At 62.8% G+C, this 96186-nt stretch carries 79 protein-coding genes and 1 riboswitch (1 of these 80 cut by a window edge); of the genes, 56 read left to right on the top strand and 23 right to left on the bottom strand.

The genetic code is table 11. The features are described 5' to 3' along the window. On the bottom strand, nt 1-2001 hold a 2001-nt coding region (locus tag R2855_07595), incomplete at its 3' end, for a hypothetical protein (protein ID MEZ4530883.1). A 249-nt stretch (nt 2002-2250) separates the two neighbouring features. Here R2855_07595 and R2855_07590 point away from each other — a divergent pair. The 4 genes from R2855_07590 (at nt 2251) to R2855_07575 (ending at nt 5366) form a co-directional block, all read left to right on the top strand. Then, nucleotides 2251-3063, top strand: coding sequence for a hypothetical protein (locus R2855_07590; GenBank protein ID MEZ4530882.1), 813 nt, complete (start codon nt 2251-2253; stop codon nt 3061-3063). Continuing rightward, complete coding sequence (locus R2855_07585) at nt 3060-3251, top strand: hypothetical protein (protein MEZ4530881.1); 192 nt, start codon at nt 3060-3062, stop codon at nt 3249-3251. Before R2855_07590 ends, R2855_07585 begins: the two co-directional genes overlap by 4 nt. Nucleotides 3252-3357: 106 nt before the next feature. Continuing rightward, nucleotides 3358-4587 carry a nuclear transport factor 2 family protein gene (locus R2855_07580; protein ID MEZ4530880.1) on the top strand — a complete coding sequence of 410 codons (1230 nt, stop codon included), beginning with the start codon at nt 3358-3360 and terminating at the stop codon, nt 4585-4587. Between the two features lie 185 nt (nt 4588-4772). Beyond that, a complete protein-coding gene (locus tag R2855_07575; protein ID MEZ4530879.1) occupies nt 4773-5366 on the top strand; it encodes a sigma-70 family RNA polymerase sigma factor in 594 nt (197 codons plus the stop codon). A gap of 180 nt (nt 5367-5546) precedes the next feature. Here the strand turns inward: R2855_07575 and R2855_07570 are convergent, their stop codons facing one another. Further along, nucleotides 5547-6302 carry an SDR family oxidoreductase gene (locus R2855_07570; GenBank protein MEZ4530878.1) on the bottom strand — a complete coding sequence of 252 codons (756 nt, stop codon included), beginning with the start codon at nt 6300-6302 and terminating at the stop codon, nt 5547-5549. A 224-nt stretch (nt 6303-6526) separates the two neighbouring features. Here R2855_07570 and R2855_07565 point away from each other — a divergent pair, with 224 nt between their 5' ends. Further along, complete coding sequence (locus tag R2855_07565; protein MEZ4530877.1) at nt 6527-7051, top strand: GNAT family N-acetyltransferase; 525 nt, start codon at nt 6527-6529, stop codon at nt 7049-7051. A gap of 30 nt (nt 7052-7081) precedes the next feature. Here R2855_07565 and R2855_07560 read toward each other — a convergent pair whose 3' ends face one another. Continuing rightward, nucleotides 7082-8434: an aminotransferase class I/II-fold pyridoxal phosphate-dependent enzyme gene (locus R2855_07560; protein ID MEZ4530876.1), complete on the bottom strand. Its 1353-nt coding sequence runs from the start codon at nt 8432-8434 to the stop codon at nt 7082-7084. 295 nt (nt 8435-8729) lie between these two features. Between R2855_07560 and R2855_07555 the strand changes: the two genes are divergently transcribed. Together R2855_07555 and R2855_07550 are read left to right on the top strand one after the other, a co-directional pair. Further along, nucleotides 8730-10766 carry a hypothetical protein gene (locus R2855_07555; protein MEZ4530875.1) on the top strand — a complete coding sequence of 679 codons (2037 nt, stop codon included), beginning with the start codon at nt 8730-8732 and terminating at the stop codon, nt 10764-10766. Nucleotides 10767-11001: 235 nt separating this feature from the next. Then, nucleotides 11002-11799: a GNAT family N-acetyltransferase gene (locus R2855_07550; protein MEZ4530874.1), complete on the top strand. Its 798-nt coding sequence runs from the start codon at nt 11002-11004 to the stop codon at nt 11797-11799. A gap of 6 nt (nt 11800-11805) precedes the next feature. Here R2855_07550 and R2855_07545 read toward each other — a convergent pair whose 3' ends face one another. Continuing rightward, entirely contained in the window at nt 11806-12090 is a 285-nt protein-coding gene (locus R2855_07545) for a hypothetical protein (GenBank protein ID MEZ4530873.1), read from the bottom strand. Nucleotides 12091-12156: 66 nt separating this feature from the next. Next, entirely contained in the window at nt 12157-13737 is a 1581-nt protein-coding gene (locus R2855_07540; protein MEZ4530872.1) for a hypothetical protein, read from the bottom strand. A 68-nt stretch (nt 13738-13805) separates the two neighbouring features. Here R2855_07540 and R2855_07535 point away from each other — a divergent pair, with 68 nt between their 5' ends. Then, the gene (locus tag R2855_07535; GenBank protein MEZ4530871.1) at nt 13806-15752 is read left to right on the top strand and encodes a hypothetical protein; all 1947 of its coding nucleotides are present in this window, start codon (nt 13806-13808) and stop codon (nt 15750-15752) included. Between the two features lie 100 nt (nt 15753-15852). On the opposite strand, the gene R2855_07530 is transcribed toward R2855_07535, so the two are convergent. The 3 genes from R2855_07530 to R2855_07520 all read right to left on the bottom strand — a co-directional run bounded on the left by R2855_07530 (nt 15853) and on the right by R2855_07520 (nt 17729). Beyond that, nucleotides 15853-16338 (bottom strand): YaiI/YqxD family protein, encoded by a 486-nt coding sequence (locus tag R2855_07530; protein ID MEZ4530870.1) that lies wholly within the window; start codon nt 16336-16338, stop codon nt 15853-15855. Between the two features lie 92 nt (nt 16339-16430). After that, nucleotides 16431-16967, bottom strand: a complete 537-nt coding sequence (locus R2855_07525; GenBank protein MEZ4530869.1) for a peptidylprolyl isomerase — start codon at nt 16965-16967, stop codon at nt 16431-16433. A 237-nt stretch (nt 16968-17204) separates the two neighbouring features. Further along, complete coding sequence (locus tag R2855_07520; protein ID MEZ4530868.1) at nt 17205-17729, bottom strand: OsmC family protein; 525 nt, start codon at nt 17727-17729, stop codon at nt 17205-17207. Nucleotides 17730-17941: 212 nt separating this feature from the next. On the opposite strand from R2855_07520, the gene R2855_07515 reads away from it, so the two are divergent. The 8 genes from R2855_07515 (at nt 17942) to R2855_07480 (ending at nt 31267) form a co-directional block, all read left to right on the top strand. Then, nucleotides 17942-18214, top strand: coding sequence for a hypothetical protein (locus R2855_07515; GenBank protein ID MEZ4530867.1), 273 nt, complete (start codon nt 17942-17944; stop codon nt 18212-18214). Nucleotides 18215-18335: 121 nt separating this feature from the next. Further along, a complete protein-coding gene (locus R2855_07510; protein ID MEZ4530866.1) occupies nt 18336-19025 on the top strand; it encodes an isochorismatase family cysteine hydrolase in 690 nt (229 codons plus the stop codon). 170 nt (nt 19026-19195) lie between these two features. Then, complete coding sequence (locus tag R2855_07505; GenBank protein MEZ4530865.1) at nt 19196-20638, top strand: nicotinate phosphoribosyltransferase; 1443 nt, start codon at nt 19196-19198, stop codon at nt 20636-20638. A gap of 246 nt (nt 20639-20884) precedes the next feature. Beyond that, nucleotides 20885-21104, top strand: a riboswitch (cobalamin riboswitch). A gap of 489 nt (nt 21105-21593) precedes the next feature. Further along, nucleotides 21594-23882 (top strand): 5-methyltetrahydropteroyltriglutamate--homocysteine S-methyltransferase, encoded by a 2289-nt coding sequence (metE, locus tag R2855_07500; GenBank protein ID MEZ4530864.1) that lies wholly within the window; start codon nt 21594-21596, stop codon nt 23880-23882. Between the two features lie 137 nt (nt 23883-24019). Further along, nucleotides 24020-25474 carry a sulfite exporter TauE/SafE family protein gene (locus R2855_07495; GenBank protein ID MEZ4530863.1) on the top strand — a complete coding sequence of 485 codons (1455 nt, stop codon included), beginning with the start codon at nt 24020-24022 and terminating at the stop codon, nt 25472-25474. A gap of 339 nt (nt 25475-25813) precedes the next feature. Beyond that, nucleotides 25814-28141, top strand: coding sequence for a LuxR C-terminal-related transcriptional regulator (locus tag R2855_07490; GenBank protein MEZ4530862.1), 2328 nt, complete (start codon nt 25814-25816; stop codon nt 28139-28141). 148 nt (nt 28142-28289) lie between these two features. Beyond that, nucleotides 28290-30626 (top strand): LuxR C-terminal-related transcriptional regulator, encoded by a 2337-nt coding sequence (locus R2855_07485; protein ID MEZ4530861.1) that lies wholly within the window; start codon nt 28290-28292, stop codon nt 30624-30626. 302 nt (nt 30627-30928) lie between these two features. Beyond that, nucleotides 30929-31267 carry a hypothetical protein gene (locus tag R2855_07480; protein MEZ4530860.1) on the top strand — a complete coding sequence of 113 codons (339 nt, stop codon included), beginning with the start codon at nt 30929-30931 and terminating at the stop codon, nt 31265-31267. Between the two features lie 180 nt (nt 31268-31447). Here R2855_07480 and R2855_07475 read toward each other — a convergent pair whose 3' ends face one another. Continuing rightward, nucleotides 31448-32134 carry a TerC family protein gene (locus R2855_07475; GenBank protein MEZ4530859.1) on the bottom strand — a complete coding sequence of 229 codons (687 nt, stop codon included), beginning with the start codon at nt 32132-32134 and terminating at the stop codon, nt 31448-31450. A gap of 225 nt (nt 32135-32359) precedes the next feature. Beyond that, a complete protein-coding gene (locus tag R2855_07470; GenBank protein MEZ4530858.1) occupies nt 32360-33370 on the bottom strand; it encodes a heme o synthase in 1011 nt (336 codons plus the stop codon). 108 nt (nt 33371-33478) lie between these two features. Between R2855_07470 and R2855_07465 the strand changes: the two genes are divergently transcribed. Then, nucleotides 33479-35035 (top strand): thioredoxin-like domain-containing protein, encoded by a 1557-nt coding sequence (locus R2855_07465; protein ID MEZ4530857.1) that lies wholly within the window; start codon nt 33479-33481, stop codon nt 35033-35035. A 248-nt stretch (nt 35036-35283) separates the two neighbouring features. Here the strand turns inward: R2855_07465 and R2855_07460 are convergent, their stop codons facing one another. Beyond that, nucleotides 35284-35604 (bottom strand): hypothetical protein, encoded by a 321-nt coding sequence (locus R2855_07460; protein ID MEZ4530856.1) that lies wholly within the window; start codon nt 35602-35604, stop codon nt 35284-35286. Nucleotides 35605-35788: 184 nt separating this feature from the next. After that, a complete protein-coding gene (locus R2855_07455) occupies nt 35789-36247 on the bottom strand; it encodes a VOC family protein (protein ID MEZ4530855.1) in 459 nt (152 codons plus the stop codon). A gap of 105 nt (nt 36248-36352) precedes the next feature. On the opposite strand from R2855_07455, the gene R2855_07450 reads away from it, so the two are divergent. From R2855_07450 to R2855_07400, 11 genes are all read left to right on the top strand, one after another. Continuing rightward, nucleotides 36353-37021 carry a DsbA family oxidoreductase gene (locus tag R2855_07450; GenBank protein MEZ4530854.1) on the top strand — a complete coding sequence of 223 codons (669 nt, stop codon included), beginning with the start codon at nt 36353-36355 and terminating at the stop codon, nt 37019-37021. A 200-nt stretch (nt 37022-37221) separates the two neighbouring features. Then, nucleotides 37222-38007 (top strand): VOC family protein, encoded by a 786-nt coding sequence (locus R2855_07445; protein ID MEZ4530853.1) that lies wholly within the window; start codon nt 37222-37224, stop codon nt 38005-38007. Nucleotides 38008-38022: 15 nt separating this feature from the next. After that, on the top strand, nt 38023-38805 hold the full coding sequence (locus R2855_07440) for a VOC family protein (protein ID MEZ4530852.1): 783 nt from the start codon (nt 38023-38025) through the stop codon (nt 38803-38805). Nucleotides 38806-38879: 74 nt separating this feature from the next. Then, a complete protein-coding gene (locus tag R2855_07435; protein ID MEZ4530851.1) occupies nt 38880-39308 on the top strand; it encodes a TIGR03667 family PPOX class F420-dependent oxidoreductase in 429 nt (142 codons plus the stop codon). A gap of 239 nt (nt 39309-39547) precedes the next feature. Then, nucleotides 39548-40453 (top strand): hypothetical protein, encoded by a 906-nt coding sequence (locus R2855_07430; protein ID MEZ4530850.1) that lies wholly within the window; start codon nt 39548-39550, stop codon nt 40451-40453. 44 nt (nt 40454-40497) lie between these two features. Then, nucleotides 40498-41565, top strand: coding sequence for an aldose epimerase family protein (locus R2855_07425; GenBank protein MEZ4530849.1), 1068 nt, complete (start codon nt 40498-40500; stop codon nt 41563-41565). Beyond that, a complete protein-coding gene (locus R2855_07420) occupies nt 41562-42764 on the top strand; it encodes a mandelate racemase/muconate lactonizing enzyme family protein (protein ID MEZ4530848.1) in 1203 nt (400 codons plus the stop codon). Before R2855_07425 ends, R2855_07420 begins: the two co-directional genes overlap by 4 nt. Nucleotides 42765-42815: 51 nt before the next feature. Further along, entirely contained in the window at nt 42816-43115 is a 300-nt protein-coding gene (locus R2855_07415; GenBank protein ID MEZ4530847.1) for a nucleotidyltransferase domain-containing protein, read from the top strand. Then, nucleotides 43084-43467, top strand: a complete 384-nt coding sequence (locus tag R2855_07410; GenBank protein MEZ4530846.1) for a HepT-like ribonuclease domain-containing protein — start codon at nt 43084-43086, stop codon at nt 43465-43467. Before R2855_07415 ends, R2855_07410 begins: the two co-directional genes overlap by 32 nt. A gap of 104 nt (nt 43468-43571) precedes the next feature. Beyond that, nucleotides 43572-45026, top strand: a complete 1455-nt coding sequence (gene dnaA, locus R2855_07405) for a chromosomal replication initiator protein DnaA (GenBank protein MEZ4530845.1) — start codon at nt 43572-43574, stop codon at nt 45024-45026. 111 nt (nt 45027-45137) lie between these two features. Further along, complete coding sequence (locus R2855_07400) at nt 45138-45854, top strand: helix-turn-helix domain-containing protein (GenBank protein ID MEZ4530844.1); 717 nt, start codon at nt 45138-45140, stop codon at nt 45852-45854. 368 nt (nt 45855-46222) lie between these two features. Here the strand turns inward: R2855_07400 and R2855_07395 are convergent, their stop codons facing one another. The 3 genes from R2855_07395 to R2855_07385 form a co-directional block, all read right to left on the bottom strand. Continuing rightward, on the bottom strand, nt 46223-46552 hold the full coding sequence (locus R2855_07395; GenBank protein ID MEZ4530843.1) for a hypothetical protein: 330 nt from the start codon (nt 46550-46552) through the stop codon (nt 46223-46225). An 86-nt stretch (nt 46553-46638) separates the two neighbouring features. Further along, the gene (locus R2855_07390; protein MEZ4530842.1) at nt 46639-47127 is read right to left on the bottom strand and encodes a hypothetical protein; all 489 of its coding nucleotides are present in this window, start codon (nt 47125-47127) and stop codon (nt 46639-46641) included. 37 nt (nt 47128-47164) lie between these two features. Continuing rightward, on the bottom strand, nt 47165-47860 hold the full coding sequence (locus R2855_07385; protein MEZ4530841.1) for a CBS domain-containing protein: 696 nt from the start codon (nt 47858-47860) through the stop codon (nt 47165-47167). Nucleotides 47861-47997: 137 nt separating this feature from the next. Here R2855_07385 and R2855_07380 point away from each other — a divergent pair, with 137 nt between their 5' ends. From R2855_07380 to R2855_07350, 7 genes are all read left to right on the top strand, one after another. Continuing rightward, the gene (locus R2855_07380; protein MEZ4530840.1) at nt 47998-48615 is read left to right on the top strand and encodes a sigma-70 family RNA polymerase sigma factor; all 618 of its coding nucleotides are present in this window, start codon (nt 47998-48000) and stop codon (nt 48613-48615) included. Further along, on the top strand, nt 48599-49663 hold the full coding sequence (locus R2855_07375) for a hypothetical protein (protein ID MEZ4530839.1): 1065 nt from the start codon (nt 48599-48601) through the stop codon (nt 49661-49663). Before R2855_07380 ends, R2855_07375 begins: the two co-directional genes overlap by 17 nt. A 163-nt stretch (nt 49664-49826) precedes the next feature. Further along, nucleotides 49827-50375 (top strand): superoxide dismutase family protein, encoded by a 549-nt coding sequence (locus tag R2855_07370; protein MEZ4530838.1) that lies wholly within the window; start codon nt 49827-49829, stop codon nt 50373-50375. Nucleotides 50376-50502: 127 nt separating this feature from the next. Then, entirely contained in the window at nt 50503-51006 is a 504-nt protein-coding gene (locus R2855_07365) for a DUF1269 domain-containing protein (GenBank protein ID MEZ4530837.1), read from the top strand. A gap of 252 nt (nt 51007-51258) precedes the next feature. Then, nucleotides 51259-52071, top strand: a complete 813-nt coding sequence (locus R2855_07360) for a hypothetical protein (protein ID MEZ4530836.1) — start codon at nt 51259-51261, stop codon at nt 52069-52071. A gap of 82 nt (nt 52072-52153) precedes the next feature. Further along, complete coding sequence (gene pip, locus R2855_07355) at nt 52154-53122, top strand: prolyl aminopeptidase (protein MEZ4530835.1); 969 nt, start codon at nt 52154-52156, stop codon at nt 53120-53122. A 146-nt stretch (nt 53123-53268) separates the two neighbouring features. Further along, on the top strand, nt 53269-54981 hold the full coding sequence (locus R2855_07350; protein MEZ4530834.1) for an IlvD/Edd family dehydratase: 1713 nt from the start codon (nt 53269-53271) through the stop codon (nt 54979-54981). 168 nt (nt 54982-55149) lie between these two features. Here R2855_07350 and R2855_07345 read toward each other — a convergent pair whose 3' ends face one another. Together R2855_07345 and infA are read right to left on the bottom strand one after the other, a co-directional pair. After that, nucleotides 55150-55542, bottom strand: coding sequence for a zinc-ribbon domain containing protein (locus tag R2855_07345; GenBank protein MEZ4530833.1), 393 nt, complete (start codon nt 55540-55542; stop codon nt 55150-55152). A gap of 150 nt (nt 55543-55692) precedes the next feature. Next, a complete protein-coding gene (gene infA, locus R2855_07340) occupies nt 55693-55893 on the bottom strand; it encodes a translation initiation factor IF-1 (GenBank protein ID MEZ4530832.1) in 201 nt (66 codons plus the stop codon). Nucleotides 55894-56750: 857 nt separating this feature from the next. Here infA and R2855_07335 point away from each other — a divergent pair. The 16 genes from R2855_07335 to R2855_07260 all read left to right on the top strand — a co-directional run bounded on the left by R2855_07335 (nt 56751) and on the right by R2855_07260 (nt 82690). Further along, nucleotides 56751-57446, top strand: coding sequence for a Crp/Fnr family transcriptional regulator (locus R2855_07335; protein MEZ4530831.1), 696 nt, complete (start codon nt 56751-56753; stop codon nt 57444-57446). Nucleotides 57447-57630: 184 nt separating this feature from the next. Continuing rightward, on the top strand, nt 57631-57996 hold the full coding sequence (locus tag R2855_07330) for a phage holin family protein (protein MEZ4530830.1): 366 nt from the start codon (nt 57631-57633) through the stop codon (nt 57994-57996). 704 nt (nt 57997-58700) lie between these two features. After that, the gene (locus tag R2855_07325; protein MEZ4530829.1) at nt 58701-65486 is read left to right on the top strand and encodes a hypothetical protein; all 6786 of its coding nucleotides are present in this window, start codon (nt 58701-58703) and stop codon (nt 65484-65486) included. A 247-nt stretch (nt 65487-65733) separates the two neighbouring features. Next, entirely contained in the window at nt 65734-66237 is a 504-nt protein-coding gene (locus R2855_07320) for a DUF1269 domain-containing protein (protein MEZ4530828.1), read from the top strand. A 138-nt stretch (nt 66238-66375) separates the two neighbouring features. Continuing rightward, complete coding sequence (locus tag R2855_07315; protein ID MEZ4530827.1) at nt 66376-67146, top strand: class I SAM-dependent methyltransferase; 771 nt, start codon at nt 66376-66378, stop codon at nt 67144-67146. Then, complete coding sequence (locus R2855_07310) at nt 67137-69518, top strand: penicillin acylase family protein (protein MEZ4530826.1); 2382 nt, start codon at nt 67137-67139, stop codon at nt 69516-69518. Before R2855_07315 ends, R2855_07310 begins: the two co-directional genes overlap by 10 nt. Before the next feature lie 9 nt (nt 69519-69527). Further along, nucleotides 69528-70568, top strand: a complete 1041-nt coding sequence (locus tag R2855_07305) for a M24 family metallopeptidase (protein ID MEZ4530825.1) — start codon at nt 69528-69530, stop codon at nt 70566-70568. A gap of 160 nt (nt 70569-70728) precedes the next feature. After that, entirely contained in the window at nt 70729-70995 is a 267-nt protein-coding gene (locus R2855_07300) for an AbrB/MazE/SpoVT family DNA-binding domain-containing protein (protein MEZ4530824.1), read from the top strand. Nucleotides 70996-71011: 16 nt separating this feature from the next. Next, nucleotides 71012-71314 carry a type II toxin-antitoxin system RelE/ParE family toxin gene (locus R2855_07295; protein MEZ4530823.1) on the top strand — a complete coding sequence of 101 codons (303 nt, stop codon included), beginning with the start codon at nt 71012-71014 and terminating at the stop codon, nt 71312-71314. Between the two features lie 4 nt (nt 71315-71318). After that, nucleotides 71319-72383, top strand: coding sequence for a M20/M25/M40 family metallo-hydrolase (locus R2855_07290; protein MEZ4530822.1), 1065 nt, complete (start codon nt 71319-71321; stop codon nt 72381-72383). Between the two features lie 195 nt (nt 72384-72578). Further along, entirely contained in the window at nt 72579-73673 is a 1095-nt protein-coding gene (locus R2855_07285; protein MEZ4530821.1) for a zinc-binding dehydrogenase, read from the top strand. Nucleotides 73674-74054: 381 nt separating this feature from the next. Continuing rightward, nucleotides 74055-76427, top strand: a complete 2373-nt coding sequence (locus tag R2855_07280; protein MEZ4530820.1) for a LuxR C-terminal-related transcriptional regulator — start codon at nt 74055-74057, stop codon at nt 76425-76427. 187 nt (nt 76428-76614) lie between these two features. Continuing rightward, entirely contained in the window at nt 76615-77163 is a 549-nt protein-coding gene (locus tag R2855_07275) for a hypothetical protein (protein MEZ4530819.1), read from the top strand. 73 nt (nt 77164-77236) lie between these two features. After that, nucleotides 77237-79669 carry a LuxR C-terminal-related transcriptional regulator gene (locus tag R2855_07270; GenBank protein MEZ4530818.1) on the top strand — a complete coding sequence of 811 codons (2433 nt, stop codon included), beginning with the start codon at nt 77237-77239 and terminating at the stop codon, nt 79667-79669. A gap of 169 nt (nt 79670-79838) precedes the next feature. Beyond that, nucleotides 79839-80462, top strand: a complete 624-nt coding sequence (locus R2855_07265; GenBank protein MEZ4530817.1) for a hypothetical protein — start codon at nt 79839-79841, stop codon at nt 80460-80462. Between the two features lie 311 nt (nt 80463-80773). Further along, on the top strand, nt 80774-82690 hold the full coding sequence (locus R2855_07260; protein ID MEZ4530816.1) for a DEAD/DEAH box helicase: 1917 nt from the start codon (nt 80774-80776) through the stop codon (nt 82688-82690). A 101-nt stretch (nt 82691-82791) separates the two neighbouring features. Here the strand turns inward: R2855_07260 and R2855_07255 are convergent, their stop codons facing one another. The 6 genes from R2855_07255 to R2855_07230 form a co-directional block, all read right to left on the bottom strand. Further along, nucleotides 82792-84729 (bottom strand): hypothetical protein, encoded by a 1938-nt coding sequence (locus tag R2855_07255; GenBank protein MEZ4530815.1) that lies wholly within the window; start codon nt 84727-84729, stop codon nt 82792-82794. After that, nucleotides 84726-85187 carry an acyl-CoA thioesterase gene (locus tag R2855_07250; protein MEZ4530814.1) on the bottom strand — a complete coding sequence of 154 codons (462 nt, stop codon included), beginning with the start codon at nt 85185-85187 and terminating at the stop codon, nt 84726-84728. The genes R2855_07255 and R2855_07250 overlap by 4 nt, the downstream gene beginning before the upstream one ends. 83 nt (nt 85188-85270) lie before the next feature. Continuing rightward, nucleotides 85271-87241 (bottom strand): hypothetical protein, encoded by a 1971-nt coding sequence (locus R2855_07245; GenBank protein ID MEZ4530813.1) that lies wholly within the window; start codon nt 87239-87241, stop codon nt 85271-85273. Nucleotides 87242-87404: 163 nt separating this feature from the next. Next, complete coding sequence (locus tag R2855_07240; protein ID MEZ4530812.1) at nt 87405-87884, bottom strand: EVE domain-containing protein; 480 nt, start codon at nt 87882-87884, stop codon at nt 87405-87407. A gap of 107 nt (nt 87885-87991) precedes the next feature. Beyond that, nucleotides 87992-88453, bottom strand: coding sequence for a MarR family transcriptional regulator (locus R2855_07235; protein ID MEZ4530811.1), 462 nt, complete (start codon nt 88451-88453; stop codon nt 87992-87994). Nucleotides 88454-88614: 161 nt separating this feature from the next. Continuing rightward, entirely contained in the window at nt 88615-90075 is a 1461-nt protein-coding gene (locus tag R2855_07230; GenBank protein ID MEZ4530810.1) for a chlorohydrolase family protein, read from the bottom strand. A gap of 149 nt (nt 90076-90224) precedes the next feature. On the opposite strand from R2855_07230, the gene R2855_07225 reads away from it, so the two are divergent. From R2855_07225 to R2855_07205, 5 genes are all read left to right on the top strand, one after another. Beyond that, complete coding sequence (locus tag R2855_07225; protein MEZ4530809.1) at nt 90225-91850, top strand: ABC transporter substrate-binding protein; 1626 nt, start codon at nt 90225-90227, stop codon at nt 91848-91850. A 295-nt stretch (nt 91851-92145) separates the two neighbouring features. Next, nucleotides 92146-93768 (top strand): ABC transporter substrate-binding protein, encoded by a 1623-nt coding sequence (locus R2855_07220; protein MEZ4530808.1) that lies wholly within the window; start codon nt 92146-92148, stop codon nt 93766-93768. A 250-nt stretch (nt 93769-94018) separates the two neighbouring features. Next, entirely contained in the window at nt 94019-94972 is a 954-nt protein-coding gene (locus tag R2855_07215) for an ABC transporter permease (protein MEZ4530807.1), read from the top strand. Further along, nucleotides 94972-95919: an ABC transporter permease gene (locus R2855_07210; protein ID MEZ4530806.1), complete on the top strand. Its 948-nt coding sequence runs from the start codon at nt 94972-94974 to the stop codon at nt 95917-95919. Before R2855_07215 ends, R2855_07210 begins: the two co-directional genes overlap by 1 nt. A 95-nt stretch (nt 95920-96014) precedes the next feature. Next, on the top strand, nt 96015-96186 hold the start of the coding sequence (locus tag R2855_07205; GenBank protein ID MEZ4530805.1) for a mechanosensitive ion channel family protein. It continues 953 nt past the right edge of the window; 172 of the gene's 1125 nt are visible here — the first part of the coding sequence; its start codon is at nt 96015-96017; its stop codon lies beyond the right edge, outside the window.

Here is a 96186-nt window from a genome sequence, read left to right as displayed (position 1 = left end):
TTCCGCCTCCTCCAGATTGCGTCGAAACCGTTCCCGGAACGGCACCTTGACCGATGCGCCCATGCTTGCGTGGAGGCTCTGGATCGAACCAGAGATCTGCGCGACGAGCTCGTAGTTTCGTTGCGCGGCCGCCGTGCGCGCGATAGAAAGCAGCACTGTTGCCACCCCCCACTGATCGTCGAGGGCAAGCAGGTTGCGCAAACTGCGTTCGAGATAGGTCACCGCTGTCGCATAGTCGCCCTGCGCGGTCTTGATATTCCCGAGTACCCCGTCTGACATCGCGGCACCCCAGGGATCGGAGAGGGCAATGAAGCCGTCGATTGCTCGCAGCAGAACCTGTTCTCCTTCCGCGTGCTCGCCGCGCAACATGGCGACCACCCCGAGCTCCAGTTGGGAGGTCGCCACCCCCCACGGATCGTCGATCTCGCGAAAGAGTCGCAGGCTTTCCAACGCAAGGGTGGCCATCCGATCTTCGTCGTCGACATTGAGCGCCACCAGCCAGCGAAAGAGCAGCGCGTGCGCCAACTCCTCCTGATCGTCCAGCGAGGTCCAGACCTCGAGCGCGGTTTCGTGATAGCTCGCAGCAACGGAGTAATCCCCCATCGTTTCGGCCAGAGCGCCGCAACCGGTGAGCGCGCGGGCATACTGCGCTCCGCGGGTCGCTGCTCCCGGTAGCACAAGCGCTTGTTCGAGGAACCGCCGTCCTTCGACGGGATATGACCGCCACCACCAGAATCGCCAAAGCGCGCCTGCCAGTTGCACCGCGCGTGGACCGTCTGCCGTTTCGCAGAGCCACGCAAGCGCGGAGCCCAGGTTGTCATGTGCCTCACTGAGCCGAGCCAGCCATGGCAACCGGTCGGCGCCGCGCAGCTGCAGGAATGCGGCCTCGGCCAATTCGATGAAATAGTCCGCATGGTGGTCGCACGTGGTGGCCAACTCACCCTGGTTTTCCAGCTCCTCGATGCCGAATTCTCGAATAGTCTCCAGCACCGTGAAGCGCGGTTCGCCGACGAGCTCTTGTTGACGGATCAGGCTGTTGTCGACGAGCGCGCCAAGCATGTCGATCGCCAGGATCTCTGCATCGTCGCGGCTGCTCATCGCGTCCCGGTCGATCCCGACGGCAGTCGCTTCGAGCAAGGAAAACGACCCCACAAAGACACAAAGGCGCCGGAAAAAAGCCTGTTCGACGGGAGCGAGCAACTCATAGCTCCAGTCAATTGCGTTGCGCATCGTGCGCAGCCGGTTCGGCAGATCGCGCGGACCTCCAGTGAGCAGCGGCAGCCGACGGTCGAGCCGGGCCAATATCGCCTCAGGTGGCAGCACCTTGGACCGGGCCGCGGCAAGCTCGATGGCCAGTGGAATGCCGTCGAGTTGCTGGCAGATAGCCGCAATCGCCGGTCCGTTGGAGTCGTCGAACGAAAGTCCGGGAGCGACGGCGCGCGCACGCTGCATGAAGAGCGAAACCGCCGGATTTCGTTCGAACGGCTCTCGCGGGTCTGGCAGCGGCAGCGGTGGGGTTACGAATTCGACCTCGCCCTGTATGTGTAGCCGGACGCGACTCGTGACCAACAACGACAGTCCGTCCACACTCCCCAGCAGCCAAGCGATGTCTGGGGCGGCCGCTCCCAACCGTTCGAAATTGTCCAGAACAAGCAGCCATGGCGCATTCGAGAGCGCTTCGACCAGGGCGGCTCTCGGCGATTCGTGGGCGCGCTCCGGAATGTCGAGCGAGCTCGAGATGCGAGCAAGCAGCAACTCCGGATCGGCAAGCGAATCGAGCTGCACGATGCGAACCTGTCCGCCGTAGGGTTCGAAGAGCTGTTGCCCCACCTCGAACGCAATACGGGTCTTTCCGATCCCCCCTGGTCCGGTTAGGGTCACCAGCCGGACACCGCTTTGTTGGAGCAATGCGCGAATCTCGGCAACCTCGCGCTCGCGGCCGATCAGCGCTGTTGGCGGGATCGGAAATGGATTGTGCTTCTGGAGCGCGCTGACCGTCATGGGCGGTCTGGCCTTTCGGAGGCGGCTCGGCTCTCGCTGCGCTAGGTTGTGATGTTGCTCCGATTCTACTCCTTCGATGCTAGACGAAAACGCGATGCCTCATCGCCTGTCCCGGATCGTTGAAATCCGGCGAATTCAGGATGTTCGCCAACGATCGCGACGCCAGCATGGATGTGCGCGACAACGACCGATCGGTCATTGAACTTCACGGGTCGCGTCGGCTTCTTAGTCGAGGAGGAAACACACACCATGAAGATGGAGGAACCTTCCATTCGAACCGCGCGGCAGCGACCGCGCAAGTCCCGGCAAGCGATCCTCGCGGCTGCGATTGTTCTTGCCACCGCCGCGAGCGTCGCTCCGGCCGTTTCGGCGACGTTCGAGGAAAGCGTGAACGTCGACATCCAGACGCTCTCCGGCTCCATTACGGAGGCCTCTCGAAACGTCCGCGTGAAGCTTATCGATCGAAGCGTGATCGTTGCTGCACCAAGCGGAACGGCCGCGCGCACGGATATGGGAGCCGCCAGAACGCGGGAGCTGCCACTGATCACAACAGACAACGACGAGACCCTTTCGCCAACTTCGGAAGCGGCGCCGAATGCCGCAGCGGACTCCGATCTGTCTGCGGCCGATCTCGCCTATCTCGCCGAGCTCCGGCGCTATCGCGATAGCATCGCGCTGTCGCTCGTGTACTACGACCAGTTCCTGGCCGATGCCGATGCCAACGATCCCCGCCTGGGCGGCCACCTTTTCTCCCTGCTGCTGACCTGGTCGATGTTCTATGACGGGGTCGAGCAACTGAAGCCGACGCCGCCCTTCGCGGATCTGCACGCTCGGTTGATTGCTGCCTTTGCGCCGTTCGACGCGTTGGTCTACCAGATCGAGCCGGCGTTCGATAGGGTGCTCGCGGGCGAAACCCCGGATCAGCAGTTCGCTGGATACGACCCCGACAGAATGGCCGCTGCCGTCGCGGCAGCACGTGTCCCTATGGAAAAAGTGCTCGCGGAGATCGATCAGGTGCTGATCGATGCGGGTATCGACACGAGAGGAGCGGTAGCCCAATGACTGGAGAAACGCAGTTGGCACGTGATGGTGTCCGGCGACTCTGGGTGCGCGATCTCGCGGTCGTCGCGCGATTCGTTGGATTCCTGACGCTGATCGTCTTCATGATCGCCCTCGCGCTCATCGGATTCGACGCCCTCAACGACCTGCTGTCGCGTGGTTTTTCTTCGATCTCCAGGCCACATGTCTAGCCAAGGTTGCGCACCAGCTTCGCGCAGATGGGTCCTGCGGACCGAGCCCCCGGCCCGATCCGCACGGGCGCGGATATCTCCGTCCACTATCGTCGCGGTTGCTCTCGTGTTCGTCACAGGATTCGTCGTTGGCCAACTGCTTGCTCCGGCTCTCGTCGTGCAGCCGAGCTCTTCCGCCCGCGAACGCTCCAACGAGAACGCCGCGGGGATGTTCTACGAGGCGATCGATCATTATCTGGAGTTCGGAGATTCGGCGAAGCTGCTGAACATGCTCGATCCCGGCTTTGTGGATCACTCAGCGGTCGACCCGCAACAAGACGCCGCCAGTCTGCTCCGTTACTTTGGGGCCATGCGTGCCACATATCCGGACATGCGTATCGAGGTGGCACGCATGGTGCCGCGCGACGACCTCGTGGCGGTTTCGCTGACGACGAGTGCCGGGACTGCAACCAACACCGGTGGCGTCGTGTCCGATCGCCCGGCATCTGCTCCCGGCTATGAGCAGCTGCGAATAGTGAACGGAAAGATCGCCGAGCGCTGGGCAAGCGAGACCTTGCCGCCTCGATATGAATTGTTCGCCTCGCTGGATCTGCGCCACATGGCCGGTTGGTTTGTGGAATGCGCGGTGGAAACACTGATGATCATGCCCGGAGATTCGGAAGCCCGGCGGCATTTCTCACCGGCGTTGCTGATCGCAAGCTCAGGAGAGATCGCCCTGGAAATCGAACCGAAGCGCTCCCCCCATTTCGCGCAACTGCTCACCAGCGACCCCGGTAGCCCAATCGCACTCCAGCGGGGCACGCGTATCGACCTCCAAAACCAGAGCGTGGTGATCTTGCCGGAAGGTGAAGCCTTCCACGTCTGGAACACTGGGACTCAGGCCGCTTCCATCATTGTCGTCAGGATTCACCATCAATCTCCGGTCACCACACTCCACGATGACCAGAGTCCCTTCGGCGATCCCAACAGTGAGAGTGGGTCATTGCTGGCGTCCGGGTTGCTTCCGATGGGAACCGATCCGGATCGTCCCTACAACCTTTCCCTTGTGCGCGTCGCGGCAGCGCCGAACGAACTGCTGGCGGTCCATTCGGTCAGTGGGTTCGAGTATCTCATCGTTGTCGAAGGCAGTCTCGAAGTCGAGACGCACGACAAGCAGGTTGCGGTATCCAGGCTAGACGAGCAGACGATGGCAGCCCCTGGCGATCTGCTGCGCCTGCTGCCCGGCGAAGGAGTCTCGGTCACCGAAGGAACCCTCATGTCCTATCGCGTGGCGGCGGGAGAACCGGCAGCGCTCTGGATCATCTCGCTCACTCGGGCCATACGCACACCCGGATGAGGGCGAATTCACACCGAAAGAACCATCGCGGGATTGCTCCCGCCGGCCGTTCATTGCCGCTTGTCGATCGAGTCATGGCGAGCGAATTCGGAAAGCCTGGCGTGCCGGAATGCAAAAGCTGACGTTCGTGCCTTTCCACATGCTGCGCTTCGGCAACCGATACGCTCCGGGGAGTACCTTGCGAGATGCATGCATTACAGCGGAGCTCGGGTCCTTCGAGCGGAAACGCGCGTACAAATGAAAGCGATGCGTACCTCGTTGCTTTGGCCAAGCAGGACGTTCGGTCATTTGCGCCCCTCTATGAGCGATATCGAGATGATGTGCTGCGCTATTGCGTCCGTTCTCTCGGCGACCGGGAGGATGCCGCTGACGCAACACAGCAAACGTTCACCAACGCGCTTGCCGCGCTGGACAGATTCCAGGACGCGGATGATTCGTTTCGCGGCTGGCTCTTTCGGATTGCCCACAACGAGATCATCGATCGCCACCGGCAGCGAAGACGCCGCTCCGAACGTCCCCTGACTGACGTGAGCTGGGTATTGGATACGGGCCGGACTCCTGAGGAGTTGGCGATCCTTGCCGATGACCGCAACCAGGTCTCTGTGCTTCTCCTGAGCCTGACACCCGATCAGCGGCGTTGCTGCCAGCTGCGATTCGCCGGCCTGACCTACGGTGAAACCGCCGCCATTCTCGGGAAATCGGAGGTGGCCGTGCGTGCGTCGTTCTGCCGCGGGCTGGCGTCGCTGCGCACCCGCATGGGGGACGTTGAGAGTCTCTGATGACGGAAGCGCACTTGTCCGAGGCCTCATTCAGTCGCTTCGGGGCGGATCTTGCGGCGGGCGCCGAATGCGACCAGAGAGCAGCGACGATGCGGACCAGCTGCGGATACCCAATGGCATGACCGTCATTCGCAGCGATCCAAGCGGAGGGCCTCTCTGCGCCTGGAGATCGCCCGTTCGCTACCGACCCCCGCCGATCTCGAGAATCGTCCCCGTCACATACGACGCGGCCGGAGACAGCAACCAAACGACGCCTTCGGCAATCTCCTCAGGCTCTCCCGAGCGCTGCATTGGGATCGACGGCGCCATCCGCGCCGGACGTTCCGGATCTCCGTTGTCACCGTGCAGGTCCGACTCGACGAGCCCGGGAGCCACCGCGTTCACCCGGATACCCTCGGTGGCGACCTCGCGCGCCAGCCCGATCGTGAAGGAGTTGATGGCGCCTTTCGACGCGGCGTAGTGGACCCATTCATGCGCGCCTCCAGTCCTGGCGACCAAAGACGAGATGTTTACGATGACACCGCCAGTTCCGCCGCGTGCGGTCGACATGCGCCGCACCGCTTCCCGGCAGCAGAGCATCGTGCCGACAACGTTCACATCGAGCATCCGCCGCACCCGGTCGATCTCGATATCGCCTGCGTGGCTGAATCCTCCCGTGATCCCGGCGTTGTTCACCACTCCGGCGACCCGGCCGAACAGCGCATCGGCCTCATCGAACATCGCCACCACCGCGGTTTCGTCGGCCACATCCGCGCCGATGGCAACGGCCGTGCCTCCCGACGCGGCGATATCCGCGGCCACTCGTTCCGCCGCTTCCCGGCTCTTGCCGTAGTTCACCACCACCGGCCAACCGTCACGCGCTGCCGCCCGGCAGATCGCCGCCCCGATTCCCCGGCCGCCGCCGGTGACGATGAGCGCGCCCCTAGCAGGCAGCATGCGGCACGCAGCAGGCAGAAACCAATCTCATGTCCCTAATCCCCCCAATGCACGATTCGCGTAGTTCGAACCAATGTAGCCTCTTTCTGCGTGCTGCGTGCTGCGTGCTGCGTGCTGCGTGCTGCGTGCTGCGTGCTGCGTGCTGCGTGCTGCGTGCCGCGTGCTGCGAGCCGCGTGCAGATGACATCCGGCCGCCACCGCGCCATACTCGCTGCATGACGACTGTGTTCGAAACCGACCGACTGATCGTGCGCCCCTGGAGCGAGGCCGACGCCGAGGCCGCGTTCGCCATCTTTGGGGACCCAGATGTCATGCGTTTTGTGGGGGACACGGGTGAACCGCATCCCAATGTCGACTTCACCCGCGAGCGTTTGCGTGTTCGCAGCGAGCGATGGAGCGCCGTCGACGGCCTCGGCAACTGGGCGGTGGTGGAGAAACAAACTGGCGCGCTAATCGGCGGTGGAGGGTTGGCGGAACTCGATGAGATCGACGCGGTCGAAGTCTTCTATCACTTCCGCAAAGATCGCTGGGGCAACGGATACGCGACCGAGTTGACCATCGGTCTGATCGACTATGGGTTCGCGCATCTCGATCGATCGCGTCTCGTTGGGTTGGCCTATCCCGAGAACGCGGCTTCACTGCGCGTGATGTCGAAGGCTGGCATGACCCATCTTGGTCGTCGCCATGCCTACGGCGCCGAACTCGAGTACTTCGAGATCGCTCGTCCATCGACCGGCGCGCCGCGGTAACGCCCATCCGATCCGTTCCGTCAGCTCGGTCTACCGCATCGGATCCAGCACCAGCCGCACGTCGTCCAGAGTGGTTCGCGGGTTCATGAGCACCATGCGCGCCACCGATTTCCCATTCACCCGGGTGGGCACCACGAACGCGGTACCCGAGGCGATCAACGCGTTCGACCATGCCAGATAGTCCGCATCGTTCCAGCCCACCCGGCGGAAGAGCAGAACGCTCAGGTCTGGCTCGAGCAAGAGTTCCAGCTCCGGGCGCTGCCGAATCTCGGCCACGGTCTGCGCGGTGAGCGCAAGCACCTTGTCCACCGCCTTTCCATAGGCATCGCTTCCATGCGCCATCAGGGAGAACCACATCGGAACCCCGCGGGCCCGCCGGCTGAGCTGAACGGCGTAATCGGAGGGATTCCAGTCGTTGCGCTCGTTGATGACATCCAGGTAGTCGGCCGATTGCGAATGCGCTCGCCGCGCCAGCCGCGGATCGCGATAGAGCAACGCGCAACTGTCATATGGCCCGAACAGCCATTTGTGTGGATCGACGATGAGACTGTCGCTTCGTTCGACTCCAGCGAAGGCATCCCGCTTCGCCGGCGAGGCAAGCGCGGCCAGGCCATAGGCGCCATCGATATGCAACCAGATGCCCAGTTCCTCACAGATCTCGGCAATGCCGACCAGATCGTCGATCGCGCCGGCATTGGTCGATCCCGCCGAGGCCACCACGGCGCAAAGCCCGTCCGGTTGTTGCTCGTCCAGCACCTGTCGCAGTGCGCTGGCCGTCAAACGAAACGAACGATCGACCGGCACCCGTACCGGATCCATGTCGAGCACACGTAGGGCTTGCACATTCGACGAGTGCGATTCGCTGGAGATCGCCACCTGCCAGCGTGCTGGCTGGTCGGAACCGCGCCGATCGCGCGCGGTTTCACGCGCTGTATGCAGCGCCGCCAGGTTGCCGAGCGTTCCACCGGAAACGAACGTGCCGCCCGCCCCGGATGGATAGCCGGCCAAACCGGCGATCCAATCGAGCGCCTGATTCTCCGCGAAGACCGCGCCGGATCCCTCCATCCAGCTTCCCGCGTAGATCGAGGCGGCGCTGACGAAGAGATCGATGAAGACCGACGCTTGCGTTGGCGCGTGCGGAATGAACGCCAGGTACCGGGGATGATCGACGGCGATCAGATTCGGGATCACCGTCTCGCTCCAACGCCGCATCGCCTCGTCGAGTCCGAGGCCGTCCGGTGTGATCGAATCGGCGAGCTCCGCCTGCAGGACATCGACGTTGCCAATACCGCCCAGTGGCATCGGGTTCATCCGTTGCCGCTCGAGCACCTGTTCGAATATCGTCCGCGCCAATTGCTCCAACTCGCCGTCGAGCTCGTGCATGCATGCCCCCAGGCGGGCCCTGCGGCGGGTCCCGCGAATCATGAAGTGAAGATATTGCGTCAGATGGTAGTACGCCTGGCCCACCTGGGCGTAAGAGGATTCCAGCAGTGGTTCGTTTAGTGGAATCGCGGCACGTTCTCGAGTGCGTGAAGCGTCGACGACAGTCGTTCCCCACCGGAAGAATGGCGAGACAGCGATACGAATTCGCCATTCGGTTGATGCAATGCCCAATGACGACAGCTATGCTGGATTCGATTGAGTCTCACCGTTCGATACTGATTCAGGGGAATGCACGATGAGATGGGTTCGTGGAATGCGGCACGTCATTCCTCTTCTGGCAGCCACCCTGCTTCTTGTTGTTATCCTCGGTGGAGTTGCCCCGCAAGGAACTGCCGCGCAGGACGCTACGCCGGTCCCTGGTGCGGGACCCAGTTCGACAACAGGATCGCCATCGACCAGCGCGCAAACGTCTACCGGCGACGTCACCGCCGCGCAACAAGAGCTGGCCAACCGGTATGCGCCGATCGCCATGCTGAAAGCCCAGGCCAGCAATTGCGACAAGGCCGGTGAGGGCTACTTTCCAGTCACCGTCGATTTCCTCTTCGACAATCCCGACATCGCGCTCAAGGCCAAGGGAGACGGTGATGCCGACAACGATGTGATCATCGCCCAGGGGATCACCCCCCAGGATCTTGTCAATGCTGGCGAGAACACGTATCTGGATTTCCCGGGCGACCCGCGCAATCCCGGGTGTGAGTTCGAGACGTACTTCAAAGCCAAGGTTGCCGAACTTGGGCTCGAGCCATCCACCTACGTCCGCTTCATCGTCGACGAAGCCGCGCGCCGCCTCTATGTCGAATACTGGTTCTATTACTACTTCAACGATTGGAACGATACCCACGAATCCGACTGGGAGATGATCCAGCTCACGTTCAACACAACCTCGGTCGAGGAAGCGTTGACGATGGATCCGATCGAGGTTGGATACGCCCAGCATGGGGGCGGTGAGCTTGCCAAATGGGGCGACGAAAAGCTCCAGATGGATGGGACGAATCTCGTCGTCTATCCGTCTGCTGGTTCCCATGCAACCTACTACGGCGCGCATACCTTCATTGGCTGGGGGGAGAACGGCACCGCCTTCGGGTGTGACGTGACCACCGCTCCGCACAATGCCACCCCGCTGAACGCAGTTGTCATTCCCGATTTCATCGATCCCAACGGGCCGTTCGCCTGGGCGCTTTTCGAGGGCCGCTGGGGCGAACGCGAGATGTCCGTTTTCAATGGCCCGTTCGGGCTCAACCACGGCAGCAAATGGAACGATCCCACCGAATCGTTCTCCACCTGGCGCTACTCGACCCTCAAGGTTCCCGACAGTAAAGCCGGCGGCCTCAACGCCACCGATCTCTTTTGCAGCCTCTCCAAGTGGGGTTCGAAAGCCACCATCTACATCGGCTCCTATCCCTGGTTGACCGGCGCGATTCTGCTTGCCATCCTCGGGTTGATTGGCCTGTCCATCTATCGGGTCTGGGGTTACTTTATGGAAGCCCTCGACATCTACGGCAACGAAATTCGCACGTTCCTCGGCATTGGCATGATGGCCGTGCCTGTCGGCATCGCCTTCAATGCGTTTTCGTACCTGCTGCGAAAGCTCCCGCCGATCGAATGGATGCTCGATTGGCTCAATCAGTCGGCAACAGGCGACCTCGCCCTGGCTGCAATCGTCGGCGGGGCGCAACAAGCCGCCATGACGCTGGTCATCGTGCCTGCGGTCATCTTTGCCATGAAGGAGATTCGCCAGGGAATCAAACCCGGCGTTTGGCGGAGCCTGCGGCACGGGCTTCGTTACTTCCCGGCCATGATGGTGGCGCTCATCATTTACGTCGTCGCGTTGGGCCTCGCGGCGTTCTCGTTCGTCCTCATCCCGGTTGCGATCTACGTCGCGGTCCGCTGGCTCTTCTATCCGCAAGCCATCGTGCTGGACGAAGGGCGCCCGGGATGGAAGGGACTTCGCCAAAGCTGGGCCGTCACCAGGGGGCAATGGGTTCGAACTCTGGGGTCCACCATCGGCTTCCTCATCCTGGCGCTCGTGCCCGGTCCGTTGATCGGCGTGATGATTCTGATCCTTGGCGGCAGCCGCGTTCAGTTTGCGAACATGGTCAGCAGCTTCCTCTATGGGCTCCTGCTGCCGCTGGCGTATATCGGACTGACGATGGTCTATCGCCGGCTCAAGCGCGAGCCGATCGTCGAGCCGAGCATGCGTACGGCAGAGCTCCATCCCGAAAAGGCGCGCAAGCTCCCAGGCAGCGACCTGGATTCGGTCTGGGGTCGATAACCAGGCGCATCGAGACTGAGGGGCGCGCCCGCGCGTCCCCCAGTGAACGACAAGCCAATCGATTGCCACACGTCGAGCGTGATCCGGAATCATGTCCGCTTCGTATCTTGTGCACCTGCATGTGCGAGATCCACGCTCCACCTTCAGGGCGCGCCGGGCCCCACCGCTTCCCACTCCTCCCCGGGGCCCGGCGCAATCCTCATCGCTCGACGCGCAACCGGGCATAATCTCGTGCATGAATCGCACGCTGCCCTCCACCAGTACTGATCGCCCATATCTCACGGCCTACGATGGCGCTGCTCGCATCTATGCCGAGAACTTCGCGGCGCTGCTTTCGATCGTCCAGCCGGTCGAGACCCGCCCATTCCCGCCTGGCATCTGGCAGCACTTTCCCAACCGGCGCAAGTGGTATCGCACGACCGATGAGTTCTATGTGCTACAGGGCAATCCCGAGGCCGTGCTCGAGGCCATTCGCGCCGCCGGAGCCGGTCCCGACCTCGTCATCGATGTGATCGGTTCCGACCCGGAGCAGGACGATCCCGTCTATCAGCGCGCCGGCTTTCATTGCGATGACGTCGAGGTTCTGATGGACCGGCCCATCACCTCCGCGGACGCCGATCGTCCGGATGATCCGCGCGTCGTCGCAACGCTCACCGACAGGCAGATCGAGAAGCTGGCCGAATCCTGGAACAGCGGCCGAACTGCCAACGGCTATCAGCCCATCCGCGCGGCGCACAACACCGCTCCAGGATTGGTGCAACGGTTCATCGAAATCGACGGCGAAGCCGCCGCGTATGGCCGCGCCATGATCGTCGACGGCGAAGCATTGCTCACCGATGTCAACGCCTTTCCCGGATTTCGCCGCAGAGGGCTCGGCCGCGCCATCATGGAGTCGCTGCACAGCGGCCTGGCGCGTGCGGGGGCAACCCGGGTGGTCCTCACCGCGACGGAAATGGGGTTGCCACTCTATGAGCAACTTGGTTACCGCACGCTCGCGCAGGACTGGATCTACGTTCCGCGCGAATCGTCGTAGCCACGTTCAGCGAATCGTCGCGTGCAACTCCGAAATCGTAACGTCTGGATCGATCGTGAGGCCGGCACGCGTGGCCGCCGGAACGATCGTTCCAGCCGAAAACGCCTGCCACTGCTCGGCGGTCTCCCAAATGTCGATCACGCGCAGCGATCCGTCTTGCTCGAAGGCGTAGTGCGCAATCAGCCCGGGAACCTGATCGGCGCTTGCGCCAACCAGATCGGTTTCGGCCATGACCGCATCATAAACCGCGATCTTCGAACCCGGAAATCGCATGTCCACAACGACTGCCATGATGAATCCCCCTTGTGCGGCGCTTGCCAACGACGGACCAATGTTGTTTTGAGATGTGCCAATCTCCTACGCGCCCGCGGCGGTGACCTCCAGCACGCCGGCGTCGACCGCTGTGGCGGTGCGATAGCCATCGGCGCTTTCGACTTCGGCGGCGACCCGGATCAGGCGAGGACCGGGATCGGCCGCTGCGCGCACGACATAGACGATACCGGTCTGGGTGTAGGTCCCATCTCCGGCAGTCGGATCGCCGAGCGTGGCATCGTCGAACAAGAGCGTGGTCGAGCCGAAATTCGTGTCCACGGCTCCGTTGGGCAGGATTCCGCTGAACCCCACGCCCATCAGCTCACCGGCCGTTACGGTCACGTCGGCAGAGATGGCAAAGGTGTCCTCGTTGTCGCCAAGCACGACCGAGGTTGGATCGATGGTCACGTTCTCGATCACGGGCGCATTCGGCGGTGGCGTGGCGAAGGTCAGAACGGCCAGTTGCTCCGAGAGATTCACGCAATCAGCGCATTTCACCGTGCGCATCGCATACAGGACGATCGACGCTGCGGCATCCATGGTCGCGCGCGGCAAGCCGTCGGGTATCACCGCCTCGTGCGCTCCGCCCACGCCTTCGATGGGGGCCGCCAGCAATGTCGTGGCCCCGGTCGCGGTTTCGATCAGGAGGCCGTTGGGAGCGACCAACAGCTGCGTTCCATCCTGGGTCAACTGGATTGGATCTGACTGGTTGGTCGGCAGACCCGTGGCGAGAACCGTTGCGGTTCGCCCTGCTGCCGGCACGACCGACAGTTCACTGACCTGCGTCTCGGTCAGCAGCACATCCATGGCGGCCGTCGCTCCGTCTCCGCTGATCGCCACCCGTTGGACAAACGCGGCTGGCTCTCGGAGTTGCACCAGCCCACTTCCGTCGATAGTGGCGGAGAAGACCGTTTGCAGACCCGCGACATATGCGCCGAAGACGACTCGGCTGCCGTCGTCCGAGATATCGAGTCCCTGTGCTTGCAAGCGCAACATGCCGATCTGATCGGCAGTTGTGCCCGTGAGGGGCGCCAGTTGATCCGGCCCTGCGACGAGACGTAGCCCCGAGCCGTCGATGTTCATCACATAGATGCCGCGCACCAGCGCCTCACCTGTGGCGACAACCGTCACATCACGGCCAATGATGAAGGCCACGCGGTCTCCAGCGGCGGTCAGCCGGGGCGACGAAATCTCGTTGCTGCTGACTTCCAGGATCGGCACGCCGCTTCCGCCAGTGGTCGTCCGGATCTGGACAGAATCGGTCGAGACGATCGTCGAGCCGTCAGCGCTGAGATCGACCCACGTACCGCAAAAGCACTTCGGCGTGAAGGAATCGACCTCCGCCAAGCCGCTCCCGTCGGCTCCAATGCGATACACCCGATTTGGAGTAGCCGGATCCTGCGAACCTGGCGAATCGGTGAAGACAGCCACCTGCCCGTCGGCGCTCAAGACCGGCAGGCCCACCGAGCCCGTGACACTCGAATCGATGTTGGTGATTTGTCGGTAGTAGTACGTCACGCCCGCTTGTGCGGACGCGCCATGCGGGAGCAGAATTCCCGGCAACGCAACGATGAGGGAGACGATCAGGGTCAGAACGAACGGCAAACGGCGGCCGGATCGAGGCATAGCGCGACCTCCAGACGGAAACGACAGACCGGGACGGGGAGCGACGCGTGGTTTTGAGAACTGACTGGATGGTACCGATCAACTTGACGAAATACAAGCCCCTTGCCGTTGCCCTTTTCACGCTGTTCGCCCTGCTGTCAGCGTTGGCGCCCGTTTCCGTTCCGGCCGCGGCCCAGGCAGTCGACCCCGTGCTGCAAGAGCTGGCCGATACGTATGCACCCGTCGCCATGTTGCGCGATCAGGATGGCTTTTGCGACAAGCAGGGCGAGGGCTATTTCCCCGCCCCGGTCGACTGGATTTTCGGCAACCCGGACATCCATTTGCGTGCTGACGCCGGGGGCGGCGTGGCCGACGATCCGATCATCGCCGAGAGCTTTGCACCCGCCGATCTTGCCGCCGCTGGCCCCGGAACCTATATCGATTTCCCCAACGATCCGCACCGTCCCGGATGCCTCTACGAGCGCTACTTCAAGGACAACGTTGCGCGGTTTGGGCTCCAGCCCACGACGTATGCGCACATCGCCATCGACGAGGGAAAGCGTAAGCTCTATCTCCAGTATTGGTTCTGGTATCTCTTCAACGACTGGAACAATCTGCACGAATCCGACTGGGAGATGATCCAGCTCGTCTTCGATACGACCGACCCGGCGGAGGCGCTCGAATTCGGCCCGGACGAGGTTGGCTTCGCCCAGCACGAGAGCGGACAGCTCGTCCGCTGGAGTGACGGCCAGCTCCAGTTCGATGGAACGCACCTCGAGGTCTATCCGGGAGCCGGTTCCCACGCCACCTACCCTTCATCCGATCTTTTCATCAGTTGGGGCGAACATGGCAGCGGATTCGGCTGCGACAACACCACCAACCCCCTGACCGCCACCCCACTCAAGGCGGTGGTCATCCCCGATCCGGCCGATCCCGCGGGGCCGTTCGCCTGGACGCTGTTTCAGGGCCGTTGGGGGCAGCGCGGCGAACCGCTCTTCAACGGACCGCTCGGGCCGAACATGAACGAGAAGTGGCTCGATCCGGAAGGGGCCATGACCAACTGGGCGACGACAGCGCTTACGGTGCCCCAGGGACCGTCACTCGGGCTCGATGCCACTCGTACCTTTTGCTCGATTACGGAGTACAGCTCGCGGCTCGTCGCGAATGTGATCGACAAGCTTTGGCTCGCGGCGATCATTGGTGTAGCAGCGTTTGCGCTGCTCGCCTTTGGCGTCTACCGCATCTGGCACTACCTGCTGGAAGCGCTGGATATCTATGGCAACGAGCTGGCGACGTTTCTGGGTATTGGAATCATCGCGATCCCGATTGGGCTCATCTTCAATCTGTTCGTCCAGATGGCATCTGGCTACTACCCCTTCGACCAGGTGCTTGGGTGGACAAACAATTCCGGTGGCGCGGCGTTCACCGCCGCGAGCATCGTCGGCGGTTTGCAGCAGGCGGCCATGCTCCTTTTTGTCGTCCCGGCCGTCGTGCAGGCGATGAAACATATCCGTCGCGGACAGCGCCCCACCGTGATCGGCAGCTATCGCGCTTCGGTCCGGCACTTCGGCACGAATGTCACCGGATGGATCATCTACTTTGTCCTGCTCGCCTCGGCCGCGCTCACCGTCGTCATGCTTCCCTTCGCCATCTACTTTGGCATCACGATGCAGTTTTTCATTCAGGCCGTCATCCTCGAGCACGAATCACCGGGCTGGAACGCGCTCATCTGTAGCTGGCGCACCACCCGCGCCCAGATCCCACGCACCCTCGGTCTCACCATCGGCTTCTTGATCATCGCGGTGCTGCCCGGACCCATCGTTGGGCTCACCTTCCTCATACTTGGAGGCAGCCGCGTCCAGTTCGCCAATCTCGCGAGCGGGTTCCTCTATGCCCTGCTCATCCCCTACGCCTACATCGGTCTTACGATGGCCTGGCGCCGTCTCCGTGGCGACGCCATCATCGAACCCCAGATGATGACGCGCCGTGTTGCCCGCACCGACGACGTCGAGCTGCCGGCCGATGTTGTTTTGTAGAGGGTTGGTCCGGAGGCCAGGGTTCAGAGTCCTGAGTCGAGAGCCCTGAGTCCTGGGACGGGAGGCCCCACGTATTGTCTCAGGGCTCAGGACCCCGAACTCAGGACTCGAAACCCAGGTCCCGCAGCCGCGCCATGCGGCTCACGGCGTTGTCGAGCAACGACGCGAACTTCCCCCGATCCTTGGCCGAGAACGGCGCCGGACCGCTGGTGGGCAATCCCATCGAGCGCATCATCGCCGCCATGTCCCGCGCTGCCACGGCATCGCCGATGCGGGTGGGAGAAAACTCGTTCCCACGAAAATCGAGTGTGCGCACCCTGTTTTCCAGGGTCCGCTGCGCCAGCAGGATGTCCGCGGTAAGGACCAGATCGGACGGTGTCGCCTGTTCCACGATCCAGTCATCCGCGGCGTCCATCGCGCCGGGCACCACCATCATCCGCGCGGTGAGTCCTGCCATGTCCGGAATTCGCAACGGGCTGTTCGCCACCACCACCACCGGCATCTCGTAGCGCGCCGCGACCTTGTAGACCTGCTCTTTCACCGGGCAGGCGTCCGCGTCGAGATAGATGGTCGGTGAGCGATTCATATTACGGACGTGTCTGATGCTGATCGGAAAACCAAATGCAGCCCAGAGCGCGAACCCCAGGCTGCTGTACCGATGTGGCGGATATGGCTCGCTTATCCCCGCCGCTCGATCGAAACGATCTCGATCGGTGGCGTCAGATGCTGACCTTCATAGGGCGACGTGTTGATGGCATGGACGACGTCCATCCCGTCGACCACCTGACCGAAGGCCGCAAAACCCTGTCCGTCCGGATTCCGCATCCCGCCGAAATCGAGATCGGGCTGATCCCCGACGCAGATGAAGAACTCGCTGTTGGCGCTGTCCGGCGTCAACCGAGCCATCGAAATCGTCCCGTCCAGATGCTTGAGTCCGGTAACGGTCGTCCGCTCGAGCGCGATCGACGGCGCATCCCGGCGCGGGTAATCGTCCAGGCTGGCCACGCCGCCCTGAATGACCGCAATGCGGATCGTGTCATCCGGCTGGTTGTCCGGGGTGACGGTGCGATAGAACCGGCTGCCGTCGTACGCTCCTTGATCGACATAATCCAGGAAGTTCTTGGCCGTGCCGGGCGCATGCTCGGCGTCGATCTCGACCGAGATCGTGCCAAGCGGTGTCTTGATATCGACGATGGGGTTGGTGTTGGTAGTCATGGCAGGGAGTCTACGAGAGGCGAGCGGGGTTAGGCAACGGGCGGAGGGCGTTAGGCAACGGGCGAAGGGCGGTAGGCAAGAGGCAATAGGCAATAGTCGGGTGTGCGTCAACGGTGGCGTCTACCGCTGCCGCGAGCTGTGCTCTACTTCGAATCTCCTGTTGCCTGTTGCCTTCTGCCTCTTGCCTTTTGCCTTCTGCCTCTTGCCTTTTGCCTGTTGCCTTTTGCCTGCCACCCCTTACCCCGTCGTCACCGTCAATTCAACACTCGGCGGGTTCCGTAGTGTCGACGCGATCACGCAGTACTTCTCAGCGCGTTGCACCAGTCGCTCCAGCCGGTCGGCGGGAGCGTCGGCTTCGATATCGACCAGGATCCGCAACGCGGTGAACCCCACCGGCGTCTCAGGATTCGTTCCCATGGTGCCCTGGAAGTCCATGTCGCCTTCCACACGCACATTAGCCTTCTTCAGCTCGATTCCCATTGCAGCCGCGACCATGCGCAACGTGATCTCCTGACATGCCGCAAGCGACGCCAGGAAGATATCGCCGGAGCAGGGGAGCGCTCCTTCACCGCCTGCCAGCGGATGGGCGCTCGAGTCGAACCGCCAGCTCGGATCGGCTTCGGCGGCGATCGTCACCCGCATTGGGTCGTTGCCTTCGGTCACACTGTCGACGGCGATTGTGATCTTGCCGGCATCAGGATCGGCGGCAAACCGCTCCTTGATCGGCGCCTGCCGTTCGCGAATGGGGTTTGGTGCGCTCATTGTGTTGTCCTGTCAGTCGAACTGATAGCGATCCCGACAGCTTAGCAGGGCAACATGCCGCGCCGGTGGGCTGCTATCGGTCGCCAGCCTGCAGTACGAAAAGAGTCCTCATGACCCCACGACTACGACTGCAATTGACACCTTCTGTTAACCTGAGATTCTCACTCCCGACGCGACGTAATGTCCCAGTTGGCATGGAGAGGAGGAATCCCATGGAACACGCGCAGACCGGAGCGACCGTTCAGCCCAAGCTGGAAGCGCCCGATATTCTGACGGAGGTCATCGCGCATCTCTGCGAAGGGGATTGCCATGCCTTCGGCGACCTGGTCGAATGGTGCGAGGCGCGCGGCGACTGCACTGTCGCCGTCGTTTGCCCCTCCTGCTCCCGGCAGTGGATCATCGACGACGACGAGCTCGATGAACTCAAGCGCTGGACCGCCGTCAACGGCACAGCGCTTGGTTGTGGAGTATCGTTCGAGGCATAGACTCTCCGAAGGCTGTCAGTCATCAGTCGTCAGCCCTCATTGGAGGCGATGGCGATCTGGCCGTGACCGTGGTGACGACTGATAGCTGACAACCGACGACGCTCGGTGCGGGGTTTTCATCGTGCGCTCCACCGACATTCCACCGTTTGTTGCTCGTTGGCTGGGAACGGTTCCCGCCGCGCGCCTCGCCGAGATCGCGCCGGACCCAACCGCCGCCGCCATGTTCTCCGCCGACCTCATCAACGGATTCTTGCGCGAGGGCGCGCTCTCGTCAGAGCGTATCGATCGCATCACCGTACCGGTGCTGGAGCTCGTGCAGCGCGCCTGGGACCACGGTATCCGTGACTTTGTCTTTCTACAGGACGCGCATCCGGCCGACACCCCCGAATTCGAGGCGTATCCCGCGCACGCGATCGCCGGCACCAGCGAGAGCGAGATGATCCCGGAGCTGGCCGCGCTTCCCTTCGCCAGTCATTTCACGATCATCGAGAAGAACTCGTTGCATCCCGCGATCGATACCGGCTTCGATGCCTGGCTGGACGCGCACCCGAATCTTCGCACCGCCATTGTGATCGGCGATTGCACCGATCTTTGCGTAACAGCGTTGGCGATGCATCTGCGGTTGCGCGCCAATGCACGGGGCATCCAGGGGTTTCAGGTGGTCATCCCGATCGATTGCGTCGAAACCTTCGACATCCCCGACGATCCCGGTCTCCCACCAGGCCGTGCGCATCCCGCCGACTTCTTCCACGCCGTCTGGCTCTATCATCTGGCATCGAACAACATCCGCATCGTGCGGACGCTGGCGTAGAGAAGAGATTGGGGTCCGGAGGCCGGAGTCCTGAGCCCGGAGACCTTGGTCCTGCGCCTTGAGACACCGGGTCGAGGAGCGCTAAGTCCGGAGCCGATTCGTTCGAACATCTCCGGGCTCCGAACTCCGGCCTCCGGACTCAGAGCCCGGGCCGGATACGTGGAGAACGCATGAGCCAAAGCAATTCCCATGGCTTCGTGGATGATTCGGGGGAGATTCGGGGATACCAGGGCGATCATGCCTTCCTGCCGGACTCGACCGCGCTCTACCTCGATCTTTACCACCTGGACGCCGCCTACATGGCCTGGAAAGGGCATCACACCGGCGCGGCGACCTTCGACCTCTATGTGCGTTCCAACCCGTTCGCGGGCGGTTTCATGCTGGTCGCTGGACTCGAACCGGCGTTGGACCTTCTCCAACGCTTCGTCTTTACCGATCCCCAGCTTGCCTATCTCGAAGAGATCAAGCACTACGAGCCAGCCTTCCTGACCTCTCTCAGCCAGATGCGCTTCTCGGGAGACATTCTGGCCATCCGGGAAGGGGAGATCGCGTTTCCAAACGAGCCATTGTTGCGAGTGACGGCGCCCTTTCATGAGGCGCTCATTCTCGAATCCGGCTTGCTGCGGGCAATCGGCGTTTCGACCCTGATCGCGACCAAGGCTGCTCGCCTGACACTGGCTGCCCATGGCGCCAGCATTGCGGATTTCTCGTTTCGGCGCGCGCATGCGCCCTATTTCGCAACCCGCGCTGGATTCATCGGGGGATGTGACAGCACCTCGTTCGTCGCGGCCGCCATGGCGTATGACATTCCGGCCAGCGGAACGATCCCGCATGCGCTGGTGCAGGCCTATCCAACAGAGATCGAAGCGTTCCGGGCGGTTGCCACCGCCCTGCCGCGCTACAGCCTGTTGCTCGACACCTACGATGTCGCCACCGGCATCGAGCATGCGATCGAGGTCGCCAGAGAAGAGGACCCGCGCACCGGGAATCGCCTCGTGGCTGTCCGGCTCGATAGTGGCGATCTGGTTGCCGACAGCTTCCTGGTGCGCGAGCGGCTCGATGCAGCCGGGTTGACCGATGTGCGGGTCCTGGTTAGTGGCGATATCGACGAGTACCGCATCGAAACGATCCTTGGGGCGGGCGCGCCGGTCGACGGGTTTGGCGTTGGCGGCAATCTCGGTGTCGGACTCGGCACGGTTGCCAGCGGGACCGTCGGCGGCGTCATCGGCGCGGTCTACAAGCTGGTCTGGTTCGACAGCGATCCCGATCAGCCCGCGCGTATCAAGATCGCGGGCGACAAGAGCACCTGGCCCGGCCGCAAACAGGTCTACCGGCGGGATGACTACCGCGGAGATGTCATTGCCCTCGACGATGAACCCGCTCCTAGTGACAGCCGCGCATTGCTCGAGCCGATCGTCGTGAGCGGCAAGCGCGTGATACCGGAAGAATCGGTCCAGCAGATTCGATCGCGAGCGTTGGAGTCGCTCGGCGCGCTTCCGCCGTACCTGCGCGAGCTCACTCCCGAACGGGCCTATCCGGTCGCGTTTTCAGAATCGCTGTTGGCCCTGCGGGAGGAGACCATCGCGCATTACGAAGCGGGTCCGGAGTCCTGAGGCCGGAGTCATGAGCCTTGGGACGACCGAGGCACATCCGGCAGAACACCGCCAGGAATGATTCCCAGCAAGGTTCGAGCGGCTCCTGACGTCATTCACAGACCCGAGTCCGACACTGAGTGCAGTGGACATCCACTTCCCTCCCTTCCCAAGCGGACGGGCCGCTCCCGGAAACGGTCGAGCGGCCCGTTTTCGCATTGAGCGCGATTCATGAATAGCGCGATTGCGTGGCCGGCATCCCCATGATAGAGTGTCCGGGCTGTCGGTTCGCTACTACATCTGGTAGTTAGCGAAGCAATTGGGAATCTGGTGCGAATCCAGAGCTGCCCCGCAGCGGTAACGAGGAACCACCGCCATCACATGCGCCAGTCGAACCGACTGGGAAGCGATGGCCAGTAGGAAACCTGGTCGGAAACGACCAAAACGCCTCGAAGTCCGAACACCGGCCGATGGCTCGCGCCGCGAGGGCGCGATGTGAACCCGGACCTCCGCGGGGAGGTTGGCGGGGCGAGCTGTCGGCACTCCTTCCGGGCGCCGGGTTCGCCGCCTTCCATCGTTCCGCGGAAACCAGGTCGCACACGAGGGTGTGAGGGTTCGCGCTCGGTTCCTGGCGTTCGCGTCAGATGAATCGGGTGCGTTCGACGTATCTCCACGTTCCTCGATCTCGTAGAAGGTGCGGTCGCGCGTATGTCGCCGGCCGTTGGAATCGTGAGCGCGGGAGGTGCGCCAATGTCCATCGTTCGATCCAGTTCCCACGGCCAGCCGACAGACCAGGGCAATCACCGCATGCGTTTGCAGGTGTCCTCGGGCTCGACGCTCAGTTGGGATTGATCCGATGCCAAACGCTCGCTTGCCCGGGCTGGGCGAGACCGTTGCTTTCCTGGGCGACCTGACCGTTTCGGTCGCCCGCATCTGCGGTAGTGAACAATGGATAGAACGACAAGGAGACGATCGGATGGCGGTTTCGACAATCGCGGGATTTCCCCGCATCGGGCGTGATCGGGAGCTGAAGTGGGCAACCGAGCGGTATTGGTCCGGCAAGTTGGGACAGGATGAGCTCCTGGCCACTGCCGCGGCGTTGCGACAAACCCATTGGCAGACGCAACGCGACGCCGGTATCGATCTCGTTGCTGTGAACGACTTCTCGTTCTACGACCAGATGCTCGATATGTCGGTGCTCCTCGGCGCACTCCCTGAGCGGTTCGGATCAGGACCGGTCGATCTGGATACCTACTTCCGCATGGCGCGCGGCGAACGACAAACCGGGGGCGTGGCCGCGCTCGACATGACCAAGTGGTTCGACACCAACTATCACTACCTGGTGCCCGAGCTGGCGCCCGGTCAATCGTTCCAGATCGGCTCGGACAAGCCGTTCGCCGAGCTCGCAGAAGCCCAGGCGCTGGGTTTGACGGCGAAGGTCATCCTTGTTGGGCCGGTGACCTATCTGCGACTGGCCGAAATGAACGATGGCAGCGATCCGCTCGCGCTCCTTCCGTCGCTGCTTCCAGTCTACGGCGAGGTCATTGGACGTCTTGCCGCCTCCGGGGCCGATTGGATCGAGCTGCACGAACCGGTTCTCGTCCGCGATCAGGACGCTGCCGCCGGTGCAGCTCTACGAACCGCCTATCAGTTCCTGGGCGCCTCGGCAGCCCAGACCAGGATGCTCGTCCATGTTCCCTATGGCGATCCGGGTGTCCATCTCACCACGTTGCTCGATCTGCCGATTACCGGAATCGGCCTCGACTTCACGCGAAGCGAGGGATTGCTGCATCGGGTGCTCGACACGCCATGGCCGGCCGGACTCGCGCTCGGCGCAGGGATCGTCGATGGGCGCAACATCTGGATTGCCGACCTTGCCTCGGCGCTTGCCGACCTTCAGCTTCTTGCAACGCATATCGGCCGTGACGACCTGCTCGTCACCACGTCGTGCTCGCTTCTGCATACGCCCTACGACGCTTTCCGTGAAACCGCGCTCGACCCGGAACTGCAATCGTGGTTGGCCTTTGCCGAGCAGAAGCTGCGCGAGATCGCGATTCTGACCAACGCGCTCAATGGGCTCGATGAATCAGCCGCCATTGCGGCAAACCGGGCCGTGCTGGACGCGAAGGCGACCTCACGACTGCGCACCGATCCAGCTGTTCGTGCGCGTGTCGAGGCGTTGCGCGAACCCGACCGGCGACGGGAAGCCCCCGCCGCATTTCGTGCCGCTGCCCAGGCGCCCGTGCTGGACCTGCCACCACTCCCAACGACGACGATCGGTTCGTTTCCGCAGACCAACGAGTTGCGTAAGGCGCGGCGTGCGATGGACAAGGGGGAAATCACACCCGAAGAGTACGACGCCACCATCGCCGCCTCGATTGCAGCCACGATCGCGTTCCAGGAGGAGATCGGTCTGGATGTGCTCGTCCATGGCGAGCCCGAACGCAACGACATGGTGCAGTACTTCGCCGAGCAACTGAACGGCTTCGCCGCGACCGAGCACGGTTGGGTCCAATCCTATGGCACCCGATGCGTCCGTCCCCCGATCATCTTTGCCGATGTCTCCCGACCGGGGCCCATGTCGGTGCGCTGGTCCACCTACGCCCAATCGCTCACCGAGCGTCCGGTCAAGGGGATGCTCACCGGGCCAGTCACCATGCTCAACTGGTCGTTCGTGCGGGACGATCAGCCGCGCTCGGCTACTTGCGAGCAGATCGCGCTTGCCATCCGGGACGAAGTGCAAGACCTGATCGATGCCGGGCTCACGGTCATCCAGATCGACGAACCTGCTCTGCGTGAGGGGCTGCCGCTCGACCGCAGCGAATGGGGAGCCTATCTGGACTGGGCCACCGCATGCTTCCGGCTGGCCGCTGCTGGTGCGCCTCCGGAGGTCCAGATTCATACCCACATGTGCTATTCGGAGTTCGGCGATGTCATTGCAGCGATCGATGCGCTCGACGCCGATGTGCTTTCGATCGAGAACGCTCGCTCGGCGCTGGAAATGCTTTCGGTCTTCCGCGACTTCGACTATCAGAAAGGTGTCGGCCCGGGTGTCTACGACGTGCACTCGCCCAAGGTGCCGTCCGTGGACGAGTTTGTGACGGTGATTGCCGCGACGGTCGACTACCTCGGTCCCGTGCGCGTCTGGATCAACCCGGATTGTGGGCTCAAGACCCGGGGAGAGCAGGAAGTTGCCGATTCGCTGACCAATCTGGTCGCCGCCACCCGGATCGTGCGGGAGTCTCTGGCCAACGGCGCGAGCTGAACTCGATCTGCTCAGCGGCGAGGACTGCGCCCGCGTGGTCCTCGTCGCTCGTGGACTTGCCGTTCTGGACGAAGAGATCGCGCAAGGGGCGAAATCGTCTCGCACGATCTGGGATCGAACACGCACAATTCCCCATCATGACGACCCGTCTTCGCCAAGTGTTGCTTTTCCCCATTCTGGTGGCGTTCCTCGTCGTGTGGGCGTTCCCGAGCCCATCCGCTGCCCATCCTGCCGACGAGTTGCTCCAGCATCTTCAAGTCGATCTCTCCCCCAAGTCGATCGAGATCACGATCTCGATCGGTGGCGGGGTTCTGGCCAAAGAGTTCCTGATTGCCGATCTCGACCAGGACCAAAATGGCGCTGCCTCCGCGGCGGAGATCGCCACCTGGAGCCAAAAGTTCGTTCAGCACCTGGCGATCTCGATCGACCGCCGCCCGATCCCGCTCGATCCCGCCAAAGCGAGTGTCACGGTCCCTGATCTGCAAGCCTTCCACGCCGGTGTGCAGCCGATCGAGGTGCGCTTTCGGTTCCCGGCGATTGCTCCGGCAGATGTCGAGCAGCTCATGATCGTCTCCAATACCTATCGAGCGTTGCGTTCCTCCTATACCTTCGCGGTCAGCACCAGCGATGGCATCGGTATCGTTTCGCAGGGATGGCCCTCGGCAGAGAACCGCGTCGCATATGGGCTGGGCATCGGCTCTCCGGCGGAGAAATCCGAAATCAGCGCCAGCGCCCTCGCGTCCACCAGGCTCGGCGCCCGAGCCGCTGAGCTCTTCGGCCGCGAGCGCACCCCCACGTTTTTCCTGGTCTTGCTTTCGACCTTCGCCGTCGTCGGCGCGCTGCATGCCGCCCAGCCCGGCCATGGCAAAGCGCTGGTGGCCGGGTATCTGGTTGCGACCCAGGGCACCATGCGCGATGCGTTCGCCCTGGCCGGGATCGTCACCTTCACCCACACCGCCGGGGTCTTTGCGTTGGGAGGGCTCACCATCGCCGCCAGCGCGATCTTCTTGCCGTCACGCGTCGTTCCGATCATGCAGGTCGTCTCGGCGCTGCTGGTCATCGGTTTGGGACTCAGCTTGATCCGACGGGCCTACCTTGGGATCAGGCACAAGCATGTACACGCGCACGATGCGCATCACCATCACGACCACGACCATGCGCACCATCATCATCACCACGATCATGCGAGCCTGACCGACGAGGAACACGCCCGGCTCCACCTCGAGGAGGCGCTTGCGCTGCGGGACCGCACGTCGCTGCGCGATCTGCTTGCGCTGGGGATTGCGGGGGGAATCGTTCCGTGCCCGGAAGCGTTGGCCATTCTCCTGCTGGCCATCGGCTTGCATCAGGCGTGGCTCGGCATGATCTCCATCGTCGCCTTCAGTCTTGGGCTGGCCGCCGTGCTGGTCGCGTTCGGGGCGGTGGTGGCGTTCGTGCAATCCCGCTCCTCGACCATGCTGCAGCGCCTTCCCGGAGGCGATGCGAGCGTCCCTGGGAGAACCGTTGCCACTGCGGCCCGGCTTCTTCCCCTCGCCAGCGCTGTGCTCATTACGACCGTCGGGGTCGTCATGTTGCTGGCGGAGCTGGATTAGGTGTGGTTCGTGGTCCAGAGCCCGGTGTCCCGGGCGTGTGGCGGTTGTCTCTGCTGGAACCCGGAGCCGAGGGCAAGCACAGCGCATCGGTCCGGAAAATACATTGACCCGGTCCAAAGACCGGGTCAATGCGGGAAGGGGAGGGGTGGAGCGTGTGCGGCGCTCCACTGGGCTTGGGAGAGAGCATCGATTTTGGGGTGATGCTCTCAATGCCGTATACGTGGGGCGGTTCGATTCGGATTCATTCGGATTCACGCGAGTTTCCACGAGACACGATCCGGCCAAATAGGCGACTATTCTCATATCGGAGTCGGCCGGTGGCACGTGTCGGGGAGGGACATGTCTTTCGCGCAATCGAGCCTCAGCGCTTTTCCCCGTCCCCAAACGTCGCTCATCGGCCGCGAAGCCGAAATCGCCGCCATTCACGATCTTCTGCATCGGCCGGATGTCCGCATCCTGACCCTCACCGGCCCTGGCGGCGCCGGGAAGACTCGCCTCGCGTTGCACGTCGGGTTGACGACCGACGGCTTTTCCGACGGCCGGTGGTTCGTCGAACTGGCCGGACTGTCCGATCCCTCCCTCATCCTGCTCCGCATTGCCCAGGCTCTTGGGATACGCGAACGCACCTCCGATACGGCTGGCGATCAGATCGTGGAGGCGCTGCAGGGTCGGGAAACCTTGCTCGTGCTCGACAATTTCGAGCATCTCCTGGACGGAGCTACGGAGCTTTCTCAGCTCGTCTCACGCATCGAAGGGCTGATGGTGCTGATCACCAGCCGATCGCCGCTGAATCTGGCGCACGAGCATGTCTTCTCGATTGGCGCGCTCGATGTGGCCCCGGATGGCCAGATCGGCCACAGCGAAGCCGCAGAGCTCTTCCTGCAACGCAGCCGCGCGATTCGCCCCGGCTACGATCCCTCTCCCGCCGATGTGCGCGCGATCGAGGAGATCTGCGCGCAGCTTTCCGGGTTGCCGCTCGCCATCGAGCTGGCCGCTGCGCGTATTCGCGTGATGGCGCCCCAGGCGCTGCTCTCCCGGCTCTCGCAACCGCTGCGGCTCCTGTCCGCGGGGCCGACCGATGCGCCCGATCGGCATCGCTCCATGCGCGATGCGATCGACTGGAGCTATCGCCTGCTGGACAACAAGCAACGAGCATTGCTGCGGGAGATGGGAGTCTTTGCCGGGTCAGTCCCGCTCGACGGGATCGAAGCTGTTGCCACCGCCGCGGGAATCGGCGAACCGGAAGAAGCGGTCGATCTCATCGAGCGGCTGGTCGATGCCAGCATCATCGAGCCAATCGAACGGGAAACCAAACCCCGATTCCTGCTCTTCGCTGCTGTGCGCGAATTCGTCCTTGGCGAACTGGAGCAGCTGGGCGAGTTGCCGGCGGCGCGCGAGCGGCATGCCGTTTGGGTCGAACAGATGACTGCTGCCCTTTCCCGCGAGTTTGCCGGTCCGCGAGAGCATGTGGTTTTTGCCCGGCTCCGGGTGGAGCTGGACAATATCCGCGCCGCGCTCGACTGGTCGCTCGAACGCGGGGACGTGGCGCGCGCGGCACGTATTCTGGGCAACCTGGGCGACTTCTGGTCCTTCGGTGGCCAGACCGACGAGGGCAAGCGCTGGTTCGAACGCATCGACCCGCGGCGCGACGACAGCGAATTGACAGAACGCGATCTGCATCGCTATTGGGTCGCGGCGGGACTCATTGCCTGGGCAAGCGGCGATGCAGCGTTGGCGGCGGAGCGGTATCGGCGCTCCCATGACATCGTGCCAGCCGATCGCGCAGCCCAGGCAACTGCGTTGATGTGGCAAGCGCAATCTGCCTGGTATGCCGGCGATTACCAGGAGATGCACCGGTTCGCGCAGGCGTCCCTGGCCACAAGTCCCGAACGCAGCATCCCATGGGCGGCCGCGCAAACCCTGCTTGGCATTGCGGAGATGCGTCTCGACCGGCTCGACAGCGCGGAGGAGACCCTGCAAGTCGCGCAAGAGCGTCACGCGCATATCGGGTTTACACGCGCGTCCATCTGGACCCTGCAGCTGCTGGGCGATCTTGCCTTCCTTCGCGGCGACTATCCGGTCTCCGCTCGTTGGCATCGCGAGAGCCTCGCGCTGGCGCTCGAGTCAGCCAATCCGTGGGGTATCTTCGAAGACCTCTCCGGGTTGATGGCGATCGCGCTCAAGCTCGGCTATACCGAGGAAGCGCTCGAGTTGCTGGCCAGCGCGGAACTCCTGATGACCTCGTCCTCAGTGGTGCCGCGTGAGGGATCCTGGCTTTCGTCGGAAGATCGCGCTCGGCTCAAGGCAAATCTGGCTCCTGACGATCTTCGGCTCCTTGCCCAGGAAGCAGCTGCCCAATCGTTGCCACAGCTGGTGGCACGCGCATCGGAGATCGCGGCGCAGATCGAATCCGGCCAACGACGGCCCGCGCGCCCGAAGGCGCCGGTCAAACGCACGCCACAGGCGCCCAACGCGTTCGATCTTTCGCCTCGCGAGCAGGCCGTGCTTGCGCTGCTCGTGCAGGGCAAGACCGACCGGCAGATCAGCGCGGAGTTGAAGATCAGCCACGGAACAGCCCGGAGTCACGTTGCGCATGTGCTACAGAAGCTCGACGCCCGCAACCGCGCCGCGGCCGTTCGCAAGGCGCTGGAACTCGAACTCGTCTGAAGCGACCAGTCGTCTGTCGACCGCCTCGACGGCCGCTGACTGACGACTGAGTACCGCCCGCCGACGGCTCCGTTCTACCCGCTGGACAGCGACTCCCAGACCCTGGACACTACCGCAGCGATTCGCGCTTCATCCGGCGGAACTGACTTTGTCCTTCGAACCGTCCAATCTCAACCGATTCCCTCGCCCACAGACCTCGCTGATCGGACGGACCGAGGAAACCGCGGCCATCCATGGCCTGTTGGCGCAGCCCGGTGTTCGGCTGGTTACGCTCGTCGGTCCCGGCGGTGTGGGCAAGACCCGGTTGGCATTGCATGCCGCCCTGACGGCGCCGGGATTCGAAGGCGGTCGCTGGTTCATCGAGCTTGCGGGTGTTGCCGAGCCGTCGTTCGTGCTTCCCACCATCGCCCAGCAGCTCGACCTGCGTGAGCGTGGAGCCGATTCGCTGCACACGCAGATCGCGGAAGCGCTCGATGGAGCCAGCGCCCTGTTGGTGCTCGACAACTTCGAACACCTGTTGACCGCGGCGCCGCTCCTGTCGCAGCTTCTTTCCCAATCGCCCGGTTTGAAGATTCTCACCACCAGCCGCGCCAGGCTCAATCTTGCGAACGAGCAGGTCGTTGCGCTCGGCCCGCTCGGTCTCAGCAAACCTGCAGCCGGAACTGGCCACAGCGAAGCCGCCGAGTTGTTCGTCCAGCGCAGCCGCGCGATTCGCGCGGACTACGCGCCGTCGTCCACCGAACTGGATGCGATCGAAGCGATCTGCGCCGAACTCTCGGGCGTTCCCCTCGCGATCGAGCTTGCCTCGGCCCGGACGCGCATCATGGCGCCCCAGGCATTGCTGAATCGCCTGTCGCAGCCGTTGCGGATTCTGGCATCTGGCCCCAATGATGCGCCCGAGCGGTTGCGCTCGATGCGCGATGCGATCGACTGGAGCTACCGCCTCCTTCCCGAGGAACAACGCGCCGTTCTGCGCGCCATGGGGGTCTTTGCCGGCACCGTCCCGCTCGATGGGATCGAAGCGGTGGCCGAAGCATCCGGTATTGCGGCACCCGGCGAAACGCTCGATCTCATCGAACACCTGGTCGATGCGAGCATGGTGGAAACCGCGGAGACGCCCGACGGCGAGCCGCGTTTTCTGCTCTATCCCACGGTGCGCGAGTTCGTCACACTGGAACTGGAACGCGCCGGCGAGTTGGACGCCATGCGAGAGCGCCATGCCGCGTGGGTCGACATTCTCACGACGCGTTACGAGCCGCTCATTTTCGGCCCACGCGAACACGTTCTGTATGCACGCATGCGTGCGGATCTCGACAACATCCGCGCCGCGCTCGCTTGGGTCTTCGAACGGGGAGACCAGCGGCGGGCCATTCGCATCGTCGGAAATCTCTGGGCAGTCTGGGCATTCAGCGCGCAGGGAAGCGAGGGGCGCCGTTGGAACGATCGAACGCTGCCGCTGATCGCTACCTGCGACGCGGAACCCGCGGAAGTCTGGCGGCTTTTCCATAGCGCGGGCATTCTCGCCTGGTCGCAGGGGGAACCGACGCTTGCGCTCGAGCGGCATCAACAGGCGCTGGAGGTCGCGGTTGCGTTGGGCGATCCGGTCAAGCAGGCGATGTCGCTGCTCTGGTCGGCCCAGGCGGTTTGGTATCAGGGCGACTATCACCGCATGATCGAGCTATCCAACCAGACCCTGGCATTCCAGAAAGAGGCTCCCACGTACGCCGCGGGCGCCATCGATCTGATCGGCATCGCCTACATGCGGCTTGGGCGGCTCGAAGACGCCGAACGCGAACTCAATCTGGCACTGGAGGAGCAGTCAAGGTATTCACAGTCGCGTGGGGTGATCTGGACGTTGCAGCTGCTGGCCGACCTGGCGCTCCAACGCGGAGATTCCACGACCGCCGCGCGCTATCTGCGGGAGAGCCTGCCCCTGGCACTGGAGACCGAGAATCATTGGGCCATCTTCGAAGCGCTTTCCGGATTGATCACGATCGCATTGCGTCTCGAGTGGACAACGGAAGCGCTCGACCTGTTGGCCAGCGCCGAACTCATGCTCACCAGTTACGCGGTGCTGCCACGCGAAGGCACCTGGATTTCCGATGCCGATCGCGCTCAACTGAGAACGCATCTCCAGCCAGACGATTTGCACCGGCTGGCAGCGGATGCCGTGGGGATGACCCTGGCCGAGTCGGTGACACGGGCGGAAGCGATCGCCGGAGCGATCGAAACGGGCAAGCGCATCGAAGGGTTGTCGCTTCGCGGAAGCGCGGATCCGGAACGCCCTGAAACGTTCGACCTCTCACCGCGGGAACAGGATGTGCTGGCGTTGATGGTGCAGGGGATGACCGATCGCCAGATTGGCGATGCCCTCTTCATCAGCCACGCCACAGCCCGCACGCATGTGGGTCATGTCTTGCAGAAGCTCGACGCCCGCAACCGCGCCGCAGCTGTCCGCAAGGCACTGGAACACGAGCTGGTGTAGCGATTCGACGCCCGATCACCGCGCCCTGGGTCCAGACGATACAGAACCCGAATCCCATTGGCAGCGTGTGGCGACTACGCAATTCGACGGCCAGTTTTGGTCGGGGATCGGACGAAAATACATAGTACGACCGATGACACGCCGCGCTTGCGGGTGCATGCTGGTATCAGGGCGCATGGCATTCTGGCCAGCGCGATCGTGAAGGAGGTGTTCCGCCTGGCCGAAGATCGAAGGCAGGCAGATCGATCGAATCGAAATAGGCGATAGATGTAATAGATGCAAACGAAATAAGAGGAAAAAGAATGATACGTTTGAGAAATCCGTTCAAAGAATCGGTCTATCTATTGATTGCTGCGAGTGCGCTGTTTGCCGTGGTTGCCATTGCCGCGCTTCCCGCGGCTGAGAACGAAGTGCCGTTCGTTTCCAGCGCCTGTGTCGATGGCCTGGTTTGGGACGGATACGCATGCGCTCCGCAGACGGTCGGATCGATCTCCGATCTGATCCAGCCGACTCCAGGGAATGTGTCCTCGGCGCAACTCTTCTCAGGGCAGAGCATGCCGGTCGAATCCGCGGAGATAGGCTCAACGCCCATCTTGTTCGGCATCGATCCGGCTACGGACGTATCTGCTGGCCGGAAATAGGGACGTCAGTTCGGACGAGAACGTGCGGCAGATCGTGGATCGGCCGTGCTGCGCATGTTCTGGAGCGGCTGTGTCGGCACTGGGTTGCCTGTGCAGCCGTTCCAGATGTGAGTTCGAGATACTGGGTTCATCGACGTGCGCAACATGGACCCGTGGATTGCCCGCCAGGAGGATGTCGCGCTATGCCGGTGATTCTGCCGTGGGCGGAGGCGGCGGAAGCGACTTCCCCGCACGCAACCCGAGCCAGATGATCGCTGCCGAAAGGAGCGCCGCCAGGATGACCGTTTCGATGGGGCCCGCGTGGAAGTACTCCTTGACTACGTCGTCGTGCAGGATCATGCGTGTCGCGGTCAACACGAGCACGACCACGCCGACATAGAGCAGGATTGGCAAGCGTCCGAGAATGCGCGCTACCAGCTCGCTGCCCAGCATCAGAATCGGGATCGAGAAGATCAAGCCGAAGATCAGCAGTCCCAAATGACCTTCGGATGCGCCGCCGACCGCGAGAATGTTGTCCAGACTCATCACGAAGTCGGCCAGGATGATGGTCTTGACGGCGGCGATGAGCGACTCAGCTTCGGAAACGTTGTGCGCGTCCTCATGCGGGCGCACCAGTTTGTAGGCGATCCAGAGCAGCAGCACGCCGCCAATTGCCCGCAACAGGGGGATATCCAGCAACAACGCTGCCAGGATGGTGAACGTCACACGCAGCACGACCGCCCCAAGGCCACCGAACAGGATCGCGCGTTTGCGGGCATCGGGCGGCAAGCTCCGCGCGGCCATCCCGATCACAACCGCGTTATCGCCCGAGAGCACCAGATCGATGAGCACGATGCTGGCGATCTTGGCGATGAAATCAGCTTCCATTCAGAAATCGCTCGAAACGGGCGCACGTGGCAAGACGGCCCGAATGACCGATTTCACGCCCACACCCATCAATAGTAGTGCACGCCCCTGGAATTTTCGGAGTTCCGCAACTCAGTTGCTGGTTGTCAGTTGTCAGTCGTCAGTGGCCGGCCGCCAGTCGTGGGTCGCATTGCCCATTGCCTTTTGCCTGTTGCCTCTTGCCCGCTGCCTCTTGCCTATCACCCACTACGCCGGCAGGATCATCCGATCGAACACCATCGCTCCAAAAAGCAACGCCAGATACCAGAGCGAATAGAAGAATGTCTGCCGCGCGAGCTTCTTGGTGCCCTTGCGATAGAGCCCGTATGCCAGTGCGAGGAAGATCGCATTCAGCACCAGCGCCGAAACCAGATAGATCTCACCGAGTCCGAACGGGGTAATGAGCAGAGACACCGAGGCCAGGAGAAATGTATAGAGCAAGAGCTGCTTGCGGGTTTCCTCTTCGCCGACGACGAGCGGGAGCATCGGAACCCCGGCGCGGTCATACTCGCCCTGCTTCAGCAACGACAACGCCCAGAAATGCGGTGGGGTCCAGTAGTAGATGATGGCGAACATCAACACCGGCGCCACGGCAAGCGATCCGGTCACGGCTGCCCAGCCGACCAGCGGCGGGATTGCCCCTGCCGTTCCACCGATCACGATGTTCTGTTCCGAACGGCGCTTCAGGTAGTAGGAATAGACCACCACGTAGTAGAAGCTGCCCAGGGCGGCCAAACCGGCCGCGAACCAGTTCGTTCCAAATCCGAGGATCAGCACTGCCAGCACGTTTAGGGCCAGCCCATAGATCAGCGCGTTGCGCGGGGAGATTTCTCCGGTTGCAGTGGCGCGATGCTGTGTGCGCGACATCTTGCGGTCGATGTCCCGGTCGATATAGCAGTTCAGCACGTTTGCGCCAGCGGCCGCGAGCAACCCGCCCAACATGCCGGCAACGACAATGCGAAACGGCGGGAGCCCCGCTGCGGCCACCATCATGGCGGCGAGCTCGGTTGCCAGCAGGAGTGTCAGGATCCCCGGCTTGGTGAGCGCGATGTAGTTGTCGATTTGCCGCCGAAGCGGAATGGCCGGTGCCTGCGCTCCCGATTCGTGCGTGGCGGGTTCCGCCACACGGCTCAGCGTTGTGCGCACGGTCGGATCGGCCGGTTGTGGCTCGACCAATCCATCGAGAAACGAGCGAAATCTGCCGGTCTGTGATGCCATCTGGGTTCCCGCGGGTAGACTGAAGCAACGCCAACGCCGCATCTCCCGCCGATGCTGGGGCGCATTGGGATGAATTGTACGCTGCCGCCCTGTTCCGGAGAGTCCTCGATGGATCGTGATCCCGCCTCCTACGCCGGCGCTGTGCGCGCCCCGGACTTCCCCGGGGACGCCGTTTGGATTGGCAGCGCGCCGATCCAACTCTCCGAATTGCGCGGAAGGGTCGTGCTGCTCGATTTCTGGACCTCTGGATGCATCAATTGCATGCACATCCTGCCCAATCTGCACCGGCTGCACCTTGCGTTCCCTGATCAGCTCCAGATCATCGGCGTGCATACGCCGAAATTCTCCGCGGAAAAGGATCCTGATCGCCTCGCGCTTGCGATCGACCGGCTCGGTATTCATCACCCCGTCGTCTCCGATCCCGACTACGCCATTTGGCAGTCATACGCTGTCGATGCCTGGCCGACCCTCATCTTCATCGACCAGCGAGGGCGTGTCGTCGCGCGGCACGCTGGCGAGTTCGACTATGACCGCGTGCATGCGTTCATCGAAGCGCTTGTCACCTCGGCCGAAGCCGTGGACCCGGCATCGGAGCACCCACGTTCACGACCGGGATCGCAGCAGCAGGACCCGGTGGAAGATAGCGAGCGAATTCGCTCTGGGCACACCACGCTGCGTTTCCCGGCCAAGGTCGTTGTCGACCCCATCCAGCACCGTCTTGTCATTGCCGATTCCGGCAATCACCGCATCCTCATTGCGACGCTCGACGGCATCGTCCTGACCACGATCGGCACCGGTCTCCCAGGGGCCGATGACGGGGATTTCTCCGTCGCCACATTCACCCATCCCCAGGGGATCGCGTTCAGCCCGGACGGCCAGTCGATCGTCGTTGCCGATGCCGGAAACCATCTGCTTCGTCGTATCGATCTTGCTGCCGGTACGGTGAGCACCGTCGCCGGCACCGGCCAACGCGGGTTGCCTGCCGTTGGTGGCCCAGCGCGCGAAATTGCTCTTGCGTCACCCTGGGATGTGATCTGGTTCGAGGAGCGCTATCTGATCGCCATGGCGGGTCTGCACCAGGTCTGGAGCTACGATCCTGCCACCGAGCGTCTCGCAATCATGGCCGGAACCGGGGTCGAATCGATTCACGATGATCGTTTCGCCAATGCCACGTTCGCCCAGCCGATGGGGCTCGCTGCCCTCGGACGGACGGTCTGCGTGGCCGATGCCGAATCGTCGGCGGTGCGCGCGCTCGATTGCGACAGCGGACGTGTGCGGCGGCTGCTGGGACGAGGACTTTTCTATTTCGGCGATCTCGACGCGATCGGCGACAGTGTCCGATTGCAACATCCGCAAGGAATTGCCGCGACCGAAGAGGACGGCCAACCAGTGCTCTATCTGGCCGACACGTTCAACAACAAGATCAAGCGCGTCGATCCTGTACGTCGAGAATCCTCGACTATCGCCGGGACGGGCGAACAGGGCCTGGTCGACGGCGATGCGCTCGACGCCGAGTTCCGCGAGCCATCGGGACTGGCGCTGCATGAGGGGTTGCTCTACATCGCCGACACCCACAACCATGCGATTCGCGTTGTCGACCTGGACCAGCAGGAGGCGCGCACGCTGCAGCTCACGTTTGGTTCGGATTCATCTCGGCAGAGCTGACGCTACGGTTGCAAGGGCGCGCATGCTCCGCCGCCCGCGCTCGAGCGATCGCTGCAGCTCTCGTCATGGATGACGCATGGCGATGGTTCGTTGCCGGTCAAGAGATAGCAATCGAAATGGGTCTGGCAGACGTCGCCATGTGTTCAGATCGATTCTCGCGTTCGAACCACGGAACGCACATCCTGCGAAAGAAGGGTTTCTCTGCCGGGCTCTTCCACCGCGCAGACGAACCCAAACACGCCCGCGGATCAGTAGTCGAGGTCGCTGGCTTCGATGTTGAGAAACTGCTGAGTGCCCGACACGGTAATGTCCTGCGCGGCGTTCATTGCATCGACGAACCCCGGCACCGAGAAAACGATCAATCGCAGCCGGTCCCAGGTCTGCAGGCTTTCGGTCTCGACTTCCAGCGTCACCATGTCGAAGTTGCCGGTCAGGCCGCTCATCACCCGCCAGCGAATTCCCTGTAGCTCTTCGAATTCGGTGAGGGACTCGATCGCTTCCGCAATCATCCCTGTCAGGACGCTGCCGTATCCGAACTTGGCTTGAAGCTCCGTGCGAACGACGATCATGGCCGCTCCTTCCTGGTGCGCCTCGATGGACTCACGAGAAACGTGTCCGCTTTCGGCATGATAGAGCGGTTTTGTGTCGCGTCAAGCGGTAGGGAAGCGAACGAGCCTTCTCAGACGGCAAGAGTCGTCATCTGGGATGGTGTATTCGCATGCTCGACGTGCCGTGTTTCCGTGCTGGACGCTCTCACATGACCGAGGCGGCAGTACCGTCCCAGAGCAGACGAATCTCCGTCAACTCCACGACGTTACCATCCGGATCGTCCAGGTAAATTGCCACATTGCCGTTGCCGAAATCGACTCGCTCGACCGCAAAACCCAATTCTTCGAGCCGGGCTTGCGCCTGATCGATCGTTCCGGCCGGGATGCGCAGCGCGAAATGCACGTGCGCGCCGCCGCGGCCATTGTGAATGGCCACCGCGCCCCCGGATTCCACCGGCCACAGTCCGAGGAACCCTTCATTGCCGAGTGACAACCAGGTGGCCGGTCGCTCGTCTCCCCAGCGCGTCGCGACCGGCAGGCCGATCGCTTCCGTGTAGAAGCGTTCCGACTCTGTCAGATCGGCCACCTCGAGCACCATCTCGTACATGGCGACGACTGGCGGCGGCTCAGGCAGATCGAGCCAGCTCTTCGAGAAATTGGTCAACGCCTGTCTCCTTTCCGCGGTGATGTCACATGGTAAACCGCGGCATCAATAGGTTACTATTCGTAAGTAGCTGCAATTTCGCGCAGCAAGGAGATGCCCTTTATCATGACCGAACCCATGAACGGTTCCGAATCGCTCGCAGTGACGATGATTGCCGATTTCGCCTGCCCCTGGTGCCGTATCGGCAAAGCCAACCTCGATGCTGCGCTCGAGCAATGGACCGGACTGCCGGTGTCGGTGACCTATCTGCCGTTCTTTCTCGATCCCTCATTGCCTGCCGAAGGAAAGAACTTCCGCGATCACCTGGCCCAGAAGTTCCAGGGCGTGCCGCTCGACGCCATGTTCGATCGGGTTTCGCAGGCCGGTCAGGCCTCCGGGCTGGAGTTCCGCTGGGACCTGGTCGGTAAATCGCCAAATACCACGCTGGCGCATCAGTTGATCTTCATCGCCCCAGACGAAACCCGCGGCGCGCTCTCCACGGCCATCTACGACGCCTATTTTCTGCAGGGCAAGGACATCACTGATCTCGATACCCTGGTGGAACTGGCCGGGGCTGCCGGGCTCGACCGCGAGGAGACTCGTCGGCGTCTCCAGGCCGGCGAGGGCGCCGCGGAGGTGCACAGCATCGCTCGCCAGGTCTCCCAACAAGGTGTCACCGGCGTCCCGTTTTTCATCTTCGATGGGCGCCTTGCGCTCAACGGCGCGCAACCGCCAAGTGTGATTCTCGAAGCAATTCGCCAGGTCGCCGAACCGGCGCTAACGCCGGCCGACTGACACTCGACGCGGTGGCGACGTTTACGACCATCCGTTCCGATGTTCCCGGAGGTGCAAGATGGTCGCCTTCGAGCTCGCGCCACCATTGATCGGGAAACTCGGAAAATAGGCCATTTCCCCTCTTGACAGGTGAGAACATCCGTTCTAGGATGGGCTCCGCCCCGTAGTATTGGCAAATGGGAAAAGCGTTAGGAGAAACAGTGAGCGCAACTATGACACGCGACGCCATCGCCTGGGACGAACTGCATTCCAAGGACCGAGGCAAGGCCGAAGCTTTCTACAACACGCTCTTCGGATGGACGTCTACCGCCGTCGAGATGGGTCCCGAATACACCTATCACTTGCTCAACCGGGCCGACAACGGCCAGATGTTCGCTGGCTCTCACCAGCAAGGACCCGATGAGGCCGACCAGCCATCGTTCTGGCTCGTTTTCCTGGAGTCCGATGACGTCGACAAGGCAACCGCGAAGGCCTCCGAGCTCGGGGCGACGGTCATCATGGAGCCTGCCGACATTCCTGGAACCGGCCGCTTTGCGGTGCTCATGGACCCGCAGGGCGCTGCCGTAGGCTTCCTGACCTACGCGGATGGCGGAGCGGCGCCGGATCGTGGTGAAGGCCACGGTTGCATCGTTTGGCACGAACTGGTTTCTGGCGATCCTGATGCCTCCGGCAACTTCTATTCCTCGATTTTTGGATACTCGGCCGAGGTCGAGAACATGGGCGAACTCTCGGCGAGGATCTTCAAGCAGGACGGCGAGATGTTCGCCAACATCCTGCCGAAACCAACACCAGAAGCGCCCGACGCGTGGGTCTTCTATGTCGAGACACGGGATGCGCAGGCAACGGCCGACCTGGCGACGAAGTCCGGTGGATCAGTCATCGTCCCGCCGATGCCGTTGCCACCAATCGGCACCATCGCCTGGCTTGCCGATCCGACCGGCGCGGTCTTCGGCATCTTGCAACCCGCAGATCCGGCCGCGAGCTAGGCGATGGCGGCATCGTTGCGTCGGTATCGTGGCGACGGTCTGTTTGTCTGGTATGACCTGATGGCGGTCGATGAGGCCGCCACAAGCCCGTTCTACAGCGGATTGTTCGGGTGGGAGTTTTCGGCCGAAGCCCGCCCGCCCGATGGGTATCGAACGGTGACGCTGGACGGACGTGGTCTCGGCGGCTGCTTGCCGTACCAGACCGAGTCCGGCCGGAGCGCCTGGATGGGATACATCCAGGTCACCGGCATCGATGATCGCATGGAGCGGGCGCGAGATCTGGGCGCTAACTTCTATGTCGAACTCATGGAAATCCCCGGTATCGGCAAGCTTTCCGTGCTCGATGATCCGACCGGCGCGTCTTTCTATCTTTACCAGCCGTCGTCCGAACTGTGGACGACTGAGTCCGCATATGATCGCGGGCCGGGGCATGTCATCTGGAACGAGCTCATCACCAACGACCTGGAAGCTGCCTCGGCGTTCTACCGGGAGATCGCCGGGTGGGAGCTCGTGCCGATGGGTGACGGCCCCAATCCCTACACAGTCGCCAAGGCAAATGGCGCCCCGGTCGCCGGTCTGTTTCAACCTGGCGAGTCTCCGGAACGATCGGCCTGGATCATGAGCGTCGAGACGTCCGATATCGATGCCACCATCGCGCATGCGGTCGAACTTGGCGGAAGGATCATCCATCCGGCCAACACGGTTCCTGGCGTGGGGCGCACTGCCTGGATCGCCGACCCCACCGGCGGTGTCGTCGGTCTCATGCAACCAGAATCGGGCTGGCTCGACCGGCTCTAGCTACAATGGTCGTACGCGCCGCGCCGAATGGCGGGGCGCGTTTGTTGCCCAGCCCAGGCATCGCAGGAGGCTCCATGGCATTTTCCCTCGACACCTCGACTGACTTCGGGAAGCGCGTAGCTCACCACCTCGCAAACGATCAGGTAGCATGGCTGACCACCGTCAATGGCGATGGCCGGCCGTTCCCGAGCCTCATCTGGTTTCTTTATGAGGACGACGGCACTTTGTTGATCTACAGCCAGCCGAACAAGACCAAATTGCGCAATATTGCTTCGAACGCCGCGGTCTCGATCAACTTCAACTCCGACGCCTACGGCGGTTCGATGGTGGTCCTCTCTGGAACGGCAGTGGTCGACGAGTCGACCAATCCCTCCGCGCATTACGCGGCGTATCTTGCGAAGTACACGAGCGGCATCGAATCGCTCGGCATGACACCCGAGAGTTTTGCTGCTGAGTACAGCGTTCCGATCCGGGTGATTCTGCAGAACGTCCGCGGTTTCTAGCGAAACGCTCATCGCTGGCATCACGCCAGGTTTTCTCAGGAACAAGGCGTGCGAGATAGGCAGACGGCGCTTGCAACCGGCAGGCGCCGTCGACATTTCTCGCTGCCGTCGGGGTGCCGCCGGGTTCATCGTTCCATCCGCATACGCACAATCCGCGGCTTGCGCCCTCCCCTATGTGGGATACTGGTCAGTCGCCCGGAGTGCTGGAACCCGGGCGACGCACCGAAACCAGGGAAAACGTGACCTCAGAACTCTTTCGTGCTCCAACCTCCGACGAGCTCGAACTGGCCCGTCTCCAGGTCGAACTCGAATCCCGCCGAAGAGAACTCGAACGACTCGAAGCCGAGCGTGACACGCTCGAAATGGGCCTGACCCGCTTTGCAGCGGAAGTGAAGGCACGAGTCGGTGATGTCAAGGACGAGATTCGCCGCGTCAGGCACGAGCTGGACGAAATGCGGCAACGCATCGCCAAGTTACGGTCCGATCCTGCTGCGACGCCGGCGGAGGTAGAACGCGACGTTGCGGAAGAAATGGCCCAGGCAGAAGCCGAGATGAATGGCGAGTTCATTCATGGCCCTGGATCGAACGGCAACGGCCGGTCCAATCTCCCGACCCGACCGATGAGCTCGATCGAAACCGAAGCGGAGGTTCTGCGGCTCTATCGCGAGCTTGCCAAGCGGCATCATCCCGATCTTGCGCGCACCCCTGCGGAGCGCGAGCGACGCGCAGAGCTGATGTTGCGGGTCAATGTCGCCTACCGCGATCGCGATCTGGCCACGTTGCAGTCGATCTATCTCGAAGTCCAGCTCGATTCGCCGCTTTCGTCGGACGAGCTTACCCGTCAGCGGCTCGCCTGGACCCGGCATGAAATTGCCCGGCTCGAACGCGAGATTCGCGCGGTCGAGATGCGCATCGAAGCGCTGACCACCACCGACACCTACACGCTCTGGCAATCCCAGGAACGGGGCGAAGCCGCGCTGGACGAGTTGGAGTCGCGCACCAGGCAACGGCTCACGCGCGAACGCGAGCGTCTGGACGAAGCCACCGCGCAGTACGACCGTATCGCAGTTCGACGCCAGGTGATGCAGCGCCGCGCGGCCAGCCGGACGTATGATGCCGCGCAAGCATCTGGCGGGAGCGACTGACCTTCTTCCGCCGTCCCAACGAGCGAGGAGGTTCCCGGTCAGCCATGGCAACTTCTGGAATCGAGCGGCAGTCGTTTGGCGCCACCCCTTCAGGCGAGACGATCGAACGGTTCGTGCTCAGCAACAGTTCCGGTCTGCAGGTTGCGTTGCTCTCACTTGGATGCATCATCCACTCGGTCGAAGCGCCCGACCGAAACGGCGTCGCGGCCAATGTCGTGCTGGGATTCGACAACCCCGACGACTACCTGGCGAACCCCGCATTTTTTGGGTGCATTGCCGGCCGCTATGCCAACCGTATCGCTGGCGCCCGGTTCATGCTGGACGGGCAGGTGCATCAATTGGTCGCCAATGAGCGGGGCAATACGCTGCACGGCGGCAAGCAGGGGTTCAACCAGTTCGTTTGGGATGCGGCGGTTCCTGAGGACGGACGCTGCGGAGTGGTCCTTCACCGGATCAGCCCGGATGGGGAAGAAGGTTTTCCCGGCGCGCTCGATGTCACGGTCGCCTATACGCTGACGGACGCGAACGAGCTGGTCATCGACTACACCGCAACTACCGACCAGCCGACCGTCGTCAACCTGACCAATCATTCCTACTTCAATCTTGCAGGGGAAGGCTCCGGTACCGTCGAAACGCACCGTCTCCAGATCGACGCCGATACGTTCACCCCGGTCGATGCCAACCTGATCCCCACGGGCGAGCTCCGGTCAGTGGCTGGAACACCGTTCGATTTTCGCCGTGGCAAACCGGTTGGCGACGGGCTGCGCTCCAATGATGAGCAGATTCGGCTCGCCACTGGCTTCGATCACAACTTCGTCCTGAGCGGAGCGGGACTCAAGCGCGCCGCTGTGCTGACGCATCCCGAGTCCGGACGCACATTGACCGTGCGCACCACCAAACCCGGCGTTCAGTTCTACGCGGGGAACTTCCTCACGGGCGCGCTCTATGGGCCATCGGGACGGGCGTATCGGCAATCCGATGGTCTGGCGCTCGAAACCCAGTTCTTCCCCAATTCTCCAAACGAGCCATCGTTCCCCTCACCGGTGCTACGGCCCGGCGAGGAGTATCGCCATCAGACGGTGCTCGGCTTCGGGCTGGAGCGCGCACGATGAAAGTCACGAAGGTCGAAACGATCTGGCTCGAGGAGTTCACGAATGTCCTCTGGATTCAGATCCACACCGACGAAGGGTTGATCGGCCTCGGAGAGACGTTCTTCGGCGTGCGCGCTGTCGAAGCCTATGTCCACGAGACCATCGCGCCCTATCTCCTGGGCAAAGATCCGTTGCAGATCGATCTTCATGGCCGTCAGCTCTATGGCTATGTCGGCTACCGGTCGAGCGGGGTGGAAATGCGCGGAAACTCCGCGCTCGACATCGCGCTATGGGATCTGCTTGGCCAAGCCGCCGGACAGCCGATTTACCAACTGCTTGGCGGCAAATCACGCGAGACCGTCCGCACCTACAACACGTGTGCTGGCTATCGCTATATCCGCAACGTCTCGGCCCAGCTCGTCGACAATTGGGGACTCGACCGTCAGCACCTCGATGGACCCTACGAAGACCTGGACGGTTTTCTTCACCGTGCCGATGAACTTGCGCTGAGCCTGCTCGAGCAAGGCATCACCGGCATGAAAATCTGGCCGTTCGATCCCTATGCCGAGGCGAGTGGCGGGCTCTACATCTCGAATCCCGATCTCGAGAAGGCTCTCGAACCGTTCCGCAAGATTCGCTCGGCGGTTGGCAATCAGATGGACATCATGGTCGAGTTCCACTCGCTTTGGAACCTGCCCACCGCCAGGAAGATCGCTCGCGCGTTGGAGGAGTTCGAGCCGTTCTGGTACGAGGATCCCATCAAGGCAGACAACATCGATGCCTTGGCCGACTTTGCCGCGTCGACCGCTGTCCCCACCACCGTGAGCGAAACGCTTGCCACGCGCTGGTCGTTCCGTGAGGTTATGCAGGCCAACGCCGCCGGAGTGATCATGCTCGATCTCTCCTGGTGCGGCGGTATCTCCGAGGCCAAGAAGATCGCCGGCATGGCCGAGGCGTTCCAGCTCCCGGTTGCCCCGCACGATTGCACCGGGCCGGTTGTGCTGGTGGCGTCTACCCATCTCTCGCTCAACGCAACCAATGCCCTGGTGCAGGAATCGGTGCGCGCCTTCTATACCGGCTGGTACAAGGAGCTCGTCACCGACCTGCCGATCATCGACAACGGTTACATGGATCTTCCCGCCAAACCGGGGCTCGGAACCGAGCTCGTACCGGGACTCCGCGATCGCCCGGACGCTCATGTGCGCGTTTCAGCGCTCTAGCGGCGACCACTGGGGGGCCGTGAGATACTTCGGGCACGTCTGGAGCATTCCATGAACCCGATCATCGAAGCCAACAAACCCGAGATCATCGCGCTCTGCCGCAAGTACGGCGTCATCAAGCTCGACCTGTTCGGTTCGGCCACCGGGCCCGACTGGGACCCGGAAACGAGCGACTTCGACTTCGTGGTGGATTTTGACAAGCACCGCACAGGGATTTTCGTTCGTTTCATAGATTTCGGTGACGAGATGGAGCGATTGCTTGGTCGTCGCGTCGATCTAGTATCGGAAAAGCGGATGAAACCAAGGTTTCGCCGGGCGGTTGACGATACTCGGGTCGCGCTCCTTGCATAGGTCAGCCGTAGACGCTCTCCTGGACCTCCTTGATTTCTGTGCTGAGATCGAGGAGTTCTCGCAAGACCGGGACACCGGAGACGAGTCACTCGAGCGAATGCGCTACCTCGCCATCGAGCGCTTGTTCGAGCTCCTGGGTGAATCGATGAAACGAGCGCTGTCAGCTGACCCAACGCTGGAGCAGCAGTTGCCCTACGCTCGCCAGATCATTTCCATGCGAAACCGATTAGCGCATGAGTATGACAACATCGATCTGGACACCATCTGGGATGCGGCTGACAACCATGTGCCTTTGCTCTCGCGCCAGGTGTCGGAGCACCTGGTGGAATTGGGGATCATTGCCGCGCCTTGATGGGCGATGAATCGGCCGCGAGGTCTGTGGTCCCCGTGGTAGCATCATCCTCTACGAATTTGCCCTTCCCTTGCCCCGACGGGACGCGTACGAACGAGCTTGCGATGCAGATGCAGGCCAGACAACTCTGGCAGGCAGTGCTGGGTGATATGCAGACCCGGCTGCCGCGAAATGCCTTCGACAATTGGCTGCGGCCTACCACTCTCGTGGCATTCGAGGACGATCTCGCCACGGTGGCCGCACCCAATACCTTTAGCGCATCCACGCTGCAGTCCCGCTACGCTGATCAGATTCAACGGATCCTGGCCAACATTGTCGGCCGTCCGGTGCGGGTCGAGTTCATCGTGCAGAGCGACGCTGAACCAGACGATGCCATGCTCGATCCGGCGTTGTTCGCGCCATCGATTCCACAACTGCCGGATCGAAACACGCAATCGGCCAATCGCGGACGCGGCAACGCCCGCGCCAACCGGAACCAGCGATCGGTCGACCAGCAACTCACATTGGCGCCGGCTGCCCCGCTGCCGGCGGCGCATAACCTGAACCCGCGCTATGTCTTCGAAACCTACGTCGTGGGCAAGTCGAACGTGTTTGCCCATGCCGCGGCGCAGGCAGTGGCGGAGCATCCCGGCGAGCAGTACAACCCGCTCTATATCTATGGGGGCGTCGGGCTCGGTAAGACGCACCTGCTGCATGCCATCGGCCACAAAGCCCTGTCCATTCGCCCAAGCTTGCGGGTGGTCTATGTCTCATCGGAGAAGTTCACGAACGACTTGATCGAAGCCATCCGCTCGCAACGGATGGACGAGTTTCGCGCGCGCTATCGCACCATCGATCTCCTGATGATCGACGACATCCAATTCATTGGGGGGAAGGACAGTACGCAGGAAGAGTTCTTCCACACCTTCAACACGCTCTACCAGGGGAGCAAGCAGCTGGTGATCTCGAGCGACCGCCAGCCGAGCCAGATTGCAGGACTGGAAGATCGGCTCCGTTCCCGTTTCGAAGGCGGCTTGACGGCCGATGTGCAGTTGCCCGATTTCGAGATGCGGATCGCCATCTTGCGCGAGAAAGCCGACGAGATGGGCGTCAAACTGGACGACGAGGTCATCGAATACATCGCTCACCGGGACAAGACCAACATCCGCGAACTCGAAGGGGCCTTCAACAAGGTGCTCGCGGTCGAGCGCCTGCAGGGCCGAGCGCTGACGCTCCAGGCCGCGATCGATACGCTCTCAGATGGCCGCGCTACCGCCCGCAAGGCAGACATCACCAACGACGACGTCATTGCAACGGTGGCGGACAAGTGCGGGGTGACCAGCGAGGCGATGAAGGGGCGCAACCGGGCGCAGGAGATCGTGATGCCCCGGCAGATCGCCATGTATCTTATGCGAGAGGAGACTGGCGCCTCGCTGGCCGAAATCGGACGGGCGCTCGGCGGACGCGACCACACAACCGTGATTCACGGGATCGAGAAGATCGAAGCCCGCTTGCAGGAAGACCCGGCGTTGCGCACACGGGTCATCGCCATTCGCGAGGCGCTGCTGACCGCGCCATAGTGCTGCCTTGCCAAATCGGTTCGGTTGCGGTCATTCGAATTAGGATTGTTGCACATCGCGGTGTGGCTCCGATGTCATGCGTCGGGGCGATACGCGCTACTGAATTCGTCCATGTCTACGCAACCGACCGACGAAAACCTGGAAATCGTTCCCGCTGGAGGGTGGCTCTCGATTCGAGAGGCCTGCGCGTTCCTTGGCGTCGATCAGTCCACCCTGCGCCGTTGGACGAATGATGGCCGTGTGCCGGTTTTCAAGACGCCTGGTGGTCACCGGCGATATGCGCGTGAGGACTTGCGCGCGTTGGTGGTAGGCAATCCGCGGAAGACCACCAAGTCACGCGTGAGCCGGCAAGAGCTCACGAGCCGAACGCTCTCTGCCTATCAGGACGACTACCTCAAGACCGCGCGAGAGCAAAAATGGTTTCGCGCCTTCGGAGCGACCTCTCAGGAAGAGCATCGCAGAATCGGGCGTCGCCTCGTCGATCTTGCCATTCGCTATGCAGCCACTCCGGGTCAGCAGGAAGATCGCGCCGAGTTGCTGGACGAAGGGCGCGAGATTGGAGTGCATTACGGCACATCCAGCGCCCGGGCCGGCTTGAGCACCAGCGAGACGATCGAGGTCTTTCTCTACTTTCGGTATCCGGTGGTCAAGGCGCTGCTGGACGTCATCGAGAAGGAAGGGCTGCCCGCCCGCCGGGCATCGCGGCTCTTCATCGGCATCGATGATTTCATCGATGAAGTCCTGGTTGCCATGATCCGCGCCCATGGTGAAGCATCGGGCGCCGAACCCCGAAATGGCGACCGCCCAGACGACAGCGCGATCCCGTGACAGCCGGGAACGGCACGGTAAGTTCGAGTCGATGACAATCGAATCACCCGGTGGCGATGTACGTTCGGGGGAAGCGGGGCTGGTTCCTTGCTGGCCGCCTTGCAGATATTCGGTTTCGGCGTACGGGAAGGTCCGAACGGACCTGCTTTTCTATCCGAACAGGACGCCAATTGACTCTCGGACACCTCTACGATTGAATCAGAGCATCGGCTGGCTTCCCCCCTTCCCTCGCCGGCCGACGCCAATGACCCCCGCGGGGCCCCCTGCTGCAACAGGGGGCTCAGCTTTTCCGGGGGTTTTGCATCCCGGAAGACGCAACAGCCAACGACCCGGCGCAATCGCGCCGGGTCGTTCTCGTACGCCCTGAATTACTGTTCGGCGGGCAACCCGTCCGGGTTGACCATCCATTCGGCGCGTTGCAGGTCGGCGCGCCGGGCTCGCACCCGCCGCTTTCGCCACCAGAACGCCGCTGGACCACTCAGCAGGATCGCCAATACCACCGCCCAAAGCCAGGTGGAGACCACGGCGAACAATGCCGCCATCTGTGATGGATCGATCATGAACACCACGATCAAACCGCCGATCTTGGCGATCACAAGGGAGGTGATCATGATCCAGGTTCCGCGGGACGGCCACCCGAGCGGATCGTCCGATTCTTCGACGAGCAATGGTGGTGGAGCAGGAAGGTCGTTGTTCATAAGGGGCCCCGAATTCCAGTGGATCGTGCCCTTGTAGGGTACACCCGAACTGGAAAACCCATCGGAACTTCGGGCAATGAGATGCGCTACCTGGTCCAAACCTTGCGGATACCTGGTGGAATCTGTTCGACCTGGATGCGCCATGGGTCGAGGCGAAGCAACCCAACGCCGGGATCGTCGATGGCCGGGAAGATCGTGTCCGGGTCATAGCCCATGGGAGCCGGCGCCTGCTGGAATGCCCGCCAGATGCGTTCTTTCTCGACCAGGTCGGCCACCCAGGACGCGCGGCACTCAGCGTAGACTGGCCTGGAGATGTCACCAATGTAGGCGCATGAGACAAACGGGTTCGCCGCTATCTGGGAATCCTTGAAGGAATGGCGCCGGGTCAAGATCCAGCCAACCGGATCGGACGATGCCTCCCAGTAGGGATGAAGAATGCGGGATCGAGGGCGCCCCTTGCCATCGACCGTTGCGACATTGCACCAAACCACGGAAAAGACTCGATCGAGGAACTCCGCGGACAATTGCGAAAAGTCGTGATGGTCCTCTACTGTCCAACCAAACTCGTCAGTCATTCATCATCCTTCTTATGCAACCTCTGTACAGTCCCGCTTAATCGTCCCGCTCCACGAGATCAGACGGTGTGATGATACCGAGTGGCGCTTCGGTCGGCTTGCCATTCTCGGTGATCAGAACCGCGCGAAGCCGCTGTGATCGGCGAGTTGGGAACGACAGGAACAACTCGCGTGCTTCCTCGACCGACGCGTTGCGGGAGACGAAGGCAATCCCGCCTTCTTGCTCGTACGACAGGGCGTCTCCGATTGTGGCGCCAGCCAGATTGATCGAGCTTCCGTTCATCTGGCTTCCCAGCCAGCGGGTAATGCCCGCATAGCTCAGCATGGTCAACATGCGGTCGACGCGCACGATCACTTGCGAGTGCCCCGTTTCCCACAGGTCGCGCACCGCATCGGTCAACGGATCGTTTTCCTGGTACACCGAAATGTCGGTGCGGAAGAGCGGATAGACCTGTTCCGGCTGGGTGATGCAGTCGACCATGCCGTTGAATTCGTCGAGCGCCTCCTGGGTGATATCGGCAATCACATGACCGCGCGGATGCTCGTGCACGATGGCATTGCGCAGATCGGCGAACTCGCGCAGGTCGCGCTCACGTCGCCGCACCGATGCGTTCATCGTGGCGGCTTTCCCGATCAGACTGCCAAAGGGCGCTTCACGCCTGGAGTTCGTCTCCTCACGCAAGAACTGCTCCAGCTCGTTGAATCGGTTGAGAAACTGCTGCGTTCGGTCCATACGGTTCCTGACACTAAGCGGTCGGTGCGATCGCGTGTAAGATCGACGTACCTCGTTCGTCTCCTGAAGAGTGAAGATCGCAACTGATGCGATCTCGAAGCGCTCGGTGCAACTGTCCACGGGCGGGAGTTCGGTTCATGTCGCACACCGCTGGCGCCATTGTCGAACAAGCGGACACGCGAGCAGTCGGATCGTTGTCCGACGCGGCAGCGGTGACGGCTGCCCGCAACGACCTCGCTGCCTTCGAGCCACTCTATCGCGCCTATGCCGATCGCGTCTATCGCTACTGCCTTCGTCGTCTGAACGATCCAGATCGGGCGGCAGATGCGACCAGCGCCGTCTTCATCAAGGCGATGCAATCGATCGGCACCTGCCAGCCCGATTCGTTTCGATCCTGGCTCTTCTCTATTGCGCACAATGTCACCATCGACGCGAACCGAACCCGACGGATCCATTCCGAGCTCGATGACGCCTTATCGGTTTCGAGTAGCGATCCGTCGCCGGAGGATGCTGCGCTCACTGCCGAGACTCGGCTCGAGATCGTGGCGTTGCTCGACCTCCTCACCCCAGATCAACGTCAGGTCGTCGAACTGCGCCTGGCAGGTCTCGATGGCTACGAAATCGCAGAGGCGCTCGGCCGCAGCCGCGCGGCGGTGGATACCGCCCAGTCGCGCGCGGTCGCTCGTCTGCGCAAACTGCTTGGAGTCGATCTGAATCGTATCGAAAGCGAGGCCGCGCATGGCGACGCACGATGATTCCATGCTGAGTCCGGCTGCGCTGGGCAGACTGTGGGACGCAACCAATCGGCAGATCGCCCCGGTTGGCGGCCGCACTGGCGCTGCCTCGATCGCTGCGGCCGAGACCATTCGCCGCCTTGGTGAACGAGACGACGCGCCTCATCTGACAGCCACGCAGTCGGACGCCATCTGGGCGTCCGTCGCTGCGGTAGCGATGCCGGGCGTGGCGGCCGCCGCTCAGCCAAGCATGGAGCACTCGAATACCGCTGCCCGATACCAGTGGCGACTGCTGGCGTTGCTGCAATCCGTGATTCGGCAAACCACGATCGGCGCCCTGGCCGGATTTCTGATCGGCATCCTGGTCGTCGGCGGGGCAGCTCGCATCCTCATGCGGATCGCTGCCCTGCTTTCGCCGGCGCAGCTCGATGGCGCGCTCACCGAGAACGGCAATCGTGTCGGCGAGATGACCATCGGCGGAACGATTGCGCTCATGTTCTTCGGCGGGGCCATGCCGGGGCTCATCGGTGGCATTGCGGTTATGGCCATACGGCCGTGGTTGCCGGATGCAGGTTGGCGGCGCTACCTCGGCGCGGGCGCCATCGGCTTTGCCGTTGCGGGGCCGCTCGTGCTGGAGCGGGGGGAAAACGCCGACTACGAGCGGTTTGGCATTCTGGGCGTGAACGTCTGCTTGTTCACATTGCTGCCGTTCCTCTTTGGAGTCGCGGTCGTGCCCGTTATCGACGCGTTCGACCGTCGCATGTCAGACCACGTTCCGTCGTTTCGCCGTGGTCCAGGAACTGCGCTGGCCTCGCTGTCGATGCTTGTCTTCGTCTTCCCCCTGATAGTGCTGGTGATATCCGGTCTTCACCTGCAACCGACGGGGATGCTCCTGCTCTTGCCGGTGATTCGGGTGCTGGCGCCATTCTGGGCGCGGCATGCGTCCACGCTGACCGAGCGTCATCGCCGTGAACTGCGCGGCGCCCGACTTGGCCATGCCGCATTGGCTGTGCCGTGTCTGTTGGGGATTGTTCTCATGGTCCAGTCGGTCATGCGCCTCATCCACTAGTCCGTCTCGTAGCCCGTCCTACGGAATTCGGCGCGACCTGTGGTCGCCGCCTCGGCCGGAGTTTGCCTATCGCCCATCGAACCACGGGATGAAGCCCACCTCTGAAGCAGTCAGCAGGTGAACGTCTGGAGCGAAGTTCGTACTACACACGAGGAGGACAGCAATGAACACCGTCTTTCGCAGCGTTGCCGTCTTGGTGCTCGCCGGGTTTTCGGCGCTTGGCGCCGCCGCAGCTCAACAAGACGAACCGCAATCACCCCCGGCAAGTCTCTCGATATCCGACCTGAACGACAGTGAAGGAAACCTGCTTGGGTACGCCATGACTTTTCTGGACGACGACGGCGTAGCCGGCGTCGCGGTCGTGGCACGCGGACTGGCGCCTGGATCGCATGGCGTTCACGTTCATGAGACCGGAAATTGCGATCCAGCAGGTGAGAAGACGTTCGAGCAAGCCGGCGCTCATTTCAACCCGGGCCATGGCACGCACCCGACGCATGCCGGCGATCTGGGCAATCTGATTGCGGACGAGAACGGAGAAACGATCTTCACCGCGTTCGCGACCACATTCGATCTGAGCGACGCCGGTCCGACCCTGCGAGATGCAGATGGCTCGGCGCTCGTCATCCACGCGGATGTCGACGATCTCGCCACCGATCCGTCCGGGAACAGTGGCGCTCGCATCGCCTGCGCGGTGCTTTTTCCGGCACAGTAGCCGGGCGTGAGTGCTCGAACGGCAACTACTTCGTTCGAGCCATTTCCGAAATCTTGCGTTCGGGCATAGACTATGCGGCGTACGACACCGTGCGCCGCATACCCATGTTTACGATTGGAGGCCCGGATTGAGCAAGAAAGACGTTGTGCTGCTGGCAGCGAAGTATCCCGATCAGGAGCATGCCAAGACGATTCTCGACATGCTCGAATCGATGCATCACGCGCTGACCATCGACCTGACCGACGCGGTCATGCTCACCAAAGAACCAGACGGCAAGATCAAGACGCATGAGACGACCGACGTCACCACCCGCAAGGGCGCCAAGCGTGGTCTCATTGCCGGTGCCGTGCTTGGGGTCATCTATCCGCCAAGCCTGATTGTCACCGCGCTAGCGGGCGGCGGCATCGGCGCGCTTTGGGGCAAGGCCAAGGACAGCGGCGTCAAGCACGATGACATCAAGGAACTGGCCGACAGCCTGGGCCCCGGACAGGCCGCGCTCATCGTGCTCGTCTCCGACAAGACCGCCGAAGCCACGCAGCGGGCGCTCGGTTCTTACGAGGGCGAAGTCATCAACAAGATCTATTCGGAAGAAGACTTCGTGCAGACCTACGAGGACGCTTCGAAAGCCTAGCCGCGACCAGCCTGAACCATCCATGAAGCGAAATGGGGCGGTCAGGCCCGATCTGTCCGCCCCGTTCGCGTACCTTGACGCGTGGGTTGGATCGGCGATCGCGCATGGTCAATCGACGGGTCGAAGTGTGCTAACGTGGACCTCCGGGAAGACTCCGGCAGCAACGGCAATTCAGTGAAGGTCGTAGCGATGAATCTTCCATCGTTCCAGACAGAATTCTCGCTCCGGCGAGCACCCCGCGAAGGCGAACCCATGATCGAAATGGCTCCAATTCAAATGTTCGTCTTTGGCTTCCATGATGCGGATCAGTTCACCCCGGCAATCATCCATGAGGTCGAGTCCCTGCAGAAGCGCGGGCTCATCCGCCTGATCGATTTGCTCTATGTCGAGCGGTTGCAGGACGGTTCCCTGGTGACGCATGAAATGAGCGGGCTCTCTCCGGATGAAGTGAAGGAGTTTGGTGGCCTGCTCGAGCAACTGCTCGGAGCCTCCGGTGAGGAGCGAAACGTCGATGACCCGCGGCCGGCGCGTGCCGATCCAGAAGCACATCTCTTCTACGGGATTGCCCAGGAGGACATGGCCGGCGTCATCGAGGACATTCCTCCTGGTGGCGCTGCGGTCATGACCCTCTTCGAGCACACGTGGGCCTTCAACATCCGCAACAAGATCCGGCGTGCGACCGGTTACCCAATCGCGCAAGGCTTCCTCACGCCGGAGCTCTTCATGCTGGTCGGGGAGGAGGTGCGCCTGATGAGCGAAGCCGCCACCGCCGTTCAGATTGCCCGCGAGGTGCGCGGCGCAGCGCTGCTCGACGCCCTCGAATCGATTGTGGGTTCGGAGACATCGGACGAGAAACTCGTCTCGAGCACTGCGGAGATTCTGCAGAGCGGGTCGCGGCCCATGGTCGCGAATGCAACCACCACGGTGCGTGCGCTCATCGATGGCGGATTCCTCAGCGAGGCGGCCGCCGAAGATGCCATCAAGTTCCTTGTGCACAAAGAGTTGATCGATACAGAATCGCTCGCTCAGGCCGAACGCATTGTGGACGGCGTCAACCCCAATTGAGACCGATCAGAACGCGAGCTGTATATCGACCGGGTCCGCCAATCATGCGTAGCTCATCGTGGGAGCGGGGCCTGTACGCCGCATGAGACTCCTCTATCCCCAGATCGAACCCTACGACCGTGGCACCCTCGATACGGGCGATGGGAATCTGCTTGCGTACCAGCAATACGGCGTTCCAGACGGAAAGCCGGTGCTGTGTCTCCATGGTGGCCCCGGTTCGGGATGCGGGCCGGGTTGGCCACGCAATTTCGATCCGGCGCGCTACCGGATCATCTGTTTCGATCAGCGAAACGCGGGTGAGAGCCTTCCGCCCGCAAGCGACTACTCGACCTCACTGGCGAACAACACTACCTGGCATCTGGTCGACGATATCGAGCTCCTGCGCCACCGACTGGGAATCGATCGCTGGATGCTGTTTGGGAGATCGTGGGGAGCGACCCTCGCCCTCGTTTATGCGGAAGAGCACCCGAAACGCGTGACCGACATCCTCCTGGCGGCCGTCACCACGACCACGCGCCAGGAAATCGAGTGGCTCTATCATGGTGTGCGCATCCTTGTTCCCGAAGCATGGCAGAACTTCCGGCACGGAGCTCAGCCCTGGGCGAACGATGATGATCTCGTCTCTGCCTACCGGGAGTTGCTGGAAGACCCCTCTGCCGAGATTCGCCAACAGGCCGCCGATGCCTGGTGCGCGTGGGAAGATGCAGTCATGGACATGGGACGCAACATGCATGGCCAGGGCTTCTTCGAAGACCCGCCAGAATTTCGCTACGGTTGGTCCCGGATCGTCACGCACTATTTCGCCCATCGCGCCTGGCTGGAACCCGATCACATTCTCCGCAATGCTGGCAAGCTGTCGGACATTCCGGGCATCCTCATCCAGGGACGGCTCGATCTGGCCGGACCTCCGATCACCGCCTGGGAGCTCGCTCGAGCCTGGCCCGGCGCAGAGCTCATCATCCTTCCCGACACTGGGCACACCAGCGCCGACGACTCCATGGTCGATGCCATCGTCAGCGCCACCGACCGGCTTGCCTGCACGCGGCACTAAGGCAAGCGCCAAAGTCCGACTATTCCTCGAGAGTGCTCCGGCCACAGCGCGCAGCGCTTCACGAATAATCCAGGATCGAGACATCCTCAAACTCCGGACTCCGGACTCCGGACTCCGGACCCAGCACCCCGTGGTACCCTCCCGCCATGACACGCCCTGACGATATTTCCAGCCGCAGCAAGCTCACCTGGTACGGCGATGCCGACTTCAGCACCTTCATGCGGCGTGCGTTTGCCAAGGGCATGGGCCTGACCGACGAGGATCTGGCGAAGCCCATCATCGGTATCTGCAACTCCTGGAGCGAGCTCAACCACTGCAACTCGCATCTGCGAGAGGTGGCCGCCGCGGTCAAACGAGGCGTGCTCCAGGCTGGCGGAATCCCGCTGGAGTTTCCCACCATCTCGCTGGGAGAAATCTTCATCAGCCCAACCTCGATGCTCTATCGCAACCTCATGGCGATGGACACCGAGGAGATGATCCGCGCGCAGCCGATCGAAGGCGTCGTCCTCCTTGCCGGTTGCGACAAGACCACTCCAGCCCAGCTGATGGGCGCCGTCAGCGCCGATCTCCCGGCCATCATGGTCACCGGTGGGCCGATGATGTCGGGCCGTTGGCGTGGAAACGACCTCGGCGCTTGCACCGATTGCCGCCGCTACTGGATGGAGTACAAGGCCGGGACCATCGGCGAGCAAGAGATCGGCGAATTGGAAGAATCGCTCTTCCGCTCGCACGGGCACTGCATGGTCATGGGCACCGCCAGCACGATGGCCTCGGTGGCGGAAGCCTTGGGTATGACGCTGCCGTACAACGCGGCCATTCCTGCTCCCGATTCCGGGCGGCTGCGCCATGCGGAGAACGCTGGCCGGCGGATCGTGGAGATGGTCCGCGAAAACCTGCGGCCCAGCCAATTCATCAGCCGCGAGGCGATCGAGAACGCGATCCGCGTCTTGTGCGCTTGCGCAGGTTCGACCAATGGTGTTGTTCATCTGCTGGCCATTGCCCGCCGCGCTGGTGTGCCATTGGAGCTCGATGACTTCGATCGCATCAGCCGAGAGACACCAACCCTGACCAACATCAAACCGTCTGGCCAATACCAGATGGCCGAGCTGTTCGAAGCAGGAGGCATTCCCGCGGTCATGCGCGAGCTACTGCCGTTGCTGCATCGCGACGCGCGGACCGTCACCGGCAAGACGGTTGGCGAGAACCTGGCGGATGTTCCAGAAACGCTTCGGCGTGATGTCATAGCTGCGGCCGGGAGCCCGATTCATCCGGAAGGCGGTCTTTCGGTGCTGCGCGGCAACCTCGCTCCAGACGGAGCCGTCATCAAACATGCCGCAGCGTCGCCGGGATTGCTCACCCATCGCGGCCGGGCGGTTGTGTTCACCTCGTTGGAGGATCTGGGGCGCCGCATTCACGATCCGGAGCTCGATGTCACGCCCGATGATGTGCTAGTGCTGCAAAACGCCGGGCCCATCGGCGGTCCCGGAATGCCAGAAGCGGGCATGATTCCCATTCCCCAGAAACTGCTCAAGACTGGTGTGCGCGACATGGTGCGCATCTCGGATGCGCGCATGAGCGGCACCGCGTTTGGCACCGTGGTGCTGCATGTCGCCCCCGAAGCAGCGGCGCGGGGACCCCTGGCCATCGTGCGGGATGGAGATTTCATCACCCTGGACGTGCCAAACCGCTCTCTGACACTCGATCTGTCGCAATCGGAGATCGACGCGCGTCTCGCCGCGCTTCCACCGCATCGCCCCGACCCGCTCCTGCGGCGCGGATACGGCTGGCTCTATGGCCAGCATGTCACTCAGGCCAACCACGGCTGCGATTTCGACTTCTGCGCCGCCGACTGGAGCTAGCCAGCGCGTTCGCATAGGCTCATTGCGTGCCGCGTGCCGCGTGCCGCGTGCCGCGTGCCGCGTGCCGCGTGCCGCGTGCCGCGTGACGCGTGCTGCGTGCCGAAGCACGAAAAAACCAGCCTCGAAAACCGAAGCTGGTTCTTTTCCCTTCCCGGAACGGGGTTTGACTTAGTAGCTGTAGCTGTTGCTGCGGCGATCCTGGAAGCACTCGCGGCAGTAAACCGGCTTGCCAGCGGTCGGCTGGAACGGAACTTCGGTCTCCTTGCCACACTGGCTGCAGACCGCGGGGTACATCTGGCGCGGGCCGCGGCTGTAGCTGTCGCCGCCGTATCCGCCGCTGCGGCCGCTGCTGTAGCTATCGCCGCCATAGCCGCCACCGCTGCTGTAGCCACCGCTGCCGTAGCTGTCGCCACCGGACGATCGCTGCTGCTTGCGGGCCTGGCGGCACGACTGGCAGCGCAGCGGCTCAGAGTAGCCGCGCTCGGCGTAGAACGCCTGCTCGCCCGCGGTGAAGACAAAGGTCTGACCGCAATCGCGGCAGGTGAGCGTTCGATCACTCATGGATGGGAATTTCTCCTGAACGTGTGCCGAAATTCAGCTCCCGGCACGAAATGGACTGGTTGCAAAAACAAAGGACGAAACCGCGATCACAGCCACTCAGGCCGGCCATTTCCTTTTTACAGTTCGGAGTCCTCCCAGAATGTCGTCGAACTAACGGTGGCGGAACGTGATCCGGCCGCGGGTGAGGTCATAGGGAGAAAGCTCCACCGTGACCCGGTCGCCTGGGAGCACGCGGATGTAGTTCTTCCGCATCTTGCCAGCAAGATGACCCAGCACATGCTGGCCGCCATCGAGCTCGACGGTGAACATCGCATTCGGAAGCGCCTCGAGCACCTTGCCATCGACGGCCAGCGCATCGGGGTTTTGACGCGGACCGCGCGTCTCGGTCGGGGCCGCCGGCGTTACTGGCCGGGGCGGCTTGCGGTAGACAGGTTTTTTTGCCATAGATCAGCTCCTTACCACATTCGGGCCCAACGGCAGCTCGCGCATGACAGCCGCCGATCCGGCGCTGCGTTCGGACGCTGGCATGCAGATCCACATGCCGACCGGCTGGAGCGCGGTTGGAAACCCAGAATTGGTGTATTCGCAGGTCGAGGAGGGGAAACGGAAAATGCTCAGAAACTCGCCATCGACTTCGTAACGCAAGCTCGAATGCTTGCGCGACCTCGACGATGGCTACGACGCTCTGCGCCGTTGCACGCACCAATCGCTCGAAAAATACCCTGATTCCTTTCAGAGTCGCGCGCAGTCCTTAGGATAGCACACTGTTCGCCCCATTTCCGCAACCGGCGAATCGGTCCCCGCCAGGCGTGGTGGGTAGGGACGGGGCGCTACCGTTGGTGGGGGATCGGGAGTTCTTGCTGGGCGCACCACCGGCGCACGCGTGCCCCAAGTGGTTGGGACGGCGCGGCGCTTGCGTCCTCGGCCCGCAAGAGGGCCAATTCCTGCGCCACCTGCCGTCCATACGCGCTGCGTTCCTCCCGCCCACCGGGCGGCGGATCACTGGGTGACTCTGCTGATTCGGTTGGTGGCGAGTCGAACTCGCTCGTGGCTGGATGTTCCATTCCCGAAGTCTGCCAGTACGCGCTCCCTGGCGCGATGCGGGAGCCGACGCCAAACCAGTGCGCTCCAACACGCATTTGCCGAGGTGAGGACGATAGAATGGCCACATCGGGAACGACGCATCCGATCGATGAGGGAATCCGATGATGTCTTCGACGACGCAGATTTCGATCGATACGCTTCGCACAGTCTCCATCTTTGCCGATTTGCCCGCGGCCGCGCTCGAGCAGCTGGCCCGCAACAGTCTTCCTCGCAAGTACCGCCGCGGCCAGGTGCTCTGCAACGAAGGAGACCCGGGCGAATCGATCTACATCCTGGAAGAGGGACAGCTACGGGTCACCCAATGGACCGCGAGCGGGGACGAAGCGGTCCTGGCGATCGTGGAGGCGCCATCATCGGTGGGTGAGCTTTCCTTGCTGGACGGATCACCGCGCAGCGCTACCCTGACCGCGGTCGGCCCCGTGCGTGTGCGCCTCATCCCGCGCAAGGCATTCATAACCCTGTTGCAAGACCAGCCGCAGATCGTGCCAGGTTTGCTGGCCACGCTGGCTTCCCTCATTCGCCGTGGGAACGCCCGCCAGGTCGATCTATTGACCCTCGATGTGCCGGGGCGCCTGGCCAAATGGCTGATCGACCGGGCCGAGCGCACCGGGACACCGGTGGAGGACGGGATCTCGATCGATCTCGGCCGCAGTCAGGGAGAGCTCGCGGCGGAAATCGGCACCACCAGACCGACCCTGAACCGGGCGCTGCGCAGCTTCGAAGAGCAGCGCATCATTGCGGCTGACGGCCAGCACATCACCATTCTTCACATGGACAGGCTGCAGGCGTTCACCAGCTAGTTCGCGCTCACGGCAGAATTCCTGCACTCGCCTTCCTCTATATAGGAGCGGCTCGCGATTGTCCGCACAATTTCGGACGGGTGCGGTGGAAACGGCCGCGCCCTACAATGGCGATCACGTCAGGCGCCCGTCCAGGGCCGCATGTGACGGTCGACTGGCGCGAAGTTGCAGGGGGAAAGTCGCGGTGAATCTGCTCATTCGGTTTGTCGTCACTGCCATCGCGGTCGCGGCGGCAGCCTATCTGGTGCCCGGAATCGACGTGGGAGACAACGCCGCCAAAGCGGTGATTCTCACAGCAATCATTCTGGGGGTGATCAATGCCTTCATCCGGCCGCTGCTCAAGCTGTTGTCACTGCCGTTGATCTTGATGACCCTCGGGTTGTTCATTCTGGTGGTCAATGCGGTCTGCTTCTACCTTGCCGCCTGGATCAGCCGCACGATCTTCGACGTGCGCTTCAACTTCGACAGCGTTTGGGCCGTCCTCTTTGGGGCCATCATCATTTCGATCGTCTCGACTGTGTTGAACTGGGTGCTTCCGGACGACAAGTAGTGTGACGTTGCCGGAGAACCGGCCATGCGCACAACGTGGCGGGTCGGCGTTATGCGCACTGCATGGCGCCGGCCCGCCTGCATTTGCACAAAAAGAGCGAGTTGGACCCAAATATGGGTCCATACGTATACGGGTTTTTGGGCGGTTTTGATGCGCGATCCCTATTGCAATCCCCAAGCGCAGTCGCTACCATGCGGATGTAACCGTGAAAAGTCCGTTCAGTTGGGTCGGGAAGCTCGGCTGACGGTTCGAGAAATCGATTCGCGGGAACGGGAGTAACGCACCGTCTGAGCGGAAACTTGGCCAGTTTCCGCGTCAGGGATAGGCGTCATTTCGGCGTCGGGGCCTGACGGGAGCGGGGAATTGGAGACGTACGGTAGTTCACGAGTTGGGTATCGAGACCCGGTCTGCGTAAGGTCAGGACGCAGCCCGGGCTTCGCTGTTTCTGGGATCAGTGCGCCTGCTTTCCTGCGCGCGTGCGCGGTCCCCTGCTCGCACGACCGTATGCAGCGACTGATTCGGATTCGTGGCTCGAGTCGCGGTGATCCCGACTTGACGGACTCGAACAGCCGGGGAGGACCATAGCGATTGGATACGATCACATGAGTTCTCCAGGCAGACTGCAACGTCACAGCACGCAACACAGCACAAGGAACGGGAGGGGGCGCAGGGAAACGCCCCAGGGATTTAGAGGAGTGATTGGGATGTCGACAACAAGATCGGCGAATGTGGTGAGGACGCTCGGCGCATTTGTCATGATCCTGAGCCTGTTGACCTATGCCACCGGCGTCCAGGCGGCTGGAACGTCCAGCTCTGGCTCGGTCAAGGTCATGACGACCGATTCCACCGGCAACGCCGATGGCGGAACGGCAGGAACCGGCAGTTCTGGCGGGGCAACCGGCGGTAACGGCGGCGATGGGGCCAATGGCTCCGACGGCGGCGCTGGTATCGGCGGCGATGCCACGGCCAACGGCGGTGATGGCACCGGCGCCGGTGCGACCGGGGGCAGCGCCACTGGTGGCAACGGGGGTGACGCTGGCGGCGACACGACCGGCGGCGACACCACGGGCGGCAGCGTCAATGGTGGCGCGGCGAGTGGTGGAGCTGGCACAGGCGGAAGCGCGTCAGCCGGCGGAAATGCAACTGGTGGCAACGGAACTGGTGGTTCCGGCAGCAGCACCGTGAATGGCGGCAGTGTCACTGGTGGCGACGCGTCGGTCTCTGGCCCGCTCGCTGGTGGCGGCAATGTCATTTCGATCACGATTCCTTCCGCTGGCTCGGGCGGAACTGGCGGAGCCGGCGGCAATGGCGGCGATGCCGACAACAACTCGAACGCGAATGGCGGCGCCGGCGGAGCTGGCGGCAGTTTCGTTGCAAATGGCAGTGTCAACGGCGGTGGCAACACCGGTGGCTCGGTTTCCATTGGCAGCTTCATCGCGGGTAACGCGACGTCGAACATCAGCGGCGGTGGCAACACCGGCGGCAATGGTGTTGGCGGCAGCTCCACCAGCGGTTCGTCCACTGGTGGCCTTGGCGCGGGTGGAAATGCAGTTGGCGGCGATGCAGTTGGTGGCGGAACCAACGGCGGCAACACCATTGGTGGCGGCAATACGGCTGGCGACGGCGGAAATGCAACCGCTGGCACGGCCACCGGCGGCTCCGGCACAGGTGGCAACGGCGGCAACGCATCCGGCGGTGATGGCACCGGCGGCGAAGGCGGAGCGGGCGGCAGCGGCGGCGATGGCGGCGACGCCGAGTCGGGCGATGCGGCTGGTGGCGATGCCGGCAGCGGCAGCGCAGTTTCGGTCAACATCAATGGCCAGGATCCGATCCAGGCGCTTGGCGTCGGCGGCGACGGCGGCAACGGCACCTCGGCTGACAGCTATGGCGGTCAGGGCGGCGACGGCGGTCAGGCTGGCCTCGCGGCAGACGGCCTTGGCGGCAATGGCGTTGCGAATGGTGGCGATGGCACAGGCGCCACCGGCACGAGCGGCAGCGCGACTGGCGGCGAAGGCGCGGACGTGACCGGCGACACGACCGGTGGCGACACCATCGGCGGAGACGCGACCGGCGGCGCAGCGACATCTGGCGCCGGCACTGGTGGCGCCGGCAGCACGCCTGGTGTTGGCACAGGTGCAAACGGCAGGGGTGGCGACGCCTCGCAGACGCTGACAGGCGGCCCGGTTGTTGGCGGTGATGCCACTGAGAACCGCGAAGGCCTCGATCCGGACGATCCGTCCGTGGCCTATGGCGGCGACGTCTTTGCGCTCACCATTGGCTGCAACGTCCTGGGTTCCTTTGTCGGATATCCGGGCGGTGGCGACGGTGGCGCCGGCGGCAACGGCGGTGACGCCAACAACAATTCGAATGCGAATGGCGGCGCCGGCGGCGCTGGTGGCGCTGCGGCATGCGGTAGCACCGTCGGCGGTGGAAACATCGGCGGCGATGCGACGCACGGCGATACGATCGGTGGCAGCGCGGAACAGTCCATTACAGGCTATGGCAACACCGGCGGGAACGGCATCGGCGGCGATGGCACCGGTGGCGACTCCACCGGCGGCAACGGACGGTCCGGTGACACCGAAGGTGGCGCTGGCGGCACCGGCTCCACGAACGGCGGTACAACTCAGGGCGGCGGCAATACCAGCGGTGACGGTGGCGATGCTGTCGCTGGTGATGGCGCCGGCGGCAATGGCAACGGTGGAAATGGCGGCACCGCGGCGGCAGGCGACGGCACCGGCGGTAGCGCTGGCTCCGGCGGCAACGGCGGCGATGGTGGCAACGGCTCCAGCGGCGACGCCTTTGGTGGCGACGGTGGCAATGCCAACGCTGGCTCGCTGGTCGAGAACGCGGCCGATCCTGATGCAAACGCATGGGGTGGCAACGGTGGCGACGCCGAGAGCGGCGCGGTGACACCTGGTGATGGTGGCACTGGCGGCAATGGCGGCAATGGTGCTCTGGGCATTGGCGGCGATGCTGACGCCAATGGCGGCACTGGCACGGGCGCAACAGGTACCGGCGGCGATGCCGACGGTGCAGATGGCGGCGTGGCGGAAGGCACCGTTGAAGGTGGCCAGACACTTGGTGGTAACGGCACCGGCGGCGCTGGCGTGTCCGCCCCCGCGACGGGTGCTGCGGGCAACACCGGTGGCGATGGCGCCGGCGGCGCCGGCACTGGTGGCGCCTATGTCGAGACGATCACTGGTGGCGCGGTCACTGGTGGCACGGCGACGGCCGGCTATGTTTCCGGAGGCTCGTCCCTGTCGGTGACCATCGGTTGCACCACATTTGGTGGTGGCGGAGCCAGTGGCGCGGACGGCAGCTCGAATGCAGGCGACCCTGGTGCTGGTAATGGGTACGGAGTTGGCATCGGTGGCGACGGTGGCGCTGGCGGTGCGGCAAATTGCGGCAACACATACGGTGGCGACAACGGCGGCGTCGAAGAGATCGCCCCTGCCGAAGACGGGGACGAGATCGATGACTACTACGGCGCAACTGCCGGCAATGTGAATGCGGGCTATGCGTCGCAGACGATCACAACCGGCGGCAATACCGGCGGCAACGGCGAGGGCGGCGATGGCACCGGCGGCAACTCCACCGGCGGCAGCGCGACCTCGGGCAATGGTATTGGCGGCTACGGTATCGCCGGTTCGACCACGGGTGTCTCCTCGATCAGTGAGGGCAACACGGCCGGTGACGGCGGTGCGGCAAATGCTGGATCGGGCACCGGTGGCGTCGGAACGGGCGGCAACGGCGGCAACGCCTCCGGCGGAGACGCCGATGGCGGCAACGGCGGCAACGGCGGTAATGCCGGCAACGGCGGCGACGCAGCCAGTGGCGACACAAGCGGCGGTGACGGCGGCAATGCCGTCGCCGAGGCGACCGTCTCCAATTGGGGCGACGACTCGTATGCCGATGCGTACGGTGGCGACGGCGGCGATGGCTACAGCGGTCCGGCCGAAGGCGCTGATGGCTCCAAGGGCGGCAACGGCGGCTACGGCGGGGAAGCCGAGGGCGGCTATGGTCAGTCGAATGGCGGCAACGGTCTCGCCGGCACTGGCACTGGCGCCGACGCGGTCGGCGGCGAAGCTGGCGACGCGTTTGGCGACGTCGGCTCAGCTGACAACACCGTAACTGGTGGAGATGCAGATGGTGGCTCTGGCCATGGTGGTGCTGTTACCGCTGGAACAGTTGGTGCTGGTGGTTACGGCCAGGGCGGCACTGGAGTCGGCGGCAGCACTGGTGGAGTGACCGGGCTCACCGGCCCAGATGTCACTGGCGGCGATGCCACCGGCGGAGCCGAAGTGGTCCAGGGCGGCGTCGTAACCGGCACACTCGGCTGCTTCGCGGTCGGTGGCACTGGTGGTGATGGTGGCGCGGCGTCTCCTGACGTCGGCGCAGGCGTTGCTGGTAACTACTCCGTCGGCAACGGCGGTGATGGTGGCGCCGGCGGCGCTGCGAGCTGCGGCACCACCGATGGCGGCAGCAACAGCTCTGGCAATGCCAGCCTCGGCGATGTCAACGGTGGCAATGCCATCTCGAACGTAACGAACACTGGCAACACCGGCGGGAACGGCACGGGCGGCGACGCCACGGGCGGCAACTCGACCAGCGGTAGCGCGACCAGTGGCTACGGCGAAGGCGGCGGCGCGGCCAGCGGCAACACCACAGGCGGAACCCTCACAGGTGGTGGAAACGTTGCCGGTGACGGCGGCGAAAGCAACAGCGGCGACGGCAACGGTGGCAACGGTACCGGTGGCAGCGGCGGCGGCGCGGCGGCGGGCGATGCGTCCGGCGGCGACGGTGGCAATGCTGGCCATGGCGGCGACGGCGGCAGCGCTGAGACTGGCGATGCCGACGGTGGCGATGGTGGCGATGCTGCGGCCTACGCGCTCAGCGCAGGCACCGATCCGGTTGCAGTCGCGAATGGTGGCGATGGCGCCAATGGCTATAGCGGTTGGGCCGAAGGCGGCGCAGCCGGAACTGCCGGCAACGGTGGCAACGGTGGCGCTGGTGATGGCGGCAATGCGCAGGGCAATGGCGGCAATGGCACCGGTGCAAATGGCGCTGGAGCCGTGGGCCAGGGCGGCGACGGCGGCGATGCCAGCGGCGATGTCGATGGCGGTACTGCTACCGGAGGCGCAGCTATCGGCGGCGCTGGAACTGGCGGCGTGGCCACGGGCGGCAATTCCTCGGCTGGCGGCTACGCCGAAGGCGGCGACGCAACCGGCGGTCATGCGGCGGGAGCGCTCTCGTCCGCAGAGGGAATTTCGGTCCTTGGCGGCAACGCCACAGCTGGCACCGTTCTGACCGGTTCCACTGACGCAGCTGCTGTTCCGCTGATCGGTCCGATCATCCTCGAGCCGCTGGGTCTCGATCCAGTCAGTTCCATTCAAGGTACGGTTGGCTGCTTCGGCCTCGGCGGCAACGGCGGAGCCGGTGGCGATGCTTCTCAGGGCGTCGCGCCAGGCCTCGGCAACTTCTGGATCTCTGGCGGAAGCGATGCCAGTGGCGGTAACGGTGGAGCTGGCGGTTACGGCTACTGTGGAGACACCTATGGTGGAAACAACACCAGCGGTGACGCGACGGTGGGAGCAACCACGGCGGGTTCGGCTTCCCAGACGGTTGTCCTCGGTGAGAACACTGGCGGCAACGGCACTGGCGGCGATGCAACGGCTGGCAACTCCAATGCCGGCAACGCGACCGGCGGCAACGGCACGGGCGGCGACGCGCAGTCAGGCAGCACCGCTGGCGGCAATGTGGCTGGTGGTGGCAACGTCGCCGGTGACGGCGGCCAGGGCAACGGTGGCACCGCGAACAGCGGATCTGGCACCGGTGGCAATGGCGGCGCGGCGTCTGGTGGCGGCGGCTACGGTGGCGACGGTGGCGATGGCGGAAATGCTGGTGACGGCGGCTTCGCAGGCACTGGCGACGCTGGAGGCGGCGACGGCGGCAACGCCTTCGCCTCCGCCGAGTCGATTGGCAACGCGGGTATCTCCGAGGCCTACGCTGATGCAACCGATGGCGCCATTGGCGAAAGCGGTTGGGCAGTTGGCGGAACCGGCGGTAATGGCGGCACCGGTGGCAACGGCAACGACGGCACCGGTGGAACCGGCACATCTGATGGCGGTACCGGAATTGGCGCAGAAGCGCTTCCGGGCCGGGGCGACGGTGGTGACGGCGGCGATGCCGAGGGCGACGCGCTTGGTGGCACGACCACCGGTGGCGAAGCGACGGGCGCTGCTGGCGCCGGCGGAGCTGCTACCGGCGGAAACGCCGCTCTTGGCGGAAACGCCGATGGCGGTGAGGGCACTGGCGGCAACGCGATTGGCACGGTCTTCCTTCCGGGACAGACCGCGGGAACCGATGCCGACAATTCGGCCTTGGTCACTGAGACGGCGACATCGTGGAACCTCACCATTGGCTGCGGCACCCTGGAGTACTTCCTCGGCGGCGCCCTTGGCGGCGGCGATGGCGGAGCCGGTGGTGAAGGCGGCGCGGATGCCGGTATGTTCGGCGACATCTCCGGTGACAGCAATGCCATCGGCGGTAACGGCGGTAATGGCGGCAACGCGAATTGCGGCAGCGTCGATAACGGCGGCAACACCACGGGTGATAACTCGCTTGGCGATACCGTGAGCGGCAGCGTTTCGACGACCACGTCCAACACCGGCAACACCGGCGGCAATGGCGAAGGCAACGTCGCTGACGCTGGCGACTCGAACGGCGGAAATGGCGAGGGCGGCGATGCCGAGGGCGGTTCGGCCACAGCCGAGGAGTCGGCGGACGGCCAGGATGTCACTGGCGGTGGCAACACCGCCGGCGACGGCGGCGCCGCGACCGGCGCCACGGCAACAGCCGGCGACGGCACGGGCGGCTCTGGCGGCCCGGCGGCTGGCGGCGATGGCACCGCGGGTAGCGGCGGCGACGCCGGCAGCGGCGGCAACGGTGGCGCGGCCATCAGTGGCGACGCCTACGGCGGAGACGGTGGCAACGCCCAGGTCTTCTCGACCTCGAGCGATGGCTCCGACGTCGATCCGATCATCATCGGCCTCTGCGCCGACGACGTCGACTTCCTCTGTGGCAAGGGCCAGGTCGAGGGCGATTGCGCCGGCCTGTGCAAGGGCCCGATCGAAGGCGACTGCACCGGCATCTGCAAGGGTGAGGTCGAGGGCGTCTGCACCGGCATCTGCCTGACCGGTCACGGCGGTGGTGGACACCACGGCGATGGCGGCCATCATGGCGGCGGCGACGGTGGATGGAATGGCGGCGGCCACGGTGGTGGCGGCGGCTGGTGGCACGACAAGGGCTGGGGCGGCAAGAGCTTTGCCGGCGGCGGCTCGAGCGCGGCCACGGTCCAGAAGACCATCAAGGCCCTGCCGACCACTGGCGCTGGCGACAGCGCGGGAGGATCGAGCGAGCTGATGCTCCTCGGCGTGGTGGCGATGCTGGGCATCGCCGGCGCCGGGCTTCGCAAGCGGGTCGCATAGTCTGCAACGAACCGGCCCCGCACCAGTGGGGCCGGACGAAGACAGCAACGCAAACGAGGGTTCCGGAATGACCGGAACCCTCGTTTCACGTTTGCGGACGGCGCCAGACGATCGATGCGGATTCGATTTCTCCCGCCGACCTGGCGAAATCCCACTTTCGAGGGCTGCGTTCCAATCGTTGGCCGGGTACACTGATTCTCAGGAATCTCGATGTCGTCGCTACCGTGATGTAGATGGGAGAAGTGTCATGGCAACGCTCTTCGCGATTGTGTACCCAACCAAGGATCAGGCCACCAGCGCCTTCGATCAGGCCAAAGCGCTCGAGAACGCTGGATACATGCGGATCATGGAACAGGCGCTCGTGAGCAAGGATGACTCCGGCGAGATCAAGGTTGGCGATGAGAAGCACCCGGTGCTCAAGGGCGCCGGGATCGGCGCGGTCGTCGGAGTGCTCACCGGCGCCATCTTCCTCATCCCGGTTGCCGGGTTGGCGCTCGGCGCCGCCGTTGGCGGCCTGCTTGGCCGGCATGGCAAGAGCGGCGCGGAAGAGGACTTCAAGCAGTTCCAGCAATCGGTCATCAATGAGCTTCAACCAGGCGGCGGGGCCATCTTGCTGCTGATCCAGACCGACGCGCCCGACCGCGTCGTCAATGACCTCGGTCATTTTGGCGGCAAACTGATGTCGTACGATCTCTCGGACAAGCAGCTCGAGCAGCTCCAGAAGGAGATCGACAAGCTCTCCGCTCAATAGCCCATTCTGGCGTGTCAGAAACCCGAGGCGTCGCCAAACGGCGGCGCCTCGCTTTCTTGCGCGTTCTGGGAGATAGATTCTGCCCGGCTTGCTAGACTCCCGCAACGGCTTTGTGGAACCGCAACGGGAGTTTGCATCATGCCGACCCAGCCAGGTCCGATCACCGGCAATGTCTGGAAGGACCAGGAGCTCGTCACCACCTTCCTCACTGGCGTCCGTGCAGCGCTGCCAAACGCTGCCGATCAACTCGATGTCATGCTCCGCGTGCTTTCATCCACTGGCCGGCCCATCGAGCGAGTACTCGACTTGGGCAGCGGTTCGGGCGTTCTCGCCGGGGCCATTCTCGATCGGTTTCCCGACGTCGAACTCCTCCTGGCCGACTTTTCCCAGCCTATGCTCGATGCGGCTCGGGCCCGCTTTGCATCACCGCCCCATATGTTGCGGATGGTCGACTTTTCTCTCCCGAGTTGGGTGGATGACGTGCGCGATCGGGCGCCGTTCGATGCTGTTGTTTCAGGATTCGCCATTCATCATCAGCCGGACGGGAGCAAGCGGCGGATCTATGCCGAGATCTACGATCTGCTTGCCCCTGGCGCGCCGTTCATTCACATCGAGCATGTCTCCTCGGCGTCTCCCTGGATAGAGCATCAATTCAACGAGCTGCTCATCGACCGCATGTACGCATACGACCAGCAGATCGGTGGCGGCCGCACGCGCGAGCAGGTGGCGCACGACTACGTCTATCGACCCGACAAGGATGCCAACATCCTGGCCCCGCTCGAAACCCAGTTGAGCTGGCTACGGCAGCTTGGCTATGCCGATGTCGATTGCCTGTTCAAGGTCTACGAGCTCTGCCTCTTCATGGGACGCAAACCAACTGATCCAGGGGGAACCGAACCGTGCCGCTAACCGATCGAACGCGAGCCGACGCGCTCGAAATGCTCCGCACTGCTGAAGGGGACATTTCCGCCACCGATCGCTCGCTCATTCGCGCGCTGTTGGAAGAACGCGCCGACCCGGGATCGCCGCATCTCTCGACCGGTGTGCATGCCCCTGTGCAGATCTGGCGTGATTCCCGCGGCGTTCCGCATATCCGCGCGTCCAACGTCCACGACGTCATGCTCGCCCACGGATACGTGCAAGCGCAGGACCGCCTCTGGCAACTCGACTATCTGCGCCGCCAGGCGATCGGGCGCCTGTGCGAGCTCTTCGGCGAGTCGAAGCTTGCCGAGGACCGTATCGCCCATACCCTGCGCATTCCGAAGATCGCACGGGATATCTACGAAACGTCGTCCGTCGAGAGCCGCGCTGCGCTCGATGCCTTTGCCCGCGGTGTGAATGCGTTCATGGCGGAAGCGCTCGCCTCACCGAACCAGTTGCCGATCGAGTTCGATCTCTTGGACTACCGTCCGGAACCCTGGTCCGCGGTCGATTCGCTTGCGATTTTCCGCCGCTGGCATTGGTACCTCACCGGTCGACTCAATGTGCTCTCGACGCCGGAGGCGGTTCGCGCCGGTATTGGTGATGGCGATCGCTACCGCGCCTTTTTCGCGCCCGATGGTCCGTTGCGCTACATCGTCCCGACAGGAAGCTACGTGCCCACACCGCGCTGGCCGGACCTTCCCCGGGATCCGATGACCGAATCGTTCTGGGGCCAGACCCTGGGCGAAGGCAGCAACAACTGGGCCGTCTCATCTGCCCTCTCGTCCAGCGGCAACGCGCTGCTCGCCTCCGATCCGCACGTCTACTACACCGTGCCCGCCGACTGGTACGAAGTTCATCTCAGTTCGCCCGAGTTCGAGTGCTTTGGCACAACCTATCCAGGGCAACCGGGTTTGCTCTACGGGCGCGGCTCGGGCGGCGTCTCCTGGGGCATCACCAACAATATCTGCCTGCTGCGCGATCTCTATGTGGTCGAATCCAGCGACGACGTTTCCATCGTGCCCCCGGTCGACATTGCCATCAAGGGACAGGCCCCATATCGGCATGTCGATCGTTCGGTTGGGGATCGCCCCATCGTCGATCATTTCCTTCCGGAAGCCGCCCTGCCGCACGCACTGCATCCCGACCGTTACCCAGCACCAACGTCGCTCGCGCTCGACTGGGTTGGATTCCGACCGTCCGACGAAACGAAGTCGATGCTCGATTTCGCAACTGCTCGCACGGTCGATGAAGCCCGCGACGCGTTGCGCACCTGGGGCTGCCCGACCTTCAATCTCGTTTTCGCCGATACGAATGGCGACGTGGCCTATCAAACCAGCGGGTTCCTGCCGCTGCGGGGCCGCGAGATGCGCGGATATCGCTCATTGCATGAACCAGCTGATGAATGGACCGGGTTCATTCCCTTCGACGGGTTACCATCGCTCGTGCGCCCGGAACGCGGCTGGGTCGTCACCGCAAACAATCCCACCGCGCCCCCCGATTTCCCCTATCCGCTGTTTGGCACGTGGGCGCCGGAGGACCGCGCCGGACGCGCCGAGGATTTGATCCAGTCGACCAATCAGCATACGGTGCACGGCTTCGAGCAATTCCAGAACGATGTCTATTCCGGCCGCGCGCAACGCGGGCTTTCGGGACTGCTCGATGCCATGGTCGATGTGGAAGACGCCACAACCCGCGCGATCCTCGCGCGCTTCCATGGTTGGGACTTCCGGCTTACCACCGAGAGCGTTGCGGCCTCGATCTTCTATGTCTTTTTTTGGCGGTGGCACCAAACGGTCATTGCGTATCGATTTCCCGAGCAACTGATTCCGCTTGTGCGTGATGCCGGTTGGGGATTGAGCAGCGACTTGCTGCACCGCAACGTGGCCGATTGGTTCACCGATGAGGACGCGCGCCTCGTTGCGGTCCGGAAGGCGTTCGCCGAGGCCGTGGACTGGCTCACCGAGCAACGGGGCCCCGATCCCGCCGCCTGGGCCTGGGGAACGATCCATCGGCTCGGCGCGGTGCATCCCGCTGCCAGCACCCCGCTCCAGCACGAGTTTCTCGACATCTCGGTCGAAGCCTGTCCCGGCGGCGCGGGCACGTTGGCGAATGCCTTCTACACACCACCAGGCACGTTCGACACCAGAATGGGCGCGTCCTATCGCATGGTCGTGGATATGGGAAAGGACGGAGCGTTCCGTTCGATCACCTGGCCCGGCCAATCCGGTCATCCCGGCAGTCCGCACTACGCCGATCAAGCCGCCGATCATGTTGCCGGGCGCTACGTCGACCTGGAACGTGATTGGTCCGCTATCGAATCGACCGCGACATTGCGCACCGTCTTGACCCCGAACTAGGAGACTCCGATGCTCGACCCAACCTGGACCAAGAGCCGGCAAGATCGCCTTCGCGCGCTCATGGAGCGTGAGCGACTCGATCTGCTCTACCTATCCGACCAGCGGGACATTCTCTACGCCACCGGTCAGTTGTTGAATCTGCCAGATGCTGCCGGGAGCTTCCCGGCGCTTTTCGCGCTGGCGGCCGATGGCAGCTCGTGGCTCGTCAGCCACACCATGGAAGGCGACGCGCTGTCGACACAGCGCTTCGCATACGAACCCGCGCTCTCCGCCACCATGAACCCCGATCCTCTGGCGCGCCTGAATGCCGTCGTGGCCGCAGTCGTCGCTGGTGGATCGTTTCCGAAACGGGTCGGCTTTCAGGCAGAGTCGCTCCCCTGGTTGCTGCAGGACACGATCGCGCGCGTGCAACGTCCGGGCGAGTGGGTTGCCATCGACTCCCAGCTGCAGGCGATCCAGGCAATCAAGGACCCGGACGAGCTTGACTTGATGCGCGGCGCCATCCGGTGTTCCGCGGCCGCCTACGCAGCCGCGCGTGAGATCATCCGTCCCGGTGTGAACGAACTCGAGGTGCGCGAAGCTGGTCACCGCGCAGCGGTGCTCGCGGCGGGCGAGATCGTTTTCCACAATGGCGACTACTGTTCCGGTCTTCCTGGCGGTTTTGCGCGAGATCGGCGTATCGAGGCCGGCGAGCTGCATATCATCGATGCCTGGAGCTGCTACCGCGGTTATTGGTCAGATCTCAGCCGTGTCTTTGCCGTCTCCGAACCGACCCCGCTGCAGACTGAGATACATGACTGGATCGCTGAGGTGCTGCGCGGCGTGCAGGACGAAATCCGCCCTGGCGTCGACGGAACCGAGATCTGGTCGTGGCTGGATGCGCGCCTACGCGAGCATCCGCACTTGCGAAAGAACGGCCTTCGCGGACATGGCGGCCACTCCATTGGCACCCGGGCTCACGAGCAACCGGACATCAATCGCGAGCGGGGCGGGCGTATCGAAGCCGGCATGGTGCTTTGCGTCGAACCGAGCGGCTATTCCCCGAGCTGAACGCCGGAATCCGCCTCGAGAACCAGTTCCTCGTTACCGAGTCCGGCGCAGAACTCCTGAGCGACATTCCGTTGCGTTTGTGATGCCGATGAAGTAGAGTCAAGAGTGGGATATTCCCACCAGTTCTGGCGTCATCAAGCCAGCAAGGGGAGTCATTCGAATGTCTCTACAAGCAACAAGGGTTGATTCGAAGGGGCGCATTGTGCTGCCCAAGGAAACGCGGTCCGAACTCGGACTCGAACCGGGTGACATCCTCTTCATCGATACAGATGGAGCACGACGTGTCATCTATATGGCAAAGCCGGACAATCCGCTTGACATGCTAGCGGTCGCCGCACTTTCTGAAGACAGTGCTGGTGAAACTATCGACCTGGACGACGCGCTTTCGGTTCTGGACGAAGTCGAAGCCGATGCCGATGTCGCCTGAGTCGTATCGAGTTGGGTTGACGAAAGCCGCTCTGAAGGATCTCAAGGCGTATCGAGGCGATGCGAGCATTGTGAAGTCACGGCTGGATGTCCTCAAGGTCGACCCATTGGCTGGGCACGCCTTGACAGGCTCGCTTGCGGGCGTGCGTTCGCTCGCGTTCTCTTTGCGAGGAAGCGGTCAACACCGGGCGCTCTACATCTTTCGTGAGCTGACCGGCAAGAGCATCGTGTTCCTGATTGGGCCTCACGAGAACATCTACGCAAGAGGAGAGCGTCGGCTAAAGTTGCTCGACCTTGACTATCTCGACCTGGATTCATGACAGAATGACACTCACAGAAACGCTCATCGAGCTCATGGAAATAGCCGCTCCCACCGGGCAGGAAGAGCCGGTGCTTGCCTGGTGCCGGGAGAAGTGGGCTGCGGCCGGGGCGGATGTTTCCGTTCAGCCGATCGGGAATGTTCTGGGCCGCATCCGGGGAGATGGCCCAAGATTGCTCATCCAGGGCCACGCGGATGAGATCGGTTTTGTCGTCAAGTCGATCGACGAGCGTGGATTCATCTGGCTCACCGACGGTCAGGCCGGTAGCCGCAATTTCGCCGAGCGTTATCCGGTCGGCAAACCTGCCCTGATCGTGGCGCGCAATGCCCGCATCGACGGAGTGTTCGGCGCGCCAACCGGGCACATTCTCTCCACCAAGTCCGACCGAAGCAAGACACCATCCGAAGACGACATCTTTGTCGACATTGGTGTCGACTCTCGAGAAGAAGCTGAGGCGCTCGGTGTCCACGTCGGCGCAGGTGTCATTTGGAACTCACCCACCCGCTGGCTCGGCAAGCGTCTCTATGGAAAGGCGATCGACGATCGTGTCTCGCTCGCGTTGATGACGCATTTGCTCTCTGATGTGGCGCATGTAGATTTTCGCTATGACATCACGGTGGCGGCCACTATCCAGGAGGAAATCGGACTCATCGGCGCCCTATCGCTGGGCCAGGCCGGTCCGTTCGATCTCGCCATTGCTATCGACAATGGCCCTATTGCCGACTACCCCGGCACCAGCCTGAGAGAGATGCCCGTGCAACTCGGGAAGGGACCCACTCTTGTCTACAAAGACTCGTGGGCCCACTACGATCGACGTATCATCGATCAGCTCATCGATGTGGCCGATGCGAACGGAATTTCGATCCAGCGCTCGATCTACCCCGGGTTCGGTTCCGACGGAGCCTCGCTCATCCGCACTGGCATTCCGTCCGCGCTCCTCGCCGTCTCCACGCGCTACACCCATTCGGCCTTCGAAATGCTGGACGAGCGCGACCTCACCGGTGCGTTCGACCTCCTGCGGGCCTTTGTCACCAGCGACCCGATTCCGTTGCCACTCGGGCCGTCGTAGCCGGGAAACGTCGATGTCGATCTCGCGCCGAAGTGGCGTGCGTCGGTTCGCTCGACGTGGAGTCTGCGCGTTTGGCTTTCTGCGGGTCGGTCCGCTTGACATCTTGCCGTTGACTCGGTCAGGATGGCCGTCATCGTACGGCGATTCGTTTCGGTCGCCGCAGTTGCAATGACGCAATCGAAGAGAAAGGGCATCATGGCTGATCCAATTCGCGCGAAAGGCGTTATCGCCCGCACCCCCGGGGCGCCGGGCGAAGTCGAAGAGTTCCTCGTTCCGCATCCCGGTCCCGGCGAAGCGCTGGTGCGCATCCTCGCCAGTGGCGTTTGCCACACCGATCTCTCGGCCAAGAACGGCGTCTTTGGCACCGACTACTTCCCGTTCCTGTTGGGGCACGAAGGGAGCGGCATCGTCGAAGAGGTTGGCGAAGGTGTCACCAGTGTGAAGGAAGGCGACTACGTCATCCTCGCCTGGCGCGCCCCATGCGGGCTCTGTCGCTTCTGTCAGGTTGGCAAGCCGCACCTCTGCTCCGCCAGCCTGAACGCGACCCAGAAAATGACCACGCTCGATGGCGAGGAGCTCACGCCAATTCTCGGCATTGGCACGTTCTGCACGCATACCCTCGTCCACTCCCGCCAGTGCGTGCCGATCGAAGACGGGCTGCCGCCCGAGCAGATGAGTCTCATCGGTTGCGGCGTCATGACCGGTGTGGGCGCGGCGCTCTATTCAGCCAAAGTCGAGCCGGGACAATCGGTTGCAGTGATCGGCTGCGGCGGAGTGGGCCAGTCGGTCATCATGGGCGCCAAACTTGCCGGCGCCACGACCATCATCGCGGTCGATATCGATCCCAAGAAACTCGATTGGGCCACGGAGTTCGGCGCGACGCACACCGTGAATCCGCTCGACGGCGACCCGGTGGCCGCTATCAAGGAGATCACCGGTGGCAACGGTGTCAACGCTTCCTTCGAAGCGGTCGGTAAGCCGCAAACCATCGAAACTGCCATCTGGGCGCGCGATCTGGCCGGCACGTGCGTGATCATCGGTGTGGCCGACCAGCAAGCGTCCTATGACCTGCCGATCGCCAAATTCTTCGATCTTGGCGGATCGTTGCGCATTTCCTGGTATGGCGACTGCCTCCCCACCCGTGACTTCCCGCTGCTCTCACAGTGGTACGCCCAGGGGCAGCTCGATCTCGATCGCGTCGTCACTCGCGTCATTACCCTGGACGAGACGGAAGAAGCCTTCCATGCCATGGAGCGTGGTGAAACCCTGCGCAGCGTGATCAGACTCTAGCTGCCACAGTGGAGCGCCTCGCCCGGGCAACCGGTGCGGGGCGCTTTTTCTATCTATTGACAACTCGCAACGGAGAGCGGCCATCTCACTCTCCGGAAACCGACTGGACACTCCGGGACGGCCCACCGCCACTCCGCGCGGTCCCACCGTTGGAACGCTGGGCTAGACCCCTCTGCAATCACGCGGATTCCGTATTCCCTGGCACGATCGAGGATTCCGCCCCAGCGAGGAATGGGAGCGCCCGTACGGTCTCGATCGAGCGTCCCCAACAGTTTGCCGGTCCAGGTCAGAACGCGGAAACTGACGGAGCCACCCACTTGACATAGTTCCCGGACGACTTCATGCTGGAGTCTATCGACCACTACGTGATTGGAATTCCGGATGTCGCAACGTCATCCAGTCGCCAGGCGCGTTCGAGCTCCAACACCGCTCTGGCGCGACACTGACATTGCCAAGCCGCTCACATCGCTCCCGCTTCCGCTCACATCATTTGTCGGGCGCGAGGGAGACGCGGTGGCGATCGGTTCGCTTCTGAACCGCACTGACATACGGTTGGTGACCCTAACCGGACCAGGCGGGGTGGGGAAGACACGTCTGGCCCTCCGTGTGGCAGAGGAGTGGCAGGCGGAATTCGTCGACGGTGCCGTTTTCGTGCCGCTTGCCGATGTGCGCGACCCCGACCGAGTGCCGATCGTCGTCGCGGAGGCGCTTGGCGTATATGGTCGGGATGCCAGAGATCCTGCCATCGCAGTGGAACGGTTTCTCGCCGATCGAACGTTCCTGCTCATACTCGACAACTTCGAGCACTTGTTGGAAGCTGCTCCGCGCTTGACCCAGTGGCTGACGCAATGCCGCTGGCTCACGATCCTGGTTACGAGCAGATTCCAACTGCACATCACGGGCGAGCACGAGATCGTTGTCCAACCTTTGCCGGTTCCCGAGGTGGCAACAGGAACTTCATTCGAGGGGTTGCAGGCAAATCCCTCGGTGGAACTGTTTGTGGCTCGCGCACGAGCCGCGCGTGTCGATTTCGCCTTGTCTCCGGGGAACGCCCCGGCGGTGGCCGCGATCTGCGCGCAGCTGGAGGGGCTGCCGCTGGCAATCGAGCTTGCCGCGGCGCACATGTCACATCTGGGACCAGGCGATCTTCTCGAACGACTGCGCCGCGGACTCCCTGTGCTCGTGGACGGTCCTGATGACCAACAGGAGCGCAGGCGGTCGCTCGATCGCGCAATTGCCTGGAGCTTCGATCTCCTGTCCTGCAACGAGCAGACGCTCTTGCAGCGCCTCTCTGTTTTCGCCGGTGGATTCGATCTCGAGGCGGCTGAGGCCGTGGCAGCAGATGGCGGCGACATTCTCGATTGCCTGGGATCGCTTGTCCACAAGAGCTTCCTGACGACTCATGAAGTTGGAGGATTCTCTCGCTACACCATGCTGGAATCGATTCGCGCGTTCGCTGCCACACGCCTGGAGGCCAGCGGCGAGGCGGAGATCATGCGGCAACGCCATGCGCGCTATTTCGTCGATCTTGCGGAACTGGAGGATGAGGCAATCTGGGGAGGACCAAGGCACCGGCTTGCCCTCGACCGGCTCGAGAACGATATCTCGAATTGCAGAGCCGCGCTCCACTCTCTGGAGAAGGCCGGCGATGGCGCATCGCTCATGCGGCTTGCGGCCGCGCTGGGCGGGGTGTGGCACTACCGCAGCCACTGGCAAGAGGGGAGAATCTGGCTCGAAAAGGGTTTGTTCCTTGGAGGGGACTCTGTGCCGGCGGCGCGTGCCACAGCGTTGGTGAAGCTCACGATCCTGACACGAGATCTTGGAGAGGAGCCGGATCCAGCGTGGGCGTCCGAGGCCGTGCAGATCCGAAGGGCCATTCGTGATGACCGTGCGCTCGGGAGGGCGCTGAACCTCTCGGCAGCGCTCATAGCGCCAGACGATGTCGACCAGAAGCTCTCGGTGCTGGCAGAGGCAGAGTTTTTCAGCCGAAGGTCGAACAACGCAACCGGGATTGCCTGGGTTCACTACGGCCGCGCGCACTTGCGACGATGGGCAGGCGATCTGGATGGCGCGTGCGACCTGATGCGGGAATCGCTTGCGTGGTTCCGGAAGGATCAATTCTTCTTCGGCGCGTCAGTTGCCCTCCTCGACTTCGCCAAATTCGAGCTCGAGCGTGGAAACTCCTTTCGGGCGGTGGAGCACTATCGTGAGATGTTGGGGCTCTGGGAGGAGACGCGCAGCAAGGAACTGCTGGTCGCCGCCGTCGCCAGCATCGCCGAATTCCTGCGGGTCTGCGACCAACGGGACGCGGCCGTTACCCTGCTTTCGGCGCTCGACACCCTGGGACAGTCTGCGCGGCTAGCTGCGGCTCCGCGAGATCTCGATCAGGCTGCGCGCACCCTGGATCACCTGCGTGCGAGCTCCAGTGACGAGCAGTTTGCCAGGGCCTGGCAGCTGGGATCTGGTCTGGGCGTAGCGGATCTGATAGACCGCTGCGGATCATTCCTTGCCGCAGTCGGCGAGTTTCCTGCCCCTGTGCCGACTCCTGATCCAGAAGGCCTGACAGCCCGGGAGATCGATGTCATTCGGCTGCTGGCTTCTGGCAAGACAAACCGGGAGATCGCGAGCGCGCTCTTCATTGGCGAAAGCACCGTTATCAGCCACGTCCGCAGCATCCTGTCCAAGCTCGGAGTCAGCTCGCGCACCGCTGCTGCAGCGTGGGCGATTCACCATGGGTACGGCCAGTCTCTCTGAAGGTTCCTCCCAAAAATTGGGGACTCGCCAATATTGACTCGTTCGGAGAATCCGCAATTCTGGGGCGGACAGACTATTCCCTGAGTCGCACGATGGATGTGCGGCCCCACGGGAATTGCTGCCGGGACCGCTCGGGGCAACGGTTGCCCTGAACGCAGTCAGGGCGTTTCGCGCCAGGGAGTCTCATATGCGTTCGAAACGACGTCTTGTGGTGGCCGCTCTTGTCATTCCGATGCTCGCATTACTGATTGGGTCGGGGGTTGGAGTGCTTGCCCGAAGCATGCAACCACCACCCGATGCAGAACCGGGCTCCGTAGGGTTCCAGGGGGCGATCCTCGCAGCGATCGATACCTCGGTTGCGCCAGGTTTCCAACTGCAATTGGCACGGTCGGTCTTCGAACCGGGGGCCTATGTGACGAGCCACATCCATCCAACGGCCATCGTGGTCTGCGTGGAATCAGGCGCGCTCGGGTTTGCCCTCCAACACGGTTCGGGCACGGTGACGCGAGCGGCCATGGCCGGTACGCCAACGACCACCGAACAACTCTTGCCGGGAAATGACATCGAGCTTCAGCCAAACGATTGTGTTTCTTTCGATCACTTCGTCGAACACACGTCGCATACCGGCTGGAACAACAGTGATGGCGAAACCGTGTTGATCGAAGCGCGGCTCGTGAAGACCGACGAGCAGTTCACGACCTTCATCAACGCGGAAGGCACACCCGTCGCTCCCTGATCGAAACTCGGCGTCAACGTCCGTTCTGCTCCCAGGAATTGGGAGCGGAACGGAACTGCACGAACGCACCGGTGTGAAACAGCTGCAGTCGCAAGAGCCGGATATCAAGATGAGGGATGTCGAGCGAAAAGTGACGGAAATGCGTGTGTTGCATCGGCCTCCAGCCATTCAGCGTTCGTTCGAGGCGCCCGTTCACGAACTTGCGCCTTTTCCGATTCCTCGACTGCCCTTGCCATTGACCTCGTTCGTGGGGCGTGCGAGGGAACTCACCATCGTTGGCGCCCTGCTGAATCGAACCGATGTACGGTTGGTGACCCTGACCGGACCAGGCGGGGTGGGGAAGACACGTCTGGCCCTCCGTGTGGCAGAGGAGTGGCAGGCGGAGTTCACAGATGGGGTCGCGTATGTGCCCCTTGCGGATGAGCGCGATCCCGACCGGTTGGCTGCCGTTGTCGCCGAGTCGATTGGCGGTTTCGGCCAGACGACCGGAGACCCCGCCGATGCGGTCGAGTCCTATCTTGCCAGCCGTGCCTACCTCCTGATCCTCGACAACTTCGAGCACCTGCTCGAAGCGGCGCCCGTGCTGGCGCGATGGCTCTCGCATTGCCCTTGGCTCACCATATTGGTCACCAGTCGATTTTGCTTGCGCGTCAGCGGCGAGCATGAAGTCGCCATCCGCCCGCTTCCCCTTCCGGTAGCAGAAACGGACTGTTCGCTCGCGGCCCTGCGCGCTGTCCCATCTGTCCAGCTCTTTCTGGAGCGCGCGCAAGCCGCGCGTTCCGATTTCGCCCTGAACCCAGCGAATGCCGCAGCGATTGCGGCTCTCTGCTCGCGCCTCGAAGGACTCCCGCTCGCCATCGAGTTGGCGGCCGCACGCATGTCTCACATGGGACCGGGTGATCTCCTGGAACGGCTGGGCGGCAGATTGCCATTGCTCATGGACGGACCACACGATCAACCCGATCGCCTTCGCTCGCTCGAGCGGGCGATCGCGTGGAGTTTCGATCTCCTCACCACCTCGGAGCAGATCTTGTTGCAACAACTGTCTGTCTTCGCCGGTGGGTTCGATCTCGACGCCGCAGAGGCAGTGGCAGGTATCGGTTCCGGGACAATCGACGGCATCGCCTCTCTGGTCAACAAGAGCTTCCTCGAAGCACAGGAGGCCAAAGGTGTCTCCCGCTACACCATGCTGGAGTCGATCCGGGAGTTCGCGGCATTGCGGCTGGACGCGGCGGCGGACACAAACTCGATCAGGGATCGACACGCAGCGTATTTCGTCGAGCTCGCCGAACGCGAAGACGTTTCGATCTGGGGTGGCCATGGACATCGGCAATCGCTGGATCGGCTCGAACGTGATCTCGCAAACATGCGAGTTGCACTGGCGTGGCTCGATGCGTCGGGCAGCGGACCGGCCCTTCTGCGGCTCGCCGCGGCCCTGAGTGGGATTTGGCACTATCGCAGTCACTGGAGAGAAGCGCGCGTGTGGCTGAACAAGGGACTGCTCATGGGGGGAGCATCGGCTCCCAGGGCACGCGCCATCGCGCTCGCCAAGCTGACCGTTCTCGATCGTGACCTGTTGGAAGGTCCCGATGCTGCCAAAGCAGCTGAGGCGGTCGATATCTTTCGCGCAATCGAAGATGAGCGTGGAGTGGGGAGATCGCTTCTTCTGGCATCTACGCTCGTTGCATCGGACGATGTCGGGAGACAGCTCGCGCTTCTCGAAGCATCCGAGTTCCACTCGACCCGGGCTCGGAGCCCGACCAGTTTGGGATGGGTGCAGCTCGGGTACGCGAGTTTGCATCGCCGTACCGGTGATCTCTCTCGCGCGCGTGAGCATATGCGGGAGGCGGTAGCCTGCTTCCGGCAGGATGAGTTTCTGTTCGGCATCACGTGCGCGCTCATCGAGCTGGCAGTCATCGAAAGCAAGCTGGGGAATCGGCATTGCGCAGCCAATCTCTTCAGAGAAGCTATCGGGCTTTGGCCAGAAACGCGCAGCAAGGAACTGCTGTTCAATGCAATGAGCCGCATCGCCGAGTTCGCGTTTGTTGCCGGGCAGATGGAAGCGGCAGTTTCGCTGCTTTCGTCACTCGATGCACTCGGTCAATCTGCGAGTCTGCAAGCATCTCCCATAGTCTTGGAACGCGCCGATCACCTGCGCGCGCAGGTCATCACCCAACTCGGTGAAGATCGATTCGCGGCCGCCTGGGCAGGTGGGCGTCAAGCAACAGTCGATCGCTTGATTACTGGTGCGATGGATCTGCTTGCATCGATTGGCACAGCGGCGTCGGCCGGCGAGCGACCGCTTGGTGGCCTGACCGAACGCGAAGGCGACGTCATTCGCCTGTTGTCGCAAGGGAAGTCCAACCGCGAAATCGCCGCCGAACTCTCGATCAGTGAGTCCACGGCCATCAGCCATGTACGGAACATCTTGTCCAAACTTGGGGTCAGCTCCCGCACTGCCGCGGCCGCCTGGGCAATCCGGCATGGGTTCGATCAACCGCTCTGACGCGCATCTCACCCGAAATGGGGAGACCGCCACTCCTGCGCAAATCCTCAGTTCTGACGCTGACAACCGAGCTCCCGGAACGCACGATGACGTCACGGTTCCTGACGGAACCAGGCGAGGCCAGACGGCCCGCATGGCCATCACCGCGCGATACACCAGGGAGGTTCCAATGCGCCAGCTACGAGGCTCGAAGAGCGTCTTGCTCGTCGTTCCTATCCTTGCAATGCTCGTGCTAACCAATTTCGCTGTCCTTGCGCAGGGCGGTCCCCCTCCGCCGGATGCCGCGCCCGGTTCGGTAGGATTCCAGGGCGCGCTATTGGCGGCCATCGATACATCGGTTGCTCCGGGATACCGGTTGCAGCTTGCAGAATCGGTGTTCGAACCGGGCGCCTACGTCACGAGTCACGTTCATCCGACCGCCATCGTCGTCTGCGTGCAGTCCGGCGCGCTCGGCTTTGCGCTGCAACATGGCTCGGCGATGGTGACTCGCTTCGCGCTCGCACCCAAACCCCCCGCGGCCGACCCGCTGCTGGCCGATTCCGACATCGTTCAGCAACAGCTCTTGCCGGGAACGGACATCGTGCTCGAGCCGAGAGATTGTGTTGCGTTCGATCATTTCGCCGCGCCAACATCGCATACCGGGTGGAATCTCAGCGACGGCCCCACCGTGTTGATCGAAGCACGGCTCGTCAAGACCGACGAGCAGTTCACCACCTTCATCGACGATCAGGGGAACCCCATTGCCGCGAAGCCTCCCGTGCGAACAGGAAAGGCTGTGTTCCTCGATGAGTAGGTCGGCTCGAACAGCCGCGGAGAAGTGGGCGATATCTGCCCACTTCTTCGCTTTTGACATATTCCGGGGTCTGTTACATACTTCACAATGGCTTGAGAAACGGTGTTTCTCGGCTTTCGGCTGAATTGCCGCGCGGCTCCCGTATCGAGTCGGACCGGCTCAGTCATCCCCAGGAGCGCGAAGTTCTTCGCGCGACAGTACGCCATTGATTCCCGAAACGTATGCAGCGCCGGGATCGTCGAGCCGTACTGACTGGCTCACGATTTTGTCATGCCTTGTTTTGCGCTGCACGCCCAAAGGAACAGAACCAGTTGACTTCTACCCAATTCGCCGATCCGGTGGTGATCGAGGCTGCGCCTTCGTTCGCCTCCTACCGTATCGGCCCACAAACGCTTCGTGCCCTGGAAAAGATGGGCATCGAAACCCCGACCCCGATCCAGGCGCAAGCCGTTCCCGCACTTCTCGATGGACATGATGTCATTGGCCAGGCCCGCACCGGATCTGGCAAGACGCTCGCTTTTGGTATTCCCGCGCTCGAACTGGTCGATCCATCGATCAAGGCCGTGCAGGTGCTGGTGCTGACCCCGACGCGAGAACTCGCCACCCAGGTGGCCGAGGTTTTCGAGAAGTTGAGCGATGGCCGCGGCATCACGGTCGGTCTGCTTTTCGGTGGCCGCGCGGCCGGGCCGCAACGCATGATGTTGCGCCAGGGCGCGCACGTGATCGTCGGTACCCCGGGCCGTGTGCTGGACATGCTGAACCAGGGCGCGCTCTGGCTCGACAAGGTGCGCTACCTTGTGCTCGATGAAGCCGACGAAATGCTCGACCGTGGTTTTGCGCCCGATGTCGAGCGGATTCTTGGCCGCACCACATCGGCTCGGCAGACTGCGCTCTTCTCCGCCACCGTGCCGGAATGGGTGCGCAAGACGGCCGACCGGCATCTGAACGATCCCATCGAAGTGACCGTCGATCCCGGCCCGGAGAATATCGCTCCAGTGCCGCACACCGCCTATGACGTTCCCAATGACGACAAGATGGCTGTGCTGAAGGAACTGCTCGATCAGCAGGGAGAAGGCTCGATCATCGTCTTTGGCCGCACCAAGCATGGGGTCAAGAAGCTCGCGCGTCAGCTGCAGGCCGCCGGTTATCCGGTTGCCGCGCTGCAGGGCAATCTCTCCCAGAACGCGCGAGACGAGGTGATGGACAACTTCCGTAATGGACGTGTCCGCATCCTGTTGGCCACCAACGTAGCCGCCCGTGGGCTCGATATCTCACATGTCGAGCAGGTCATCAACATGGAGTTGCCGGAATCGCCCCAGTTGCTGACGCACCGTGTTGGCCGCACCGGCCGCATGGGACGTCAGGGACAAGCGATTACCTTGCTCAGCAAGGAAGACGGCGCCAAGTGGCGTCAGTTGGAGCGAGGTCTGGGGCGCAAAATCGACCGCAAACCCTGGCCGGGCGCGATCGACGCGCTGGCTGATACCGGCGAGGCGATCCCAACCGAGATGGCGGAGCACCACCAACCGCCGCATAAGCCGGCCAGCCACGATCATGCCATCGTCGCGCATGGCGAGGGGCGTCGGCGCGCTCCGCGCCCGGCACGCACCGAGCCAAAAGCCGCTACGTGGGACGGCAATCCGCTTCCCTTCTCGGTAGCTGGTGACAGTGTTCGTCCCAGCCAACCGGCGGCCGCGCATGGCAACCGTCGGGAGGACGGGCAGCGATCTCGCCGCAACCGTCCGGAGCCGAACGGCAACCGCAAGGATCCAGTGACTGTCGAAGTCGAGGTCGATGGCAATCGCTGGGACTACGACTCTCGCGCCGAGCGGGATCGTCGCCGCCAGTCGCGCAATGGCATTCGCCCGATCGCGCCGGTGCTCTATTCCAACCGTTCGGTTCACGAGTCGCCCAGCGCGCAGGATCGGCCGCGCCGCGAGCCAACGTCGCAGCGCTCATCGCGAACTGAGTCCAATGGTCAGGGCAACGGCTCCGGCCGCTCCCAGAACAATCGCCGTGTCGCCCCTGCCGGTAGCGACTCCAACCAGCGATTCGATATCGAATGCGCGGCCTGCGGTGTCGCCACGTCGGTGCCGTTCAAGCCCGATTCGGGCCGCCCGGTCTACTGCCGCGATTGCTACAACGCCATGCGCCCCGAAAGCGCCGGCCGTAGCCGATCGAATCGCGGCCGCCAATCGCAGGAATCTCGCCAGGCGCAGTCCGCGTAGACTCGCAACCAACCAGGTCGCCATGGCTCCGGTATTCGCCGGAGCCATGTTTTCTTCGGTTGCGAACGGGTTGCGCGGAGGAGCTGGAGAGTTCGTCCAGTCTATGCTGGCAACACGCCCGGAGCAACCGATCCGGCAGGTTGCCCGCGCTCGACCGCGTATGGTTCGACCAGTCCCGGCGCTACAGAGCAGTGGAGATAGAACAACGTCATCATGATGAACGCGATCGGATAGAACACGCAATAGACCGCGGCCGAGATCCACTGCGCCAGTTCGAGGTCGACGACATGCAGGATCAAGAGTGACGTCCCCAGCAGTACACCGGGCAGACTGGTAACTGCGGCGAATGCAGCCCCGATTGCCAATGCCCGGATCCAGTGACCGTTCATACGCGCTGCGCTCACATGACGCGCGCTTCTCCAGGTTGCTCCGTCGACGACCACCGACTGCGTAGCGAAATTCCATTGCACGCTCTTGTAGATCGCGAATGGAATCAGCACGATCGACAGTGACATGACCAGCAGCATGAGCGCGATCAGGAAGTTGGCCCCCAGCACGCGGGGAAAGAGATGCGCCCCTTGCCGCCAGGCTGCAGCAAGCGGAATCGGCTGGTTGCCCACTACGTGCAGCGTGGCAACGATCACCGCCGGACCCACAATGCATGCCAGCAGAATCTCCTGAGTCCCACCGAGCCCGGCATGCAGGAGGTACTGGATCACTCCGCCGATGTCCGCTTCGTCCGGCAGGCGCGCGTCGATCCAGTCGAACACGGAACCCTGCAAGTAGTCCTCGAACCGCTGTCCCACTACGGCCAGCGGGAACGCCAGCACCCCGGTGGTGACAAAGAAATACCCATGTTTGCCATAGAGCCGCACCGCGCGCGCCAGCCAACGCCAGGCCATTGCCGCCAGCACCAGGAATCCGCCGAACAGCACGACGATGACGCCCATCACCACCTTTGGATCGATGGGAAAGACTCGCACCAGTGTCGACCCGAACTCGGCCGCGCCACAGAATACCTCCGATATCCCCGGACCGATGGTGGACTTGATCGGTACCGGAAGACTGCTTCCGCGGATGTCATTGCCCCAGGTGATTGGGGCATCCCACCGTGGTTTCATGTTGGGGCCAGTTGGCCCGGCAAACATGCTCGGCTCCTGCCGGTCTCCCCAGAGGCCCTGATAGGTCAGCCATGCGAATGGTCCGGTGGGATCGATCTCGGCGGGGATCAGCACGACGTCGACCGGCAGTTCCTCGCTCGGTTCGTCGGAATAGTCGCAACCGAACCCGGAACCGTTTTCTCCCCAGCCGAGCCAGACCGCCGACTCGTAGTAGTCGGCGTGCGATCCCGACGATGGGTGAGCAACGATATGTGTGCCCTGCCACTCGACCTTGTCGTCGTCCGGGTCTGCCTGCTCCCCGCCATCGTGCTGCGCAAACGCGATGGCTCTCGGCATGAGTTGTTGCTCGAGGATCTCTTCGATGCTGTCGGCATCGAAGGTGAGCTGGATGCCTTCCCAGTCCGATTCGTGGGTGTTGTTGAAGAAGTTGAACACCCAGTAGAACCAGTACTGAACGACGATACCGCGTTGCCCCGGCTCCGACGTCACGCGCCCGTAGATGCTCGGCTCCAGGCCGAGCTCGGCCATACGCGTCTTGCCCCATTGCTCGTACGTGCATTCGGGGTCGCGGGGATTGCCCGGGAGATCGAGGTAGTAGCTGGCGTCGAGGCCCGCCAGATCGGCCGCGCCAATGTTGCGCTCGATCTCGGCATCGGTCGATTTTCCGCCAGCGCCGCGCTGCATCAGACGCACATCGTCGGTGCCGAAGAGGATATCGACGACTACCGGCCGATACTGCTCGCCGTCGTCTGAGCACTCCTTCGCATGCGATCTGACCATCACGATCGGAGCGTAGAGATCGACCAGTTGCTGTTCCAGCGAGATCGTCGAACCTTGCGCTCCGGCGACTGCCGGCAGGACGACCAGCGCAAGCGCCACCATCGCGAACGCGCTGCGCACTGGGGCGGTCAGTTTCACGCGCGTGACAGCCGATGGGCTCGGCGCGCCTCAGCTGCCACCCAATTCGCATGATCTTCAGGAGTCTCGAGCAGCAGCTGCGGGACCGGCAGCGGCGAACCGTTGCCATCCAGGGCCACAAAGACCAGGTACGCCGAGTTCGCCTTGCGAGTTGCACCCGAAAGTGGTTGCTCGGCTACCACTGTCGTCGCGACTTCCAAACTCGTGCGCCCGGTCCACGTGATCCGGGCAGAGACATGCACCAGATCGCCCACATGGACCGGCGCATCGAAGGTCATTTGGTCGATCAGTCTGGTTACGACGCGGGCACGGCAATGACGCATCGCGGCGGTGCCGGCTGCTTCATCCATTAGTTTGAACACCCACGCCCCGTGCACGTTTCCGAACGGGTTGGCGTGCTCCGGAAGCATGAGCTGCCGCAGCACGATCTCACTTTCCGATGCCGGTCGCCCGTCCATGTATCCCTCACGTGTCACACGATCGAGGTTGCGATCATACCGGAAACCGCCGCTGGCTGGCGTTATCGATGTCCAGGGGATCCCTACCCACTGGAGGCAAGCTGGGGCACGGTCGGGGCTGCGGCGCTGGCTTGGTCTGGAAGGTACGGGGCAACCCGCCCGGGAGCGATCGACCGGCGCAGGTAGAAGAGCGTTGCCGCAATCGATCCGATTGGGTAGAGCACGCAGAAGAGCACTGCCGAGATCCATTGCGCAACCGGGAGCTCGACACCGCCAACCATCAGCAGCGCTGTGCCGATCAACGGCGCCGGCAATCCGATCAGGGCCGTTACCGCAACCACCATGGCCGCCGAATGAATCCAGTGTCCTTCGACTCGTCCCTTGCTCATGTCGAGCGAGCCACGCACCGTGGCATCGTCGGCCACCACAGCCTGCGGCGCGAAAAACCATTGCACGCCCTTGTACACCGCGAGCGGGAGCAGAACGACCGACAGGATCATGAGTTCGATCAGCACCGCGTAGAGCACGCGTGATGCCGCGACCCGGGGATAGATGCGGAAATCCGAATGCCAGGCGCCGGCTGGACGGCCTGCCTCCGCGCAATAGATCAGATACGCGCCGATCGTGACAATCGGTCCGATAACCGCGCTGAGCAGCACCTCCTGAACCGTGCCAGTTGCGGCGCCGGCCACGAACTCCCAAAGCGTCCGAAGATAGGTCGATTCGGGTAGTCTGGTCAGCAGCGCCGATTCCGACTGGTCTTGCACCCATGCCTCGAGGCGCTGCCCCATCGCGGCAATGGGAAATGCCAACACGCCTACGGTGATGAAGAAGTACCCGTGCCGGACGTACATCCTGATGGCTTCCCAGGTGTATCGCCAGGCAACCAGAGTAAACGCCAAGAGCCCCACGATCGCTGCCACGATGAGCCCGGTGATGAGCTTCTGATCGATTCCAAAGACGCGCACCACGCGTGAGCCAAGCTCGGCCGCTCCGCAGAAGACTTGCGAGATTCCCGGGCCGATCGTCGGATGCACCGGAACCGCGAGCGAGTTTTGGCGGATCTCGCTCAACCAGCTGATTGGCGAATGCCAGCGGGAGTGCTGCATCGGGCCTTTGGGACCGGAGAAGAGTCCGGGAACCTCCACCTCGCCCCAGTCTCCGGCGAACGTCAGCCAGGCGAATTCACTCGTCGCCTCGCTCACCTCGTTGGGCAAGAGCACAACATGGACGGGGATCTCGACTTCTGGCGCATCGGCGTGGTCGCAGCCAAAGCCCGAGCCATCTTCTCCCCAACCAAGCCAAACCGCTTCGGCGTAGTAGTCCGCGTGGGAACCGGATGAGGGATGCGCGACCACGTGGGTGCCCCGCATTTCGACCTTGTCCTGGCCGACATGCCCCAACTCTCCGCCGGCGTGCTGCGCGAAACCGATAGTGGTCGGCAGCGGCTGCTTCTCGAGGATGTCCTGCACACTGGTGGCGTCGGCGAAGTAGACCTGAACGCCTTCCCAGTCCGATTCATGCACATCGTTGAACAGGTTGTAGATCCAGTAGTACCAGTACTGGACGACAATGCCGGGCTTTCCCGGTTCGGTGAGGACAAAGGCATAGATGCTCGGCGTGATGCCAAGCTCCGCCATGCGTTTCTTGCCCCACTTCTCGTAGCTGCACCCAGGGTTTCGCGGATCGAACGGGAGATCGATGTAGTGCCGATCATCGAGCCCAAAGAGATCGCTCGCCTGGATGCCGCGCTTGATCTCTTCGTCCGGTTTGCCATGCGCTCCCCGGCGCATCAGGCGGACATCGTCGGTCCCGAAAATGATGTCTACTACCACAGGCCGGAACTGCTCGCCGTTGGTGCTGCATTCCTGGAGTTGTTCCTTGATCATCACGACCGGCGCGTAGAGATCGGCCAGTTGTTGTTCTGCCGATATGGCTGTCTCCTGCGCGGCGACGCCCGGGGCCTCGATAGACGTTCCGGCAAGCGCGAAGAGCAGGCAGAGCACACCAGCAGCACCCAGCAGACGTCGATAGCCCACTGAGTACCCGAACACGCCGCAAGCTCGACCGAATGTTGATGCCATGCTCCCGATTATGCCGGAATACCCATTATTCTTCTTGCAGGGAAACGGCGCCCGTTTGCGGGGTGGAGCGGTCGATTCGGAACCATCGTCAAGTTGGTCGACACTGTCCGGACGCAGGTCCAGTTATCCCGATTTACGAGCCCAGTACCGGTTCGAAGCCAGATGGGGTATCGAGCATGGACTTCAACGCTGTCCACTGCTCCGTGTCGACCGGCAGATTGGTCGCATCCTTGCGGTCGAAGTGCTTCAGCCCCTTCAGCACGTCGTGCTCGCGTAGCTCAGCTTTGGTGATGGGCGGATTCAAGGTTGCGTCCAGTCGCCAACGTATCCATTTTGCTGGCGCTCCACCCTCTTCCAGCGGTTCGCCCTCATATGGCGCGCCAACCAGCGTGCCGAGCGCGTAGAGTCCGGCGTTCTCGCCCTCTTCCCAGAGCAACACCAGATCGCCGCCACGCAGCTCGTCGACATGCTCGCGCACATACCAAATGCCGACATCGCCGATTTCGAGCGCGTCGACCGTCTTGGCGATGCTGAACTGCGGAACATTCGATTGGAAGAGCCAGACGTTTTCGTTGCCGGTGAGCGCCGGAAGCAAACCGTTCAGAGTTGTCATCGTCGTCCTCCTGTCGAGTGGCGAAGAAATCATGCGTTTGGACTGATTCCATTATGGGGAATCGGGTCCAGCGCCGCCCGAACGATGCAGTGAGTACGAATCGATCGCTAATCCTCGCTCTGCTCGAGACTCGCATTCAGACCCAAGGTGACTTGTTCGAAGATTTCCAGGCCCACTCGCATTTGCTGCTGTGCCGCAGGGTCGAGTTTTGCAACCTCGTTTTTCATGCGGGAGACGAGTTCTTTCTCGACATGGGTGCTGATTTCCATCCCACGCTCGGTCAGCACGAGTTGGATACGACGGCGGTCGGACGGATGCGCCTCACGCCGGATGAGCCCGCGCGATTCCAACCGGTCGACCAGCCCGGTGATGACGGTTGGCGCGACCCCCAGGACACGGGAGATCTCTGCCATCGAGGCGTTGAGGGTGCGGACCAGATAGAGCACATTGAGCTGCTGAAAACTGACTTCGACATCCGGAATGAGCGAAGGGACGAGTTGTGAAATCCATCTCCGGTAATGCAAATACGTCGAAAAAATCAATTGCGAATCATCGACACGGTCGTTCATGGTCGGGTGACCCTTTCTCGAAACGCAGGTTGCGCACTGGCATCGGTATTTTCATAGTATACCTTGCTGATAATACTTTCTCGATTTTGCGGCGCGCGCTTTGCGGGTAACGTATCGAGCTACCGGCTGACAATCGGAATCGGCATCCTTGGCCTGTGCGCTCAGGCGAGGGGAAACGTGGGCAGGTAGAGCTGCTCGACAGGCGGATGCCCGATCGAACGCGCAACCGCATGCTCCATCACCGTGCGGAATTGCGAGCGCGCCCTGGCCTCCCATGCCTCCAGGTCCACCCCAGGCAGTCGACCGTTCTCGACCACCACTCGTCCATCCACGATGACCATGCGGGCATCCCGGCGGCTCCCGCCGAGCACGAGTCTTTGGATCGGATCGGGCAGTTGCCCCAGATGCGGCCCTGAGAGGTCCCACACCACGATGTCCGCGAGCGCGCCCGGCATGAGGCGACCCAGGTCCGGACGGCCCAAGGCATCGGCCCCGCCGATCGTCGCTGCCGTGAAGTAGTCCGCGCAGTTGGCCTCCATCGAGCCATCCGCGATGCGCGCGGTCAGGATGCCAACGTGCAGATTGAGCCAGAAATCCGGCGGCCAGGTGTCCGTTCCCATCCCGATGCGCACTCCGGCCTGCCGCATGGAGGGAAACGAGCGCATCACATCGGCGTGCCGCGCCATCACCAGCGGGCAATGCACGATCGAGGCGCCCGATTCGACCAACCACCCGATCTCTCGTTCGATCTGCTCCGGCGTTGGGTCGATTCCGCCCAGAAATACGCCATGCGGCAGGATCGTCCGTGCGCTGAGAAAATCGAGATCGTGCAGCACTGTCAACGATGAACGCCCCCAGCGTTCCTGCATGGTCTGGAGCTCGACCGTTCCCTGGCAGCAGTGCAAGCGCACGGGACATCCCAGTTCGTCGCCCGCGTCCCGCGTGCGGATCAGGAGCTCCTCGGTGCAGTACTCGATCCGGTCCGGTTGCAGAAACCCGCGCACCAGACCATCGTGCGCACCGTCGAAATCGCGCACGAACCGAATCGCGTCCTCGATTCCCCGGTAACCGCGCTCGAGCTCCCAGTGAATGCCGAGCCTTCCTGACCCATCGACCGTGCCGTATCCGGTGCGATAGGACGGACCCAGGTAGACCCGAAGCCCCAGTGCCGCGGCGTCCTCCGCGGCCTGCGCGTTCTCTGCGTACGACTCGGCCCACTCCCGATAGAGCAGCGAGCGAATGGGGAGAGCGGTGGTGACTCCCCCAAGCAGAAGCTGCGCCATCGCGTAGCGATGCTGAAACGCTTCCTCTTCAAAGGAATAGGCTTCGGTCGGACCAGAAGCGACGTAGTCGTCCGCCCAGATGCGGCCCTTCTTCCAGCCGGGTTGGTTGTCGAACCCCAGTACGGTCGTGTCCAGGTCGAACAAGGCGTCCAGATCGACAAATCCCGGCGCGATCAGCGTGTCACCGGCATCGATCTCCCGATCCACGTCACCTGGAAAATCGCGACCCACGAACTCGATGTGGTTGTCCGAGAAGACGACAGATCCGTTCTCGATCAGCCGGTGCGATGCACCATCGCTGCCTACCACCCATCGTCCGGAAATGCTCGTTCGCGTCACGTATCGAATCTCCTGGCTGAAATGGATTTTCAGTCGATGTGTCAGGCTATACTGGCAGATCGTGAATCGTCCGTGCCCTTTTTGTGGTCATCACAGATCGGTGCTGGGGGACGGCACGATAGATTCGTATCGTCGCGTAGGGAGCCTGGGTGAGCAACGATCAGTTCGAAGCAATGTTTCGTTCATTTCTCAAGGGAGACCTGTCCCGCCGAAATCTGATGATTCGGACTGCCGGTCTTGCTGGCGCTGCGGCGGCAGTTACCTCCACCGGAACCGGTCTCGTCGGCTCCGCCTACGCGCAGGATGCCACTCCGGGCGATCCAGCAGATGTCAAGCCGGGCGGAACGCTCCGCATGGGTATGCAATCCGATCCGGGTGGGCTCGATCCGCAGCTCAACTCCGCGACGGCATTGTGGAAAGCGACCGAGCTGATCTACAGCTTCCTGACCCAGGTGAATCCCGATCTCACGGTCCGGCCAGACCTGGCCAAGTCCTGGGAGATTTCCGAGGACGGGTTGACCTATACCTTCAAGCTGAATCCCGCTACCTTCCACAATGGGCGCGCGGTCGTGGCCGCGGATGTGAAGTACAGCTTCGAGCGGCTGGTGGATCCCGCCACCGCGTCGCCGACGGCTGGCTCGCTGGTTTCCATGCAATCCATCGAAGCCCCGGATGACGAAACGGTCGTGATCACGCTGACCCAGCCGAACGCGGCCTTCCTGGTCGAGCTTTCCGGTATGGGATGCATCATCATCCCGAAGGAAGTCGTCGAGGAGCATGGCGACCTAATGCAGGTCGCGGTCGGCTCCGGACCGTTCAAGTTCGTCGAGTACGTGCCGAACACGCACATCAAGCTCGAGAAAAACCCGGACTACTTCGAATCCGGTTTGCCGTATCTCGACGCCGTGGAGATGTTGATCGCCGCCGAGGACAATTCGCGCACTGCGGCGCTGATTCAGGGAACGGTCGATTTCATCGAGTATGTGCCGTCGCAGGATATTCCAATCCTGGAGGCGGACTCCAGCATCAAGCTGGCTGGCAACTCCATCCAGCAGATCCGGATGATCGCGTTCAATCTCACCCGCGAGCCGTTCGACAACCCGCAGGTGCGCAAGGCCATCTCCATGGCGGTCGACCGCGGCCCGATCATCGACGCAGCCCTCTCGGGATACGGCACGCCGACCGAGCAGATCTTTGCCGCTGACTTCTGGGCCAGTCTGGGCGAGCGCGAGATTCCCGCGCCCGACATCGAAGGCGCCAAAGCGCTCTTGGCCGAGGCTGGGTTCCCTGACGGGATCAAGACGACGCTCACCGGCTGGGCGGAATATGGCTTCCTGAAAAACGCCGCTGTCGTGGTGCAGGAGCAGCTCAAGCAGATCGGTATCGAAGCCGAGCTCAACCTGCTCGATACCGGTTCCATGCTGCAGACGGTCTACACAGACTTCGACTTCGACGTGGTCGTGACGGGCGACAGCACCTACGTCGATCCAAACAGCCTGATCTATCGCAATTTCAAGACCGGGGAGGGCGGAAACTTCAGCCAATACTCCGATCCCGAGATGGACCAGCTGATCGACGACGGCATCGCGACCACCGATCTTGCTGCCCGTACCGAGATCTACCAGACGATCTCCGAGAAACTGTTGGTCGATCTCCCCTGGGTTTGTCTCTTCATCGGCCAGCAATACGAGGCGATGAAGACCTATGTGATGGGCTACGAGCACATCCCGACTGGTTCGAACATCTCTGTCCGGCAGGTCTGGCTCGACCAGTAGGCGTCGACCTTTCTGGTTTCTATGTTCGGGGGCCCGAAGCGGTGCATCCGCTCGGGCCCCTGGCGCGTGTAGCGCCGCGTTTTCCCGGCTTTGTTCCGCCAGTTCCTGGAGGTTAGGCGCGACATCGCGACATCGCGACCTCAAGATGCGGACCGTCGAGCAAAGTGCGGGCGAGCAAATGCTCTATACTCCGGAAACTGTTGCCGAAGTCCGCGTGCTTGTCATAAGGGGCGGCGCAACCGAACGCGCGGGATAGGCTGGCATTCGTCTTCGACTGTTTTGTAAGGAGTTCGAGTTGGCTCAGAAAGATCACTTCGAAGAGACGTTTCGCTCGTTCATCACGGGCGATCTGAACCGCCGCAGCTTCATGCTGCGTTCCGCCGGTCTGGCCGGCGCCGCCGCAGCTGCCACGGTTCCTGGCGTAGCCCGTTTCGGCACTGCCCTTGCGCAGGATGCAACCCCGCCGGCCGATGTCGTCATGGGCGGGACGCTGCGCATGGGCATGCAGTCCGACCCAGGCACGCTCGATCCGCAGCTCCAGTCCCTCACGGCGACCTGGCACGTGGTCGAGTTCATCTACAACCGCCTCACCAAGGTCAATCCGGATCTCTCGGTCGCGCTCGAGCTCGCAGAGTCGGTGGACATTTCCGAGGATGGCCTCACCTATACCTTCAAGCTGCATCCAGCCAATTTCCACAACGGTCGACCAGTGGTCGCCGAGGATGTGGTTTTCAGCTTCAACCGCCTGATCGCCCCGGAAACGGCCTCCCCATCGGCGGCGGACCTGGCATCCATGGCGTCTATCGAGGCGCCGGATGACAGCACGGTCGTTATCACCCTCAAGCAGCCGGATGCGTCCTTCCTGGCGATGATTTCCGGCCAGTCGTGCATCATCATTCCGAAGGAAGTCATCGAGGAGCATGGCGATCTCTCGCAGGTGGCCATTGGCTCCGGACCGTTCAAGTTCGTCGAGTACGTGCCGAACACGCACATCAAGCTCGAGAAGAACACCGACTACTTCGAGGCGGGCGTGCCGTACCTGGATGCACTGGAGATGCTGATCGCCGCTGAGGACAACTCGCGCACCGCGGCGCTCATTCAGGGCACGGTCGATTTCATCGAGTACGCTCCTTCGCAGGATATTCCCATTCTCGAGTCGGACTCCAGCATCCAGCTGGCAGGCAATTCGATTCAGCAGATTCGCATGATCGGCTTCAATCTCACCCGCGAGCCGTTCACCAATCCGCAGGTGCGCAAGGCCATTTCCATGGCGATCGACCGCGGCCCGATCATCGATGCTGCTCTTTCCGGATATGGCACGCCGACCGAGCAGATCTTCGCCGCGACCTTCTGGCCGAGTCTGGGCGAGCTCGAGATCCCCGCGCCGGACATCGAAGGCGCCAAGGCCCTGCTGGCCGAAGCCGGTTTCCCGGATGGGTTCGACACCACGATCACCAGCTGGGCCGAATACGGCTTCCTCAAGAACACCGCTGTCGTGGTGCAGGAACAACTCAAGCAGATCGGCATCAACGCCGAGCTCAACTTGCTCGATACCGGCTCCATGGGCCAGACCGTCTACATCGACAAGGACTTCGATATGGCGGTCACCGGAGACTCAGGTTTCGTCGATCCGAACGGCCTCGTCTTCGGCAATTTCTACACGGGTGAAGGCGGTAACTTCGTCGGCTATTCCAACCCGCAGGCCGACGAACTGATTTCGCAGGGAATCGCTGTTACCGACCAGGCCGCCCGCACCGAGATCTACCAGCAGCTCTCCGAGCTCCTGATGGAAGAGCTCCCGTGGGTCTGCTTGTACATCGGTCAGCAGTACGAGGCGATGAAGTCCTACGTCATGGGCTACGAGCACATCCCGACCGGCTCGAACCTCTCCATCGTCCGCGTCTGGCTCGACCAGTAGGCGACGGGATCAGGTTCAGAGTCCGGAGTCCAGGGGTCCCGAGCGGCGAACGCGCTTGGGGCCCCGGGCTCCTGAACCGGCATCGCGCAGGACATCCTTTTCCTGCCGTCAACCGGAACACCGCGGCAGTGCGCGGACGTTCTGAACAATTGCAATCACGATCCGAGAGGGCGCGGACGCCCTCGTGTACGATCCCAAAACTGTCTCAGGCCTCCGGATTCCGGGCTCAGGACTCGTCAAAGGTTCGCGTATGGGCGCTTTCATCATCCGACGACTTCTGTTGCTCATACCGCTCCTCCTGGGTGTCTCGATCATCGTCTTTGCGATGATCCATGCTATTCCCGGTGATCCGACCCAGATCCTGATCGGCACCGATCAACAGATTTCCGACGAGCAACGCGAGATCATCCGCCAGCAGTATGGAATCGACCAGCCGCTGCCGGTGCAATACGGCAAATGGATCGGCCGCGTCCTGCAAGGCGATCTCGGCACCTCGATCCGCACCCGCCGCGCGCTGACCTATGAGCTCCGTTTGCGGCTGCCCGTCACCATCGAGCTCACGTTGTTGGCCGGTATCCTCGGCACCATTCCGGCGGTCGCGGTGGGGGTTCTTGCGGCGGTCCGTCGCAACTCCCGGCTCGACTACGGCGCCACGGTCGCGACGCTGATCGGCATTTCCGTCCCGAACTTCCTGCTCGCGACGTTATTGGTGCTCCTCTTCTCAGTGAAATTGAAATGGTTACCGCCAATCGGGTTCATTCCCTTCCGTGAAGACCCCATTCAAAATCTGAAAGTCATGATCATGCCTGCCATCAGCCTGGCGTTGCCGCTGGCGGCGATTCTGATGCGCAACACGCGCTCCGCCGTGCTCGAAGCGCTCACCTCCGATCATGTGCGTGTGGCGCGCGCGAAGGGGCTTTCGCAGCGCACCGTTCTCAGCCGCCATGTGCTGCGCAACGCATCGATCCCCATCATCACCGTGGCCGGCATTCAGATCGCAACCCTGCTGGGTGGAACGGTCATCATCGAGCGCATCTTCTCGCTACCCGGCATTGGCAGCTACATCGTCGATGGCATCAACAACCGTGACTACGCGGTGGTTACGAGTGTGACCTTGGTGATGGCGACAATCTTTGTGCTCGTCAGTTTGTTCGTGGACATCCTCTATGCGGTGATGGATCCACGTCTGCGCAGGGGGTCATGATGGATCAGGACGCAGGCGGTCTCGTCGAAGGGACATTCACGACCGGTTCGGACACGCTCACCGATGCTGGCGAGCTCTCTCCCCTGGCTGCGTCGCTTACCCGGCCGCCGCGACGCGCCAGCATCTGGCGCGTCGTCAGCCGGCAGCGGCTTGCGCTGACCGGCATCATCCTGGTGGCGTTCTTCGCTCTGATTGCGCTCATCGGACCGTATATCGCCCCGCATGGCAAGACCGAGCAGTTCAGCGGCGAGCGGCTCAAGCCGCCCAGCCGAGAGTTCCTGCTCGGCACCGATGAGTTTGGCCGCGATGTCTTCAGCCGATTGCTCTACGGCGCGCGCATCAGTTTCGAAGTCGGGTTCATCGTGGTCGGCATTGCCGCCACATTCGGCATCATCTTCGGCATCATTGCCGGCTATCGCGGTGGCTGGACCGACAGCGGCATTTCACTGATTTCGGACATCATTTTTGCGTTCCCGGCCGTGTTGCTTGCCATCGCGGTTATCACCATGCTCGGCAACAATCTCACCAACGCGATTCTGGCGATCTCGTTGGTCTACATTCCGCCGTTCGTGCGCATCGTGCGCGGCTCGACCCTGACCGTGCGCAACACCGCTTATGTGGAAGCTGCCAGATCGATCGGTGTGTCCACGCCGCGCATGTTGACGCGGCACATCTTCCCGAATATCACCGCGCCGCTGATCGTCCAGGCATCGATCGCCTTTGCGCTGGCGATTCTTTCCGAAGCCGCGCTTGCCTTCCTCGGGCTCGGCAACAAGGCGCCCGAACCGTCGTGGGGTTCGATGGTCAGCGGTTCCTACGGCTATCTGCAAATCTCCGCCTGGCCCGCGATTGCGCCCGGAGTAGCCATTGCCTTGACCGTGCTCGGGTTCAACCTGCTCGGCGATGGTTTGCGCGACGCGCTGGATCCACGCCTGCGGAACACCTGATCTTCGCATGGCACAATGCCGCCAACACGTTTCTCGGCGCCAATGAGTTCGTTGGGGCATCACGGTCGACCGTGATGTGACCAGTGCGGAGTGACATGAGCGCATCGGCCGAAACCATTCTCCGGGCGCTGATCGCGGCGGTCACTGTCATTGCGGCGGCGTACCTGGGGTTCGCGCTGCTCCAGTGGCTGGCCGGCCGGTACAGTGACCGCTACCCAGCCCTGACCTCGATGGCCGACCGGGCTCGGCGGCCGTTTCGATTCCTGG

Source organism: Thermomicrobiales bacterium (assembly GCA_041390825.1).
GTDB lineage: Bacteria > Chloroflexota > Chloroflexia > Thermomicrobiales > UBA6265 > JAMLHN01.
This window is presented reverse-complemented; position numbering and strand designations above follow the sequence as displayed.

Bases quoted from the DNA above. Each gene is read 5' to 3' on its own strand.
- R2855_07380 (MEZ4530840.1), top strand. From the start codon at position 47,998: ATGTCGCACACCGCTGGCGCCATTGTCGAACAAGCGGACACGCGAGCA.
- metE (MEZ4530864.1), top strand. From the start codon at position 21,594: ATGGCGGTTTCGACAATCGCGGGATTTCCCCGCATCGGGCGTGATCGG.
- R2855_07300 (MEZ4530824.1), top strand. From the start codon at position 70,729: ATGTCTCTACAAGCAACAAGGGTTGATTCGAAGGGGCGCATTGTGCTG.
- R2855_07275 (MEZ4530819.1), top strand. From the start codon at position 76,615: ATGCGTTCGAAACGACGTCTTGTGGTGGCCGCTCTTGTCATTCCGATG.
- R2855_07315 (MEZ4530827.1), top strand. From the start codon at position 66,376: ATGCCGACCCAGCCAGGTCCGATCACCGGCAATGTCTGGAAGGACCAG.
- R2855_07400 (MEZ4530844.1), top strand. From the start codon at position 45,138: ATGTCTACGCAACCGACCGACGAAAACCTGGAAATCGTTCCCGCTGGA.
- R2855_07560 (MEZ4530876.1), bottom strand. From the start codon at position 8,434: ATGCACGAGCTCGACGGCGAGTTGGAGCAATTGGCGCGGACGATATTC.
- R2855_07520 (MEZ4530868.1), bottom strand. From the start codon at position 17,729: ATGAGCGCACCAAACCCCATTCGCGAACGGCAGGCGCCGATCAAGGAG.
- R2855_07540 (MEZ4530872.1), bottom strand. From the start codon at position 13,737: ATGCCTCGATCCGGCCGCCGTTTGCCGTTCGTTCTGACCCTGATCGTC.
- R2855_07570 (MEZ4530878.1), bottom strand. From the start codon at position 6,302: ATGCTGCCTGCTAGGGGCGCGCTCATCGTCACCGGCGGCGGCCGGGGA.
- R2855_07575 (MEZ4530879.1), top strand. From the start codon at position 4,773: ATGCATGCATTACAGCGGAGCTCGGGTCCTTCGAGCGGAAACGCGCGT.
- R2855_07370 (MEZ4530838.1), top strand. From the start codon at position 49,827: ATGAACACCGTCTTTCGCAGCGTTGCCGTCTTGGTGCTCGCCGGGTTT.
- R2855_07590 (MEZ4530882.1), top strand. From the start codon at position 2,251: ATGAAGATGGAGGAACCTTCCATTCGAACCGCGCGGCAGCGACCGCGC.
- R2855_07530 (MEZ4530870.1), bottom strand. From the start codon at position 16,338: ATGAATCGCTCACCGACCATCTATCTCGACGCGGACGCCTGCCCGGTG.
- R2855_07470 (MEZ4530858.1), bottom strand. From the start codon at position 33,370: ATGGCATCACAGACCGGCAGATTTCGCTCGTTTCTCGATGGATTGGTC.
- R2855_07425 (MEZ4530849.1), top strand. From the start codon at position 40,498: ATGGCAACTTCTGGAATCGAGCGGCAGTCGTTTGGCGCCACCCCTTCA.
- R2855_07360 (MEZ4530836.1), top strand. From the start codon at position 51,259: ATGATCGAAATGGCTCCAATTCAAATGTTCGTCTTTGGCTTCCATGAT.
- R2855_07460 (MEZ4530856.1), bottom strand. From the start codon at position 35,604: ATGATCGTCGTTCGCACGGAGCTTCAAGCCAAGTTCGGATACGGCAGC.
- R2855_07450 (MEZ4530854.1), top strand. From the start codon at position 36,353: ATGACCGAACCCATGAACGGTTCCGAATCGCTCGCAGTGACGATGATT.
- R2855_07235 (MEZ4530811.1), bottom strand. From the start codon at position 88,453: ATGAACGACCGTGTCGATGATTCGCAATTGATTTTTTCGACGTATTTG.
- pip (MEZ4530835.1), top strand. From the start codon at position 52,154: ATGAGACTCCTCTATCCCCAGATCGAACCCTACGACCGTGGCACCCTC.
- R2855_07325 (MEZ4530829.1), top strand. From the start codon at position 58,701: ATGTCGACAACAAGATCGGCGAATGTGGTGAGGACGCTCGGCGCATTT.
- R2855_07320 (MEZ4530828.1), top strand. From the start codon at position 65,734: ATGGCAACGCTCTTCGCGATTGTGTACCCAACCAAGGATCAGGCCACC.
- R2855_07290 (MEZ4530822.1), top strand. From the start codon at position 71,319: ATGACACTCACAGAAACGCTCATCGAGCTCATGGAAATAGCCGCTCCC.
- R2855_07305 (MEZ4530825.1), top strand. From the start codon at position 69,528: ATGCTCGACCCAACCTGGACCAAGAGCCGGCAAGATCGCCTTCGCGCG.
- R2855_07240 (MEZ4530812.1), bottom strand. From the start codon at position 87,884: ATGACAACTCTGAACGGTTTGCTTCCGGCGCTCACCGGCAACGAAAAC.
- R2855_07345 (MEZ4530833.1), bottom strand. From the start codon at position 55,542: ATGAGTGATCGAACGCTCACCTGCCGCGATTGCGGTCAGACCTTTGTC.
- R2855_07350 (MEZ4530834.1), top strand. From the start codon at position 53,269: ATGACACGCCCTGACGATATTTCCAGCCGCAGCAAGCTCACCTGGTAC.
- R2855_07250 (MEZ4530814.1), bottom strand. From the start codon at position 85,187: ATGGACGGGCGACCGGCATCGGAAAGTGAGATCGTGCTGCGGCAGCTC.
- R2855_07375 (MEZ4530839.1), top strand. From the start codon at position 48,599: ATGGCGACGCACGATGATTCCATGCTGAGTCCGGCTGCGCTGGGCAGA.
- R2855_07545 (MEZ4530873.1), bottom strand. From the start codon at position 12,090: ATGGCAGTCGTTGTGGACATGCGATTTCCGGGTTCGAAGATCGCGGTT.
- R2855_07265 (MEZ4530817.1), top strand. From the start codon at position 79,839: ATGCGCCAGCTACGAGGCTCGAAGAGCGTCTTGCTCGTCGTTCCTATC.
- R2855_07535 (MEZ4530871.1), top strand. From the start codon at position 13,806: ATGGTACCGATCAACTTGACGAAATACAAGCCCCTTGCCGTTGCCCTT.
- R2855_07515 (MEZ4530867.1), top strand. From the start codon at position 17,942: ATGGAACACGCGCAGACCGGAGCGACCGTTCAGCCCAAGCTGGAAGCG.
- R2855_07465 (MEZ4530857.1), top strand. From the start codon at position 33,479: ATGGATCGTGATCCCGCCTCCTACGCCGGCGCTGTGCGCGCCCCGGAC.
- R2855_07525 (MEZ4530869.1), bottom strand. From the start codon at position 16,967: ATGACTACCAACACCAACCCCATCGTCGATATCAAGACACCGCTTGGC.
- R2855_07420 (MEZ4530848.1), top strand. From the start codon at position 41,562: ATGAAAGTCACGAAGGTCGAAACGATCTGGCTCGAGGAGTTCACGAAT.
- R2855_07285 (MEZ4530821.1), top strand. From the start codon at position 72,579: ATGGCTGATCCAATTCGCGCGAAAGGCGTTATCGCCCGCACCCCCGGG.
- R2855_07435 (MEZ4530851.1), top strand. From the start codon at position 38,880: ATGGCATTTTCCCTCGACACCTCGACTGACTTCGGGAAGCGCGTAGCT.
- R2855_07390 (MEZ4530842.1), bottom strand. From the start codon at position 47,127: ATGACTGACGAGTTTGGTTGGACAGTAGAGGACCATCACGACTTTTCG.
- dnaA (MEZ4530845.1), top strand. From the start codon at position 43,572: ATGCAGATGCAGGCCAGACAACTCTGGCAGGCAGTGCTGGGTGATATG.
- R2855_07280 (MEZ4530820.1), top strand. From the start codon at position 74,055: ATGTCGCAACGTCATCCAGTCGCCAGGCGCGTTCGAGCTCCAACACCG.
- R2855_07210 (MEZ4530806.1), top strand. From the start codon at position 94,972: ATGGATCAGGACGCAGGCGGTCTCGTCGAAGGGACATTCACGACCGGT.
- R2855_07490 (MEZ4530862.1), top strand. From the start codon at position 25,814: ATGTCTTTCGCGCAATCGAGCCTCAGCGCTTTTCCCCGTCCCCAAACG.
- R2855_07480 (MEZ4530860.1), top strand. From the start codon at position 30,929: ATGATACGTTTGAGAAATCCGTTCAAAGAATCGGTCTATCTATTGATT.
- R2855_07495 (MEZ4530863.1), top strand. From the start codon at position 24,020: ATGACGACCCGTCTTCGCCAAGTGTTGCTTTTCCCCATTCTGGTGGCG.
- R2855_07395 (MEZ4530843.1), bottom strand. From the start codon at position 46,552: ATGAACAACGACCTTCCTGCTCCACCACCATTGCTCGTCGAAGAATCG.
- R2855_07555 (MEZ4530875.1), top strand. From the start codon at position 8,730: ATGAGATGGGTTCGTGGAATGCGGCACGTCATTCCTCTTCTGGCAGCC.
- R2855_07415 (MEZ4530847.1), top strand. From the start codon at position 42,816: ATGAACCCGATCATCGAAGCCAACAAACCCGAGATCATCGCGCTCTGC.
- R2855_07215 (MEZ4530807.1), top strand. From the start codon at position 94,019: ATGGGCGCTTTCATCATCCGACGACTTCTGTTGCTCATACCGCTCCTC.
- R2855_07505 (MEZ4530865.1), top strand. From the start codon at position 19,196: ATGAGCCAAAGCAATTCCCATGGCTTCGTGGATGATTCGGGGGAGATT.
- R2855_07385 (MEZ4530841.1), bottom strand. From the start codon at position 47,860: ATGGACCGAACGCAGCAGTTTCTCAACCGATTCAACGAGCTGGAGCAG.
- R2855_07335 (MEZ4530831.1), top strand. From the start codon at position 56,751: ATGTCTTCGACGACGCAGATTTCGATCGATACGCTTCGCACAGTCTCC.
- R2855_07585 (MEZ4530881.1), top strand. From the start codon at position 3,060: ATGACTGGAGAAACGCAGTTGGCACGTGATGGTGTCCGGCGACTCTGG.
- R2855_07475 (MEZ4530859.1), bottom strand. From the start codon at position 32,134: ATGGAAGCTGATTTCATCGCCAAGATCGCCAGCATCGTGCTCATCGAT.
- R2855_07550 (MEZ4530874.1), top strand. From the start codon at position 11,002: ATGAATCGCACGCTGCCCTCCACCAGTACTGATCGCCCATATCTCACG.